This is a genomic window from Bacillus sp. ISL-77 (genome assembly GCF_018613105.1).
This window is the reverse complement of record NZ_JAGGQY010000027.1, coordinates 1-115,343: the sequence shown is the minus strand read 5'-3', so window position 1 is coordinate 115,343 and position 115,343 is coordinate 1. Positions and strand designations below refer to the sequence as shown.

The window sequence follows — 115,343 nt, the reverse complement described above, 5'->3', positions numbered from 1 at the left end:
GTCAGTCCTCTAATGTTTAAAGCTGGAGGACTGACTCGATTTTTGTTACAGCTTATGTCTGGAGACACTGTTATTTTTCAATATCCACATCGTGTTCCTTTGCTAATTTATCCAATTTAGTTTGATAATCACGAATATGTTTACGCGCGTCAGCCAACATCTCATTGGCCTTTTGGATCAAATTGGCGTCCTGTTCTTCTAACGCCTGTTTAATTATTGCAAAGGCTTTAAACTGTATATCCGCCCCTTCAATATATATTTCGTGGATTTCTCTTACCTCATCTGTTTCAATCTTTACAGAATCTAGCTCTTTAATAAATTCGTTGTAATTTGGAATAACATCATTATTTAAGACATCGTACATTGTTTGATCATCCTGATAGTTTGTACCCGAAACCCCTTCATAGGCTGAAACGGCAGCCCTCTCTAATTTCCCCGCTTCCTTCATTTCTTTATTTACATAATTAAGTAAATCATCTTGCACAGGATCACTGGAGCAACCAGACAATAAAATCAAAATGGGTAGGATTATAGCCAATATCCATTTTTTCAATACATTCACCTCCTAATGCCCAATTTATGAGGGTTAGGAAGTCCATTATGAGTGTGGAAAATATTATTTTATTAATCATCACGTGGCTTTATGTAGTCTTGTTTAGGAAATGCAGCTCTTCAGTAAATGTTTTATTTTGGTAATCTTACTGAAAAAAGTTCTCAATTAGACGTTGACTTCAAAATTCAGAATGTTAAAATCAAATTTATAAATAATTGATAATGATTTTCATTATCAGTATTGGAACGCTAGAATTATAGAAATGATGGGGACAGTTATGAAGAAACGGTATTTACTATTAGCTTTATTCATCTTATCCGCATCTTCACTATTTGTTGGTGTTAGCAGTCTCTCACCAGTAGACTTGCTAGACTTTCAATCAGAGGAGAGGCAAATTTTCTTGGTGAGCAGAGTGCCGAGACTTGTTGCGATACTACTCGCGGGAGCAGGGATGAGTATTGCTGGATTGATTATGCAGCAACTTAGCCGCAACAAATTTGTATCGCCGACAACAGCCGGAACATTGGACGCTACTCGTCTGGGGATTCTGGTTTCGATGTTGCTATTTGCAAATGCGTCTATGCTTGAAAAAATGGTCGTAGCCTTTGCCTTTGCGCTTGCCGGTACATTTTTATTTATGCAAATTCTAGATCGAATTAAGTTTAAAGATGCTATTTTTATTCCGCTTGTGGGACTCATGTTCGGCAATATTTTATCATCCGTCACGACTTTTTTTGCTTACCGAGCGGATGTGATTCAAAATATGTCCGCCTGGCTCCAAGGCGATTTTTCAATGATCATGAAAGGTCGTTATGAACTCCTCTACATAAGTATTCCAATTTTAGTCATCGCCTATTTTTATGCCAATCGCTTTACAGTGGCTGGGATGGGGGAAGATTTTTCGAAAAACTTAGGTCTTGCCTATCGAAGTGTGGTAAATATCGGGTTGACACTCGTTGCTCTAATTACGGCATCAGTGGCCCTGACCGTCGGTATTATCCCATTTCTAGGTTTAATCATTCCAAATATCATCTCCATTTTCAAAGGAGACCATCTACAAAAAACGTTACCGCATACAGCGCTTCTAGGGGCCATTTTCCTGATAGTTTGCGATATTTTAGGGCGGGTACTCATTTATCCCTATGAGATTTCGATTAGTCTCATGGTTGGTGTGATTGGCAGTGGGATTTTCTTATACCTGCTGTTTAGGAGGAAAGCCTATGCGTAATTCCATGAAAATGGCCGGTCTCATATTGATTGCTGCGGGCTGTTGTGCAATATATCTCATACATGATTTAAATGGAAGCTTTGATTATGCTTTGCCAAGGCGCTTTACGAAGGTACTTGCCATGGTTTTGACGGGCTTTACCATCGCTTATGCGACAGTAGTTTTTCAGACAATTTCGCATAACCGCATTTTAACACCGAGCATCATGGGGTTAGATGCCCTTTATTTATTATTACAAACGGTGATTATATTCTTTCTTGGTTCTTCGCATATGATTGTCGTCAATAAACAAATAAACTTTTTACTTTCTGTAGCCGTGATGATTTTGTTTTCCCTTTTCTTATATCGATTCTTATTTAAAAAAGGTGGCCAGCCTATCTGCTTTTTATTGCTAATTGGAATTATTGTCGGGACCTTTTTCTCCAGTATCTCGACGTTTTTACAAGTGTTGATTGATCCGAATGAGTTTCTGATAGTTCAAGATAGGATGTTTGCTAGTTTCAATAATATCAACTCAGACTTAGTGTGGATGGCAATGGTCACTATTGTATTTGTACTGATTTACGCCTGGAGGTATGTCAAGTATCTCGATGTTTTATCGCTCGGTCGGGAGATGGCTATTAATCTAGGTGTTCCCTACGATTCGATTGTGAAACAAATGCTTGTCATTGTCGCGATATTCATTTCAATCTCGACGGCGCTCGTCGGACCGATTACCTTTTTTGGCCGAGAAAAACATGAACTTAATTGGTGAAATGTTTGGAAAAGAAGATAAGGTGGCAAGTGAATTAAAAGACATTAAAGCTAGTATTGAAAAGTTAAATAAACAGGCTTCAGCACTTGATAAGAAAGGTCTAATTCTTTTAGCGAATGAAGGGAAAGTCAGTGCCTACGGACCAAGTTCCCGTTTGGGCTTAATCCATGATGTATTTGGGTTTGGTGCTGCTGATCAAAAAATTGAAGTATCAACTCATGGACAGAGCATTACGTTTGAGTACATTATGGAGAAAAACCCTGACGTATTGTTTGTTATTGACCGTGCGACAGCAGTTGGCGGAGAAATTGGCGCAAAGGAAATTATTGAAAATGAGTTAGTTAAAAAAACTGCTGCCTTTAAGAATGATAAGATTATCTACCTAGATGCAGACACATGGTACCTAAGCGGTGGAGGCTTAAAATCTGTCAAATCAATGGCCAAAGAAATTGAGGCAGCATTATAAAACAAGAAACAACCCAACAAACGCTTGGACTTAAGCTCCGAGCGTTTGTTTTTATGAACTAAAGCAGCTTAAATTGTCCGCGTGGGACGGACATTTGGGCTAAGTGTCTTTCGGTGGTGCCTGACACCATTTTGTAAAATACTTCTTTTCTTTATCGAAAAACTCTGTAAAATGGAGATTAAGAGTATAATTGATGTGTTTGGAGAGATCTCTATGTCGAAGAGTTTCCCGATTTTTACGAAAGAGTATGAATCTGTGGTTTATAATCCAGATGATTTAATTGACTTATTTCTTGACTGTACCGCAGACGCCATTTGTATGGTCGATATGGAAAATCGGTTTATTCGAGTGAACCATGTGTATACGAAGATATTTGGCTATACAGAGGACGATGTCATCGGAAAAAGAGTTGAAGAATTTTCCAATCCTGACATTGTGCATGATATTATTGAATCAGTCAAAAGTGGTGAAGCATATCCTGATATGGTTACCCAAAGATACCATAAAGACGGAAGCATACTTGATATTGCTGTTTCCTATTCTCCCTTTCGAAATTCATGTGGGGAAATTATTGCTGTTATTGCAATCTTTCGCGATATAACAGAGCATATAAATATTGAAAGAGAATTAAAAAAGACACGTGAACTGTACAAGCTTATAACTGAAAATACATCGGATATGATTAAGGTCTATTCGAGAGATAAAAAGATTGTCTATGCATCTCCTTCTCATGAAAACGGAATTGGATATACTCCTGACCAGTTAATAGGTAAAACCGTATACGATCTTATCATGCCTGAGGAAATAGACCATTTTGACAGAGTTTATCAAAGGTTAATAGAAACAAAGGAACCTCAACTGCTACAAACAAAGTTGCAAAAAGGTAATAAGGAAGTAATATACTCGGAGACCACTATTTCTCCAATTTTTAATGAACAAGGAGAAATTGATTCCTATGTGACGGTGGGAAGGGATATTACAGACCGGGTAAAAAATGATGATGCCCTCCGAAATTTAGACCGGCTTTCGATTATTGGCCAATTAGCTGCTGGAGTTGCTCATGAGATACGAAACCCATTGACTTCATTAAAAGGATTTTCAAAGCTGTTGAAAGATACCACGAACAAAGAAAAACAAGGTGATTATTTATCAATCATCATGAACGAATTAGATCGTATTGATATGATTGTGAATGAATTTATGTCGTTGGCAAAACCTCAAGCCATTCAATTTGATCAAGAAAATCTAAATTCAATCATAGAAAGCACGGTTAATATTCTTCATCCACAAGCTTTATTACATAATGTGCAAATAACCAACCATTATCAAAATGATGATATTGATTTGCTTTGTAATCCCAATCAGTTGAAACAGGTTTTTGTTAATTTTTTAAAAAATGCAATTGAATCGATGCCGTTTGGTGGAAAAGTCAAAATTCATGTTCAAAGGGTAGAAGGCAAACGAGTGCAGATTAGCTTTTCGGATGAAGGAATCGGCATTGACGGAGAACTTATGCGCTATTTGGGAACTCCGTTCTATACAACCAAGGATAAAGGAATCGGACTTGGCCTAACTGTCAGCAACAAAATCATCCAGGAACATAATGGTACTATGAAAATCGACAGTCAACCTGGGAAAGGTACCACTGTAAAAGTTGAACTGGAATGCTTTTAAAAAGGATGTAAAAAAAGGGTGTCAGGCATCATTAAGGGACAATTGTCCCTTGTGGTGCCTGACACCCTTATTTGGTGTAACGATTTGCATAGCTAGAAGCAACAAAGGCATTTGGTTTGATTTTCGGTTCAACCCCCATCGATTCGATTCTCGTTACCATTTCTTTTACAAACTCACTCGTCTTGTTTCGTTTCCCAGCACCGATATCAATGTGTCCCTCCATTGTGAAGGTTGCTCCTTTATATATATAGGGGAGGACAAGATTGATTAACTCATTTTTCCTTTCTTCGTTGAACATCGAAACAATTTCCTCAGTTAACGACAATTCAAGGGAAATCCGTTCATGTAAGTGAGTCATTTTTCTTGGAATAATGACCTTCCTTATGCACGCCCATACTCCTTTTCCTTTATTTTGAATCACAATTCCTGTGATAAAAACAGTTGTGGATCTATGGACTTGAGAATCTGTGCCAACCATTAGTCGATAGTTCCCACTTGGATCTAACTTCATGAATGTTACAATCCGTTCAAAGACTTGTTCGAACGACAGCCCATTCTCCTGAAGATTTTGAAACAAATCGTGATAAGCCCCGTCTTTTTTCATCTTGAAGCACCACATCTTTCCTTTCCAACTAAAAAAATTTAGTCTCGACTCTTACTCCTATCTTATGGAAAGTGATTTATTGTCGTGCAGCCATTGAAAGTATTCGATCTTTATTGAAATGTATGTAGATAAGTGAGCAAAAATGCATGGGTGTGACACCTTAGGGTGTCAGGCACCGTCCGTGGACAAATGCTTCATTTGTCCGTCCTGTGAGGACAGCGCGAAGGCTGCTCGGTATTGATTCGGTTTTGAATTATGCCCAATTAACAACGGAAAATGGAATCTGCTAACCCTATATAGAAATTAATAGCGATGAAACAACCTTTTTTTTAAAAACAATTATTTGCCTAACAATATTTGTGCCAGTCCATCATTAGATAAAGAAACGAGATTTAATCTAGATAGGGATGGATGGAAATGGCAAAGAGAAACCGAGGGAAAACAATCAGCTACCTGCCTTCAAATGGCCGGGGAACCTGCCCGCTGTGTGAAAGGACAAGAATCAAGCTACTATATACGCATACAACAGAAACAAACCAAACCATCAAAGTTTGCAAAAACTGTCGGGATAAATAAACAATGGTGTCAGGCACCGCTCGTGGACATTTGTCCTTTTGCGGTGCCTGACACCTTTTTCTTTTTTTAGTGATATCGGGCAAAGGGGGTCGTACACTCATTTTTTAAAAGGATATTAACACTAATTGTCGAATAAACTTAACTGTAGTGCAATTAGCCTAAAGAGGTTGTGAGCGTGTAGTCCCAAATAAATAGATGTTAAAGGGGTGGGATGGATGGCGAAGCGGATTGTAAAACAGCATGAATTAAATTTTTTGAAGCGGGAGCTTAGGTTCTTAGAAGATTCAGAGATTCTTCCTGCAGGAAAGGCCAATGAGATAGATGAGATTTACGAGGTACAGAGACTTTCTTTCACAAAAACACTTTTGTATGTTGGTTCTATTTTGATTGGAGCGGGGGTACTCAGTTTTATCGCGAGTAATTGGGATGAGATTGGAAAAACAGCGAAGCTCCTGTTAATCATCGCGCTTTTCGTTGCCAGTAATCTGGCAGGATTTAAAATGGAAAGGAACTATCCAAAGACATCTAAAAGCCTTTATTATGTAGGTGTTCTTGTGTTTGGGGCGGGGATTTTTCTTGTGGAGCAAATGTTTCATCTCGGAACAAATTCACAAAATGCTTTTTTATGGTGGTCGCTTGGCATTTTGCCGTTGGCATGGGTATTACGGGATAAATGGATCCTACTAGCATCTTCCCTTTTTGTCCTCAAATACATGCAGGATGGACAATATCTCGAAGGGGTAAATATCCCGTATTGGACACTGCTTTGGATTGCCGCCATTTATTTACTTAATGAAAAAATAGGGTTTTCAAAAGTAACTGGATTTGTCGCTGGCTTATTATCGCTAGCATTTATCGGGACGGTCATTAGCTTTTTTGTCAACCGCTATGACTATACTGATTTTCCTTACGTGTATGGATTAATCTATTTGGTCATAGGCGTGGCTCTAGTCCTCTCAAGAGGGAGAATTAGAGACATTTACGTTGTCTTGGGATACCTCGTTCATGGTGCCGCAGCGCTATTGTTATCTTTTGAAGATACCTGGCCAATGGATTGGATGTATATTCCTTTTTCGGTCATCTATGTGCTCTATGTATTGTACTTAATTAAAAAAGGAAGTTTGCTCAGTATCATTATTTTATGCGTGATGATCTTCCGTTTTTACTTGGATTTATCCTTTGAGTTTTTGCCGAAATCGTTCGTATTTATTATAGGAGGATTCCTGCTCCTAGGTTTCGGTTTTTATTTTGAAAAACAAAGGAAAAAAGGGGTGAGTGTGCATGAATAAGCGAGCAAAGCAGTTGGTTTTGGCCTGTTCCGTACCGGTGCTGATTTTGTTAGGCATGTGCTTCACGCCCCTCTATACCATGTTAACGGGAGTGGATATGATTCTCCAAACCAAACCGTTGGACCCATCCGACCTATTTCGAGGTGATTATGTGACCCTTCAATATGAAGCTGAAGAAGTCCCGATAAGTTTGGTGGATAAGGCTGTGGTCTCACGATTGCAGGACCAGGGGGGACAGTTTGAAGTATTCGTTCTTATGGAGAAAAAGGACGGAGTCCACACCCCCATTAAAGTCAGCCTTGAAAAACCTGATAAGGGAATATTCCTAAAAGGAACAATAAACTATATTGATAAAGGCAACCAAGGACAAGAAATTGCCTTCATTGAGTACAATCTGGATAAATACTTCCTAGAGGACAACACCGGGGCAGAATGGGAAAAAGCCTCTGCTAAAGGAGAAATACTAGCCAAACTAAAAGTAAACAACGGCTATGCCGTCCTGACCGATATCACAACCAAGTAATTGTGGTGTTAAAAAGTTGGTGTCAGGCACCGCACGTGGACAAAACTGCCTTTTGTCCACGTGGAGAGGACACAGGTCCTTTTCGGTGCCTGACACCTTTTTCGTTCCGATTGTTAACTTGAATTAAAATTGAGTTGACAATATAGTAAGTAACCATATATTTTAATATTATAACAATTAATATTGGGGTGGGAGAATGAAGAAAAAATTAAGAGCGTTGGATATAACACTAGTGGGGATGTTTGTGGCATTGATGGCGATTGGGGCAAACCTAACCTCGTTTGTGCCTTTTATGGTGGTGGGAGGAGTTCCAATTACATTCCAAACCTTCTTTGCAATCTTAGCAGGGGCTATCTTGGGGAGCCGGTTAGGATCCATAGCGATGGCGGTTTATATGCTAGTTGGCTTTGCGGGCGTTCCTGTTTTTGCTAAATTTGGGGCAGGTCCATCCACAATTTTTAGTCCTACCTTCGGCTTTATTCTATCGTATATTTTTACAGCGTTTATCATTGGAAAAATCGTTGAGAAGAAGAAAACTGTCGCAGCCTTTATCATCGCCTCCTTAATCGGAATGGCGGTAAACTACTTCTTCGGTACTAATTGGATGTATTTTGCCTATAAGCTTTGGGCAGCTGCACCAGAAGGATTCACCTACAAAATGGCCTGGTTATGGATGGTTGCTCCACTGCCAAAAGACATAATCTTAGCCGTCCTTGCCGGAATCATGGCCCACCGACTAGAAAAAACCGTCCTTTCAAAAGGACAATTTAAACATCTAAAGCGTGTTTCTTAAGGGCATCAAGTTATAAACAAACTAAGGGTGTCAGGCACCGCTCGTGGACATTTGTCTTTTAGCGGTGCCTGACACCTTTTTTTGTGACACCTTTTTGTGACACCCTTTTTCGAAGTAATTGCTTGATACGAAACTTTTAGATTATTCGGATGTTATACATATAATTTACAAGGGCATTTTGATATAATTCAGGAATAATGGATTTATATATTGATAGAAGTTATTACAGAATGGGTGATTACAATCATCAGGTCACGATTGAGAAGCTTAAATACCCTGCGTAATCAGATTCTAGCTGTTTTTTTGTTTGTTATGATGATTGTTCTTGCGATTGTTTCCATTATGGTATACAACCAGGTTGGAACTTTAATGAAGGACAATGCAGAGGAACAAATTCAGCAAACAGCAGTTGAAGCAAATGGAAGAATGGAAACATTATATAGACAAGTGGACACACTGTCGAACCAATTGGCGACGAATGGTACCGTCCAGCAGCTACTGTTAGGGATCGTTGACGGGGATATCATGGATTTCGCCAAGCAGCAATCGTTAATCAAAGTCATCAATAATTTCTACGCTTACTCGGATGGGATTTCCAACTTTGAACTATTTACATCTAAGGGGAAAAGAATTTATCCTTTTGATAATAAGCACTTATCTAACCGCATTCAACCGAGATGGATCGAGGTAGCGGATAAAGAAAAGGGACGATTAGTATGGGTAGGAAAAGACCCGGCCAATACCAATTATTCTTATGCCATTAGAAGAGTGAGTTTAATAGACCGTTGGTTTTCAAACGGGGGATATTTGGTCGTTCGGATCTCTAACAGCTATTTTCAAGTAAAAGAGAACATAGAGGAACATGGAGAAAAGGGGTATATGATGCTCCTTGATCGAGACTTAGCTCCAATTACTGCCAATTATGGAATTGATATTCAGAATATGCTTCTAGAAGGACAAAAAGCCGTTACCATTAATAAAAAAGAGTTCATGATAGTAAAGGAATCGTCCAAACTGACGGGCTGGACATTGGTTATCTTAAAGCCGACGAGTTTCCTTTCAGAACGTGTCTCAGCGGTACGTCCCGTTATTTTACTATCGGGTGTAATCGGATATATCATTTTCTTTGTCTCTTCTATTTTTTTGGCGACGATGATCACGAGGCCAATTAAGCGACTAACCAATACAATGAAGAAAGCTAAGATGGATGAATTAAAGATAAATCCTGGAAGTTCCGCGTCGTTGGAAATTATTGAACTTAATAATACCTACAACCAAATGGTCGAAAACACGAATCACCTAATACAAGAGGTGTATGAAAAGGAACTGTTGCGGAGTAGAACTGAATTGAAAGCGCTTCAATCCCAAATCGATCCCCATTTTCTTTACAATACATTAAATGCCCTTTACTGGTCATTAGAAGAAAAGGGAGAAGAGGATTTGGCTGGGACAGTCATTGCGATGTCAGAGCTTTTCCGCTATACAATTGGAAACAAAAATAGTGGCGAATGGGTAACCATTCACGATGAACTTGAACATATTGAACGCTATTTACAGCTGATGAAAATGAGGCTGGGTGACCGATTGATATGGTCTATATCGGTGCGGCCAGAATACATAGATATAAAAATACCAAAGCTTATCATTCAGCCTTTAGTTGAAAATGCAATAATCCATGGAATTGAGAAAAAGAGAAAGCAAGGTGCCGTCTTTATCCATGTTGAAAAAGTGGACGACTCCTCAAATATCACGATAACCGTAAAGGACAATGGCTCAGGAATGGAGGCGGAAATGCTTTCACAAATTAATCACGCGATAGAAATGGATGGTGAGTCTTCCATTAAAGGAATGGGGATGGCGCTTACCAATGTGAATAAAAGAATTCGACTTTATTATGATCAATACAATTTGAAGCATCTATACCTAGTTAGTGAACAAGGCGAGGGAACACAGGTTACATTTGAAATTCCAGAGCTGAGGAGGTAAATAACAGATGTCTACCAAGACTATTTTAATCGTCGATGATGAGCAAACAACAAGACAAGGCTTGAAAAAAACACTGGAAATATGGTCCGCGGGAAAATATGAAATAATAAGTGCTACTGATGGACCTGAGGCATATGAGCTATTTGGCAAACATAAAATTCACCTTCTAATTACAGATGTATGCATGCCTGAGATGGATGGTTTGAAACTGTTGAAAAACATTAAGGATAGAGGATATAAGCCCGTTGTGATGATTATTTCTGGACATCCTGATTTTGAATATGCTCAGGAAGCAATTCGTCTTGGAGTAATTAATTATCTCCTGAAGCCGTTAAGTAAACAAAAGCTAATTGAAGCAGTTGAGCAGGCATTGGAAACAGGAGCTAACATCGAAAGGGCAGACCATCTAGAAAAAGTTGCCGATCAAAAGCTACTGAATGTGGATGCTCGGAAAGACCTCTCGAATTCTCTAATTAAAGATGCAATTACATACATAAATAAAAATTTAAATAGGCAGGTCAGCTTAAAGGAAGTGGCTGATACTGTCCATTTAAATGCCAGTTATTTCAGTGTTTTGTTTAAAGAACAAACCCGTTTGACATTTAGTGAATTCTTGACGAGAAAAAGGCTGCAAATGGCCAAAAACCTGTTATTGACCACGGATGCACATGTCGAAGATATCGCCCAGCAGGCAGGCTATCAGACAGCTAAGTATTTCATTAAAATCTTTAAGGATTATGAGGGAATTACACCAAGCAAATACAGAAAAGTGGCTGTCCTTGACGAAGCACCTATCCAAAAATAGTGGAATTTCCCCCAATCGCGGTTACCTTACCGTGATTTTTTATTAGTGCTAAAATTCAGTATGTAAGCGAAAACAATTTACTGGGGGTTTTGAAATGTTTAAGAAAGCGTATACATTGTTGCTAGTACTTGCACTTCTTCTTACAGCTGGTCTTGCTGGCTGCAGTGGTTCTGACAAGGCTAGCAATGAGAGCAGTTCCAAGAAAACGATTAAATTCATGCATCTTTGGCCTGCCGGAAGCTCCAAACAACAAAATTTGATCGTGTCAGATATTATCAAGCAATACGAGGCAAATCATAAGGATGTAAAAATTGAGGTTGAAGTACTTGAAAATGAACAATACAAGAACAAAATGAAAGTTCTTTCCTCATCTAACGAGCTTCCAGATGTAGGTTTTACATGGGCAGCTGGATATATGACTCCTTTTGTTAAAGGAAAGCTTTTTTCACCACTTGACGATGTATTATCTGGCGGTTTGAAAGATTCTTTCGTTAGTGGAACAACCGAAGCATATGCGTTAGACGGCAAAACTTATGGTCTTCCACTAGAATTAAACATCGCTCCTATTTATTACAATAAAGAAATCTTCAAAAAATTTAATCTCGAAGTACCTCAAACTTACAGTGATTTCACAAATGTTGTGAAAACACTTGCTAGTAAAGGTGTAGCACCAATTGCACTTGGAAATAAAGATCGTTGGACTGGATCTCTGTGGTATATGTACCTTGCAGACCGTTTAGGTGGTTCTGTGGTTTTAAACAAAGCAATCGATCGTACTGGTTCATTTGAAGATCCTGCTTTAGTAGCAGCTGCAGATGAAATTCAAAAACTTGTAAAAGAAAATGCATTCAATAAAGGATTTAATGGTTTGTCTAATGATGAAGGAAAATCAGAATTCTTAAATGGAAAAGCTGCTATGTACCTGATGGGGACATGGGAACTTCCGAACTTCACGACAAATGAAGAAATTCCACAAGCATTCCGTGACAATGTTGGATTCTTTAAATTCCCAACAGTTGAAGGCGGTAAAGGGAACATCGACAGCTGGGTTGGCGGTCCTGGGGTTGGCTTGTTCGTATCTGAAAACTCAAAGGTTAAGCCTGAAGCAAAAGAATTTGTTAAATTCTTTGTTGAAAAATGGGGAGAGCAATCTGTTGAAAAAGCAGGTGTAATTCCAGCTACTAAAGTTGATACTACCAAAGTTAAATTACCACAACTTTATATTGATGTATTAAACGAATTGAATAAAGCTAGCAATCTAACATTATTCGCAGATGTTCAAATGAGTGCATCTGTTGCTGAAACACATTTGAATCTAATTCAATCAATGTTCGGGAAAGAAGTGAATCCAAAAGATTTTGCTAAACAACACGAAGATGCGTTAAAGGCTGACGAAGGTAAATAATCGTAACTTAGAAAAAAGGGGCATATATCTTTACTTTTGGTATGTGCCCCTTCATTTTTATCCTGTTTGCAAAGGAGTTGAATCGTAATGAATAGAGTTATGTCCAATAAAAAGATAGTTGCTCTGTATATCGCACCAGCGCTTTTTCTTATCCTTGCCTTGATTTATGTCCCAATTGTCCAAACCGGATATTTCGGCTTAATGAAATGGAATGGAATCGGAGAGATGGAATTCATTGGCTTAAAAAATTATGCCCATCTGATACAGGATTCCTTGTTTTGGAAGAGTGCCTACCACTCCTTAATACTGGCAGTTTTTTCAACACTTAGCTTGATTGGTTATTTATTCATCTCGATGATATTGGCAGGCAAAATAAAAGGAGCAGATTTGCTTAGAAAAATCTATCTGATTCCCATGCTGCTTGCATCTGTTGCCATTGCGCAACTCTGGCTGAAAATTTACCACCCTACAAATGGAATTCTAAATAGTGTTCTGGTTTCACTTGGAGTTGAAAATCCACCCGCATGGCTAGCGGAACCAGGCATCGCGCTATACGCGATTATCGTCCCGATTATCTGGCAATATGCAGGCTTTTATATTTTGATCTATTATGCAGCATTGAAAAACATCCCGGATTCCCTTGAAGAAGCTGCGAGAATTGATGGCGCTACGCCACTTCAAATTGCATTAAAAATAAAAATCCCATTAATCATGAATGTAATCAAGGTAACGATTGTTCTTGCAGTTGTCGGATCATTGAAATATTTCGACTTGATTTATGTCATGACTGATGGAGGTCCAAACAATTCCAGTGAGGTTATGGCCTCATATATGTACCATAAAGCATTTAAGGGCTTTGACTTTGGGTACGGAAGTGCTATTGGTTTCTTCTTATTAATCATCTGTTTAGTTGTTACGTATATCATAAGGAAACTTACCACACAGAATGACGATATTTATTAAAAGAGGGGGGATTTAGGTGAATACGGTGAAAACGACTGGATCTCCGGTAATCATAAATAAGGAAAAATCGAGTCTAGCGAAGAGCCCATTCCTTAATCGCGCAGCCTATGGAATTATGTACCTATTCCTTATTATCGTAGCAATTTTTCAAATCTTTCCGATCATCTGGTTATTTCTTTTCTCATTGAAAAATAACCAAGAAGTTTTTAATATGTCTCCCTTTTCCTTGCCAGCACAGCCAAAGTGGGAGAATTACCAAAAGGTTTGGACAGAGGGGAACATTAGCCAATACTTTTTCAACAGTATCACCTACACGGTAGTAGCGGTTGTATTGACTGTTATTTTAGCAAGTATGGTAACATTCGCCCTTACGAGAATGAACTGGAAGGGCAGTAAATTGGTGTTGGGCTTATTCATGGTGGGACTAATGATTCCGGTCCATTCCACATTGATTCCTTTATTCAATACTTTTACAAAAATAAACCTGATTGATAATCCGCTTTCCGTCATCTTCGCCTATACTGCCTTTAATCTGCCGATCACAATTATGATATTGCTTGGATTTTATGAGGCACTGCCAAGAGAGGTAGAAGAGGCTGCTGTTATGGACGGAGCTTCGATTAATCATATGTTTTTCCGGATTACCCTGCCAATGACTGCACCAGTTATTGCAACGGCAGCGATTATTAACATGATTTACAACTGGAATGAATTTGTTTTCGTCAACACATTTATTAGTTCAGACAGCTTTAAAACGCTGACAGTTGGAATTCAGAACTTTATCGGTCAATATACAACGGACTGGGGTGCAATTGGTGCAACACTTGTTATTAGTATCCTGCCAATTCTGATTGCATTCTTAATCTTGAGCAACCGAATTGTCGAAGGAATTGCTTCGGGTTCAGTTAAAGGCTGATTTATTATAATCTAGCAACCTATGAAAATAGGATGGAAGGTATTGAGGGAAACTAGGGATTAGAGGTGATAAACCGTGCAATTAGGAAAAACGATGGGGAAACTGTTCACTTTTTGTGAGTGGATCATGAGGCTTGCATACGTCAATCTATTATGGTTTTTCTTTTCCCTGGCAGGATTGGTTCTCCTAGGAATCATGCCGGCAACGGTGGCTCTTTTTACGATCGTCCGAAAATGGCAGTTGAAAGAAACCGACCTCCCCATTTGGAAAACGTTTCTTTCCGTTTACAGACAAGAATTCAAAAAATCAAATGGATTGGGTATATGTATCGGATTGAGTGGGGCATTTATCATTTTTGACCTTCTTTACTTGAGAACAGTAGGAGGAGCGCTCCAATTTACCTTGTTCATCCCATTACTGATTATCACAGGATTTTATGTACTTACCCTTGTTTATATTTTTCCAGTCTATGTCCATTTTGAATTAAAAACTTTGGATTATATAAAAAATGCCTTTTTCTTAAGCGTACTTAATTTCCACATGACAGTATTGATGCTGGCAGCTTCAGCAGCGATCATTTTCTTGAATTTGTACCAAACAAGCTTCATCCCATTTTTTAGTGCTGCAACGATTGCTTGGATACTGATGTTTGGAGGAAATTATAGCTTTAACCGGGTGGGGGCAAGACACTAGGTTTGCAGCAACTCTTCCAAACAAAAGAAAAATGGCGCATTCCTCATGTCATTAAGATACAGGTACAAAAATGAGCATGAATATTAGTTGATGAACAGGAGTGTTAAAAATGGCTACAATTCAAAATCCAATTTTAACGGGTTTCAATCCAGATCCGTGTATTTGCCGGGTTGGCGAAGATTATTATATTGCGGTGTCGACATTTGAATGGTTTCCAGGGGTGGGGATTTACCATTCCAAGGATCTAAAAAACTGGCGTTTAACAGCGAGGCCGCTAAACCGGCTAAGCCAGTTGAATATGATGGGGAATCCGGATTCGGGAGGAATATGGGCACCAGCACTTACCTACTGTGATGGTCAGTTCTGGCTGATTTATACGGATGTAAAGGTGGTTGAAGGTCAATGGAAGGATTGCCATAATTACCTTGCTACCTGTGAAACGATTGATGGCGAGTGGTCAGACCCAATTTATTTGAATAGCTCAGGCTTTGATCCCTCATTATTCCATGATGAAGATGGTAAAAAATATTTGGTCAACATGAATTGGGATCATCGTATGGGTCATCACAATTTTTACGGGATTTCACTTCAGGAATACAGTCCGGTAGAACAAAAGCTAGTTGGTAAGGCTGAAATTATTTTTAAAGGAACAGATATTAAACTAACGGAAGCGCCGCATTTATATAAAATTGATGACTATTATTATCTATTAACAGCTGAAGGCGGCACGAAATTTGATCACCAAGCAACCATTGCGCGCTCTAAACAACTGAGTGGTCCATACGAAGTGCATCCGGAGAACCCGCTGATCACTTCGTTCCATGCCCCGAGGATTCCTCTTCAAAAAGCGGGTCATGCTTCGATTGTACATACCCATACAGGTGAGTGGTTCCTTGTTCATTTAACTGCAAGACCATTGTCTAGAGAAGGACAGCCTTTGTTAGATCCCCGTGGCTACTGTCCACTTGGAAGGGAAACTGCGATCCAGAGACTAGAGTGGAAAAATGATTGGCCATACGTTGTCGGAGGAAACCAGCCATCTGTTGAGATAGAAGGGCCAAGGGTGGACGAAGTGAAGTGGGACAGGGACTTCCCTGAGAAAGACGAATTTGATACAGAAATGTTGAACCCTCATTTTCAGAGCTTACGGATCCCATTAGGGGAGAAAATCGTTTCATTAAAAGATAACCCTGGCCACTTGCGCCTATACGGGAAAGAATCGTTAACTTCTAAATTCACACAAGCATTTGTAGCAAGACGTTGGCAGCATTTTACCTTTAGCGCGGAGACAAAGGTTGCCTTTAACCCGAATACCTTCCAGCAATCTGCTGGCCTGGTGAATTACTATAATACACAGAACTGGACATCATGCCAGGTCACCTGGAACGAGGACAAAGGGAGAATCCTTGAACTCATGACCTGTGACAATTTTACCTTTGACCAACCGCTTCAAGGTCAAGAAATTGTCATTCCAGAGGATGTTGAATATGTGTATCTTCGTGTGGATGTGAAGACGGATGTATACCAATACTCCTTCTCCTTTGATGGTGAGAACTGGTCAGTGATTCCAGTAACATTCCACTCCTACAAGTTGTCGGACGATTATATTCAAGGCGGCGGCTTCTTCACCGGCGCATTTGTAGGCATGCAATGCCAAGACACATCAGGCCAAAACCTGCATGCAGATTTTGACTACTTTAGTTACAAAAACAACAATTAATACTATTTTACATTTAAGTTTGTTGTTGATATCAAAAAAGGTGTCAGGCACCGCTCGTGGACATTTGTCCACGAGTGGTGCCTGACACCCAGTGCGTTCACACTGATGAAGGGCTATTTTGATTTTTACAGTTGGCAAAAAACTAATCAAACGTTTGATTAAATGGGACTGAGACCATGGCAGATCTGGTCTTATTAATGATAATGAAAAAACTAATCAAGCGTTTGATTAAATGAAGTTGAGGCCATGATAGATTTGATTTTTTTAGGGAAATGGAAAAACTAATTAAACGTTTGATTAAATCGAATTAAAGACATGATAGATCTTGTTTTTAAGCAAAGTGGAAAAACTAATCAAACGATTGATTAATCGTGTCGAGGCCATGATAGATCTGGTTTTTTAAGCAAAGCGGGAAAACTAATTAAACGATTGATTATAAACAGGATCAGGCCACAGAAGTTCATTTGAGTATTTAAGCAAAGTGTAAAACTAATCAAACGTTTGATTAAATTGAATTGAAGCTATGGTACATTGGGCTTTCAAAGAAAAGTGGAAAAAACTAATCAAACGTTTAATTAAATTATGTTCAAGCCATGATACATCTGGCTTTTTAAGAAAAGCAAAAAAACTAATCAAACGTTTGATTAAATCCAAGTAGCAGTAATAAACTTAATAACACACCAGCTTAGTTGGTCTTGTATAATGAAAAAGAATTAATCAACGTTAATGACCTTCAAAAGGACACATCCTGCCGTATCATAAGCTATATTGATGAAAAGGCGTCATCCTAAAATTGGATGATGTCTTTCGAAATTTTGGCCATTCTTGCATGAATTCTAAATTACCAATAATGCCGAGCTACAAACCGAGGCCGGCGATAAATTCCCCTGTTAACAAAATCCAAACATTCTTGTTCCTCAACATAAACTGTGTCCCTCAATCCTCTATTCATATCCATATGAAACTATAATACTGTTAAAAATACTAACAGAAAACGGTGTCAGGCACCACTCGTAGACAAATGTCCACAAGTGGTGCCTGACACCGTCCTTTTTAGTTCGAATCCCCCAATAATCTATTTCAGACTCCTGCTATAAAGACGGAACATATTTGAATTGAAGTTTGGTGGAAATTTGCTTTCCGTACGCGATGACTCTCTCGATTAGGAAGTTTTTTCTTTCTTCCGTTATGTTGAAATTGACATAACCAATACTAATAGCGCCAATTAGTTCATTTATTTGGTTAAAAATAGGGGCAGCCACTGATGATGTGCCTTTCGTTCTCTCCCCATGACTCTCCCCATAGCCCTCTTTCACTATTTGATTTAATACAGTTAAAAAAGTATCTCTATCTTCTTCAGCTACTAGTTCATTTACGATTTTTTGCCTTTCAATTGAGGGCATATGGGCTAACATGACTTTATTTGCTGCTCCAATGTTTAGTGGAATGCGTAATCCTAGTTGATCATATATACGGATCGGATTTTGCTGGCAGTCAATTCTCTCAACGATTAATGATTCTAGCCCCATTGGTTTACTGAAATAAATACTCTCTTCTACCTCAAGCATTAATTTTTCCATCTCGGGGCGAATTAACCCTACAAAATCAAAGGTATCATACATCTGTAAGCCGTATTCTAACCAGGTGTTCCCCATTGAATAATGTTTTAAATTTGGATCCTGTTGTATCAGTCCATGCTGCTTCATTGATTGTAAAAGACGATGCATTGTACTTACAGGTAAGTCACACTCCTTAGATAAATCAGTAATTGAAAACCATTTCTTTGTTTCATTTCCAACAAGGACTTTGATCACCTGCATGGCTCGATCGATCGTTTGCATATCTTCATCTCCTATTTAAATTAGATATCAGTAAAAATATTAATAACTATTAATCAGTAAATTCAAAATATATTGACATGAAATTATTACTACTATAGTATCATATTATAGGTTTTCCTGTCAGGGGAAATGAATTCCACTATACGGAAAAACAAAGGAGGAACTGCTTTGGCATCATCTATGTATAAAAAACTCAATACCGTTATTGTTAAACACCCAAATGAATCCTTTATTAGTCAAGAACATTTAAAAAAGGAATGGGAAAAATTCAACTATATTCATGAACCTGATTTTTCAAAAGCACAGCAGGAATTTGAACAGTTTCTTTCTATTATTAAACAGCATGTGGACCATATTGAATTTTTACCCGCGTCAGAACGTGTAGGATTAGATTCTCTATATGCCCATGATCCCGTTAAATTTACGAAAAAGGGTGCCATTATTTTAAAATCAGGGAAAAAATTACGACAGCCGGAAGCCGAGGTGTATAAACAATTTTTAATAGAAAAGGACATTCCTATATTAGGTGAACTTACTGGTGAAGCAGTAGCTGACGGGGGAGATCTTGTTTGGCTGGATGATCGCACATTGTTAATTGGCCGTGGCTATCGAACGAATGATGAAGCAATCCGCCAAATCAAGGAAATTACTAAAGGTTTGGTGGACGAATGTATCGTTGTTCAGCTTCCGCATGACCAAGGTGAGGACGAATGTCTACATCTTATGTCTTTTATTAGTATCGTAGATGAAAACCTGGCTGTTGTTTATTCGAGATTAATGCCAGTCTTCTTAAGACAAATGCTAATCAAGCGTGGCTTTGAATTAATTGAAGTTCCCGATGAAGAATACCATCGACTAGGCTGTAATGTCCTTGCCTTGGCACCGCGAATTTGTATGATAGTTTCTGGAAGCCCTTACACTAAGCAGAAATTAATGGATGCGGGGGCAAACGTCTATGAATATGAAGGAAATGAAATCTCTTATTTAGGTACAGGTGGTCCTACATGTCTCACTTGTCCTGTTATCCGTACATAATTGAAGGAGGAAATAATATGTTTAAAACTACAATTGTCAAAACACCTGGAGAAAGCTTCATCCATGGCTTAACGACTTCTGATCTAGGGAGTCCTATTTTAGAAAAGGCACTCGAGCAGCATAAAGCTTATATTGATGCACTAAAAACCTGTGGGGTAGAAGTAACCGTCCTGACTAGTCATGAGGATTTCCCAGACTCTACCTTTGTAGAAGACACGGCAGTGCTGACACCTGAGTTTGCGGTTATTTCAAACCCAGGGGCCCCTTCACGTAACGGGGAAATTTTTGAGATGGAGCCGACAATAAAATCCCATTATGAAAACATCTATTATATCAAGTCACCAGGAACCCTTGACGGCGGCGATATTTTACAAATTGATAATCATTTTTATATAGGACTTTCTGAAAGGACAAATTTGGAAGGAGCTGAACAATTAAAGCAAATTCTTGAATTGGAACATTACCAGGCGTCTATTGTTCAACTAGAAAAGTTTTTCCACCTCAAAACAGGTATTTCTTATCTTGGAAATCATACAATTGTTGTCGCAGGTGAATTTATTGATCATCCAGATTTTAATTCCTATACAAAAATTATCGTTCCACCCGAAGAGGAGTATGCAGCGAATTGTATTCGCGTGAATGACTATGTTATCATTCCAGCAGGTTTTCCTCAAACGAAGCAAAAAATGAACGAGGCAGGTTTTCGGACGATTGAGCTCGACATGTCTGAATTTCGTAAATTAGATGGCGGCTTAAGCTGTTTGTCCCTACGTTTTTAAGGAACATTAGAGACTGCTAATAGACAAGGGGTGTGTGGGAGATGGTTGAACGAGAGGGTCAGCAGAATCAATTAAATCGATCGATGAAACGTCGTCATTTGTTTATGCTTTCGTTAGGAGGAGTCATAGGAACAGGGTTGTTTTTAAATGCTGGCTATACCATTAATCAGGCCGGAGCTGGTGGTGCATTAATAGGTTATTTATTTGGTGGGATCATTTTATACTTGGTCATGGTGTGCCTAGGGGAACTGGCTGTCCACATGCCCGTAACAGGCTCATTTCAAACATATGCAAGTAAATTCATTAGTCCTTCCGCTGGATTTTCGTTAGGATGGATGTATTTCGTTGGTTCAGCCACAACGGCTGGGGTTGAATTTACCGCGGCAGGAATCCTAATGAAACGGTGGTTTCCTGATGTTTCAGTCTGGATATGGTGTGCTGTTTTCATCGCCCTGTTATTTGTCCTCAATGCTCTTACAACCAGAGGATTCGCAGAGGCAGAATATTGGTTTGCAGGTATTAAAGTGGTTGCTGTTATTTTCTTTATTATTATTGGTTTCGCTGCTATTTTTGGAATCATTCCATTGGCGGACCGTCCTGCACCATTTTTAGAAAACTTAGCACCATCTGGATTGTTCCCTGCAGGTTTTGTCATCCTTTTTGTTACGATGATGAATGTTATCTTTTCCTATCAAGGATCTGAACTGATTGGAATTGCTGCTGGGGAAAGCGAAGAGCCGGAAAAGAATATTCCCCGAGCCATTCGAAACGTCCTTTTTAGAATTATCGTCTTTTATCTAGCTTCTATTGTTATACTATCCGCCATTTTCCCATCTAAGGAACTGGGATTATTGGAAAGTCCATTCGTAACCCTTATGGATATGGCAGGTATTCCTTTCGCACCAGATATTATGAACTTTGTTATACTGACAGCGATATTATCGGTTGGAAACTCATGTATTTACGCGTCGACCCGGTTACTATGGGCGATGGCGCAAGATGGAATGGCTCCAAAACGGTTTGGAAAGCTATCAAAACGCAGGGTTCCATTTGCTGCTCTAGTATTTACGATGCTTTTTTCTCTATTATCCTTGCTAACTAGCTTTATTGCAGCCGACACAGTGTTTGTGTTGTTAATGTCGATTGCCGGCATTTCTGTTACGATTTCGTGGATCGGTATTGCCCTTTCACAGTTATTGTTTCGAAGGAAATACCTGCAAGACGGCGGAAAATTAGAGGAGTTACAATATAAAGTCCCATTTTATCCATTAATACCAATTATTTGTATCGTATTCTGCGTTTCAATCTTAATATTCTTGGCCTTTGATCCGACCCAATTAGTAGGTTTACTAGTGGGTTTAGGATTTTTAGCCGTATGCTATATTTCCTATTATTTTAAGAATAAAAAGGACAAATTGAGCGCAAATAATGATGTGGACTATCGATAGGGTGTCAGGCACCACTCGTGGACAGTTGGTTGTATTTGTCCATCTCAGGTGGACAGTTGTGATTCACCATATTGTATTTAATTAAAGGAGTAATCGGGTAATGAATCAGCTAAATTGGGGGACACCAGAGGCACTTCGTGAGCTTTTGTGCGAAGTGGTGAGCTGGAGAAGCATGACATTAACAGAGGGTGAACGTAATTTTCCTTTAAAGCTAGAAGTAAAACTACGAGGGTTGGGCTATTTTCAGGAAAATCCTACTCATTTGCTTCTTCACGATGCCGATCAGGGCAGGCGGTTTTTAACTGCTTTATATAAACATCCAAATGCAAAAGAAACCATCGTTCTCATTAGTCATTTTGATACAGTGAATACGGAGGAATATGGAGATCTAGAGGATTTTGCTTATCAGCCAGAAGAGCTAACCAACTTGCTCCATGAAAGATTGGAAGGGTTACCGGAAGATGTGGTGCAGGATCTAAAATCTGGAGAATATTTATTCGGCAGAGGCACGATGGATATGAAAATGGGACTTGTAATGCATATGGGATTAATCGAAAAAGCAACTGTCGAACAATGGCCGATTAATCTTCTCTTGTTAACCGTGCCAGATGAGGAAGTAAATTCGGCGGGTATGTGTGCAGCTGTACCGAAATTATTAGAACTAAAGGAAAAGCATGATCTCACCTATAAGCTTTTCTTGAACGGAGAACCCGTATTTTCACAAGAACCGGGTGACGAAAATTATTATGTGTATTCAGGTTCCATCGGTAAAATTATGCCATCGGCACTTTTTTACGGGAAAGAGACACATGTTGGTGAACCTCTCAGTGGAATCACAGCACCATATATTGCATCGTTTTTGACGCAGAAGATGGAATGGAATTTGAGCCTCCAAGAAACGGTGAGGGGTGAAACAACCCCTCTTCCGGTTACACTTCAACAAAAAGATTTAAAACTTGAATACTCCGCTCAAACACCATATCGCGCAGCAGCCTTGTATAATGTGTTTTTAATGGAGCGGAATGCGGAAGAAATTATGGATATCTTTGAAAAAGTGGCTGTTAACGCGGCTAGTACCTGCAACCGGGCATATATGGAAGTCTGCAAAGAGCAGTATGTAGACCCAGTTGGTGAAGTGCATGTCTTACGTTATGAAGCTTTACTTACGCATGCGATTAATAAATTTGGAACAGATTTTGTCGAAGCAATCAAAGCAGCCATTCATGCAAATTCAGAATGGGATGACCGTGAAAAATCCCTCCGAATTGCAGATACTCTAATGATTCAGTGCCAGGAACTTGCACCTGCGATGGTTTTGCTATTTGCTCCACCTTATTATCCAGCGGTAAATTCATCAAATGATGAACTCATTACACAATGTGTAGAATATGTGAAAGAGCAAGGTCTCGCAAAATTTAATTTGCCTGTTCAGCAAGTTCACTATTTTAATGGAATTAGCGACTTAAGCTATGTTAATTATCAGGACGATGGGGAAGGATGGACCGTCTTCAAATCAAATACCCCGGTATGGGGCAGCGGTTACAGCATCCCATTCGATGCGATGAAAGAACTCCAAGCTCCTGTCTTAAATGTTGGCCCACTCGGAAAAGACGCCCACAAACGAACGGAGCGACTTCATATGAAAAGTGCATTTGAAGAAGTTCCGGTTCTTGTCGAAGGTATGATAAAAATGATGATTAATAACTAGGAAAGAAACTGATTCGCATCGTCGAATCAGTTTTTTTTATTTGCTGGGACTACTCTTATTCAAATGTTCAATTTTTATTAAGAAAATATAAAGAAAAATAGGCCTTTTTAAGGAGGAGTTGATCTGACAATTTAATGGAAAATGTAGCTTTCTGTTCAAAAGTAATTTACTCTCATACAAATTACCTATATTTTAGCACTTCCGATTTATTCGCCTTTACAATTGTTTACATTCGCTTAATAAACCCCCGCTATAATGAAAATCGTAATACAGTACATTCAAGTTTATTTGAGGGGGAAAACGAATTGTTTAAGAAAAAACTTATGAAAAAGGTTCTTCCAGTTGCTGTCCTTTCAAGCATTGCTTTTAGCAGTCTTGTTGGAACTGGAACAGCAAACGCTAAATCCGAAAAAGTAGATAAAAACAATGCAGATATAAAAAATGTCATTTTTCTAATCGGGGATGGAATGGGCGTTTCTTATACGTCGGCCTACCGTTATTTAAAAGACGATCCGTCTACTAAAAGAGTGGAGTCAACTGAGTTTGATAGATTTCTAGTTGGACAACAGACTACCTATCCAGAGGATGCAAAGCAAAATGTAACGGATTCAGCATCAGCCGCTACAGCAATGGCCGCTGGTATAAAAACCTATAATGCTGCCATCGCGGTTGACAACGACAAATCTGAAGTAAAAACAGTTCTTGAAGCTGCGAAAGAGCAGGGGAAATCAACAGGTCTAGTTGCAACATCAGAAATCACACATGCCACACCTGCATCGTTTGGTTCTCATGATGTAAACCGTAATAATATGAATGCCATTGCGGATGATTATTATAATGAGATGGTTAACGGAAAACACAAAATTGACGTCCTTTTGGGTGGCGGATCAGATTTATTTATCCGCACAGACCGTAACCTTACAGAGGATTTCAAAAAAGACGGATACAGTTATGTTTCAAACCTTCAAGAATTGAAAAAAGACAAAAATGACCAGGTTCTTGGATTATTTGCGAAACGGGGTATGCCAAAAATGATCGACCGGACGGCTGAGATACCTTCCTTAGCAGATATGACGACTTCGGCCATTGAGCGCTTAAATCAAAATAAAAAAGGGTTCTTTTTGATGGTGGAAGGAAGCCAAATCGACTGGGCAGGTCATGATAATGATATTGTAGGCGCAATGAGTGAAATGGAAGATTTCGAAAAAGCGTTCAAAGCAGCGATTGAGTTTGCTAAAAAGGATGGACATACATTGGTTGTGGCAACAGCTGACCATTCAACTGGCGGTTACTCCATCGGTGCCCGCGGAGAGTATAACTGGTTTAGTGCACCGATTAATGCAACAGAACGCACACCTGATTTTATGGCAGAGCAAATTGCTAATGGGGCAGATGTGAAAGACACGTTGACTAAATATATCAATCTCACTTTAACAGATAAAGAGATTCAGTCTGTAAAAGATGCTGCGGCTACGAAGAAAGTAGTGGATATCGATAATGCGATCGAACAAATTATTGATACCCGTTCATTCACCGGATGGACGACGGGCGGACATACGGGGGAAGATGTAAATGTATATGCATTTGGTCCTGACAGCGAACGCTTTGCCGGTCAAATTGATAATACGGATAATGCCAAAATCATCTTTGACATTCTTGAAAAAGACAGCCGAAAAACAGTCATCGAAGACAAGTAAGTTTAAAAATTAAGTAGATTAGGATTGGAAAATATGATATCCCGTTGCCTTTTTAGCAGCGGGATATCTTTCTAAAAAGGAGTTTTACGTGATGGGAGGAATTGATATGAAACAGGCAATAATAACTATTTTATTTGTATTTCTACTTACGGGTTGTTCATTTGTTTCAATTCAACCAACTAATGAGAAAACTGATTCAAAAACAGAGAATACTTCCACAGCTACCAAAAAGATCTCGAAAGACGAACATGACGCCTATTATAATAGCCCTCAAGTTACGGATGATTCAACCTTACAAAAACCCGGACAGTCTGTTACGGATGAAAAAGGAGAGGCTACCTTAAAAGCGATCAAACAAATAAATAAGGTATATCATTTTGGGGATATCGAGTACACGATCAAAGAAATGAAACTACTTCACTACCGACCTGATTATAGTTTAATTGACTATTTCCATCCGTTAACGGAATCCGAGGAATTTGATTTTATTAAAATAAGTGTCGATATTAAAAATCAATCCATAGAAAAGCGTAATTTTGCCCCAGTCGCCCTTTTTGAAACGAATACAGGTGAGAAAATGGACTGGAAACAGGATATGTATCTTGAACATTTAAATGGAGAAATCGGAGGAAACCAAATCAAACGGGGGAGTCTAGGCTTTATAGTTGACCAAGCTGGCAGCAAAAAAACGGAATGGATTAAAATTCTAACCAGTGACGTGTTTAATGATAAACAGGAAAGGCTGGAGGAAGCACAAAAAATCCAACTTGATTTTTAATGGAGAATAAAAAGGTGTCAGGCACCACTCGTGGACATTTGTCCACGAGCGGTGCCTGACACCCTTTGACCTGTGTAAAATTTTTACGAATATATAAAGACCTTGAGTAATAGTACCTTTCTGGATGAAACGGAAGGACATCAGGGCCCTACCCATGATTGGGATAGGGCCCTTTTTGTATTCCGAGGTTGTGCAACAAATTGGTACAATTTTTATGAGAGGGTAGTCATTATGGATATAGTATAATAAAAATATTGAAATTTCTAATTGTACATGTCTTCTTCTGGAGGGATTGCGTTGACAGTCGGGGAACTATGCCGAACACTAATTGTAGACGATGAAATGTTGATCAGACAAGGGATTAAGCACTATATCAATTGGGAGCAAGAGGGCTTTATGATTGTTGGGGAAGCTTCGAACGGTCAAGAAGCACTGGAATTAATTGAGGCCACCGCCCCACATATCATTATTACAGATATCGTAATGCCGATCATGGATGGGGAAGAATTAACAAGAATTGTGAAGGAAAGATATCCTCACATTGAAATCATTATTTTAAGCAGTTTTGGAGAATTCGATTATGTTCGCTCCACCTTCCAAAGTGGTGTCGTTGATTATATCTTAAAGCCGAAGCTCAATGCAGACGGTCTCTTAAAGGCGCTGAAAAATGCCGCAAGCAGAATTCCTTCCTTTCAGAAAGTGGATCAAAGATTAACAGGCAATCTCCCAATTGGGCAGATTATCAATAAACTGATTTCAGGATATGAAGTGAATTATGATTCGGAGTTAGTATCCAAAGCTTTGCCATACAGCCATTATTGTTTAATTGGAGCTGATTTAAGGAATCACCAGTCTAGAAATAGTGCAGAATTTCAAACAAGTATCAAGGCGAAAATCAAAGAGGCATTGCAACATATCATAAATCAAATTGTTTACGAGCCCTTAAGCGTTGAAGAGAATATCATTGGATACTTAATTAATATAAACAAGCAGAATGATAAAGAGTTTATTAAATTGGCCAGCCAACTTGCAGAGTCTATACCAGGAATGAGTATTGCTTTGACGGATGAGTTTTCAGACCTTTCTCAACTAGGAAGCAACTACAAAGAAAGTCTCGTAAAATTGTTAGATTATCGCTTTTATTTTCCAAATCAACCGTTTTTAATGAAAGAGAATCTTCCAAAAGTGCCGCCCAAACCCGAAAATTTTAATTTGGATTGGTTTACAGAAGAATTAAAGAGAAAACATTTTGATTCCGCTTTCAAATATCTACAAGACCATGTAAAGGTAATGTCTTCTTGTTATACGATGGATGTCTTTGAATATAAAGCTTTTTTTGGCAACATTATTTTTAACATTACCATTCTCCTAAGTAATATGAAATTTGACGTAACAGAATTGGAAGAAGCCAAGTATTCATATTTTAGATCGATTGATGAAGCACCTTCGGCGAAGGCCACGGTTGAACTAATGAATCGCTTTATTGAAGAAGCGGAAAAATGCATATTTTTGGTGCAGAGTGAGCCCGAAGATATAAATATGAAAAAACTGATGGAATATATTAGAGAACATTATGCCGAACCGCTTACCCTTACTGGGGTCGCAAAGCACTTTCATTTTAATCCATCTTATCTTTCAAGCTATTTTTCAACGCATAATAAGGAAGGATTCATCGAATATCTAAATAGAATGCGGATCGAAGAAGCGACGAAACTGCTCATGGAGGGAATGGAATCTATCTCAGAAATTAGTGGAATGGTCGGTTATTCGGACCACAGTTATTTCTGTAAAGTTTTTAAGAAAATAAAGGGATTGTCTCCAAGCCAATACAAAAGAAAGCAAAAACTAAGATAAGAGATGGTGAATTATGAGATTTATTCCCGAACGTTTTAAACATAACGGATTGTTTATCGTTATGTTTTTCATTACGGTTATGATGATTATCACAGTTTCGATCACTATTACATGGACAACGATTCGGATGTCGGAGCAATTTTTTATTAAAAAGTTTAGCATTACGAACTCTAAAGTAATGAGTCAGGTAAAGGGAAGTTTCGAATCCTTTAACTATTCGGTCGTCCTAGCATCTAACAATCTCCTTCAAAGCAATACGGTTAAAAAAATTCTTACGAGGGAGCAATATAGCAATAAAGAGAAACTTAATGCCTATTTTAATGCGGGCCAACAGTTAAAGCGAATTGAAACTAATTTAGATGCATATGAAGAAAGCATTCTAGTCATGGGTAGAAATGGATTCAGTTTTGCAACGGATCGGACGTACTGGCCAATAACGGATGAGGAATTAAGGACTAGCAGACTTACTAGTAATACGTTTAAGGAACCAAAGAAACTGGTGTACCAATTGGACAAGCGAAATGATGGAACGAATCGCCAGTTCATTGTGGCATCAAAGGTACTAATGGAACGGATCAACGGTACTGTTTATGGATCGATGTTCTTTGCGTTTGATGAAAGTCAATTTAGACAGTTCTTCACAAGCTATACAGGACCTGGTAATAATGTGTTTGTCGTAGACAAGCAGGGAGTTATTGTTTCTAGCAACCAATCAAAGCTCATAGGGCAAGCACCAAAAGGCCTGCTTAGCTATGTAGGAAAAATTGAAAAGAGTTCAGACCATTATATCATTGATAATTTTATGGGAAAGGATCAGATTATCTCGATGGAATACCTTCCATCGTTTGACATGTACCTATTTAATATAATTGATAAGCAAAAAGCAGTTGGAGACCTAATTGATAAGAAAGATATCGTGCTCATCTCAATGGGTATCGTCTTTGTGGCGTTAATCATTGTCTTACTAGCGACGAGGAGATTGACAAATTCGTTATCGAGTCTTGTTAAGCAGATAGAAGATGCGTCAAAACATGAATTCCACCAATATGTTACTGCAACCGGCACATATGAAACCATGAAAATCGGCAATGCCTTTAATTCCATGCTCGATGAGCTTCACTTGTATGTTGAACAGCTTGTGGAATCACAAAAGCAAAAGCGCAATGCGGAATTGGCTGCGCTGCAGCAGCAAATTAATCCTCATTTTTTATACAACACGTTAACTTCAATAAAATTCATGGTGCAGCAAGGTGGAAAAAAAGAAACCGAAGCAACAATTAATGCTTTAATATCCTTGCTTCAGAATACAATTGGCAATGTCAGCGAGACGAATACCATTGTCCAAGAAGTGGATAATTTAAAAAACTACGTCCTTATTAATCAAAAGCGGTACGGTAACCGGATTAATGTTAACTATTTTATCGCGCCAGATTGTTTGGAATATCACGTACCAAAGCTTATCCTGCAGCCTTTTATGGAAAATTCATTCTTTCATGGCTTCAATCGTAAGACTGGTGGCTATATTAATGTACTTGTCTGGAAAGAGGAGAATACGTTGATTTGTGAAGTCGTGGATAACGGAGATGGAATGGAAGTCTCTTCAGAGAATAAACTCCCGACTACAAAGCGTAAGCAACAGATGTTTTCAGGGATTGGTGTGCGGAATGTCCATGAGCGTATCCAGCTGATTTACGGGGAACAGTATGGGGTGACAATTTCTAGCGAGTTGGGTGAAGGGACAAAGGTCCGGATGACACTTCCAGTTTCAACTAAGTGAAAATAGTCATAAAATCTAAAAATAATCCAAATAAATCAATTGGAAGCGTGTTCATGTTATAAAAATATTACCAACCATTTAAAATATCGTCCTAACGGTTACTTCCTAACAGGTGATAACATTGTATTTGCAAGTTAGATAACGCTTACAAAAATAGAATGTTGGGGGAATATCAATGAAAAAAGTACTAGCACTCTTTTTAGTTAGTATATTGATGCTAACTGCCTGTTCTTCGGGATCAAATAAAGAGACTTCCGACAGCGGCAAAGATACAAATGAAGTAACAGTATGGGCATGGGACCCGAATTTTAACATTAAAGCAATGAATTTAGCAAAAGAAGCTTATAAATCTGAAAACGCAGATGTAAACATTAAAGTTATTGAACATGCTCAAGATGACATTATCCAAAAGCTAAATACAAGCTTAAGCTCTGGGACTACAAAAGGGTTGCCGAATATTGTTCTAATCGAAGATTATCGGGCGCAAAGCTTCCTTAAAGCGTATCCAGATATGTTCCATGAATTAACAGGATCGTTTAAAGCAGATGATTTTGCTCAGTATAAAATTGCCCCTACGAGCTTGGACGGCAAAAACTACGGCCTTCCATTCGATACGGGTGTAACGGGACTATACGTTAGAACGGATTACATGGAAAAAGCGGGCTACACGGTTGATGATTTAAAAGATATCGACTGGAACAAGTACATTGAAATTGGTAAAAAGGTAAAAGAAGCAACGGGGAAACAAATGCTTACACAGGATCCAAAAGACCTTGGTCTTATTCGTATGATGGTTCAGACAAGCGGTTCATGGTATTTAAAGAATGACGGGGTTACACCTGACATAGCGGACAACGCTTCTTTAAAGGAAGCATTCCAAACATATAAAGCAATTTTAGATGCAGATTTAATAAAACCTGTTTCTGACTGGGGTCAGTTCGTAGCAGGCTTTAACAGCGGTGATGTTGCAACTGTTCCTACTGGGAACTGGATTACTCCATCCATTAAAGCGGAAAGCTCACAAGCAGGTAAATGGGCAGTTGTTCCGATGCCAAGACAATCTGGCATTTCAAGTTCAGTGAACGCTTCAAACTTAGGAGGAAGTTCTTGGTACGTGCTTAACATCCCTGGTAAAGAAAAGGCTGCTGACTTCTTAGGAAAAACATTTGGATCTAATGCTGATTTTTATCAGACCTTAAATAAAGAAATGGGCGCTATTGGTACTTATAAACCAGCTGCTGAAGGTGAAGCCTATAAGGCTGCCGATGATTTCTTCGGAGGTCAAAAAGTAGTTTCAGACTTTGCAGCTTGGACAGAAAAAATCCCTCAAGTGAACTATGGTATGCACACATATGCCCTTGAGGACATTTTAGCTGTGGGAATGCAAGATTACCTTAAAGGTAAAGATCTAGATAAAGTATTAGAAGATGCACAAAAACAAGCAGAAGAACAAATTAAATAACACAACAAATTAGCAAGTAACACATCTTTGTAAAGAGATTATGCCTTTGAATTCGCCGGCTTCTACCCTTCAGTAATTGGAGCTATCTGATGTGTCAGGCGATTTTCTGAGGCTCTTTTCTTTTTTTCTTGAAATTACAACGTAAGGAGTTGACTAAAATTGATAACTGCGAAAGAAAACCACACTCAAACTCTTCCAAAAGCAAATTCAGGTCGGAAGCTTCGGTTAAAAAATAATGTTATTGGCTGGTCCTTTGTGATTATCGCTGCCGTAATGATCTTTTTGTTTTACTTCTACCCAATGGTTCAGGCTCTTATTTTGTCATTTCAATCAGGGGTAGGTGCGAATTTAACATTTACAGGTATCGATAATTATACGCGTTTATTTAAGGATCCAACGTTCCTTACAACGGTAAAAAATACGGTGATCTATCTGATCATCCAAGTACCAGTTATGATTCTACTTGCTTTATTTCTTTCCGTTTTACTAAATAATAAAACGTTGAAGTTCAAGGGCTTTTTTCGAACAGCCATCTTCTTACCATGCGTAACCTCACTTGTTGCCTATTCCGTCATTTTCAAATATTTGTTTGGTCAAGATGGGATTATCAATATCATGTTAATGAAAGTTTCACTAATTTCTGAGCCCATCCAATGGCTCACCGATCCTTTTTGGGCCAAAATTGCCATTATTGTGGCTATCACTTGGCGTTGGACAGGTTATAACATGATCTTCTATTTATCGGCTCTTCAAAACGTCGATGAATCTATCTATGAAGCAGCTAGGATAGATGGGGCTTCGCCAGTTCAACAATTTTTCAAGATTACGATCCCAATGTTGAAGCCGATTATCCTATTTACATCTATCACTTCAACAATTGGTACGCTTCAGCTATTTGACGAGGTCATGAATATTACCAAGGGTGGGCCGGGTAATGCGACAATGACAATTTCTCAGTATATCTATAATTTATCGTTTAAGTATACCCCTGACTTTGGGTATGCGGCTACTGTCTCTTATGCCATTGTCATTATGATCGTCATCTTCTCTATCATTCAGTTCAAAGTGGCAGGTGATAAAAATGAATAACCTTAAACGCTCATTCAGCTATACAGTCCTTATCATCGCTTCCATTGTTTCTATGTTTCCGTTTCTATGGATGATTGTGAGCTCGACGAACAAGTCTGTCGATGTAACGCAAGGAAGGATGCTGCCTGGCAGTCATTTTATAGAAAACCTTCACAATCTACTAGACACAGTTGATCTTGTACCTGCTTTAATAAATTCAACGAAAATCTCGATTTTAACGACCGTCCTTGCCATGCTTATCGCCTCCTTGGCAGGATATGGATTTGAAATTTACAAAAGTAAGTCGAAGGACTTTGTGTTTAATATTTTACTGGTTTCTATGATGATTCCTTTTGCGGCTTTAATGGTACCGCTCTTTAGAATGTTCGCCACCATTTCTCAAGCCCTTCCAATGATCGGAATCGATACGCTTACAGCCGTCATCTTACCAACGGTTACAACTGCTTATCTTATCTTTTTCTTTAGACAAAGCACAAAGATGTTCCCGAAGGAAATTCTTGAAGCGGGAAGAATTGATGGTCTGTCCGAATTGGGATGTTTCTTCCGGATATATGTTCCGACAATGAAGACGACCTATGCAGCAGCTGCCATCATTACCTTCATGGCTAGCTGGAACAGTTATTTATGGCCGCTGGTTGTGTTGCAGTCACCCGAGAACCAAACCATTCCGCTGTTAATCTCAAACCTTGGTTCAAGCTACTCACCCGACTTTGGAATGATTATGACAGCGATTGTGATTGCCACCCTGCCGGCAGCACTTATCTTCTTCATTATGCAAAAGCATTTCGTTGCAGGGATGATGGGTTCAGTTAAATAATAAAATTTTGGAAAAATGTAGATAGGAAGAGTGATAGTGATGACAACCATTCCAAAAATAGATTGGCTTACAGACTTAAATGTATTTGCCGTTAATCGACTTCCAGCACATTCAGACCACCGATATTATGAAACACTGGAGCAGGCAAAAATTGCAGGCCCAATGGCAATGCGCCATGAATTAAACGGTAACTGGAAATTTAACTATAGCGTAAATCCAGACAATCGTCCGGAGAATTTTCACCGGCTGGATTTTAATTGCATGGGCTGGGGGGACATCACCGTCCCAGGTCACATTCAGCTTCAAGGCTACGGGAAACCACAATATGTGAATACGATGTACCCATGGGACGGGCTTAACGAGATCCGTCCGCCAGAAATTCCACACGACCATAATGCGGTTGGAAGCTATGTGAAGATGTTTACCGTTCCCCCTCAAATGGAAAACAAGCCACTGTATATATCCTTTCAAGGTGTGGAGTCGGCCTTTTATGTGTGGTTAAATGGGGAGTTCGTCGGCTATAGTGAGGACTCGTTTACTCCTGCAGAATTTGAGCTTACCCCATTTCTTACAGAGGGTGAGAATAAGCTTGCCGTCGCGGTTTACCAACGGAGCACGGGCAGCTGGCTCGAGGACCAGGATTTCTGGCGTTTTTCTGGTATTTTCCGTGATGTTTACCTCTATACAGTACCGGAAATTCATGTTTATGACGCCGGTATTCGCGCAGAGCTGGATCCGACTTTTACGAAAGGGACGCTTCAAGCAGACCTAAAGCTTTTATCTGATGTGGTTTCTCCGGCAAAAATAGTTGCTGAATTGTACGATACCGAGGGGCACTTAGTAGCAGCACAAAACGGTGATTTCACTGACGGAAATTGGACAGTTTTAATGATGATCAATAATCCAAAGCTATGGAGTGCGGAAAATCCTTATTTGTATCAGTTTTATATTCAGGTATATAACGAGTTAGGTCATTTGGTAGAGGTTATTCCGCAGAAAGTCGGCTTCCGAAGATTTGAAATGGCTGATAAAATCATGTGCCTTAATGGTGAACGAATTGTATTCAAGGGTGTCAATCGCCATGAATTTAATTGCCGTACCGGCCGCGCGATTACAAAGGAAGACATGCTTTGGGATATTAAAACATTGAAACAGAACAACATTAACGCTGTCCGGACGTCCCATTACCCGAATCAAAGTTATTGGTATGAGTTATGCGATGAATACGGTGTCTATGTCATCGATGAAATGAACCTTGAAACGCACGGTTCATGGCAAAAGATGGGGGCAGTCGAGCCGTCATGGAACATCCCCGGGAATAAGCCGGAATGGGAGAACATCGTCATGGACAGAGCGGTATCCATGTTTGAACGGGACAAAAATCACCCGTCGATCCTCATTTGGTCATGTGGCAATGAATCCTATGCGGGTGAAGTGATTCTGAATGTTTCTAAATATTTTAAGAGTGTAGATCCAAGTCGCCTGGTTCATTATGAAGGTGTTTTCCATGCGCGTGATTACAATGATACGAGTGATATGGAAAGCCGGATGTATGCAAAGCCAGCTGACATTGAGAATTATTTGAACGATAACCCGTCAAAGCCATACATTAGCTGTGAATATATGCACGCCATGGGGAATTCCCTTGGCGGTATGAACAAATATACAGATTTAGAGCGGAAATATCCGATGTATCAAGGTGGATTTATTTGGGATTATATTGATCAGTCGATTATTAAAAAAGACCGTTATGGCAAGGAATTTTTGGCCTACGGCGGTGATTATGACGATCGCCCAACGGATTATGGCTTCTGTACGAATGGGATTGTGTATGCCAATCGAGAGTTGTCGCCGAAGATGCAGGAAGTAAAGTATTTATATCAAAATATCAAACTGAGTCCGGATCGTACGGGGGTAACCATTCAGAATGAAAGTCTTTTCGTAGATACGTCCGATTATGATTTGGAGTACACTCTCTACCTTGAAGGTAAAGAGTGGTATCGGAATCAGCTCGATGTGGTGGTGGCACCGCAGAGTGAAGGGCGCATCGAATTTAAATTGCCTGCTGAAATCACCAGCGTTTCTGGCGAATATTGTATACAAACTTCTTTTAAGCTGAAGGAAAGTAATCTCTGGGCGGACGCTGGCTACGAGATCGCGTTCGGACAATATGTGTTCAGGACGGAGGCGTTTGTCGAGCAGACGGCAGCTCACGGGGAATTACGGGTTGTCACTGGCGATGTCAATGTTGGTGTCCACGGCACTGACTTCACCATCTTGTTCTCGAAACAGGCGGGCAGCTTGGTTTCACTTAACTATGCAGGGAAAGAGATGATTGCTCTTCCGCCGGCACCGTTATTCTGGCGGGCGACGACGGATAATGACCGCGGTTATTCCCAAGGCTATCATTCGGGACTTTGGTATGCAGCCAGTCTTGCGCGCCAATGCATTGGGATGGATGTCGAACAAGCTAATGGTCAGGTGAGCATTGCTTTTACTTATAAATTATCGATTAGTGAAAAAGTAGTGGTGAAAGTAAATTATACCGTTCTTGCCAATGGCAGTGTTCATGTGAAGTCGGTCTATCAGGGGGCGGAAAATCTCCCGCAGCTGCCGATTTTTGCAGTATCCTTCAAGGTGCCTGCCGATTATGACCAACTAGAATGGTATGCGATGGGTCCTGAAGAAAATTACTCAGACCGAGCGCAAGGAGCAAGACTTGGAATATTTAAAAATCAAGTAATTGAGAATTTATCCGGATATGTCATGCCGCAAGAATCGGGCAACCGGACGGGAGTGCGCCGAGTTAGTCTGACCAACAAGGAAGGACAGGGAATAAAAATTTCAGCTGCGACTAAACCATTAGAGTGCAATTTTTCTCCTTATACGGCTTTTGAACTCGAGAATGCTCAGCATCATTACGAGCTTCCAAATGTCCATTACACCGTTGTGACGGTCGCAGGCAAACAGATGGGCATCGGCGGAGACGACAGCTGGGGTGCACCGGTGCATGATGAACACCTCATTCCTGCCAATCAAGACATGGAATTCGAGTTTGTGATTAATAGAATCTAATTATGAAATGGATCAAATAAAGAAAAGAGCCTTATATTGCCAGGCTCTTTCCTTTTAAGTAAGTAAGCTTTGTAAAAATTTTATACACAAGTTGATTGTAGCGAAGTGCCTGGAGCGGAAATCAAAAACCAAGTTTAACAGAGACTATAAGTAAAAAGAATATGTCTAAAACAAACCAATTTTGTGAAGGAGAAAGTTATGCTAATTCATGTTAATCAAGAGGACAGACAGTTTCATTTAACAAATGGCCAAGTTAGTTATATTTTTCACGTGATGAAAAATGGACAATTAGGCCATCTTTATTATGGAAAGGCATTGCGCCATAGAGAAGATTTTTCTCACTTGCAGACGTATGATGTGCCAACAGGGGCTACTACACACGTGTATGCAGATGATCCTGCTTTTGGTTTGGAAACGCTCCGTCAAGAATACCCTGCCTACGGAAATTCTGATTTTCGCGAACCGGCAATCAGTGTGAGTAAAACGACGGCTAATCATGTTCCTAATTTCAAATATGATTCGTATCAACTGGTAGACGGAAAGCCTCGTCTTGAAGGTCTGCCGGCAACCTATACAGAAGACAATCAGGACGCTAGTACACTTCAAATTATCTTAAAGGATGAATTCCTCCAAGCAGAATTGACGTTAAATTATACAATATTCCGTGATATGCCTGTCATAACGAGAAGTGCTTCCTTGAAAAATGAAAGTCAAGAGGAATTGGTTATTGATCGATTAATGGCAGCATCGCTCGACCTTCCGGATAAAGATTTTTTATTTACCCATTTAGCGGGTGCATGGTCACGGGAGCGGCATGTAAAAGAGAGAATACTGGAAACAGGCATTCAGTCTATTTCCAGTCTGCGTGGTGCCAGCTCTCACCACCATAATCCATTCTTGGCACTAAAGCGTCCGGAGGCGACGGAACGTACAGGTGAGGTATATGGCTTTAATTTTATATATAGCAGTAACTTTTTGATGCAAATAGAAGTGGATCATTACGACACAGCAAGGCTCATGGTTGGGATTCATCCGTTTGGCTTCAAGTGGAATTTAAAGCCGCAAGCTGCATTTCAAACCCCAGAAGTGGTGATGGTGTATTCCGACCAAGGCTTAAATGGGATGAGCCAGGCCTTTCATAGTCTTTATCGCGAGCACCTGGTTCAATCGCAATGGAAGAAGGCCGTCCGTCCGATTTTGATTAATAACTGGGAAGCAACCTACTTTGATTTTAATGAGGAGAAACTCGTCAATATTGCGAAATCAGCAAGTGAATTAGGAATCGAACTGCTGGTCCTTGATGATGGTTGGTTTGGAAAACGGAATGATGATACCTCCTCTCTTGGAGATTGGCATGTGGACTTAGATAAACTTCCGGGTGGCTTAGAAAGCTTAGCCCAGAAAATATCTGCAACTGGAATGAAATTTGGGCTATGGTTTGAGCCGGAGATGATCAGTCCGAACAGTGAATTATTTAGCGAACACCCAGATTGGGCCGTTGGTGTTCCAGGTCAGCACTATACATTGGGACGCAATCAGCTCGTTCTTGACTTTTCAAGACCAGAAATTGTTGATTATCTTTATGAAAAAATGTCCGATATTATTAAAAAAACAAACCTTGCTTATATTAAATGGGATATGAATCGGAACATTACCGAAGCATTCTCACAAAAACTAGCCGTTCATCAGCAAGGCGAGTTCTTCCATCGCTATATTTTAGGAGTCTATGATCTCTATGAACGGTTAACACGTGAATTCCCGCATGTGTTGTTTGAATCTTGTGCAGGCGGCGGGGGAAGATTCGACCCAGGGATGATGTATTATGCACCGCAAGCATGGACAAGTGATGATACGGATGCGATTGAGAGGCTAAAAATCCAATACGGTACCTCCTTCGCCTATCCAGTTTACAGCATGGGATCTCATGTGTCGGCTGTTCCGAATCACCAAACATTGCGGACGACACCGTTAGCAACAAGGGCAAATACTGCTTACTTTGGAACCTTTGGCTATGAATTAGATCCAGTGAAATTGACCGAAGAAGAGCGTGCAGAAATTAAAGAGCAGGTTGCTTTTTATAAAAAGCATCGAGGATTAATTCGCGATGGTCAATTTTATCGCTTGTTGAGTCCTTTTTCGAATAATGAAACGGCTTGGATGGTCGTGAGTAAGGACCAATCGGAAGCCTTGATTGGCTGGTATAAGGTTTTGGCTACGCCGAATCCTAAAAAGCAGCAAACGCTTCGTCTCAGTGGACTAGCTGAATCGAAGATGTATAAAGTGGCTGGAAGAGAGCAAACGTATTATGGCGATGAGCTCATGAACGTGGGACTGCCGCTTCCAACGGAGTTTAACGGTGTCAATGGAGGGAGTGCCGAGCGTGGCGGCGACTTCCAGTCCCAGGTTTTTTATTTGCAAAAGACCGAAGGAAAGGTAATGGAATAAAAGCAGGACAGGAAACGATTTGTCATTGAAGAAGTCCACTAGAGAAAAAGGTATAGTACCTCTCCTAATTGGAAGGTAGTATACCTTTTTTTATTAACAACTAAATATCCCTCAAAATTTAATTATATTGATAAAGTGTGTTAGTAAAGAAACGACTAGATATTTTATCAACTTGACATATAAGTAAAAAGAGGTAAAATATAAGTAAAAAGAGGTAAAATATAAGTAAAAAGTTTTCCTTAATAATAATTAGTGTGAGTTAAGGGTTAATGTTGGAGGTGGCGGAATGGCAACAATTAAAGATATCGCTGAAGAAGCAGGTTTTTCTATATCAACGGTTTCTCGAGTTTTAAACAATGATCAAAGTCTTTCTGTTCCTGATGAGACGCGAGAAAGAATTTATGAGGTTGCAGAGAAGTTAAATTACCGGAAGAAAACAGTCCGGCTTTTAGTGAAAAATATTGCGTTTTTATACTGGCTAACTGATATTGAGGAATTAGAGGATGTTTATTTTAAATCGATGAGATTAGAAATAGAAAAGCTATCCAAAAAGTTTAATGTAGAACTAACGACGTATAAAATTACTGATGGGATTCATAATATCCCTGATAATATAGAAGGGTTCATTGCGGTTGGAATGTTTTCTAACAAAGAATTAGAGCATCTTAGAAGTATTACGCCGAATGGTGTTTTTATTGATACAACACCTGATCCGAATCATTATGATTCAGTTAGACCGGATTTAGCGCAAATCACAAGAAAAACTGTCGATTTTCTCATTGAAAAGGGCCATAGCGAGATTGGTTTTATTGGGGGGACGTATCATAATCCCAATACGGATGAGGATGAAATGGATATACGTGAACAGACATTTCGTTCCTATATGATTGAAAAAGGATTATTAAAGGATGAATACGTTTTTTCTAGAAGAGGATTCTCTGTTGAGAGTGGTTACTATCTAATGACGAATGCGGTTGAAAAATTAGGTGATCAATTACCTACTGCTTTCTATATAGCAGCAGACCCGATTGCTGTTGGCTGCCTTCAAGCCTTGAATGAAAAGGGAATCTCGATACCGAATCGGGTAAGTGTTATCAGTATTAACAACATTAGTGTGGCAAAATATGTATCGCCACCGCTATCCACCTTTCATATTGACATGAAGGAAATATGTAAAAATGCGATAGAACTCTTACTTGAACAAGTTCTAGATAAACGGAAAACTGTAAAAACATTATTCATAGGATCGGAATTAGTGGTCAGGAAGAGTACAAACTAATGATGAATGGTGCTTAGGAAACTAAGCATTTTTTTATTTGGTTTATTTTCGTAAAAATATTTACTTATTTTTAGTAAAAAATTGTTTACAGTTTTTCTAGGTGGTGCTATATTAATTTTAGTAAAACGTTTTCAAAATAAATTGAATTTATTTGAAGGGATGTATATCCATGAAAAAGTATAAAAAATATTTGGGCGTTATGAGTACACTGGCTTTAAGTTTTTCATTAGTTGCATGTGGACCACAAGAAAGTGGGAAAACAGGCGTAAGCACCGATGCAAATAAAGAATCAAAGAATAAAACATTACTAGTTTGGGAAGATCAACAGAAATCTGCTGGTATTAAAGATGCGATTGCACAGTTTGAAAAAGATCATAGTGTGAAAATCAAAATAGTTGAAAAACCGTATGCTAAACAAATTGAAGGTTTACGATTGGATGGTCCAGCTGGAACGGGTCCCGATGTGCTAACAATGCCTGGTGACCAAATAGGTACAGCTGTAACAGAAGGATTGATTAAAGATTTAAGCGTTGATGACGATGTTCAATCAACTTTTACAGACGTTGCCATGCAAGCTCAAAAAGTAAATGGTAAGGTTTACGGTCTGCCAAAAGCAGTAGAAACAACGATGCTCTATTATAATAAAGACCTAATTTCAGAAAAAGATCTGCCAAAAACGCTTGAAGAATGGTATGAGTACGATAAGAAAGTAACTAAAGGCGGAAATTATGGATTCTTAGCACTATTTGACCAAATTTATTATGCTCAAAGTGTAATGAGCGGTAATGGCGGATACATCTTCAATAAAGATGCTCAAGGTAATTTTGACCCAACTGATCTAGGCATCAACAATGAAGGTGCAGTTGAAGGGGCAAAAACAATCCAGAAGTTTTATAAAGAGAAATTATTCCCGGCCGGTATCATCGGCGCACAAGGTATTAACGTATTAGAATCATTATTTACTTCAGGAAAAGCGGCGGCAATTATTTCTGGTCCGTGGAATCTTGAACCATTTACAAAAGCTGGTATTAATTATGGTGTCGCTAAACTCCCAGCACTAGCTAATGGTAAAAATATGAGTGCGTTTGTTGGTGTAAAGAGCTATAACGTAAGTGCTTATTCTAAGAATGCTGAACTTGCTCAAGAACTAGTTGAATTCTTAGCAAACGAAGATAACTCGAAGACACGATATGAAATCACAAAAGAAGTTCCTGCTGTAAAGGCATTAGCTAATGACCCTGTTGTGACAGAGAGTGAGGCAGCTCAAGCTGTGGCTCAGCAATCTCAATTCTCAGAATTAACACCTAATATCCCTGAGATGAATGAAGTTTGGACACCTACTGATGCAGCCCTGCAAACAATTGCAACTGGTAAGGCAGAACCAAAAGCAGCATTAGATCAAGCAGCTAAAACCATCAAAGGACAAATTAAAGCAAAACACGGTAATTAATTAGGTATGTATGATGGTGTCAAACGCCTAATGATGTTTGACACCATTTGTTTTTAAAAGAAATGAAATTTCCAACTTCGTTTACAGTCTAGCTTCAGCACCTAGCCCCTCGGGTCATAAGCCAATCGCTTCGGAAGGCAAAAAGCGCCTTCTGTCAGCGCTTGTCTTATGCCTGCCGGGGATGAACAAGGCGCTTACGCTTTCTAAAAATAAAGAGGTGAAAAATGTGCAGCATCGTAAAACAGCCGTAGTACTATCTGTAATTCCAGGACTTGGTCAATTGTACAATAAGCAATGGGTAAAAGGTCTTTTGTTCCTCTTTCTGGGTGTATCGTTCATATCAGTGTTTAAAGATCTGTTAAATATGGGTTTTTGGGGGCTTATTACACTAGGTACAGAGGTACCTAGGGATAACTCCATTTTTCTATTAGCTGAAGGTATTATTGCTCTTATTGTTACATGTTTTGGACTAGCATTTTATTATGCTAATTTCCGGGACGCCTATAAAAATGGGGAATTACGTGATGAGAATTCGAGTCCAAGTTCTCTTAGGGAAGATTATCAAAACTTAATTGCTCAAGGTTATCCATATGTAATTAGTGGCCCGTCGTTATTTATTTTGATCTTTGCGGTCATTTTTCCAATCCTTTTCAGTTTCGCTTTAGCTTTTACAAATTATGATTTATACCATTCGCCACCAGCTCATTTAGCTGATTGGGTTGGATTAGACACTTTCAAGCAAATATTCACAGTGGATATTTGGCGCTCAACCTTTTTTGATGTTTTAGGCTGGACGGTAATCTGGACGCTTGTCGCTTCATCGGTTCAGGTTGGTTTAGGTGTCTTTCTAGCTGTTTTAGTAAATCAAAAAGACCTTAAATTTAAACGCTTTTATCGCACGGTTTTAGTATTACCATGGGCAGTTCCGGGGTTTGTCACCATTCTAATCTTTGCCGGTTTGTTTAACGATAGCTTTGGTGCGATCAATAATACCATATTAGCTGCGATTGGAATTGACCCGATTCCATGGATGACGGATGAAACATGGTCAAAATTAGCCCTTATTCTTATGCAGGGATGGCTTGGATTCCCTTATATTTTCATAGTAACAACAGGTGTCCTTCAGTCTATTCCTGAAGACCTTTACGAGGCTGCGACCATTGATGGGGCATCTGTTTTTGCAAAATTTAGACATATTACCATGCCAATGATTTTACTCGCAATGGCTCCGATTATCATTACGCAGTATACCTTTAACTTTAATAATTTTAATATTATTTATCTATTCAACGGCGGTGGGCCTGCTGTTCCTGGCTCAAATGCAGGAGGAACCGATATATTAGTATCTTGGATTTACAAATTAACGATGCAGTCCAGTCAATATTCTCTTGCCGCTGCGTTAACAATTCTTTTATCTATTTTTGTCATTGCAATTGCATTATGGCAATTCAGACGGACAAATTCGTTTAAGGAGGAGGCTTAAATCATGACTGGTATGAAGGGAAATAAATTCATTCGTCTCCTTACTTCGCATTCCATTTTAATTATAATGGCGGTTATTATCATATACCCTTTACTTTGGACTGTTGGGGCAAGCTTTAATCCGGGTAACAGTTTAGTTAGTAACTCGATCATTCCAAAAAATCCAACATTGGATCATTATAAAGAATTATTTGCAGGGAAAGAGAGTCTGCAATATGTACATTGGTATTTAAATTCGCTTAAGATCAGTATCTTTACGATGATTGGCTCGGTTATTAGTGTTTCCTTTACGGCCTATGCCTTTTCGCGTTTCCGTTTTAAAGGCAGAAAAAATGCGTTAACTTTGTTTTTGTTACTACAAATGATTCCACAGTTTTCGGCGTTAATTGCTCTGTTTGTATTAGCGCAAATGCTTCACATGATGAACAGCCATTGGTTATTAATTCTCCTTTATATTGGCGGAACCATTCCGATGAATACCTATCTGATGAAAGGGTATATGGATACTATCCCAATGGATTTGGATGAAAGTGCCAAGATTGATGGGGCAAGCAATACAAGGATTTTTTTACAAATTATCATGCCTTTGTCGAGACCAATGTTAGCAGTAGTCGCGATGAATGGATTTACCGGACCGCTTGGAGATTTCGTTATGTCATCCACCATTTTGAGAACACCTGAATCCTACACATTACCTATTGGTTTATATAATTTAGTTAATGAAGTAATGGGTGCAAGTTATACAACCTTTGCTGCAGGAGCGATTCTCATCAGTATCCCGATTGCTATCGCCTTCTTAATGCTGCAAAAACACTTTGTTTCAGGATTAACGGCTGGTGGTACAAAGGGTTGATATCAGGAACGACTGTAAAAATGTTAGAAGGAGATTATTATGTCAAAACATGAGAAAACATTTACGACTAAAGCAAACTTCATGCTGCACGGAGGAGACTATAATCCTGATCAATGGCTAGATCGGCCTGATATTTTAGCGGATGATATAAAGTTGATGAAGCTTTCCCATACCAATACTTTTTCAGTAGGAATCTTTGCCTGGAGTGCACTCGAGCCAGAAGAAGGGGTTTATCAGTTTGAATGGCTGGATGAAATTTTCAAAAATATCTCCAGCATTGGCGGTCGCGTGATTTTAGCTACACCTAGTGGGGCTCGTCCTGCCTGGATGTCTCAAAAATATCCGGAAGTATTGCGGGTAAATGGGGCGAGGGTGAAGCAACTGCATGGTGGAAGACATAATCACTGCTTTACTTCTGAAGTATACCGTGATAAAACACAGCAGATGAACCGTTTGCTGGCAGAAAGGTATGGCAATCATCCTGCATTATTAATGTGGCATATTTCAAATGAATATGGCGGTGAATGTCACTGTGATTTATGTCAGGATGCCTTTAGAAACTGGCTTAAAGAAAAATACAATCATGACCTTAAATCCTTAAATGATGCCTGGTGGGGTCCTTTCTGGAGCCACAGCTTCAGTGATTGGTCGCAAATTGAATCGCCTTCTCCAATCGGGGAAAGTATGGTTCACGGCTTAAATCTGGATTGGCGAAGATTTGTTACTGACCAAACCATTTCTTTCTTTGAAAATGAAATAGTGCCTATTAAGGAATTGACACCGAATATCCCGATTACAACCAATTTTATGGCGGATACTCATGAGTTAATTCCATTTCAATCACTTGATTATAGCAAGTTTGCCAAACATCTCGATGTGATCAGCTGGGATGCGTACCCTGCGTGGCACAATGATTGGGAAAGTACCGCTGATTTAGCGATGAAGGTTGGCTTTATTGATGACCTGTACCGCAGCTTAAAACAACAGCCTTATCTTTTGATGGAATCTACCCCAAGTGGAGTAAACTGGCATCAAGTGAATAAAGCAAAACGCCCGGGTATGCACTTGCTTTCATCGATGCAAATGGTTGCCCATGGATCTGATAGCATTTTGTACTTTCAATGGCGGAAATCCCGTGGATCGTCGGAAAAATTCCACGGTGCTGTAGTTGATCATGATAATAGTTCAGAAAACCGCGTATTCCAAGAGGTTGCAAGAGTTGGCCAAACATTAGAACAGCTGTCTGAAGTTGTAGGAACGAATCGTCCGTCTGATGTGGCCATTCTATATGATTGGGAGAGCAATTGGGCCATTAATGATGCGCAGGGATTTGGATTAGAGACGAAACGTTATCCGCAAACACTGCAGCAGCATTATCGCACCTTCTGGGAACAGGATATTCCTGTAGATGTTATCACGAAAGAACAGGACTTTTCAGCGTATAAATTATTGATTGTTCCAATGCTGTATCTAGTAAGTGAAGAAACGATTTCTCGGTTAAAGACATTTGTTGCAAATGGCGGCGTTCTAGTAATGACCTATATCAGTGGACTTGTAAATGAACATGATTTAACGTATTTGGGCGGCTGGCACAAGGATCTGCAAGAGATTTTTGGGATGAAGCCTGTTGAAACAGATACCTTATATCCAAATGATAAAAACTATGTGAAATTTCGTAATCAATCATACGAATTGAAAGACTATGCTACTGTCCTTGAACTAAATACGGCAACTGCAGAAGGTCACTACGAGGATGATTTTTATGCGAATACACCAGCGGTTACGAGCCACAAATTCGAAAATGGCCAAACCTATTATATTGGCGGCCGTTTGGAAGATCAATTCCACCGCGACTTCTATCAAGAATTAATCAATCAATTATCTCTTGAACCAGCTGCTTCTGTAAAACACGGGCAGGGCGTATCTGTTCAAGTCAGACAAGCCCCAGATAAAGATTTTATTTTTGTGATGAATTTTACGGAAGAGAAGCAACCTATTGCATTCGAATCATTAGTAACAGATTTGGTTACAGGTGAAGAGATCTCTGGTGAACTTACGCTAGATAAATATGAAGTAAGAATCGTAGCGAAAACCAAATAATGCCTTACGCAACGAACAGGGAGAGGGGAGAGAAAACCCTGCTCATGAAAGTGGTAGCGCAGTGCTAAAAGCTAGAAAACATCCATTTTAAAATGGGTGTCTTCTTTATATAATTTAGTGGAACCGCTTACTAGATTAGACATAAATACAAAATTCCACTATATCTTTCAAATATAATAGTAAGGGTGAGGAGAGAATGGGGAAAATACGAAAGCTTTTAGCAATACTACTGGCGATGATAGTGGTGTTTAGTTCCATTTTGGTCAATATTCATAGTGGATACGCCGCAACTGTAAGCGGTGCACCCGATGCGTGGGGCTATTTAGATAGCTTTAGTTTAAAATCACAAGGTACACAGCCGGTCCCAGCAGATATCTTTGTTAAAAAGGTTGAGGGACTTAATCCTAATTTTATCAAAGGTGTGGACGTCTCTAGTATTATTTCCTTAGAAAATAGCGGAGTCAAATTTTATAATACAGCCGGAGAAGTGCAGGATATTTTTAAAACTTTGCATGAAGCAGGAGTCAATTACATTCGGGTCCGTGTATGGAATAATCCATATGATTCAAACGGAAATGGCTATGGCGGCGGTGATAACGATTTAGCAAAAGCGATTGAAATTGGAAAAAGGACGACTGCTAACGGAATGAAGCTCTTAGTAGACTTCCATTATTCTGATTTTTGGGCAGATCCAGCTAAACAGCAGGCACCAAAGGCATGGGCAAACTTAAGTTTTGAAGATAAGAAGAAGGCTTTATATACCTATACAAAAGAAAGCCTGCAAGCCATGAAGGATTCCGGAATTGATATTGGTATGGTTCAGGTTGGGAATGAAACAAATGGAGGAGTTGCTGGAGAAAAGGATTGGACGAAGATTAGTGCTTTATTTAGTGAAGGAAGTAAAGCAGTTAGATCGGTAGATCCGAATATCTTAGTAGCCGTGCATTTTACTAACCCTGAATCAACAGGAAGATATACTTCCTATGCTGAAACTTTAAAGAAAAATAACGTAGACTATGACGTATTTGCCAGTTCTTATTATCCATTCTGGCATGGTACGTTAAGCAATTTGACAGCTGTTCTTAAGAATGTTGCCGATACTTATGGCAAAAAGGTGATGGTGGCTGAAACATCTTACGCGTATACGGCTGAAGATGGAGATGGACACGGAAATACAGCACCAAAAGATTCAGGTCAAACGTTAGATTACCCGATTACCGTTCAAGGTCAGGCTAATTCTGTCAGGGATGTGATCCAAGCGGTTGCTAATGTTGGTGAAGCAGGAATTGGTGTATTTTATTGGGAGTCAGCGTGGATTCCAGTTGGACCTCCACGAAATTTAGAGCAAAATAAACAGCTTTGGGAAAAATATGGTTCTGGTTGGGCATCTAGCTACGCTGCCGAATATGATCCTCATGATGCAGGTGCGTGGTATGGCGGAAGTGCCGTAGACAACCAAGCTTTGTTTGATTTTAATGGTAAACCATTACCTTCATTAAATGTATTTAAGTATGTCAATACTGGAGCCGTTGCCCCATTAAAAATCGACGGAATAAAAGATATTTCTTTAAGTGCTATTTCAGGGGAGAATATTTCATTACCAAAACCTTAGCCGTTACTTATAATGATGGCAGTAAAGGAACTGCTCCGGTTACATGGGATCAAACAGCCCTTAAACAAGCCATTAGCAGTGGTATGGGCACCTTTATAATAGAAGGAACTTTAGAAGGTGGCACGGTGGTAAAGGCCCATCTTGAAATAAAACCGGGAAATTTTGTAGTGAACCCAAGTTTTGAAAATAGTGATCGAACAATGTGGAAAATTATTTATGAAAATGGAACAGCACCACACACAGATTATCAGCAAAAGGCTTCAGATGCCAAATCAGGCAAGTATTCTTTGCACTTTTACTCGGCTGCTGGGGTCAATTTTAGAGCAGAACAGACGATAACTGGCTTGAAGCCAGGATATTATAATCTTTCCATGTTTCTACAAGGGGGAGACGCTGTAGACTCCATTATGTATCTCTATGCCAAAACTGGAGGTAAAGAATTAAAAGTTGATACCGGTGTAAATGGCTGGGGAAATTGGAGTAATCCTGAAATCAAAAATATTCTTGTTACTGACGGAACCCTAACGATTGGTGCAAAAATAAAAGCGGGTGGCGGTGCATGGGGAAGTTTAGATGATTTCTATTTATACCGTGTAAATAATTATGACACCAAGGCGCCTGACACTGCGACGGTCCTATCAGGGCAAGACCATAATGGTTGGTATAATCAGAGTGTAAATGTCTCTCTGAATGGTACGGATGATAAATCTGGTGTAGCAAAAACAGAATATAAAGTTAATGACGGTAATTGGCAAACCTATCAGGGGCCATTTGATGTAACTGCAGAAGGGAAAAATGTGGTTCAGTATAGAAGTACAGACCACGTAGGGAACATTGAGGAGGTAAAATCGGTTTCAATAAAAATTGATAAAACGGCTCCGGCATTGAATGTTTCGTTTAACTCGAGTGTTCTAATCGAACGTAACCATGCCCTCATTCCAATTAAAGCTACGGTTGATGGTGAAGACACCCTTTCAGGGATTAACAGGATTGAATTAGTATCGATCGAAAGTAATCAACCAGATAATGGAAAAGGTGATGGGAACACAGTCAATGATATCCAGGGAGCAGACTTTGGAACCTTTGATACTGAGTTTCTGGTAAGAGCAGAGCGAAGTGGAAGTGGTGACAGGGTTTATACTGTAACCTATGAGGCGTGGGATAATGCGGGGAACTCTTTGATCCAATCCAATCGGATAATTGTAAAGCATGATAATTCGAAAAAATAAGGCTTCTCTCGTTGAAAGAAAGGGAGCTGTGAAAGCGCATGAAAATCTCATGCGCTTTTCTTAATATTTTTAAGTAAACTTTTAGTAAAAATAGTTGAATATTTTTACTAACCGTTATAAAATTAAGTTGAAATTAATAATTTACTTACAAGAAACAGAATTTCTGGAGGAATTAAAATGAACGTTACCACACTTAATAAAGTATTTTTAGATATGTTTCATATTTTACCTAGAAAAGCCTTTTTTGCTCCTGGAAGGATTAATTTAATTGGCGAGCACACCGATTATAATGGCGGTCATGTGTTTCCATGTGCGATTACCTACGGTACCTACGCTGTAGCAAGGAAGCGGGAAGACCAAGTGATTCGTCTATACTCAACGAACTTCACTGAAAAAGGAATCATCGAATTTAACTTAAACGAACTAGATTATGAGAAAGAACACAATTGGGCCAACTATCCGAAAGGGATGATTCGTTACATGATCGAGGCGGGATATGAAATTCCAACGGGATTTGATTGTGCCATTGAAGGCAATATACCGAATGGCGCAGGACTTTCTTCGTCAGCCTCCATTGAACTTTTAACCGGAGTGCTAGTAAACGGCCTGTTTGAATTAGAAATTCCTAGGCTTGATCTCATCAAGCTTGGCAAGAAGGTAGAGAATGAATTTATTGGTGTGAACAGCGGCATCATGGACCAGTTTGCAATTGGCATGGGGAAGAAAGATGCTGGAATTTTACTAGATTGCCAGACTCTAAGCTATGAATACGCACCCATTCACCTTGATGATTACAAAATTTTAATCATGCATACGAACAAGCGCAGGGAATTAGCTGATTCGAAATACAATGAGCGAAGAGGAGAATGTGAAGAGGCGCTAGCGCAACTGCAACAAAAACTTCCGATTGAGGCTCTAGGTCAATTATCTGAAGCGGAGTTTGATGAAAATCAATACCTAATTACCAATGAAACGGTCCGCAAACGAGCAAAGCACGCTGTCTATGAAAACGTGCGAACAATTAAGGCTCTAGAAGAGCTGAAGGCAGGAAATTTAGAGGCATTTGGACAATTGATTAACCAATCACACGTATCCTTACGAGATGATTATGAAGTGACTGGAGTGGAACTTGACAGTTTAGTAGGGGCTGCATGGAAACAACCGGGAGTTCTAGGGGCGCGGATGACTGGTGCAGGGTTCGGCGGCTGTGCTATTGCAATTGTAGAAAATGACAAGGTTGAAAACTTTATTGCAAATGTTGGGTCAGCCTATCTCGAGAAAATTGGCTACAAGGCAGAATTTTATGCAGCGAGCATTGGTGACGGGGCAAAAGAAATTCAAATGGAGGCGGCGATCTAAATGAGTATCCTTGTATTAGGTGGAGCGGGCTATGTCGGTTCACACGCTGTTTATCAGTTGATTGATCAGGGGTTTCCGGTGGTTGTGATTGATAATTTGCAAACAGGCCATAGCGATGCAATTCATCCAAAGGCAAGCTTTTATGAAGGGGATATCCGCAGTCGTGAGTTTATGCGCTCTGTTTTTGAAAAAGAAGACATTGAAGCAATCTTGCATTTTGCCGCCAATTCCCTTGTTGGGGAATCCATGGTTGAACCGTTAAAATACTTTGATAACAACGTTTATGGGACACAAGTTGTCCTTGAAATGATGAAGGGATTTAGCGTCAAGCACATCGTTTTTTCTTCGACAGCAGCTGTTTATGGAGAGCAGAAAGTTGTACCGATTACAGAGGATGCGGCAACCATTCCAACGAATACCTATGGCGAAACCAAGCTCGCAATGGAAAAAATGATGGCTTGGTGCGAAAAAGCGTTTGATCTTCACTATGTTTCTCTTCGCTATTTTAACGTAGCTTCGGCAAGAAGCGACGGACAAATTGGCGAGGACCATAACCCAGAAACGCATCTCATCCCTGTTGTATTAGAAGCAGCATTAGGCAAAAGGCCTGCCGTTACGATATTTGGGGAAGATTATGATACAGCAGATGGTACTTGTGTTCGTGATTATATTCATGTAGAAGACTTAATTGATGCCCATATATTAGCCCTCCGTTATCTACAAAATGGCGGGGAGAGTAATCATTTCAATCTTGGCTCAAGTCAAGGATTCTCGGTAAAAGAAATTGTTGAGACAGCTAAAGAGGTTACAGGAATTGATATCCCGGTAAGAATCGGTGAACGAAGAGCTGGAGACCCAAGTACATTAATTGCTTCTTCGGAAAAAGCAAAAAAGATATTGGGATGGAATCCAACGAGAACATCGATTCATCAAATGATTAGCAATGCCTGGAACTGGCATCAGCACCACCCGAATGGATATCAGAAATAGAGGTGAATATGATGATTTATCAACTAATACAACAATTAATCAATCAAGCAATAGCCACTCAATTAATTGAGCGGGAAGATGAAATCTATGCGCGCAATCAAATATTGTCACTTCTCCGTCTAACGGAGTTTAAGGAAGTGGACGCAGCAGGGGAAAGTAACTTTGATATCCCTGATTTACTCGATTTAATTGTAGATTATGCCTGCAATCAAGGGATTATTGAAGAATTATTTGATGAAAAAGAGATTTTTTCAAGTAAAATTATGAACTGTTTCATCGCCCGGCCATCAGCTGTTAATCAGCTTTTTTATGGGAAATATAAACAGGATCCAAAAGCAGCAACACAATATTTTTATGAGTTAAGTAAAAATAGCAACTACATTCAAATGAAGCGAATTCGAAATAACATTGAATATAAAACCACTACAGAATATGGTGAACTTGATATTACCATTAATCTATCAAAACCAGAAAAGGATCCTAAAAGTATTGAACTCGAGCGGTCGGTGAAGCAAATGGACTATCCGAAATGCTTGCTTTGTGTGGAGAATGAGGGATATGCGGGAAGAATCGGGCACCCTGCCCGCTCCAATCACCGCATGATTCGTGTAAATCTATTAGAAAACACATGGTACTTGCAGTATTCACCATATGTCTATTACAACGAGCATTGTATCGTGTTAGCAGAAAAACATACCGATATGGTTATTAGTCCAACGACATTCTTACGGCTGTTAAGCTTTGTTGAGCAATTTCCACATTATTTTGTCGGCTCTAATGCGGACCTGCCGATTGTAGGGGGCTCGATTTTATCCCATGATCATTATCAAGGCGGGAATTATCAATTTGCGATGGCGAAGGCAGGGGATGACTGGGCATTTAAAATGGCTGGATATCCGGAAGTAGAGTGTGCGGTTGTTAAATGGCCTATGTCCGTTATTCGCCTGCGTTCCGATCAAATTAGTACGCTCGTTGAAGCCGGTTCACATATTTTAGACAAATGGAAAAAGTACAGTGATGAAGATTTAGGAATTGAGGCGAGGACTGGAGTAACTCCGCACAATACAATTACACCCATTGCACGCAAAAATGGGAATGTATTTGAACTGGATTTGGTACTGCGTAACAACCGAAAGAGTGATGAGCATCCGCTTGGCATTTTCCATCCTCACGCCGATGTACATCATATTAAGAAGGAAAATATTGGCCTAATTGAAGTGATGGGGCTGGCGGTTTTACCAGCACGGTTAAAGGGTGAACTAGGAGAAGTGGAAAATTATATCCTAGGTCAATCATCGGCGGTGGCAGAATATCATTTAGACTGGGCGGAAGCGTTAAAAGCACGCTATCAAGCTATTGCCAATGAAGCGAATGTGGATGGTCTGGTAAGAGAAGAAGTAGGAAAGAAGTTTTTAAGGTGCTTGGAGGATGCAGGTGTGTTTAAGCGAAATGAAGTGGGTGCAGCTGGGTTCCAGCGGTTTATCAGTACGTTATAAAAACATAATAGGCCCAGAACTTTGTTGATTGCCCGAGCTTTTTAAAAAGAACTAAATTAGATACCTTCTGAAAAATATGGAGTGATAAATCGATGAAAATAGTAGATAGAATATTTGGCAGTTACGAGGGTGAGTCTGTTACAGAGTATACCTTAGTCAATGATTACGGCATGATAGTCTCTTGCCTTAATTATGGTTGTGTGATTACTAAAATCATCGTCCCTGACCGTCATGGAAACTTTGAAAATGTAGTGCTTGGATTTGAAAACTTCGAAGATTACACAGAATGGTCCCCGTATTTTGGCGCAGTTGTGGGACGAGTAGCCGGAAGAATTAATGGTGCCAGCTTTGAGTTGGACGGAAAAGAATACCATCTTGCAGACAATGATTATCCCAATCATATACACGGGGGCAAGAAGGGCTTTAACTCTGTGATTTGGAAAACCGAAATAATAGAGGAAGAAAATGCAGTCGGTTTGAAGTTTTTTTATCATAGTCCAGACGGTGACGAAGGCTATCCTGGTTATCTAGACACCACTGTTACCTATATTCTAAACAATAAAAATGAACTCGATATTACTTTTGAAGGAAAAACGGATCAAAAAACGGTTGTCAACTTAACGAATCACTCGTATTTTAACTTGAGTGGAAATGTAAAAAGAGATTGTTCTGAACATATTCTCCAATTAGAAAGTGATCAGTTTTTAGAACTGGGCGAAGGTTTTATCCCTACTGGTAAAATGATTGATACCAAAAATACCCCATTTGATTTTAAGCATGGCAGAAGGTTACGCTCTGGGATGGTTTCGTCTCATCCACAAAATGTGCTTGTTGGTAATGGTTACGACCACCCACTTGTTTTTACCAAAAAGGGTGAAAATACAATCATGCTTAGTGATGAGGAAAGCGGCCGTTCGCTGCTTGTTTCGACCGACCAGCCATGCGTCGTCCTTTATACTGGGAATCAATTAGAAGGACCTTATTCCATAGCAGGTGTCAGGTCAAGAAATTATTTGGGTGTCTGTCTGGAAACGCAAGGATTTCCTGATGCTATCCATCATCCGGCGTTCCCCTCTGTCATTTTAAACCCGGAGGAAGTATACTATTCCAAAACAGTGTTTCGATTTTTTGCTAATACATTAGGAGATTGATTTATGGCTACCATCAAAGATATTGCACAAATTGCAGGTGTATCGATCGCCACTGTATCCCGTGTTTTGAATTATGATACAACACTTTCTGTCAGTGATGAAACCAAGAAAAGAATTTTCGAAGTGGCAGAAGAACTATCGTATAAAAAGAAATCAGCTCGCAAGCAGGAGTCGGGAAAAATTGCCCTCTTGCAATGGTATACCGAGAAAGAAGAACTGGAAGATTTGTATTACATGTCGATCCGGCTTGGGGTTGAAAACCAATGCCGACAGCAAGGGATTCAAGTGGCCAAATATTTTCAAGACAACTATGAGGATTTGAGGGAAGACGATATTCAAGGGCTGATTGCGATTGGGAAATTTAGCAAGAAGCAAGTGAATGAGCTGCTTAAGATAACCAAAAATATTGTCTTTGTTGACACCTCACCAGACGAAGATCGGTTTGATTCGATCGTCATTGACTTTGAAAGGGCAACAATAAAGGTACTTGATCATTTTATGAAGAAGGGTCATGAGAAAATCGGCTATATCGGCGGAAGAGAAGTTTTTAAAGATAAAACTTCCATCATAGAAGACCCAAGGGAATCGGCGTTCAAGCGCTATTTAACAGGTAAAGGGATGCCCTATGAAGCTTTTATGTATGTAGGAACCTTCTCAGCCGATGATGGTCATGCAATGATGAAAAAGGCGATTGATGAACATGGGGACAACCTGCCAACCGCCTTTTTTGCAGGTAATGATTCGATTGCAGTTGGGGCATTGCGGGCTTTACTGGAGGCAGGAATTTCTGTTCCAGAACGGGTTAACATCATCGGTGTGAATGACATCAGTATCTCCAAATATGTCTATCCAGCGTTAAGCACGGTTAAGGTGTATACCGAAATCATGGGAGAAACCGCCGTTGACACCCTTTTGGAGAGAATCGCAGGCAGAAAAACAGCAAAAAAGATATTCATTGCAACCGATCTTATCATTAGGAATAGCAGTTTTTAAAAAGCAAACTCACCAAAAAATTTGGTGAGTTTCTTCTGTACTATTTGCTGGAATCTATTTATTTAATGACTGGGCAGCCATCCATTCCATGATTGTTGTTGTTTTGCCATTAATAGATGCTGCAGGTTCATTGTTGTATACATAAATCCATGACCAGTGTCCAGCGTATTGATATGGTGTACCATCTGCATTGTTATATAAGCCTGAAGTATCATGTACGTCATCAAATAACGATAATTGTACATTCTTTGCTCCAGCTTGGATTAATCGGTCATAGGTTGGTACTGTGTTGATTGCAGGAGGCAATGTCGTATCATTTTTAGCTGCAACAAACCAGATTGGAGTTTCTTTAATTTTTTGGATGTCAGCATCGGTTATCAATGTATCATTTAACCCTTCACATACCGGATAAGCGGCTGCAAAGTATCCTGGATAATCACGAACCATTAACATTGTCATATATCCGCCATTTGAAGCTCCGCCAATGTAGATTCTATTTGGATCAATATCAGGATTTTTTGAAACATAATCTTTAATTAGTGCCATAAGAGCTTCTTCATAGATAGAAGTTCCATCTGCTCCACCCGTTATAGAACCATGCATCCATCTAGTAGGTGCCTGAGGTGCTAAAACATAAGCTCCACCAAAGTAAGATTGAATTTTATCAGTAGAAAGACTTACAGCTTTATTTGCAGAAAGTGGAATGGTTGCATCTGTTCCCCCTTCACCGCCGCCGTGGAGCCAGATAATTAGTGGATTCTTTCCTTTGTCTTTTGCTGGTGCATAATCTGCGTAAGTTAATGTAGTATTATCAAACGTTGCTTTCCCGGTAGTGAAGTCATCGACAAGTTCTCTTTTTTCCCCTGCAAATGTGTCAACCACTAACCCTGAGATGGTTCCAGCGCTAGTCACAATGTCTTTTTGTTGAGTGATCGTATATTTGCTATCAATCCAATCATTAAATCGGGTTCCAGCAAAATCATAGTTGAGCGGGGAACCTAAAGATACAGTTGGTCCAATCTTCATTTCTAATACCACGTATTTTCCTGTTGCAACTGCAGGGTTTCCGTCTTTATCCGAAACATATGCTTTTGTAACGGTGCGGTCACCTTCTTCTAGAAATGGTGTCTTTAACCTGCTGTCACTTCTAACAACATGAACATTGAACGTATCTGTTGTTACGGAGTCTTTTGGAATCGGTCTGACTACATCGACGATTACTTTTGTAATGGCCGCTCCCCAATCTTCAATCTCTGTAACCGTACGGTAAGAGGTTTGCTGCGTCTTAACTTCCTTGGCAAGTGCCCCTAAGCTGAAAGGAAATGCCATCATAATGGCCATCAGTAAGAACATAATTCTTTTTATCATTTATTTTGCCTCCTCATTTTTCCTTTTAAGTCTATCTATCTTTCTATTGATTGTACTTTGATAGCCTATCTAATTGAACTTCAGGACCATTGTTATTAACCGTTTCAACAACTAGGTCTTTATCTACTTTAAAGGTTAAGGTGCCTCTGAAATCCTTTGAAGACGAACCTACATGGAATTGATAGGAACCCTTTTCTAAAATCCATGAAGAAGTATCTTCATCAAAGGAAGCAATATCTTTTGGACTTATAAAGAAATTAACTGTTTCTTTCTGCCCAGGCTTTAACTCTCTAGTTTTTGCGAAGGACTTAAGTTCAATGGCTGGTTTTTCTAATTTTCCATCTGGAGCACTTACATATAGTTGTGTTGCTTCTTTTCCAGCAAAGGAGCCGGAGTTTGCCACTTTAAACGAGACTTTGATTTTATTAGATAAGTTGTCTTTATTTAATTTAAAATCGCTATAATCAAAAGTCGTATAAGATAGTCCATAGCCAAACTCATAGGCAGTTGGTACATTAAATGTCGAGTAGTAGCGGTAGCCTACATAAATATCTTCGTTATATTTCACTAGATTTGGATTGCCATCAGAGCTTGGGAAGTTAGCATAACTTGGCGCATCCTCTAAATGAACTGGGAATGTTGCCGGGAGTTTACCAGAAGGATTTGCTTTGCCGGAAAGAACATCTGTAAGGGCGTTCCCTGCTTCCATTCCTGGCTGCCAAGATAATAAAATCGAATCGGCATAGTTCTTCCAGTCTGCCGTGTTAAATGGTGCCCCAACATTTAAGACCACTACAACCTTTTTATTAACAGCATGATACGCAGCAGAAACCTTTTTAAGTAGTTCTAACTCTTTTGCAGTTGGTTCAAAGGTAGTAGCATTTCCATCTGCACCTTCCCCAGATCCTCTTGCAATCATTACCACGCCTATATCGGAATTGTTTGCCATATATTCAGCATCTTCGAAAGTCAGATTTTCATTGATTTCTGTACCGCTTGCGTTAGTATAAACCGGAGTATACCCTCCATTTTTAAGTCCTTCTGGAAGCTGGACAGTATGTGTTGGAGTAACATAGGCACTTCCTGTTCCCATTAAGAACATTTTCGTAGCGGCGTTATCCGTCGTACACGCAGAAGAAGGGGTGCCAAATCCACAGCTAGGCATTGTATAGGAGTTGCCGACTATACCGACCTTCTTGACCTTATTATTAAACGGAAGCGCTTTATTTTCATTTTTTAATAAAACCATACCTTCCGGTGCAGCGGCCCGTGTAAGTTCTGTATTAGCAGCTGCAAGCTCTACACTTACACTTTGTTTCGTATTATCAACGGCACTTAATTTATTGAATGTAGGGGACTTAACGACTAAAGTAAGGATATTCTCGATGGCCGTATCGAGTTTCTCCTCTGGAAGCGATCCTTCTAAAATAGCCGCTTTTACAGCTGCCTTACCAGCGGCATTTAAACTTGGCATGGACAAGTCGTTTCCACCGCTTAACATAGCAATTCCATTATTTTTTGAGCCGCCCCAGTCTGTCATGACCATTCCGTTAAAGCCCCAGTCACTTCTTAAAACATCATTTAACAGCCAAGAGTTATGAGCAGAGAAAGGTCCATTAATAGAATTATAGGAACTCATCACTGTCCATGGGTGCGCTTCTTTAACAACCCGCTCGAATCCGGCTAAATAAATTTCTCTTAAGGCACGTTCAGAAATGATTTCGTTTACGGACTGTCTGTTTGTTTCCTGATTATTTGCTGCATAGTGCTTCATACTTACACCAACACCCTGGTCTTGCACGCCTTTAGTAAACTCAGCTGCCATTTCACCGCTTAAGTATGGATCTTCCGAATAATATTCGAAGTTTCTTCCACCTCTTGGATCTCTGTGAATATTCAATGCCGGTCCTAATATAACATCTACACCATAATCAAGGGTTTCTTTTCCCATCGCACTAGAAACCTGGTACATTAAATCCTTATTAAAACTAGCAGATAATGCCGAGGGAATTGGGAAACCAGTTGTCGACTTATTTGCTGTTGATCCAAATCGAAGTCCGGCTGGACCATCGGCAAAAGTAAGCTTTGGAATACCAAGCCGCGGAATAGGAAAGGTTCCGCCAGCAGCCCCTGTTACTGCGGCTCCAGATCCTCCAATCAAATCTACCTTTTCGTCCAGCGTCATGGCCTGAATAACTGCTGGAATGGAAGCTTGGTCCACTAACATCGGTGTTTGCTCCTGAACAGCACCAGTTTGTACACTATTATTGTCTGTAGCAACAGCCGCTGCATTAACTTGCGATGGTGGCTGTTCTTCTGCTAGTACTGCTGAATAACCTGATGACAATAGCATTAGACTAAACATGGATGAACTTAGAACTTTGTAATAACCCTTCACACCTAACAACCCCTTTTTCGGATGAAAACCCTTACATCCAAGAGGTTAACATGTGAAGTGTAATCCGATAAGTTACAAGAGGTAGCATTAAATTGTGATTTACTAGATTAATTTGTTGTAGACTGAAAATTCAATAAATTATTAAATATTCAAGAGGAATTATACATATTTCTTAGACATTATCCGACAGGACTTAAGATATAGGTTAATTAAAACTGTAAAGGAAATCCGTTTAAACTCTTTTATCGATTCTTAATGTCTTTTAACTAAAACAAAATAGTGAAGATATTCGCAATATAATCCAGAAGATTGTTAATAGTCTGAAACTTCACTTAAGTTAAACTAACAATGAAAGCGTTTAAATTAACAATTGTAAAAAGTTCAGACTAATTTGATGGGGGAATTAGAATTATGTTAAAAAGACTAAAGAAGAAGAAAAAGTCAAAATTACTAGCCATTACTCTTACATCTTCATTACTTCTCTCAGGACTCACCTTTGACATTGCATCCGCTCAGAGTCAAGATCCATCAACCGTACAACAAAACCAAACTACTACAGTACAGAAAACAGCACCTTACTTAACAGACGCAGCATCTATTAATAGTGTTATTCAAGCGATGACCTTAGAGGAAAAAGCTAAAATTGTTGTCGGGGTAGGAATGCCTGGTTTTGGAGGGACACCTCCATTTGAGTTAACTGGAGCGGTAGGCGGTACTTTTGGAATACCTCGGTTAGGGATCCCTGAACTGCGTTTTGCCGACGGCCCGGCAGGACTACGGATTCGTCCAACAAGGCCTGGACAAACTCAAACATATTATGCAACTGCTTTCCCGATTGCGACGGCGCTGGCATCCACTTGGGATCCTGCAACAGCAGAAGCAGTAGGTAAAGCTCAGGGAAATGAAGTGAAAGAATATGGAGTTGACCTTTTATTAGCACCGGCACTCAATATCCACCGTAATCCATTGAATGGACGAAACTTCGAATACTATTCAGAGGATCCTTTAATTGCAGGAAAAATAACTGCGGCAATGGTTAATGGGGTACAATCGAACGGTGTTGGCGCAACAATCAAGCACTTTGCTGCTAATAACCAGGAAACAAACCGGAATAGCATTGATACCGTTGTTTCTGAACGAGCATTAAGGGAAATTTATCTAAAAGGCTTTGAAATTGCTGTTAAGGAATCCCATCCATGGTCCGTTATGAGTTCCTATAACAAACTTAATGGAACATACACTTCCCAAAATGCTGACTTGTTAACAACTGTTTTGCGTAAGGACTGGGGGTACACAGGGTTTGTCATGACAGACTGGTTTGGCGGGGATAATCCAGTAGAACAAATGAAGGCTGGCAATGACATGATTATGCCGGGTGCGTCGTCCCAATCCAATTTAATTAAAGCAGCTGTTGAAGGTGGTAATTTGGACGAAAAAGTACTTGACCGAAATATTAAGAACATTCTCCAGATCGTCATCCAAACACCTGAGTTTAAAAAGTACCAAAACTCAGACAAGCCTGATTTAGCTGCTCATGCACAAACAGCCCGCAAAGCAGCTGCGGAAGGGATGGTTCTTTTAAAGAACAACAAAATGCCGTTGCCAATCAGCAAAGATCAAAAGGTCACTTTATTTGGCAATACACAAATCGAAACGGTTAAAGGTGGAACAGGAAGCGGTGATGTTAATGCTGCTTACACTACCTCGATTGCAGATGGCTTAAAGAGTGCTGGATACCAATTAAATCAAACCGAATTCCAGGAATATAAGACATATATTGATGGATTGCGCTCGCAGGAGGACTATAAAATTACACCAAGTCCATGGGGTGAGGATTTTGGCAAGTTAATCCCTGCCATTCCTGAAAAGCCTCTAGCAGATAACGAAATTGCCGCTGCTTCCAAAGAATCGGATATCGGCATCATCGTTATTGGCCGAAATTCAGGAGAAGGTGCGGACCGTAAAGTGGTAAAAGGAGATTACCTATTAAGCGATGCAGAACAAGACATGATTGCGAAAGTATCAGCAGAATACCATAAGCAGGGTAAAAAAGTAGCTGTTATTTTGAATATTGGCGGACCTATCGAGGTAGCAAGCTGGCGAGATAAGGTTGACTCTATTCTATTAGCATGGCAGCCAGGCCAAGAAGCAGGTTATGCTGTAGCTGATGTTATTTCCGGTAAAGTCAATCCGTCCGGAAAACTGCCAACTACCTTCCCTGTAAAATACAGCGATGTTGCATCGGCAAATAGCTTCCCTGGTACACCTGTGCAGAATCCAACACAAGTGGTCTATAACGAGGACATTTATGTCGGCTATCGCTACAATACCACGTTCAATGTGAAGCCAGCTTATGAATTTGGTTATGGATTGTCCTATACAAGCTTCAACCTTAGCCATGTAAATATCAGCGAAGGCAAGAAATTTAAGGACAAGCTTAAGGTATCTACTATGGTGGAAAATACGGGCAAGCTCCCTGGAAGAGAGGTCGTCCAAGTTTATGTTTCCGCCCCAGATGGAAAGCTTGAGAAACCTGCTGTTGAACTAAAGGCCTTTGGTAAAACAAAAGAACTTAAGCCGCATCAACGTGAGCTGCTTCAATTCGATTTAAATGCCAAAGACCTTGCCTCCTTCGATGAAGAGAAAAATGCATGGGTTCTTGAAAAAGGCACATATACAGTAAAAGTTGGGGCATCCTCAGAAGACATTAAAGGAACAGCAACGTTTACGGTAGACCACGATATGGTTGTTGAAAAGGTTAACGAGGCATTGGCACCTATAGTTGATTTTGAACCGCTTACCAAATAAATCCTAAAAAAGACATTGGTGAACAGCCCTCATTGAAAGTGAATGAAGGCTGTTTTTTTATTGGTAAAAGTGGTTAAAAATGAGGTTCCGTTTGAAATGGTAATCAAAACATTTTCATTTTTTGGGAGATTGTCGATTATTGCTAAGTTCCGTATAATAGGCTTAACTATGCTTTGGGATTGGGGATGTTATATGAGCAAGTTATCCATCGTTGCCTATACAGTTGGAAGTTTGTTTTTTCTTGTCAGTTGCTCACTTTCAATCTTTTACGGATATAAGATCGTTACCCACCACTTACCTAAGGAGGAAAGCGCAGTAAAGAAGTATAGCTACCATCTTATTCTTGTTCCTGAAGAGTTAGATAATGATTATTGGAAGCTTGTAGAAAAAGGGGCAAAGAAGGCAGCAGAAAAATATAGTGTTCAGCTGGAATATGCTGGGCCGAAGCAGGCAAATATTGATGATCATGTAAAAACAATTGAAATGTCAGCTGCTTCAAAAGTTGATGGGATCATTACACAGGGATTGAGTGACGAACAATTTACTCCGCTTATTAATCGGGTCGTAGCGAAGGGAATCCCTGTTATCACGGTCGATACGGACACCTCGAACAGTAAAAGGCTGGCCTATATTGGAACGGATAATTATTATTCCGGCTTTTTAGCAGGGAAAGCTTTGATAGCGGATACAAAGGGTAATGCCAATGTAGCGATTATTACGGGGAGCTTTTATGCGAATCATATGCAGCAGCGAGTTAAGGGATTTCAGGATGCTGTTAAAGCAGAAAAAGGAATCCATATCATTGCTGTGGAAGAGTCAGAGATTAGCAGAGTGAAAGCAGCGGAAAAAGCCAACCAAATTTTGCAGGATCACCCTGAGGTCAACGCGTTCTTTGGGACAAGTGCCTTGGATGGCATCGAAATTGCCCAAGTGGTCGAAAAATATAAAAAACAGAATCAAATTTATATTATTGGCTTTGATACACTACCGGAAACGCTTAAGTTGATAAGAAAGGGAACCATTAAGGCAACCGTTGTCCAGGAACCATTTCAAATGGGTTATGGGGCAGTAAAAATGATGATTGATCTAATTGAGGGGAAAAAGGTTTCGCCTATTGTCCATACGGATACTCGAATTTTGAGAATAAGCGATTTATCCGTGAATAATGGCAGAATGGGGGAGCATGAATGATGTTATTTCGGATTAGATCAAAATTGCTGCTTTATTTCATTGTCCTTGTAGTTTTGTTAACTTCGGTCGGGTTCTTTTTTTATAACAGTAGTGAAAAGCTGGTGACGGAATATGATGACAGCTTTGAACGATTTCTTTTGCTAAATGATATTTCGCAAAGATCCAATTTACTTACGGAAAAGCTTCATGGGTATATTTTAGATAAGGATGAATCCTACCTAAAAGACTATCGAAAAGAAAAGCTAAAGCTTATTAAGGACCAAAAGAGGCTTTATAAAGTAATCAATACGAATGAGATTACGCTTACAAATTATAAAAATATGATTGATAGTTTTTTGGATGAAGGGGATGCCACTGTTGGTGCATTTAAGCAGGACGAGATTAATCAATATTCGGGTCATTTTAATGAAGTATTGAAAATAAACTCATTTCTTCAAGAAAGCACTCTTGCACTATTAAATAATAAACTGACGGACTATCAAAAATTATATGATCAAATGGAGAAGCAAAACCATTATTATAAGCTCATGTCGATTTCCCTTTTTGCGGCTGCTTTTTTTCTAAGCACTTTGTTAGCATTATGGATTTCCGGCGGTATTACGAAGCCAATTAGATTGTTATCACATGCAGCTAAGGAGATTTCAATTGGAAACTTAGCAGGTGAGGATATAAAAATTACCACAAAGGACGAACTTAAGCCATTAACAGAAACCTTTAACCAAATGCGTACGAACCTTAGACAGCTCGTAACGGAAATCAAACAACAAGGGGAGTTGGATAAGTTATTAAAAGAATTGGAGTTAAAGAGTCTCCAAAATCAAATCAATCCTCATTTCCTATTCAATACATTGAATGCGGTTTCAAAAATGGCCTATTTGGAAGAAGCGGAACAGACTACAAGATTAATAGAAGCTGTTGCTGCCATACTAAGATATAACTTGAGTGATTTCGACAAGGCCTCAACGCTAAGAGAAGAAGTGAGAATTGTTCAAGAGTATTTTTATATCCAACAAACACGTTTTGGGGAACGGATTCAATTTGTGACCGACATCGAGGATGATTGTTTAGATATTGAAATCCCTAGTTTAATCTTACAGCCATTAATTGAGAATGCATTCATGCATGGGGTTGAATCCTACGAAGAAAATGGGATCATCCGTCTTCATATATACAGGCATAATCATCAGATTTACGTCGAAGTCATTGATAACGGTACGGGAATGGAAGATACCACCAAGAATAGATTGCTCAAATATGTAGAATGTATCGAACCAGAAGAAAGATACGAAGCTGAAAAATCAAAAGGTCAGTCAACGGGTATTGGTGTGAAAAATGTGGTAAGAAGGCTGCAGCTCTTTTATCAGAGAAATGACATTGTTGAAATTGAATCAGAAGTAGACCATGGAACCAATTTTAGACTTACGATTCCTGATGTTACCAAAGGGGGAAAAGGCCTTGTTGAAAATTCTTATTGTGGATGATGAAGTCTTGGAGCGGACGGCATTAACGAAGATCATTAACCGTTCATCCATGGACGTAATTGTCATTGGAGAAGCCCCTAATGGAAGAAAGGCAATTGAAATGGCCACGGAACATCGGCCAGATATCATTTTTATGGATATAAAAATGCCGGGAATAGATGGTGTTCAAGCCGTCAAAGCGATAAAAAAAATCGACCCTGGCATTCGGTTTATTATGGTTTCCGCCTTTAATACGTTCGAATATGCAAAGGAAGTAATGCAGCAGGGGGTTAAAGAATACATCTTAAAACCCAGCAGAAAACAAGATATTCTTGCGGCTTTGGACCGCGTTTCTGGTGACATCTTGGAGGAGAGTAAACAGCGGGAAGAGCAGCAAAATTTGCGGGTAAACCTGGACCGTGCGGTATCGATCGCCCAAAAAGAATGGGTATCGAATGTATTAGTGAATCAAGTTCAGGATATCACCTTTGATGAATGGGGCCAGCTGCTTGGGGTTGAGATTACTTCAGGATATATCATGCTTTTCTCTCTACGGCCACGGGGCATGACGGAACTTGCAGCAGTTGAAAAACAGAACTGGTATTTGTGGCTTAAGGATACCCTTAATTCTATCGTGATGAAACAAGAAATGATGGTTGGGCCGTTAACTGACGCACAGGTACCTGTTTTATTCCTCTGTAAAAAAACAACGGAAAAGGTCCAATTTAAAACCAATGCGCAGGCGGTCATCGATGGTCTGAACAGTCTTTTTGAAAAGAAATACTTGGATGCGGAACTAAGGATTGGAGTCGGTCTTCCCTACAACCATGCACATGAACTAAATAAATCCTATCATGACGCGCTAACGGCCCTGCATCACCTTGTAAAAACTCCAAATCGAAAATATTTATTTGCAGTTAAACAAGGATCTACTGAGCTCCCTTCTCAATCAGGGGTGTTAGAGATTGAGAAGAAACTATTAGAAGCTGTCCGGCAGGGAGATGTCAATCAAGTCTTGGTCATTTTTGAATCGTTTGCAACGATGCTGGCAGATGATAAGAAAATAAAAGGGTCACTAGTTAAAAAGTCATTTGATGAATTGTTTATTCTCGTTTCCCGAATGCTCCATGATTTAGGTATAAGCTATGAACGAACACCTACAGTGGAAGAGTCTGAGGATATTATGGCAATTTTTGAAAAAGGAAAGGCCCATTTATTAGCCGTCGTTCATCATGTCCAGGTGTGGCGAAACAATCACGCTAAGGGCATGCTCCATAAGGCAAAGGAATATATCGAAAACCATTATGCTGCTTCGATTACATTGGAATTAGTGGCAGAATATGTGGAGCTTAGTCCCTATTATTTTAGCAAATTATTTAAAGATCGTTTTGGGATGACCTTTATTGATTATGTGACGGAAATAAGAATCCAGCATGCCAAGGCTGAAATGGTTGACCCAGGAAAAAGCTTGAAGGAAATATGCTATTCGATTGGCTATAAGGATCCAAACTATTTTAGCCGCGTGTTTAAAAAGCATACAGGCTTATCGCCAACAGAATTTCGCAAAGTAACAGTAGGTTAATATTATTTCTCTAATGAGATCAATCCGTCGTAGTGGATTGATCTCATTTTTTGACATAAAAAATAAAGCGTTTGCAAAAAAATCTAGGTAATCACAAATTAATGCTAGACTTTTGTCCTATTGAATCGAATGCCCTCATGCTAACATAAGTGTAAGGGCTTACGCCAAGGTTAAGTGGAGCGGTTCTGCTGCCTTACCAGAGTCTTTACTAAATAGTAAAAGGAGAATGACAACATGTTTAAAAAGAAAAAAGGTTTAATTCTATCTTTAACAGTTGCATCTAGTATTCTATTAGCAACAGGATGCAGTGATTCAACAAGCGGTACAGATTCTGGAAAAGGCAAGGACAACAGTCTTCCAGCAGTTGGTGCAACTATTTACAAATTTGATGACAACTTCATGTCCTATGTTCGCCGTGCAATGGAGACTTCAGCAAAAGATAAAGTAAAGCTAATGCTAAATGACTCGCAAAACGACCAAGCAAAACAGATTGAACAAGTTGATACCCTAATTGCTAAAGGAGCAAAATCTCTAGCAATTAACCTGGTTGATCCAAAAGCAGCGCAAACAATTGTGGACAAAGCAAAAGCAAAAGATCTTCCGGTTATTTTCTTTAATAAAGAGCCTGATGCAAGTGTATTAAAAGGCTATGATAAAGCTTACTATGTTGGAACAACATCATCTGAATCAGGTGTACTTCAAGGTGAACTAATTGCAAAAGCTTGGGAAGCTAACAAAGATAAATATGACAAAAACAAAGATGGCAAGCTTCAATACGTATTACTAAAAGGTGAGCCAGGACACCCAGATGCAGAAGCTCGTACAAAATTTGCAGTGGACACTGTCAAAGAAAAAGGGATTCAAGTGGAAGAATTAGCTATGGATACAGCGATGTGGGATGCAATGAAAGCAACTGAAAAAATGGATGCTTGGCTTGCAAAATACAATGACAAAATCGAATTCGTTATTGCCAACAACGATGGTATGGCATTAGGTGCAATTGCATCTCTTGAAAAAGCAGGCTACTTCTCCGGAGACAAGTTCATGCCTGTTGTAGGTGTTGACGCGATTCCAGAAGCACTTGAAATGATTGAAAATGGTAAAATGGTTGGTTCAATCTTAAATGATGCGAAAAACCAAGGTAGCGCCACTATTCAGCTAGCAGCAAATGCAGCAAATGGCAAAGATGTATTAGACGGAACTGAGTGGAAGCTAGACGATAATAAAGCAGTTCGTGTTCCTTACATTGAAGTAACAAAAGATAATATCCAAGTTGGTAGAGACGCTTATAAGTAAGAAAAGCAGAAGCGCCTTGTCCAGGGGCTGGAATCAGCCCTTAGGCGCTCTTCGAACGAAGGAAAAGAGGTCGCTTTTCTTTCGTTCGGAGTAAGACTCCAAATATTTGGAGCTGGATACCGCAAAAAAATTATTACTCTCTTTAAAAGTTTGAGAAGCATCCTATGGAGCTCTCATCCTTTTTTAAATGGTTTCAGAGGAGGTTCGCTCATGTCAGAATCAAGTTCTACTAATTTACTAGAAATGCTTAATATAACCAAAAGGTTCCCAGGGGTACTTGCTTTAGACAATGTTTCCCTAAAAGTAAAGCCTGGATCGGTGCATGCCTTAATGGGCGAAAACGGTGCAGGAAAATCGACGTTAATGAAATGCTTATTCGGCATTTATTCGATGGATGAAGGCAAAATTCTCTTTGGTGGGAAAGAAGTTTCCTTTGCCAATTCGAAGCAAGCCCTCGAAAACGGAGTTTCCATGGTACACCAAGAACTAAATCAGGTACGTCAACAGAATGTTATGGACAATATTTGGCTGGGGCGTTATCCGAAAAAGGGCATTTTCATCGATGAAAAGAAAATGTACGAAGATACAGCGGCTATTTTTAAAAGTCTTGATATCAGTATTAATCCACGCAGTAAGGTGAGCACGCTTTCTGTTTCCGAAATGCAGATGGTGGAAATTGCAAAAGCTGTTTCCTATCATTCTAAAATTATAGTAATGGACGAACCAACCTCCTCTCTAACAGAGACGGAAGTAAATCATCTGTTCAGAATCATCAAAAGGCTTCAAAGTGAGAACGTTGCGATTATCTATATTTCACACAAAATGGAGGAAATCTTAAAGATTTCTGACGAAGTAACGATCATGCGTGATGGTCAGTATATAGCAACAAAAAGTTCGAAGGACCTAACAACCGATGAAATTATTAAATTGATGGTAGGACGTGACCTTTCACAACGGTTCCCTGAAAAAATAAACAAACCAGGTGAATTAATATTGAAAGTATCTGATTTGACTGCAGAAACACGGCCTTCTTTTTCTAATGTCGGCTTCGAGTTAAGAAAAGGCGAAATCTTAGGTATTGCCGGATTGGTTGGCTCGAAACGTACCGAGGTGGTGGAAGCATTATTTGGAATGAGGGCGCTAACATCAGGAACGATTGAATTAAATGGTAAGGTAGTTAAAAACCATTCACCGCAGCAAGCCATCAAAAATGGCTTTGCCCTTGTGACGGAGGAAAGAAGATCAACCGGTATTTTCCCAGAACTAAGCATTAGCTTTAACTCGATCATTTCTAACATGAAGCAATATAAAACAAAAAGCGGATTCTTATCTGACCGCAAAGTCGCCGATGATACCCAGTGGGTAATTGACTCCATGAAGGTAAAGACACCTTCTCAAAAGACATCGATTGGAAGTCTATCAGGTGGTAACCAACAGAAGGTAATTATTGGCCGTTGGCTGCTAACAAAACCAGATATTTTATTGCTAGATGAACCAACTAGGGGTATTGATGTCGGGGCAAAGTTTGAAATTTATCAGCTCATTAACCAATTAGCTGCGGAAGGAAAAGGAATTATCATGATTTCTTCCGAAATGCCTGAGCTTTTGGGTGTAACAGACCGAATTTTAGTCATGAGTAATGGAAAAGCAGCTGGAATTGTGGAGACTGCCAAAACATCTCAAGAAGAAATTATGCAATTAGCAGCTTTGTACTAGGAGGAATGGATATGAATACTCAAGCATCAAAAAAATCAAGCGTATCAAAATGGCTTGTTGATAACGTAATTTATGTAGTTTTAATCCTTCTTGTTGTCGGGATTGTCGCTGCTTCTCCGGACTTCTTATCGATGACAAACTTAATTAATATCTTAAGTCAATCATCCTCACGTATTATTATCGCACTTGGGGTAGCAGGTATCTTAATTACTGCAGGTACCGACCTTTCAGCTGGCCGGATGGTTGGACTTGCAGCCGTCATATCAGCCTCGATGTTGCAAGCAGGGGATTATGCATATAAAATGTATCCAAACCTGCCGGAATTACCGTTAATTGTTCCGATTGTCATTGCGATGGTAGCAACAGGTATCATTTCAGCATTAAACGGTGTCATTGTAGCAAAATTTCACGTTCCTCCATTCATTGCTACCTTAGGTATGATGATTGGTGTTTACGGACTAACTTCGATTTATTTTGACCGCCCGCCATATGGTGCGCAGCCAATTGGTGGATTAAGCCAAGCCTTTACAACTTTTGCGCAACGCGGAATAAAAATTGGCCAATATGAATTTCCATATCTCATTATTTATGCCATTGTAGTATCACTTATCATTTGGGTGATTTGGAATAAAACACAGCTAGGTAAAAATATGTACGCCATTGGTGGAAACCCAGAAGCTGCTAAGGTTTCCGGAGTAAACGTAGCAAGAAATCTGATTATCATCTACACAATCGCAGGTCTTCTATACGGCTTAACAGGGACGCTGGAAGCTGGACGTGTAGGTAGTGCAACAAACAACACAGGTAATATGTATGAACTAGATGCAATCGCAGCCTGCGTAGTCGGCGGTGTATCACTATCAGGTGGAATTGGAACCGTCCCTGGTGTTATCACAGGGGTACTGATTTTCCAAGTCATCAACTACGGATTAGCCTTCCTTGGCGTAAGCCCATACATTCAATTCATCGTAAAAGGCTTAATCATCATCGTCGCAGTAGCCTTTGACATGCGCAAACACGCAAAGAAAAAATAAGTAGATCAGTATTAAATTTGGTGCCTGACACCTTTTTATATTTTGTGATGTTACTAATACATACAAACTATAAAACAATTTGTAAGAAAGATTTGATGTTTTGTCTAATGACAGGCCTTAGCAGTGGTGTATAATTAAATTGTTGTCTGAATATTTGCTTAAATTTAATATTAGGCTTACTTTGGGTCCCAGAACAGCTTAAAAATCAAAAGTCCGCAAATTTCTGTTTTTATCCTCCACGAGATTTTTAACATTGAATTATGCACTTAATCTCAGATAAAAAAGGGGAGTGTTTAATCATGCAACGACAAAAATTATTAATTAATGGAGAAAGACTGAAGACGACATTGGAACAATTTGCAAACTTTGGCCGGACAGAAAACAATGGGGTCACAAGGTTGTCCTTATCCAAGGAAGATATCCGGGTAAGGGATTACTTCCGTTCTTGCTGCGAGGAATTAGGGTTGACAGTCAAGGTTGATGATATGGGCTGCATGTATGCGACACTGGCTGGAACAGAAGATAAGCCTCCAATTCTTATTGGATCCCATTTGGATTCGGTGAAAAAAGGCGGCCGTTTCGATGGTGTCTTAGGGGTAGTGGCTGGTTTAGAAGTGGTTCGAACGTTTGTCGAGAATCAAATTAAACCACAAATTCCGATCACGATTGTTAACTTTACGAATGAAGAAGGTGCCAGGTTTGAACCTTCGATGATGGCATCGGGGGTCCTTTCAGGCAAATTTGAAAAGTCTGCTATGTTAAAAAAGGTAGATTCAGAGGGAGTTACTTTTGGGGAGGCTTTAAAGTCGAGCGGGTACGAAGGCGATGTGGAGAATCGATTGAAAGAGGCATCGGCCCTTTTAGAGCTCCACATTGAACAAGGCCCAATCCTTGAAAAAGAAGCATTCTCAATCGGTGTCGTCGAATGTGTGGTGGGAATGGCTTGCTATGAGATTGAAGTAACAGGGGAATCTGACCATGCCGGCACAACGCCAATGAAGATGAGAAAAGATGCCTTGTTTGCTACAAATAATTTAATCAATGAAATCCGCAGGCGGTTAGGAGTTTTAGATGAAGATTTAGTCTTCACGATTGGCAGAGTAAACGTGTACCCAAGCATCCATACGGTCATTCCGAACAAGGTGGTCTTTACTCTTGAAGCACGTCACAAGGACATGGAAATTGTCCGTACGGTAAAAAACTTCATCGAAGCACTTCCGAATTTAACCTCGTTAAATGAAGGTTGTGAGGTTAAAACAACAAAATTATGGGAGCGGGACACCGTTTGGTTCGAACCTGAAATTTGCCAGCGTTTAGAAGAATCGGCACAGTCGCTCGGGTATTCTAATAGAAGAATGGTCAGCGGTGCCGGCCATGATGCCCAATTCATTGCGAGCTTCGTTCCTGCGGCCATGCTATTTGTTCCTAGTATTAACGGCAAAAGCCATTGTGAAGAAGAGTTAACCACTTGGGAAGATTGCGAAAAAGGGATTAATGTTTTATTAGATACGGTTTTAACGATGTTAGTAAAATAGTTTTTAATTAAATAAGCTAGCTTTAAAGGGACCTTTCCGTGATGCGGAAAGGTCTCTTTATCTTTACATATTGGTGCCTAGGGGCCTATTAGATTTCTTTCTTTAAAATAGAAGTGAATAGATACAATATGAAAAAGTAGTGGTAGTAAAGCTATTGGCGACAAAAGTCAGAAAAAAACAGTGAAAAGTGACTCCAATGAAGGCTATTGGCGACAAAAGTCAGAAAAAAACAGTGAAAAGTGACTCCAATGAAGGCTATTGGCGACAAAAGTCAGAAAAAAACAGTGAAAAGTGTCTCCAATGAAGGCTATTGGCGACAAAAGTCAAAAAAAAAACAGTGAAAAGTGTCTCTAAGGAGTGTTGATAGTGAGTTCATAAGCTTATCCTATCCTTCCTCCTAAAAATCAACAATAAACCAAATCAAATCACGTTTTCAAAATTCCTGTATTGTAAAATATACCAATAAAGTGTAAAATTACACTATAAGTAATTTACGGAGTAACTACTTTATTGGTAAAAAGGAGCGAGCATATGGGGAAAAAGGTAAAGTTCATATTATTGTATTTTGGGATTGTACCGCTTGTAGTTTCATTTGGAGAATTAGCAATACTGATGGAGTTTGATCATATCCTTTTAGCGTTATTGCCTGTCTTGATTTTCTTCGGATGCCTTGCTGGGTTTCTAGCTAGTAAACAGCTCCTTAAGCAGGCCAACTTGAAAGACTATCTGATCCTTGTCCTTGTTCCTCTTGCCTATACAGCAGTACTGTGGGCTGTATTTATGCTGATTAGCAACGGGTTTTACGGAGCTGATGCTTGGTTGTTTTATAGTATTTTTCATCTGGCATTCGCACCAATCTATTTTATGGCCATCCTTTTGGGGGAAGGAAGATTATTTCTTTGGGCACCGTTCGCCTATGAGCTTTCCTTTGTTTTAGGAGTATTGTTTGCCGTGTTGAAAAGGAGGACGCGCCCAGCCTTTAATAGAAAACAATTGCAGTCTGTTGTGATGGTGTTTGTGCTTGCAATGGGTACGGGTGCGGCTGTTCAATGGCACCGTAATCAAACGGTCCTGCCATCGTATGGTTTTAAATATGGAGGGGGATATTCTAGTACGGATCTCTATCTTTATGATGTTAACAACCCAGATAATATCCTGCCAAAGCTGAAAACTGCCTCAACCTATACAATCAAAAACCCGAGTGAAATGCCTATTTTAGATGGAGCGGAAGCGGCGTTCCCGGTTTATTCTGCCTTTGCCAATGCAGCCTATGAAAATATCGAAAAGGTTTATCAAGAATACGGGGAGGTCGTCACCTTCACCAATACGATTTATGCTTATGAACGGCTTTTAACAGGAGATGTCGATATATACTTTGGAGCAGAGCCATCGAAAGAACAGCAGCAAATGGCGAAAGAGGCAGGAAAAGAACTGGTTATGACTCCGATTGGTAAGGAAGCGTTTGTCTTCTTTGTTAATCCCGACAATAAGATTGATAGCTTAGCCGTTTCAGAGATTAAAGACATCTACTCGGGAAAAATAAAAAACTGGTCAAAATTCGGCGGCAAGAACGAAAAAATTATTGCCTTTCAGCGCCCCGAAAATTCAGGAAGCCAAACACTGTTGGAGAAAATAATGGGCGATACGCCAATTATGAAGCCTCTGAAAGAAGATGTACCTGAAGGGATGGGCGGGATTATTGAACAGGTTGCTGATTACCGAAACTACGACAACTCGATTGGTTTTTCATTTCGTTTCTTTGCAACCGGAATGAAGGCGAACACTGACATTAAACTACTTGCCATTAATGGGATTGAACCAACTCCTGAAAACATCGCGAGCGGTAAATACCCATTCACCGCCTCCCTTTACGCAATCACAGTGAGGGACAACAAAAAAGTGCGAACAGTCCAACCATTCCTTGAATGGATGCAGGGGCCACAAGGGCAGGGGCTCGTTGAAGAGATTGGCTATATTAGAGTTGGTAAGAAATAGGGTGTAAAATAGGGTGTCAGGCACCGTCCGTGGACACTTCGTCGATTTGTCCACCCGATCTGGACACTTACCGTTAATTTATAGGAAGTATATTATTGTTTGGACAAAAAGTGAGGGGCATTTGGATGCACTTCGCTTTTTATTTTGCTCTTTGTAATTTTGATTTTCAAAAAACTTCGGACATCGCCTTAAGGGACTCTATTTTTGGCACACTTCTTGCATATTAAATGAGTGTAACTAACACTAATTTCATTTAATTCTTTCAGGAGGTGCGTTGTAGTGAATAAAATTATTTCAATAGAGGAAATTTCCTCCATTCTGACAGATGGAATGACCATTATGGCAGGTGGGTTTATGGGGGTAGGTACACCACAAGAACTGGTAACTGCCCTGCTTGAAGCAGATGTGAAGGATTTAACGCTAATCGCAAATGACACCGCTTTCATCGAAACGGGTGTAGGACCATTAATTGTAAACAAACGAGTAAAAAAGGTAATTGCATCACATATTGGCACAAACCCTGAAACCGGCAAACAAATGATTGAAGGTGAACTGGATGTGGAACTAGTTCCCCAGGGGACACTTGCTGAACGTGTTCGTGCCGGAGGGTCTGGCCTTGGCGGAGTGTTGACTCCCACCGGTGTTGGAACTGTTGTCGAAGAAGGCAAAGAAAAAATCATCGTCGATGGCCGTGAATATTTACTCGAAAAACCGCTTCGCGCTGAAGTTGCCATTCTTAAAGCATTTAAAGCAGATAAAGCTGGCAATTTGATTTATCATCGTTCGGCCCGGAATTTTAACCCATTGATGGCCTTAGCAGCAGATCTCGTGATTGTTCAAGTAGAACAAATCGTTGAAGTTGGAGAAATTGACCCGGATGAAGTAATGACACCAGGAATCTTGGTCGATAAAATTTTCATTCAGGGAGGTAGTCGATAATGATAAATACGCTAGTGAATCCAAAACAAGTGATCGCTGCTCGTGTTGCGAAGGAATTGCAAGATGGAGATGTAGTTAACCTGGGGATTGGACTGCCGACTATGGTCCCAAACTACCTGCCTGAAAATGTTAACGTCATTCTCCAATCTGAAAATGGATATATCGGACTCGGGCCTGTAGACGGAGATATTGATCCGGATTTGGTTAATGCGGGTGGGCAGCCTTCGGGTATTAATCCAGGAGGTGCGTTCTTCGACAGCCTTTTCTCATTCGAATTAATCCGAGGAGGACATGTGGACGTAACGGTCCTTGGAGGATTAGAGGTTGATGCAAAAGGCAACCTTGCTAACTGGATGGTTCCTGGAAAAATGGTGCCTGGTATGGGTGGAGCAATGGATTTAGTTACTGGAGCCAAGAAAGTTATTGTAGCAATGGAACATATGGCCAAAAACGGATCATCCAAAATATTAGAACAATGTCGATTGCCTTTGACTGGAAAGGGCGTAGTGGACCTGATTGTGACGGAACTAGCGGTCTTTCGTGTAACAGCTGAAGGATTGGTGCTGGAGGAACTTCAAGATGGTGTCGAACTTGATACCGTTAAGGAAAAAACAGAAGCTGCGTTTACGATCAATCCAGCTATTTTAAAAGCAAAAAACGGTTAATTAATACGGAAAGTGTTCAATTTTTTGCAAATAAAGCAACCTACAACTTATTAGTACAGGAGGGAAAGGTTATGCGTGATGTTGTGTAAGTGCTGTTCGTACAGCGATTGGTAGTTTTATGGGGGCATTAAGTAACACCCCCGCCCCAGAATTAGGTGCGATTGTGATCAAAGAAGCCTTAAATCGTGCAGGTGTAACCGGTGAACAAGTGGATGAAGTCAAAATGGGAAACGTGCTTCAAGCTGGTCTTGGTCAAGGTCCTGCCCGTCAAGCTTCCATCAAAGCGGGTTTGCCAATTGAAGTTTCTTCGATGGCGCGGCTGCCCTAGTTCTGAAGATAGAAAATGAAAAGTAAATCGAGTTTCATAGATTCCGAGGGATTAGGCATTTATCAAATGCTGTTAAAGCCAGTGTTTTAAATAAATCGATTCCGGAAAAACGGAAAATTCCGGATTTTCGGAATCCAATCGCACTGAATTTTCCGAATTTGCGGAATCATAAACGAGAGTATAAAGGGTGGTTTTTGGTAACGTATAGTTATAAACTATTAATTTAGTATAATACTTGTATGATAATAAAGAAAATTTAAATTTTTGAGAAATTAATAACCGATTTTGGCACGGAACTTGCATTTTTTTAAGTGAACTTTATCCTGTAAACGCTTACCTAGAGGATGCTGAAGCTCATACAAAAAGTAAAAAGGGGGATTTAAATGCAATTATTTATTATTCTTTTGTCACTTGGGCTCTTAATGTTTGTTGCCTACCGAGGATTTTCTGTTATCTTATTTGCACCGATCTGTGCACTTTTAGCTGTTGTACTTGTTGACCCAAGCCATGTTTTACCGTTCTTTTCCGGTGTGTTCATGGAAAAAATGGTGGGATTCATTAAATCATACTTCCCAGTGTTCCTATTAGGAGCCATTTTTGGAAAAGTAGTTGAAATGTCAGGGATTGCAGAATCCATCGCTAAGACGATTGTCCGTCTGCTTGGTGCAAAACGTGCGATGCTAACCATTGTATTATTAGGCGCCATATTAACATATAGCGGTGTAAGCTTATTCGTAGCTGTATTTGCAATTTACCCATTTGCTGCTCAAATGTTCAGGGAAGCGAATATTCCTAAACGCTTAATTCCAGGAACGATTGCACTTGGTGCGTTCACGTTCACTATGGATGCCCTGCCGGGAACACCGCAAATTCAAAACGTTATACCAATTCAATTCTTTAAAACAGATATTTATGCGGCACCAACACTTGGAATTATCGGGGCTATTTTTGTCTTAACTCTAGGGCTGCTTTATCTAGAGATTAGAAGGAAAAAGGCAGCAAAAGCAGGGGAAGGTTATTATGGATTTGAAGCCGAAACTGCGGCTGCATTGGATTTAGCTGAATCAAATCAAAAGGACGTAACCGTTCCAGATTTAACGACACATCAATCTGTTTTAAAGCAAATATTAGCGTTTGTACCGCTTGTGCTGGTAGCTGTTTCAAATAAATTATTCATTACCTACATACCAAAATGGTACCCGAACGGTTTTGATTTTTCTGCGATTGGCTTAAAAGCATATACAGTAGATGTTCCTACTGTTGCAGCTATCTGGGCCATTGAAATGGCCTTAGTCGTGGGGATCGTCACGTCACTTGCCTTCGATTGGAAACGTGTGACAGTAAACTTTAAAGAAGGACTAAACCTCAGTATTGCCGGAGCATTGCTTGCAACGATGAATACGGGTGCCGAATACGGTTTTGGCGGTATTATTTCCTCACTTCCAGGATTTGCAAAAATCAGTGACGGGATTTCTAGTACCTTTACGAATCCACTTGTTAACGGTGCTGTTACTACAAGTTCACTAGCAGGTATTACTGGCTCTGCCTCTGGTGGTATGGGTATTGCCTTAGGCGCGATGGCTGATAAATACAATCAGGCAATTACTGCGGCTAATATTCCACCAGAGGTTATGCACCGTGTTGTCGCCATGGCATCCGGTGGTATGGATACACTTCCACATAACGGTGCCGTCATTACCTTGCTCGCGGTTACAGGATTAACACACAAACAATCGTACCGCGACATTTTCGCCGTAACAGTGATTAAAACAATAGCCGTTTTCTTTGTGATTGGTCTTTACACTTTATTTGGGATTATCTAAAGACATTGCGCGTAAATATAGAAGAATAGTTGTCTAGTTATAAAGGAGGATTCTCGTATGACCAAGTCATTAGAAGGAAAAACAGCATTTATTACAGGGTCTGCAAGTGGGATTGGATTAGAAATCGCGAAGGCGTTTGCACAAGAAGGCGCTAAGGTTGTGATCTCAGATCTAAATGCTAGTAAAAGCGAAGAAGTGGCTGCTGAATTAAGGGAGCAAGGATTTGAAGCATTATCGGCGCCATGTGATGTGACCGACGAGGAAGCATTTAAAAATAGTCTTCAGTCAGCTTATAAAGCATATGGCAGTATTGATATTTTAGTCAATAATGCAGGAATGCAGTTTGTATCACCAATTGAGGAATTTCCCACTGAGAAATTTGAATTACTGGTAAAAATCATGTTAACCGCCCCATTTATTGGGATTAAAAATGTATTCCCAATCATGAAGAAACAAGGCTTTGGAAGAGTAATCAATATGGCTTCCATTAATGGTGTGATCGGGTTTGCTGGCAAGGCTGCCTACAATAGTGCCAAACACGGTGTCATTGGTTTGACAAAGGTTGCAGCATTGGAAGGTGCAGCAGACGGAATCACCGTAAATGCTTTATGTCCTGGTTACGTGGATACACCACTAGTAAGAAACCAATTGGGAGATTTGGCTAAAACAAGAAATGTCAGCTTAGACAGTGTAATTGAAGAAGTACTCTTCCCGCTGGTTCCACAAAGAAGGCTATTATCCGTAACAGAAATTGCTGATTATGCGGTCTTTTTAGCAAGTGATAAAGGAAGAGGCGTTACAGGTCAAGCAGTTATTCTAGATGGCGGCTACACTGCTCAATAATTCCAAATAGAGAATCCTATTCGATTGATCGAATAGGATTTTATTATTCTATGAAAATGCTCCCAGTCGCTCAAACAAACGTCTACGTTTGGTATAATTTTAATATCTAATGTGCAAAGGTGGGAAAAGAATGTACCAAGGATTTGAGAAGATCCCCCAAAATTGGCATGAACAAATGATTCATCTATTAGCGGAACGAATCGTAGTCGTCGATGATAATGGTATTATTCTTTATATAAATGAGGCGTATTGCCAGTTTTTAGGAACGACGATTAAAGATGCGGTCAACCGGCCTGTACAGGATGTCATCGAAAATACCCGCATGCACATCGTTGCCAAAACAGGACAAAAAGAGCTTGCTGCTCTTCATCCGATTAATGGAAGTGAAATGATAGCAAACCGTTTCCCAATTATTGAGGATGGTAAAATCGTCGGAGCGGTGGGAACAGTCATGTTTCGTTCCCCTGAGGAATGGCGAATGTATAGAACAAAAATACAGGGTCTAGTAGAAGAATTAAAGTACTATAAAACCAAACTTGAAAAAGAGCTGAAAAGTAAGTACAAATTCAATGATTTAATTGGAAAAAGCTCTACTTTTCTAGCAACCAAAAAACTAGCAGAAAGAATATCAGGAAGCAACTCATCCGTTTTACTAATCGGCGATTCTGGAACAGGCAAGGAATTATTCGCTCATGCCATTCATAATAGCAGCATGCGTGCCTCCTTACCCTTTGTTGCGATCAATTGTGCTTCAATACCTGAACATTTACTAGAATCGGAACTGTTTGGTTATGATGACGGTGCGTTTACAGGAGCAAAGAAAGGCGGAAAGAAGGGGCAGTTCGAAATTGCCAACAATGGTACACTTTTTCTAGATGAAATAGGCGACATGCCACTTTCGATGCAAAGTAAGCTTTTGAGGGTGCTGCAGGAAAAAGAGATTCAGCGAGTCGGAGGTCAAAAGTCTATTACAGTAGATGTGCGAATCATTGCAGCAACACACCGGGATTTAGAGATGCTGGTGGAAGAAGGAAAGTTTCGTCAGGATTTGTATTATCGATTAAATGTCATCAAAATAGAAATTCCCCCTCTTAGAGAACGAAAAGAGGATATTCCGCTAATCTCTCAAAGCTTATTGAAGAAGTTAGAGGGGAAATTTTACCGCAAAGGAATTGAGCTATCTACTGTGGTAGAAGAGAGACTAATGGAGCATTCATGGCCGGGAAACATCCGGGAACTTGAGAATGTCTTGGAACGATCCATCAATGTTCTGGATGGGAAAACGATTGAAATGGTCCACCTGCCATTATACTTACGTGACATGGAACCGGATTTTGTTAAGGGAGCTAATACCCAGAATCTTGAGACGACGCCAAAACCGCTATTACCGATTTTCTCATTAAAAGAAACACTTGCTCATGCCGAGAAGAAAGCCATTTTAAATGCATTAGAGGTGACAAATGGCAATAAGCAGGAGGCTGCTAAACTACTGGAAATTGGGAAAACTAGTTTCTATGAAAAATGTAAATTGTATGCTATTAGATAGTAACAATAATTAATTTGGGACTTCATTTCCAACTCGAAAAGAGTAGGTGGAAGTAAGTCGATCTTGTTAGGGTGTCAGGCACCAGCCGTGGACAAATGTCCACGGCTGGTGCCTGACACCCTTTTTTAAGCTATTCTTATTGGCAGTTCATATTCAATTCATATATTCTTTGTATAATCGAGTTTGTAATTGAGAATGTAGACTTGAAATTAACGTGACCTTTAGAAGGGATGTAAATATATATGACGGAAGTGAAGATTGAGAAGGGCTGGCGCCAATTTATTCGATTGGTTCAGCATACCAATCCATCTAAATTGCTCCTTGGTATCGCTCTTTTATTAAGTGTAGGTACCACAATAGTGGGGCTATTGGTCCCGCTGTTTACAAAAAATCTTATTAATGATTTTTCGATTAGTTCTTTAAGTACGGGTAGGATTATTCTTCTTGTTACTGCGCTTTTACTACAAGCAGTGGCTAGCGGGATATCCATCTATTTATTAAATCATCTCGGCCAATCAGTTGTGGCCGGGATTCGAGACAGTTTATGGAAAAAGCTGCTCGTCTTACCGGTACCGTTTTATGATGAAAATCAAACCGGCGAAACCGTCAGTAGAATGACCAATGATACAGCCGTGGTCAAAGGATTAATTACCGATCATCTCGCAAATTTCCTATCAGGAACCATTTCCATCATTGGTTCGATTGTTGTTTTGCTGCTATTGGATTGGAAAATGGCTTTGCTCATGTTTATAGCACTGCCTCTTGCAGCAGTAATATTAATGACACTTGGAAGAAAGATGCATCAGGTATCAAAAGGGATGCAAACCGAAACAGCACGTTTTACCTCAGTTCTCCAGCAAGTTTTATCAGAAATACGATTAGTCAAAGCTTCCAACGCCGAGGCTATCGAGTATAAGAATGGTAAAAACGGGATCACCCAATTGTTTCAATATGGGTTGAAAGAGGCGAAGATTCAAGCATTAATCACACCCCTGATTGGTTTAGTGATTATGGTATTACTAGTTGTCATTCTAGGTTACGGTGGAATGAGGGTATCATCAGGTGCATTAATGGCGGGTGATTTAGTTGCCTTTATTATGTATCTGTTTCAAATCGTCATGCCAATGGGACAATTAGCTGCCTTCTTTACCCAATTTCAAAAAGCAACCGGTGCCACAGAACGAATTATCGCCATCATGGATATGAACGAGGAAGAAGACCATTCGAATCAGGATGTTCATAATGTGAATCAATCGATCACTGTAGAGGATCTGAACTATTCTTATAAAAATGGGGAAGACGTACTTATGAATATTAGCTTTTCCGCAGAAGCAGGCAAGGTGACTGCGATTGTCGGTCCAAGCGGGAGCGGAAAAACGACCCTATTTTCTTTATTGGAGCGTTATTATCAACCGCAACAAGGCGCTATTCGTCTGGGGCAAGAACCGATTAATCAATTCTCCCTGTATTCCTGGAGAAGTCAAATTGGCTATGTATCACAGGAAAGCCCGATTGTTGTGGGAACGATTCGTGATAATATTTGTTACGGAATGGATAAAAAAATTGAGCAGGCAGATATCGAAAGGGTGGCAAAAATGGCCTATGCGGACCAATTTATTGCGGAACTGCCAAACGGGTATGATACAGAAGTTGGTGAAAGAGGAATAAAGTTATCGGGTGGGCAGCGTCAGAGGATTGCGATTGCTCGTGCCTTTTTAAGGGACCCCAAAATTTTAATGTTAGATGAAGCAACTTCCAGTCTTGATAGCAAATCAGAACGTGTTGTTCAACAGGCATTGCAAAATTTAATGAAGGGAAGAACCACCCTCGTAATTGCGCATCGTCTGTCAACGGTGATCGATTCTGATCAAATTATCTTTTTGGATAAAGGGAAAATTACCGGAAGCGGTACACATGAACAACTTTTAAGAACTCACTCCTTGTATCGTGAATTTGCTGAGCAGCAATTACGGATCAACGAACCTGCTTAATAGAAGGAAAGGAATGAGGATGAATGACAAAAGTTCTAATGGTCGATGATGATGCCAATATTCGCGAACTAATCCAACTTTTTTTAAAAAAAGAAGGGTTCGAACTTTATGAGGCATCAGATGGTGTAATGGCATTACAACTGATGGAAAAAGTAAAGATGGATTTAGCGATCATTGATATTATGATGCCAAATATGGATGGCTGGGAATTATGCAAAGAGCTGCGGGAATTTAGTGATATTCCCATCTTAATGCTGACCGCCAAAGGGGAAACAACACAAAAGCTGAAAGGATTCGAGTTGGGAGCGGACGATTATCTAGTTAAACCCTTTGACCCAATGGAGTTAACCGCTCGAGTTAAAGCATTATTAAAACGGTATAATATAACGGTTTCGCAAACGATTACGATTAATGAATTTAAATTGAATCGAAAAACACATGAAATTTCTTTTAAAAATAAGGAATATACGATTCCGTTGAAAGAATTCGAGCTGTTGTTTAAACTGGCCAGCTATCCTGGAAAAACGTTTTCACGAGAGGTGCTCATTGAAGACATTTGGGGCTATGACTATGAAGGAGACGAACGAACTGTCGATGTTCATATTAAAAGGTTAAGAGAGCGGTTTCCAGAAAGAGAATTCCCGTTCCGGATTCAGACGATTTGGGGATTAGGCTACCGCTTTGAGGTAAAATCATGAAGATTAAGCGCTTTTTTCAACATGTATTTGGGGTTGTCTTTTTCTTTGTATTTGTCTCTTTTGGTTTTTCAGCAGGTTATTTTATTGTCTCTGGCACTTATCGATTATTCGATTTTCATACATCCGATTACCTTCGTCATATGGCATCGGTAATTACTGGTTTATTGACGATGAGCTTAGTTGGTTTTCTTATATCTTTATTCACTCGTTCAAGGCGACGCAATCTCTTTCATGAAGTACTGGATGCTTTAAGTAGGATTTCTAAAGGTGATTTTAATGTATACCTCGATTTAAAGGCTGGTAAAAGAAATCAATTCACGAGTCTGATTGACCATATTAATCATATGGCTAAGCAATTAAAGCAGTTGGAAGAGATGCGGCAGGAGTTTATTTCTAATGTCTCACATGAAATTCAGTCGCCGCTGACGTCGATCATGGGTTTTGCAAGAGCACTTCAATATGGCCAGCTTTCGAGCGATGAAAGAAGTCATTATCTCAGTATTATTGAAACAGAAAGCAAAAGATTATCAAAATTAAGTGATAATCTTCTAAAACTAACTTCCCTAGAATCCAAGCATCATCCCTTTGAGCGACATAGCTATCGGTTAGACCAACAATTACGGACAATTATATTGGCCTGTGAACCACATTGGATTGAAAAGGAACTGGAACTGGATGTGTCCCTCGAGAAGGTCATCATCATTGCGGATGAAGATTTGATGAGCCAGGTATGGACCAATCTGATTCACAATAGTATTAAATTTACTCCCAAGCGCGGAAGTATTCGTGTCCATCTCCAGCAGGTCGATGACAAAACGATCGTGAAAATTTCCGATACGGGGATTGGCATCACGAAAAAAGATCAGATCCATGTTTTTGAACGATTCTACAAAGCAGATAAGGCAAGGGACCGGTCAAAAGGCGGCAGCGGTTTAGGACTCTCCATCGTAAAAAAAATCATCGAAATGCACGAAGGAACCATCTGTGTTGACAGCGAAGAAGGGAAGGGAACCACCTTCACCATTACACTATAAAAGCCATTTTTGTGTTGTTTTGGGTGTCAGGCACCGCTCGTGGACAAATGTCCACGAACGGTGCCTGACACCCTTTTTAAATTTATTGTTCTGATATACATAGGGAAAATCATATTTATAGGAAGATAAGTAAGTAATTTAGGTTATCTAACAATGGAGGAATGAGCGCTCGTGCCAATTGATTGGGATGAAAAGGATAGGATTTTTCATTTGTACAATGGCAAGATTAGTTATTTGATTCAAATTGTCCATGGTAAATATCCCGCTCATTTGTATTGGGGAAAGATGGTTAAGACGCTGCATCCTTCTTCCATTCTGGCGTTTAAAGGCAGGACTTTTTCGCCGACTACCGAACCTTCTCTTCCGCAATTTTCACTTGATACGCTACCACAGGAATATCCCGCTTTTGGGAACGGGGACTTTCGTTCGCCGGCTTATCAGATCCGTTCTGCTGACGGAACTACGGTAACGGACTTTGTCTTTGATTCTTATGAAATTTTTCAAGGAAAACATACGCTCGAGGGATTGCCGTCTGCTTATGTCGAGGATAATTCTGATGCTGAAACATTAGTGCTAACACTGGTAGATTCCATGCTTGGGATCGGGATGAATCTACATTATACAATTTATCGTGATTTTGATGTGATAACGAGATCGGTCTCCTTTGAGCATCTTGGCAGCCATGATGTGGAAATACATAAATGTATGAGTATGTCAGTCGACATTCATCAATCAGATTGGGATTGGCTGCACCTTTATGGAACATGGGGGCGTGAGCGTCACATTGAAAGGCAGCCACTTAACCACGGGATTCAAACGATTTCATCAGCTCGGGGTTCAAGCAGCCATCAACATAATCCTTTTGTTGCGCTGCTTTCAAAAGACACCAACGAAGAATATGGGGATGTATTTGGCATCAGTTTGGTCTACAGTGGGAATTTTCAAGCTTCCATCGAAGTGGATCCTTATCAAACTTCCAGACTTAGCATCGGCATAAATCCCTTTGATTTTACATGGGTGCTGCAGCCGGGGGAAACGTTTCAAACTCCTGAGGCTTTAATGGTTTATTCCTCGGACGGGCTTGGAGGAATGTCCAGGACTTATCATAAATTTCTGAGGGAAAGGGTTTGTCGAGGGGTATACCACGACAAAACACGCCCAATTCTCATTAATAACTGGGAAGCCACCTATTTTCATTTTAATGAAAAAAAACTTATCGACCTTGCGGATGCAGCAAAAGAGTTGGGCATTGAACTGTTTGTATTGGATGATGGCTGGTTTGGGCATCGTGACAATGATAAAAGTTCGTTGGGTGATTGGTTTGTTTTTAAGAAAAAACTTCCGAATGGTTTAAACGGATTGGCTGATTATATCCAAAAAAAGGGGATGCAATTTGGGTTATGGGTCGAGCCGGAAATGGTTTCTCCTGACAGTAATTTGTATCAGAAGCATCCCGAATGGTGTATCCATGTGCCGGGACGGAACCGAACACAGTCTAGAAATCAATTAATTCTTGATTTAAGCCGGGAAGACGTATGTAATTTTTTAATCGAAACGCTGACCGAAGTCTTTAGCAGTGCTAAGATCTCCTATGTGAAATGGGATATGAATCGAAATATGACGGAGGTGGGTTCGGCTGCGCTTCCACCTCATCGGCAAAAAGAAACCGCGCACCGTTATATGCTTGGCTTGTACCGAATTCTAGAAAAACTGACCGAACGATTTCCTAAGATTTTATTTGAAAGCTGTTCCGGAGGAGGCGGTCGCTTTGATCCTGGAATGCTCTATTATATGCCGCAAACCTGGACGAGTGATGATACTGATGCTGTTGAACGGCTTAAAATTCAATACGGAACAAGTCTCATTTATCCTGCCATTACAATGGGAGCACATGTATCAGATGTGCCGAATCACCAGGTCGGTAGAACCACACCGCTTTTAATGAGATGCCATGTGGCGATGGCTGCAAATTTGGGGTTTGAATTAAATATCGACAGGCTGAGTAGTGATGATAAGGAGGTGGTAATGGAGCAAATCAAACGATATCATCAAATCAAGGATATTGTCTGTTTTGGTGACTTATTCAGGCTGTTAAGTCCGTTTGATGGAATGGATTCGGCGTGGATGTATGTTTCACCGAATCAGGAAAGGGCTGCTGTTTTTTACTTTAAAACGTTGGCAACACCAAATCCACCGTTTTTTCGGCTGAAGTTGCGTGGGCTAAAGTCGGATGAGATGTATAGAGTAAATAGGGGAGAACAGGATTATGTGGGCGATGAGCTAATGAAAATTGGATTAATGCTGCCACTGATAAAAAGAGATTTTACCTCGATTATTTACCACATTGAAGCATTCGAAAAGTAATCAAATAAAAAATACGAGCATTACCTTATATATCTCAATTAAAATTCACAATTTTGACATGCCATCTACCTGTGCAAAAAAATATTTTTGGTATATGCTTAAGTAGAAAATATAATAGCAGGCTTAGAGACTTGGAGAAAGCCATAAAAACCCTTGGGAATGATTATTACTATTCCTATGCGTTTTTATGGCTTTTTTGTGTGCAAAAATACCCCTTAAGATGGAGCTGGGAGGATTGGGTATGGGACAAAAACTGGAAACAGAAGTAATAGTAATAGGTGGAGGAATGACGGGAGCAGGAGTGCTTCGCGGTCTCTCCTTACGTGACATAAAAGCGATATTAATCGAGCAACAGGACTTGGGACATGGAACTTCCACACGAAATCATGGTCTGCTCCATTCGGGTGCACGATATGCTGTTCGCGATGAGGAAGCGGCAATTGAAAGTTATCGAGAAAACCTAATCTTAAAAAAAACGATTCCAGGTTCAATCGAGCAAACAGGAGGTTTATTCGTAAAAGTTCCTGAAGATGATGTTCAATATATTCAAAAATGGCTGGCGTCTTGTGAAAAGGTGGGTATTCCTGTTGAAGAAATACCTGTTGCCCACGCCTTACAGCAAGAACCTTTTTTAAATAAGGACGTGCAAGCTGTGTATCGGGTCCCAGATGGTGCGGTCGACTGTTTTACAATGGTGGTTGACGTGGTGGCCGACGCGGTAAAACATGGTGCAAAGGCGTTGACTTACCATGAGGTGGTTGATGTTTTAACGGAGCAACACCGGGTCATTGGTGTACAGGTTTGTGACGTCTTTACAGGGGAGAAAAAAGAAATTTTTGCTCAGCTGGTTGTTAATGCAGCAGGTCCTTGGGGGGCGGAAATTGCCCAATTAGCCGGGATTCCCTTAAGAATGATTAATAATAAAGGGATGCTCGCAATTTTTAGCCATCGGATCAATAAGCAAGTCATTAATCGTCTGCGCATGCCCGGAGATGCTGACATTTTCGTTCCGGCCCATAATGTGACAATCTTTGGTACAACTGGAATGAATGTCGAAGATCCGAATGACTTTTCCTTAAACCGACAAGAGCTCGAGGGAATGTTGGCTGAAGGGAAAAAGTTAATTCCAAAGATCAATGAATTACGGTTGATTCGTGCTTTTAGCGGCAGCCGTCCACTATATCAAGAATCGAATGTTGCTGATGCGAGTGGGAGGAATGTTACCCGTGGAGTTGCGTTATTAGACCATCATACACGCGATGGATTGGACGGATTAGTCACGATTACAGGCGGGAAGTTGACAACCTTCCGCTTTATGGCGGAAAAAACAGTCGATTTAATTTGCGAAAAGCTCGGGGTAAGGGCCAACTGCACCACAGACCAGGAAATGGTCCCTCATCGGAACGCTGATGAGTTTTTCAAAGAAGTGGATATGGCTCCTGCTGCAAAACAAAAATTATTTCATTGGGCCGGTACGAAGGCAAAGAAAATTGAATCAGCCTTAAAAGAGAAGCATTCAAATGTTGTCGTTTGTGAGTGTGAGCAAGTAACCTGGGCAGAAATTGAATCAGTCTTACCAGAGGAAGGCCGATTTCATCTAGGGGATATTCGACGTAGAACCCGCTTAGGTATGGGACCGTGTCAAGGAACCTTCTGCAATCACCGGGCAGCTGCACTAGCTGTTGAGAAAGGAAAGACGACGATTGAGGAGGCTGGATGGGCACTTCACCATGCAGTTTTTGAAAGGAAAAAAGGTATGGATGTGGTTGCTACGGGTGAAACCGCGAAGCAATTGCAGTTGATGGAAACGATTTATAAAGTTTCTTTAGGACTCGGAGAGGGGGATTATCAACATGTATGATGTGGTTGTTTTAGGTCAAGGGTTATCGGGATTGATTTCTGCCATTTGGGCAAAAGAACAAGGGTATAGCACGGCATTAGTAGCCACTGGAACAGGGAAAATTATTCAATCAACCGGGGTGATGGACCTAATCCCTGGATCAGTGGAGGGATTAAATGAATGGGCTGAGCTTTATCAAATGAGTAATTTGCAACTATCTCAATTGACAAGAGCAATGGAACAATTTAAAACCTTAACGAAAAAATTAGGATATCCTTACGAGGGTGAAATCGAGAAACTCTCTTCGATTGTTACCGGTTCCGGCCATGTGAAAAAGACAGCACTATACCCTGAGACCATTTCTCCCCTTCCAGAAAAAGGTCATGTTGTGATCGTTGGGTTTGAGGAAGTAGTCGATTTTCAGCCCGCTTATATTAAAGGGAATTTACAAAAGGCTAGACCTCAGCTAACAATTGATGTGTTAAAAATTAAGTTAGAAAATCACTCGCAACGGACGATGACACAATTAGATGCGGCACGGCTATTGGATCAAAAGGGAATTCGGAACAACTGCATCAACCAAATTAAAAGGCGTATTGTTGAAAAGAATATCAGGCAGGGCGATATGTTTATTTTTCCAGCATTACTTGGGGTTGAGCAATGGAAAGAAACAATGGAACAGTTTTCTTTTGAACTTAATGCAAAGATCACGGAGGCACCCGGCATGCCACCGAATACGACAGCCATCCGTCTCTATGAACGTTTGAAAAAAGAAGCAGTAAAATTAGGTGTGAGATTTTATGCTGACACCACCGTTACTGGGTGCACCATTGACGGAGAAGAAATCAAATCGTTAACTATCCATACCGCAAATAGATTGACGAGCCTTAGCGGGAAACAATTTATCCTTGCAACCGGAGGGATTCTAGGTGGTGGATTGGAAGTAACGCCGGAAGGGTTAAAGGAAACGGCTTTACGATTGGAAACAGATGAAAAGGGAGCACTGCTTCATTGTCCAACCAACCTCTACCCAGTAGGTGCAAGCAAGGGTATTCAGGTTACGCAAAACGGTATTACCGGAGGCATTTTTACCCTCTTATCAATCTATGAAATGATCGAACAACTTCGCCAGCAAATGATGTTAGGGGGAACACGTAGTGCTTGAGTTGCAATTTGCTGAATCCACATTTGATAAGTGTCTTAAATGTAATGCCTGTGTTGCAAGCTGTCCTGTTTCCAATACATCGTTGGAATTCGGCGGCCCGAAACATTTAGGTCCTGAGTTAAAAAGGCTTATGGATAATCAACAACTCATCGACGATAAACGAATAGAATTATGTACGTTATGTGGCAATTGCGACATGGCTTGTCCGGAGAATGTCCATGTATCGACGTTGACCGCTTATTTAAAAGCGATTCATGTGGAGAAGTCGGGAACAAAATTCCGTGACTTGGTGTTAAGTAATGCTGAAATGGTAGGAAAACTGGCTTCCGCGTTTGCACCTGTTACGAATCTTGCCATGGGAATGAAACCTGTACGAAAGGTGATGGAGATCGTCATGGGCATTCCTGCAGAGAGGCAATTTCCAAAGTATCGTTTTAATAATTTCAACCGTGTCTATAACAGAAAGTATGCCTTTACTGAGCGCAAAGTCGCTTATTTTGTGGGTTGTTATGCGACTTATAATGCACCTGAAGTAGCAGAAAGCTTCATTAAGGTGATGGAGCATAATGGCATTGAGGTGGTTAAACCCAACCAAAAATGCTGCGGTGTGCCAATGTTCGCTAACGGACAAATGAAACAAGGACTGAAAAATGCAAACGATAATATTAATAGCTTTTTAGAATTTACTCGCCAAGGCTATGATATAGTCGTCACCTGTACAAGCTGCACCCTTGCACTTAAAAAAGAGTATGTAGCATATGTAAAGACAGAAGAAGCAAAAGAATTGGCCGGCCATGTCTATGATGCGGATGAATATTTGCTCATGCTAAAGGAAAATGGAGAGCTTAACATGGAATTTGCTCCAATGAATGATCGAGCAGGATACTATGCTCCATGCCATATGAAAGCACAAGGAATCGGAAATCCGGCCATGGATATTTTAGAGCTAATTCCCGGCTATGAAATTACTGACGTAGGAGCAGGCTGCTGCGGGCAATGTGGCACTTTTGGATTTAAAACGGAAAAATATGATGTTTCGATGAAAATTGGCCGACCGATGGCTGAAACAGTGGAGGAATTGGATGCAGATTATACCGTTACAGAATGTGGAATGTGTAAAAATCAACTTGACCAACTGACTGAAAAAGCGGTTAAACACCCCATGCAAATCGTAGCAGAATCATATGAACGTGAAAAAGTATTGGTATAATATCCGCTTAAACACGTTTCGACATTATCAATCTAAGTAAATCTAATTAAAGACTGTATAGAGGGATAAAAGTGTTATAAAATAATAGAATAAGAGAACGAAGATGAAAGGTGAACAATGGGGATGAGCTTCTTTGGACAAAAGGTGTTACCCGCAATTAGAAAAATAGAAGATGTTGAAAAAATGATGACAAGTAATTATGAGTATCTTGTCATTTTGGATATGCATGTTTCCAGACTGAAACCCATTTTTCAAATGGCTAAGGCCAACCATAAAAAGTTAATTATTCATATGGATTTAATTCATGGTCTAAAAAGTGATGAATACTCCACCGAATTTATTTGTCAGGAATTTAAGCCATTTGGACTGATTTCAACTAAGGGGAGCGTTATTCTGAAAGCGAGGCAGAAAGGCGTAATTTCGGTGCAGCGTCTGTTTTTATTAGACACGAGTTCGATCGAAAAGAGTTTCGCGTTAATCGAACGGACCCAGCCCGATTTTATTGAAGTGTTACCTGGAATTATGCCGAAAATTATTAAGGATATTCGCAATCGAACGCAAAGGGAAGTATTTGCCGGAGGATTTATCGATACGATTGAAGAGGTAGAACAAGCATTTGCAGCAGGAGCAATCACAGTAACAACATCCAAAAAAGATTTATGGAAATATTTTGAGCCAGAAAAGAAAAAGTAATAGAATACTAAATTGTACTCAAAAGACATTCTTTATTTTCATAGAGAATGCCTTTTTATGTTGGTTTTCGGCTACTATAGTAGATTAATATAGGTAAATAATGAGTAAAACATGAAGATTATGTGAATGTGTTGACAGCGCTTTCAGGCAAACGTTATACTAGTGATTAAGTTGATAATATGTGAAGAAGAGCCAGAGACTCACGGAATTCCCCTTTTTTGGGATATTTCTGTGTGTCTTTTTTGTTTTTTTCTGGATTATTTTCAACGGATTAAGATGTTTTTAAAAAAAGAGGAGGTTTATGATGACAGCTTTTTGGGGTGAATTAATTGGTACGGCTATTTTAATTACGTTAGGTGCTGGCGTGTGCGCAGGTGTGAATCTGAAGAAAACACTCTCTAATGGCAGTGGTTGGATTGTGATTACGTTTGGTTGGGGATTTGCGGTAGCCGTTGCTGCATACTCAGTAGGTAAATTTAGTGGCGCCCATCTAAATCCTGCTTTAACCGTGGCGCTGGCGTTTACCGGTGATCTTCCGTGGAAAGAAGTCCCATCGTATATTTTCGGTCAAGTAATTGGAGCAATGATTGGGGCGATAATTATTTATTTCCAATACCTTCCACATTGGAAAGTGACAGAAGATCAAGGGGCGAAGTTAGGTACATTTGCAACAGGTCCTGCCATTCCGCATACTTTTGCAAATTTAATTAGTGAAATTATTGGTACATTTATTCTTGTTTTAGGAATATTAGCGATTGGTGCAAATAAATTTACTGATGGACTAAATCCACTTGTGGTAGGCTTCCTTATTGTTAGTATCGGTTTGAGTCTTGGGGGAACAACAGGATATGCGATCAATCCCGCCCGTGACTTTGGTCCAAGGTTAGCACATGCCCTTCTTCCGATTCCGGGAAAAGGAAGTTCTAACTGGGGATATTCATGGATTCCCATTGTAGGCCCAATCCTTGGAGGAAGTTTGGGAGGATTATTTTATAAAGCGGCCTTTCTCGGTAAAACAGAAATGAGTCTTTGGTTTATAATAGGGGCAATTGTAGTTGTTCTTGCGATCGCTTCCGTAATGGGAAAGAAACCTCAGGAAACGGTCCGCGTAGAAAAAGTCAGTGCATAATTTTAATTAAAGGGAGAGTTTATATATGGAAAAATACATTTTATCATTAGATCAAGGTACAACAAGTTCACGTGCTATTCTTTTTAATAAAGAAGGAAAGATTGTCCAAGTCGCTCAGCAGGAATTTCAACAATTCTTCCCTCAACCAGGTTGGGTAGAACATAATGCAAATGAAATTTGGGGTTCGATCCTAGCGGTAATGGCTTCTTGTTTGGCCGGGGCTAATGTAAAACCAGAACAAGTGGCTGGAATCGGTATTACAAACCAACGGGAAACAGCCGTTGTCTGGGAAAAAGAAACTGGCCAACCGATATATCATGCCATTGTTTGGCAATCCCGCCAAACAGCAGCGATTTGTGAAGAATTGAAAGCAAAAGGATATGATCAATTATTCAGGGATAAAACAGGCCTTTTAATTGATGCTTATTTCTCTGGAACAAAAGTGAAATGGATTCTTGATAATGTAGAAGGTGCAAGAGAAAAAGCAGAACGTGGAGAACTGCTATTTGGAACGATTGATACATGGCTTATTTGGAAACTATCTGGTGGAAAAGCCCATGTAACAGATTACTCCAATGCATCGAGAACATTGATGTACAATATTCATGACCTTAAATGGGATGAAGAGTTATTAGATATTCTTTCTGTGCCTGCTTCGATGCTTCCAGAAGTTCGCCCATCTTCAGAAGTATACTCAGAAACAGTTGATTACCATTTCTTTGGCTGTAATGTGCCAATTGCCGGAGTTGCGGGTGACCAGCAAGCAGCGCTATTCGGTCAAGCATGTTATGATAAAGGAATGGCGAAAAATACTTATGGAACTGGCTGCTTTATGTTAATGAATACCGGAGAACAAGCAGTAAAATCAGAGCACGGTTTGTTAACAACAATTGCATGGGGTATTAACGGAAAAGTAGAATATGCATTAGAAGGAAGTATCTTTGTTGCCGGATCTGCCATTCAATGGCTTCGTGATGGGCTCCGGATGTTTAGAAACGCTGAAGAGAGCGAGAAATTTGCTACTAGTGTAGCATCTACTGACGGTGTTTATGTCGTTCCAGCATTCGTCGGTTTAGGAACACCTTATTGGGATAGTGATGTACGTGGTTCGGTCTTTGGCTTAACACGTGGTACAACGAAAGAACACTTTGTTCGCGCAACGTTAGAATCCCTTGCTTATCAAACAAAGGATGTCTTAACGTCTATGGAGGCGGATTCAGGTATTTCGCTTAAAGCTTTGCGTGTAGACGGTGGAGCTGTTGCTAATAACTTTTTAATGCAATTCCAAAGCGATGTGTTAGATGTTCCAGTGGAACGTCCAGAAATAAAAGAAACCACAGCATTAGGAGCTGCATATTTAGCAGGATTAGCGGTAGGTTATTGGGAAAGCCAAGAAGAAATCGCTACTCAATGGAATATGGATAAAGCATTTACACCAGATATGGCTGAAGAGGATCGAAACAATTTATATACAGGTTGGAAAAAGGCTGTAAACGCAGCTAGGGCTTTTAAATAATCGTAATCTATGGTAAACTATACTTAAGTTAATATTTTGGCGGGAGAAACTCGAGAGGCCACAACAAAGCAATGGATTTAATATCATTGTGATTGTTGTGGCCTCTTTTTTTTATCCCCATTGGAGGTAACCATAGTGGAAATGTTAAAATTCTCGAGTTCAAATAGAAACACAATCCTAAAGGAAATGGCCGCAGAAGAATTTGATGTACTTGTCATCGGTGGGGGAATTACAGGCGCTGGAATCGCATTAGATGCCGTAACAAGGGGAATGAAAACGGCATTAGTCGAAATGCAAGATTTTGCCGCTGGGACATCAAGCCGATCAACGAAGCTTGTTCACGGTGGTCTCAGGTATTTAAAACAATTCGAAGTGAAGATGGTCGCAGAAGTAGGGAAGGAACGGGCGATTGTTTATGAAAATGGCCCACATGTAACTACACCAGAATGGATGCTCTTGCCAATGCATAAAGGTGGAACGTTTGGGAAATTCGGTACATCAATTGGACTACGAGTCTATGACTTTTTAGCAGGCGTAAAAAAAAGTGAACGAAGAAAAATGCTTTCTCCGGATGATACCATTCAGAAAGAGCCGCTGATTAAAAAAGAGGGATTAAAAGGCGGCGGGTATTATGTGGAATATCGGACCGATGATGCCCGGTTAACCATCGAGGTCATAAAAGAAGCGGTCGCTCATGGTGTCAAAGCTGTAAACTATTCAAAAGTGATTGAGTTACTGTATCAAGATGGTAAGGTGATCGGTGCTAAAGTTGAGGATCTATTAACTGGTACCGTTCATGATATTTACGCAAAACACATCATTAATGCCACTGGCCCTTGGGTCGATGCGCTCCGAGACAAAGATCAATCGTTATCTGGGAAAAAACTGCGGCTCACCAAAGGGGTCCATTTGGTGATGGATCAGTCGAGATTTCCCCTTAAACAGGCGGTGTATTTTGATACACCTGATGGCCGCATGGTATTTGCGATTCCAAGGGATGGGAAGACGTATGTGGGGACAACAGACACCTATTATGGCAACGATCCAATTCATCCGAAAATGACGGCAGCTGACCGAGATTACATTATTAATGCGATTCATTATATGTTTCCAACCGTTGTTATCAAGGTGGAGGATATTGAATCAAGCTGGGCAGGGGTAAGACCACTTATTTATGAAGAAGGCAAGGATCCCTCTGAAATTTCGCGAAAGGATGAAATTTGGGTATCAAATTCTGGCATGATTACAATCGCAGGCGGGAAACTGACCGGATACAGAAAAATGGCAGAAACGGTTGTAGACTTGATCGCTAAACAGTGCGGCGAAGCACGCCATATTGGATCTTGCCGAACAAAGCATTTACCTATTTCTGGAGGTCATATTGATGGCTCTCGTAACTTTGCTTCATTTATAGAAAAAAAGGAAAAAGAAGGCGAGTTAAGTGGGTTTTCAAAGGACCAATACCGAAAATTAGTCCATCGCTATGGTTCCAATATTGATCGTATTTTTGAAATTGCAAAAACGTATGACCCAAATAACAAATTTGGCTTGCCGCTAGAGGTGTATGTTCAAATCGTTTATTCCTTAGAGGAAGAAATGGCCGTAAAACCAGTGGACTTTTTTATCCGTCGAACTGGAGCTTTATTTTTTGATATCAAATGGGTAAATGAGTGGAAAGAAGCAATCATTGGCTTTATGGAAGATGCTCTTGGATGGACATTGGAGGAGAAGGCCGCGTTCAAAGACGAATTAGAAACCGCACTAAAGGATGCTATCCATCCGAAACCGACTGAAATGATATGAGTTTATCTGACTTGCAGTCCTAATAGTACGCGTAATTTTTTGGAAGATTGAAAAACTAATTAAACGTTTGATTGAATAATTTATGGGCTTGGAATATATAGGGTCGCCATGTCATATTATTTACCATATCAAACGTTTGACTGTTTTAAAGTATAAAGGTACAGAAATTACCGATGACGATGAAGACGAAGACGAATTTAATTCCGACTTAATGCATTGGAATATTTGGTTTTCAATTTTTCCGAAAAATAAAGAGGAGGAATTCCATGAATACCTTTCTTATCATTGTAAATGTTGCGGTGCTGCTATTACTCATGTTTGGTTTATTTACGATGCAAAAAAAGCATGTTTCTTTTTCCAAGCGTGTTTTTAGTGCGTTGGGTTTAGGAATTATATTTGGTTTTATTATTCATCTCATTTATGGTACGACACATGAAGTGACGACAGGTTCGATTGATTGGTTTAACATAGTCGGGAATGGCTATGTAAAGCTATTACAAATGATCGTTATGCCACTCATTTTTGTTTCGATTGTAGGGGCCTTTACAAAACTAAAATTAACTAAAAATATAGGGAAAATCAGTTTTCTTGTCATCGGCATCCTTCTTGCAACGACGGCCGTTTCTGCCGCGGTTGGCATTGGCTCAGCTTTAGGATTTGGTCTTGACGGGGTTCAGCTAACTGAAGGAGATGCAGAAGCAGCCCGGAATGCCCAGTTAGAGGAGAGAGCTGCAGGGATCGAAAATATGACACTCCCACAGCAAATCATTGAGTTAATCCCAAGCAATCCGTTTCAGGATTTAACTGGGGCCCGCGCAACATCGACGATTGCGGTTGTTATTTTTGCCGTATTTATCGGTATTGCTTACCTTGGAGTTAAGCGTAAGGACCCAGAGCATGGTGAATTTTTTGCAAAGATCATTGATACCTTCTACTCTGTTGTCATGAGGGTAGTCACACTGATTCTTCGTTTAACGCCATATGGTATCTTAGCGATCATAGCCAGGGTTACAGCCACGAGTGACTATGCAGCGATAGCAAAACTAGGTAAGTTTGTGATTGCCTCGTATGTGGCGCTCATTATTGTGTTTATTGTCCATCTTCTCCTTTTATCATTTGCGAAACTAAGTCCTATAAATTATGTGAAAAAAGGGCTGCCAACCTTAACTTTTGCCTTCACTTCACGGACAAGTGCAGGAACATTGACAATGACCATTAAAACACAAACAAAGGACTTTGGTGTATCCGAAGGTATTGCAAACTTTGCGGGTTCGTTTGGGCTAACAATCGGTCAAAACGGATGTGCAGGCGTTTATCCTGCGATGCTAGCGGTGATGGTTGCTCCAGCGGCAGGTATGGATCCAACAAGTATATCCTTTATTCTAACGCTCATTCTTGTGGTTGCGATTAGTTCGTTTGGTGTTGCTGGTGTAGGTGGCGGTGCAACCTTCGCAGCCTTAATCGTTTTATCAGTAATGAATCTCCCAATTGCGATTGTTGGTCTGCTTATTTCAGTTGAGCCTCTCATTGACATGGGACGTACAGCCCTAAATGTCAGCGGAGCGATGACATCAGGCATACTCACTAGTAAAGTAACAGGCGAGTTTGAAAACGAGGTTTACGAGCAGCCTAATATCGTCGAAGCATAAAAAACGTGAGGCAGGTTCAAGGGCTTTTTCGCTTAGCGGAAGAGTCCTTTTTCTGTTGCAAGAGTTAAAAAATAGGCTGGTCTCCCACATACTTTGAATTTAAAATACTTGAATTCAAGATAAATTAGAGGTACACTGTAAGCATAGGAAATAGTAATCGGTTTAATGGAATGTAAAATAACCATATTAATAAAAAGATTAATTTTTAAAACATTCGTTTACAAATGAATAAGGAAGGGATGAGGAGAAAATGGATAAATTTCATCAGGCACCAAATATATATGTCGGTGAGGTCAATATTAAAGTAAAAAACCTCGATTATGCGCTCACTTTTTATCAAAATATCATGGGCTTTCAAGTATTGGAGAAACTAGATCGTAAAGCAGTCTTAACGACAGACGGAAAAACCCCATTATTAACGCTAGAGCAGCCGAAAGATGTGGTTGCGAAAACAGGACGTAGTTCAGGTTTGTATCATTTTGCGATCTTGCTTCCATCGCGAGCTGATTTATCTGTCTTTTTACGGCATATGATTCAAACGGGATATCCACTGGGTGCTGCAGATCATTATGTAAGTGAGGCGTTATACCTTAACGATCCAGACGGAAATGGGATTGAAGTGTACCGAGATCGCCCTTCTTCAGAATGGCGATGGAACAACGGTTTAGTAGAAATGGCAACTGAAGAGCTTGATGGAAATGGAATTATCGCGGAGAGTGATGTGGAATGGAGCGGTCTGCCGGCTGGCACAGTTATGGGCCACATTCATCTTCACGTATCTAATTTGAAAAAAGCAGAAGAATTTTACACTAAAGGGCTTGGTTTTGAAATTGTTAGTTACTATCCACAAGCTGCATTCCTTTCCACGGGACGTTATCATCATCATATTGCTATCAACACGTGGCAAGGTGAAGGGGCAGCGACACCACCGAAAAATAGTGTCGGCTTAAATTGGTACTCACTCGTTTTCCCTGATGAAGCAGCAAGAGAGAATGCGATTAAACAGCTAAAGCAATTAGGTGCGCAGATATCGGAAGAAGCTGATTTCTTTGTAACGGAAGATCCTTCAGGAAATCAAATTCGATTAGTTTTATAAATGATTGAGGGAGGATATGAAGATGAAGCCAGATTCCAAAGACGAACATTCAGGTATGGAAATAGGGATCTATACATTGGGGGATTTAGTTCCGGATGGGGGAACAGGGAAGACTATCAGCGCAAGACAGCGACTTGAAGAAATTATTGAAGCAGCGAAAATGGCTGATGAGGCAGGATTAGATGTAGTGGGCGTTGGTGAGCATCACCGCCTCGACTATGCCGTGTCCGCACCACCCGTCGTCTTGTCCGCCATTTCACAAGTTACAAAACGAATTAAACTGGCAAGTGCTACAACTGTCTTAAGCACCGTCGATCCTGTTCGGCTATTTGAGGATTTTGCGACACTTGATCTCCTGTCAAACGGACGGGCGGAAATTATTGCGGGGCGCGGGGCATTTATAGAATCTTTCCCGCTGTTCGGGTATGAGTTAGACGATTATGACCAGCTTTTTGAAGAGAACATCAAGCTCTTTCAGCAGCTGAATGCACAAGACCGAGTGACCTGGAATGGTCAATTTCGTTCTGCGTTGCAGGATGCAGAAATAGCACCACGGCCATTACAAGAAAATATTCCGTTGTGGGTAGGTGTTGGAGGAACTCCGTCAAGCGCAGCACGAGCAGGAAGATTAGGGACTAACTTAGCAATAGCGATACTTGGAGGCGAACACATTCGGTTTAAGCCGCTTGTAGATATTTACCGCCAGGCCGCCAGTCAAGCAGGGCATGATCCTGAATCGATGAAGGTTGCAGTGACTGGTCATGCATTTATTTCGGAAACAACCCAAAAGGCAAAGGATGAGTTCTATCCGTATCATTCCAATTATTGGGGATCCGTTAATCGCCAGCGTGGGATGAATACAAGAATGTCCAGGGCTGATTTTGAACAGATGGCCGGACCGGAAACGGCTTTATTTGTTGGCAGCTCCCAGCAGATCATTGAAAAAATCCTCCATCAATACGAACTATATGGACACCAGCGGTTTATCGCCCAAATGGACATCGGCGGAATGCCCTTTAAACAAGTCGCCGAAAGCATCGAGCGATTAGCAACAGAAGTAGCACCAGTCGTAAGGAGGGAAACCAGCAAATAAGAAGGAAATGAGGTGTAAAATTAGGTGTCAGGCACCACTCGTGGACATTTGTCCTCCTGTGATGGACTGGCGCTTTTTTTGAAAAGGTCGTTTGCTCGGGGGAAATAAAGACCCGGGGGATGGAGTCCCCTGAGTCTTTGATTTATTACTATTTTTCGGATGTGTCACCTTTATTATTGCTGGTGTTGTTTCCGTCATTTGCTCTTTTAACACCTTTGCTGACATATGGTTTGGCGCTTTTTGCTTTTTTGACACCTGCTTGCCAACGAGTCCAGCCCTTCTTGCCGGTTCCTCTGCCTGTTCCGCCTTTCCCTTTCGCACTACTCATTTAACCACTCCATTATTAATGTACGTTCTTCTAACGTCGTTGGTTAGTTTAACACAGTTCATGGTGATTTGCCCTGAAAATATAAGTTTGTTGTCAATGATTGAAAAACCCTAACGCATATTTAATCCCTTCCTCAATCTCATTTGTTTCATATCCTAATAAGTCCTCATTGGTGACTTCTAATTTTGTTCTTGCTAAGGAATAGCCGCTGTCTAATTCAATATCAAGCACTACTTCATACCCGTTGGTTGTTTGAGTAATTTCAATAATGTCGTATTCGCGGATAGCAGTGCCTGTTTCGTATTCTAAAGGCTCTAATTCTGACATGGAAACACACCTCCAAATTAAATTAGGTCGTAGCTATTATTATTTCCAACCTTGCGATTAAAATCAGGAATAGATTTATTTTCTTTTTAGCAATTTGAGCTTCATTAAAAGACTTAGAACGGAGGATTCCAACAGGTTAAAAGGATTTTCAAAAAATATGGCGAATAATGGTTTGTGTATGATTTTTCCATATGGAGGTAATGGAATGAATTTGGATACATTATACCTAATAGATCAAAAAGACGGTTTGGGCCTGGAGTTTAGTAATTTAGTTTCGATGATGAATTATTCGAGATATACGACATTTTTACATGGATCAATTAGCGGATGTTAGGAACATAACGATCGAAACATTAAAGCGCTCCCAGATGAATGGTTATTTGAACAAACACTGTTTTGGTGGGAACGCCCCGCAAATAACTACTTTAAATGGTTCCATGTGTTTGAAGATGACTGAGCCATCGCGGCCAAATTCGTCTTATCAAAAAAATGGTGCGTAAACTTAAAGAGTAAATTATTTTTAAGGCTGTGATTGTATATGTGTTTAATCGTTTTTGCCTATAGAGTCCATCCGGTCTACAAGCTCCTTGTAGCGGCAAACCGAGATGAATTTTACGGGCGACTTACTGCCCCTGCTCATTATTGGGAAGACAGACCTGACATCCTTGCCGGTAGAGATTTAGAAAAAATGGGCACTTGGATGGGAGTTACCACATCTGGACGTTTTGCGGCTTTGACCAATTATCGTGACCCAAAGGAAGAAACGAAAGGGAAGCGTTCACGTGGAGAATTAGTTTCCGATGCCCTGAAACACAAAGGTAGAGTAAAGGATTATATGCAAAGTCTTGTAGGGAGAAAAGAGCTCTATCCGGGCTTTAACTTACTTGCAGGGGATGGAACGGAACTATATTATTATTCAAATAAAGGGCAAGAGCTTCAGAAGGTGGAGCCTGGTATTTATGGTGTCAGCAATCATTTATTAAATACTCAGTGGCCAAAGGTGCAAAAAGGTAAGGAAGGCATGTCCCAAATCATAAAGAGCGAACGGGAAGATAGGGTAGAGGAGCTTTTGAACATGCTCCAAAATGCAGACCAAGCTCCAGACGAACTTCTTCCGCACACAGGCGTTTCTTTAGAATGGGAAAGAATGCTTTCGCCGTTGTTTATTAAAAGTGAGGACTATGGCACGAGGAGCTCGACCGTCATGTTGATGTCTGATAAAGAAATTCAATACGTCGAACGAGTCTTCTCTAAGAAGGGCACGAGTGATCAGCAATTTACGGTGGAATTATTGAGTTAAAACATGGTGTCAGGTACCACTCGTGGACATTTGTCCACGAGCGGTGCCTGACACTCTTTTTTATGAGGTAATATAGTCGCCGCCGTTGACGTGCAGGGTTTGCCCTGTTACATATTGGGAGTCAAGGCTTGCGAGGTAGACGTAGGTTGGTGCGAGCTCAAAGGGTTGGCCTGCTCGTTTCATTGGTGTGTCAGTTCCAAAGGGTTGGCCTGCTCGTTTCATTGGTGTGTCAGTTCCAAAGGTTGATACGCGCTCAGCTGAGAAGGATGAAGGGATAAGCGGGGTCCAGATTGGTCCGGGTGCTACAGCATTTACTCGAATACCCTGCTCAACGATATTTTGAGAGAATGAGCGTGTAAAAGAAACGATTGCACCCTTAGTGGATGAGTAATCAATTAGAGTTTTTTCACCACGATAAGCTGTTATTGAGGCTGTATTAATAATGGAACTCCCTGACTTTAAATGAGGCATTGCGGCTTGGGTCATAAAGAAATAGGAAAAGATGTTGGTTGCAAATGTATTGATGAGCTGCTCTTCAGATATATCTGTTAGCTTTTCTCGCGGAAATTGTACCGCTGCATTATTTACTAGTATATCTATTTTCCCGAATGTTTTTATCGTTTGTTCCACCACCTTGTTGCAATTCTCCTTATAGCGAATGTCAGTTGGGAGTGCTAAGCACTTCCTTCCAATCTGCTCGATTCTTGTCTTCGTTTCTTCGGCATCTTGGTGTTCGTAAAGGTATGCGATCACAACATCGGCGCCTTCTTTTGCAAACGCTACGGCAACTGCACGTCCTATGCCGCTATCTCCACCAGTAATGATAGCCACTTTATTTTGCAGCTTTTGGCTGCCCGCATAGGAGGGGTTTTCGTATATGGGTTTGGGATTCATTAAATACTCCAGCCCAGGCTGTTGCTCCTGATGCTGAGGGGGAAAAGCAATAGGTTTCTCTTCGCATTTTGTTTCTTTGCTGTAATAAGGATACATTGGATAGTTATTCATGAAATACCTCCATAACATGGGCGTAAAATTAGAACATTATATGCGGAGGTATCGTCTAAAGTTAATTTCCGGGCTGATGATTCCATGAGGGAAAAACTAATCAAACGTTTGATTGAAAGGGGCGGAGGCTTTGGTATTGAAGGATTTCAAGGCGGTTTGGTTCATTGGAAGAAAAACTAATCAAACGTTTGGTTAATTTGGGCTGATGCCTTGGTATAGAAGAATTCCAAAAGGGTGTAGGGGTCAAATGAAACAACTAATCAAACGTTTGATTAGTTGTTTAGTTTATGGCTGCATAAAAATGAGGCACCCTCTTAAAGGGTGCCTCTCTCATGAGAATTCCTTATCAACCAAGACTTCTGACCAGAGTTTTTTATCGAACTCTATTTCTTCTCCATAAGAGAGTGTAATCACGGCTGTCTTTGGATAATCCTTTAATAATTCCTTTAACTCGTTGTCTTTATCAATCATAAAATCAACAACAGGGAAAGCCTTTAATAATTGGGCTAATGATTCAGGAGAAGCAGCTGTTTCATGTGTCGGAAAGGTATGACTGGGAATCACATATTTAACTTTTAATAAGTTTTTTACAGCATAGGCTGCTTCTTTTGGTCCCATTGTAAAATGTCCGCTTGAAGAAAGGATCGCAATTTCCGGCTCATACACATCTTGAATCAGCTTTATATCTGACATTAATGCCGTATCACCAGAGTGGTATAGAGTATAATCGTCATTAAAGTCAAAAATATAACCTGCCGATTCACCGGCATATACTGGTGGACCTTGGGTTTCGCCATAGGAAGAAGTATGTTTTGCCTGGACCATGGTTACATTTACATCCTCAAAGGAAACAGAACCCCCTAAATTAATTGGAAGGACATTTTTAATTCCTTGCTGCAAAAGGATAAGTGCCAGCTCGTATTGTGCCACAATCATAATATCAGGTTTATGTTCAACCAACTTAGTAAGACCGCTTGTATGATCGAAATGGCCATGGGTTAAAAATACACAATCAATAGATTGGTAGAAGTCAGCAGTGTTTAATTGCGGAGGAAAGCCGGGATTCAAATCGAAGAACGGATCAATTAGATACTTTTTTCCAACCTTGCTTTTTAGGACATACATGGCATGGCCAAGCCGTAATATTTTCAAAGAGAACACCCCCATAACCTTAGAATGAGACTTCTTATAACATTTTATTTATTAGAAAGAATAATAAGAACTTATTATCAACTATTCATAATAAATGAGCGTTAACCGATTATTAGTATAATTTTTTGTAAAAAATTAAATATGGTTAGAATAACGTTATTAGGGGATTCTGAAAGAAAGCACTACCAAATAACTGTAAAACAAAAATGTCAGAAATATTTAAATAAATCAAATAATATACTAGACGAATCGAAAAAATTGTTTTAAAATAATATTTATCAATTAGTTAAGACAGTAAACAAAAGTATTTTGAATCATAAAAGGTTATCAATCTACGCTTTGTTATGTCAGAAAAATCAGAAAACAGAAAGAGGTCATTATAATGAAGAAAAAATGGGCAAAAATGTTTATGGCTTCCACTTTATTAGCTGGAATACTTGCAGGTTGTTCAGGAGCACCAAAAAGTTCAGACAGTGACAGTAAAACGATTAAAGTTGGAGTTAACTTAGAGTTATCCGGTGGGGTTGCTTCTTACGGGGAGTCACTTGAGAACGGTATCGATATTGCAGTTGATGAGATTAATAAAGCTGGTGGAGTAAAGGGTAAAAAGCTAGAAATCATTAAAGTAGATAACAAGTCCGAAGCAGCAGAGGCTACGAACGGCGCCATTAAGTTAACAAGTCAAGACAAAGTTACAGCCATTATTGGAGCGGCAACTAGTGGTGATACGGTGGCACAGGCTCAAATCGCAAATGATACAAAAACAATTCTTTTAACTCCATCGGGAACAAGTCCAAACGTAACCGTGGGCGATATTGGAAAATTGAACGAATTCGTCTTCCGTACTTCCTATATTGATCCATTCCAAGGGATCGTTGCTGGGAATTTTGCTGCGAAAGAATTAAATGTAAAAAATGCAGCTATTTTTGCAGACAGTGCTAGTGATTATGCCAAAGGGTTAGCGGCTGCATTTAAAGAGACATATGAAAAGGCTGGCGGTAAAGTGGTTGCCGAAGAGGCATATGTTGCGAAAGATACTGATTTCCGTGCAACCTTAACTCGAATTAAAGCCAAAAATCCAGAATTCATTTTTATTCCTGGATACTATGAAGAAGTTGGTTTAATTGTAAAACAGGCTCGTGAGTTAGGAATCACTGCTCCATTAATGGGTGCAGATGGTTGGGATTCACCGAAGTTAGTCCAATTAGCTGGAGCTGACGCTTTAAATAATACATTTATCACAAACCATTACACATCTGAAGATCCAGATAAAAATATTCAAAAATTCGTAACAACATACAAAGAAAAGTTCAATGGTGAATCACCTAATGCATTTAATGCACTTGGCTATGACACAGTTTATCTATTAGCTGATGCGATTGAGCGTGCTGGCGGTACAGATACGACAAAGATTAAAGAGGCATTAGAGAATACAAAAGATTTTTCTAGGATTACAGGTAAGATCACTATCGATAAAGACCACAATCCAATTAAATCAGCTACTGTTTTAGAATATAAAGACGGTAAGCAAGTGTTTAACACTAAAGTTAATCCATAAAAATTGCGAAAAGTGAAATGGAAGGACGGGCCTTCCATTTCACTTTTTTTATTTTTCTTAATCATGCATACTTTTGCCCGTTTTGTTCTTCGATTACATTCTTATAATGCCAAGTCAGATTTTCAAATATCCGATCCCATCTCTGTGTTAATGCGTAATCTCTTCCGGCGTTTCCCATCTGTTCTCGCATTCCATCATCCGTTAAAATCTGAATAATGGCATCTCTAAATTCCTGAATATTCCCTGGTTTACATAAATCACCTGTAATCCCTGCTTTAATTATATTCTTAACACCTCCAGACTTTGCTCCTATAACAGGTGTTCCACTCGCAAGGGACTCTAGAACAACATTTCCAAAGGTCTCAGTAGGTGAGGGAAAAACCAATAGATCAGATGCTGAATAGACTTCGGCTAAGCTTTTTCCATATAGGTATCCTGTAAAGGTCATATTAGCTACTGCTTGGGCTTGCAGTTCCTCGCGTAATGGGCCATCACCAACGATTAACCAATGTAATTTTTCATTTATTTCAGCCGGGATTGATTTTGCGACGGCAAATAGTGTTTTAATATCTTTCTCAGGTGCTAATCTGCCAACATAGGTAAGGAGGTATTTTCCTTGTGTACTGTAATGTCTTTGAACGGCGTTTTTATCATAATAGGGGTGATAAAGCTGGCAATCCACACCTCTAGGCCATAGTTCTAAGTTTGAAAATCCATGGTGCTTAAGCTGTAGGAATGTTTCAGTTGAGGGGACAAAGATTTTTCTGCATGTTCGATGGAACCAGAGCATGTATTTCCAGTGGATTTTTGAAAGAAAATGAAGGTCATAATAGTGTAAATAATGATCAAAATTGGTGTGATAGGAACCAACGAGGGGAATGTTTAATTTCTTAGAAAAATAAATACCACAAAGGCCGATATTAAAGGGGGTTGCAACATGAATTAAATCAGGAGAGAAATGTTGTAACTCTGACTTGATTTGAAGAAGGTTTGGAAAAGCTAAGCGGCATTCAGGGTATAAGAAAAAGGAACGGCTTTTAAAAAGATGAATATTCGTAGAACTATAATCGTTGGAATTTGAATCGGGTGCAAAAATTTTAAAATCAATATTCTGATCTTCAAAATAGGTAGTCAATCGTTTAAGCGTCCCAGCAACCCCGTTGATGTCTGGATGAAAGGTATCTGTGAAAATAGCAATTTTCATATAATCCCTCCTAATTGTATCTCTCATATCCACAATAAATAAAAGCATAGGCTCCCAGAGAGGGTCCCTAGAATTCCTCCAGCAATCACATCGGAAGGATAGTGAAGACCTAAGTAAATTCTAGAAATGCCTACACATAGTCCTAAAGGGATTAGGACATAAGAAAGTAGAGGTATGAATAAGACATATGGCGTCACAACAGAAAATATTGCCGTTGTATGCCCTGAAGGAAAAGAATGATCTTGTAATGGGTTAGCAGGAAACTTTGTTTTTTCAATCCTTAAATAGGGTCTTTTACGAGGAAATAGCAACTTTGCAAAATGTACTGGTATATGACTTGCTGATAATGCAAGTGCGCTAGCAATGGCAATCAATCTGATCTCCCTTGGCGAGAGGATTAAGAGAAAAAATGTGGCCGCGATAGTTATTCTAGCTCCACCAAGGTGTGTAACCGTGCGGAAAAAAAGATTTAATAGCTTTTTATCAAAATGGCTGTTTACCTTTTGCAGGACCCTGCATTCAAAACCATAAAATACATGTAGCATTTTTATCATTGTCTATTCCCCCTTTGCATTCGATGCGTTTTTCATTATTTCAGCACTTCGGATGTCCGTTATTATTAGCGGGATTTTCAAGGGTTGATAAATTTTTTCCATTATGATTGCTGCTTCAGGATAATTGGTTCCAATTACGATTAGGTCACCATGGAAAAAATCTCGGATGGCAGAACCTTCCCGAAGAAACCAGATAGTAGCGACCACGTTTGCTTGGAGGTTCGGGGGTTTGCTTCTATTAATAATTTCTTGGATCAGATTGTTTGTACCGACTGGAACCGTGCTTATTGTACATACAGTTACATCATTTTCGATATAGTGTGCAATCGTGTGTGAAACTACGTGGATGTATTTTAGATCCCGTGACCCATCAGGCTTTTTGGGTGCTCCGACCGCGATAAGAATAACTTCAGCCTCTGAATAGGCTTGATGATGGCTCACTGTAAAATTCAGTTGACCGTTATGGAGGTTTTTTTCTAAAAGAGACTCAAGACCAGGCTCGAAAATCGGAGAACGACCATTTTGGAGCATGTCAATTTTCTCTTTCTTAATGTCTATACATGTCACCATATGCCCTAATTCTGCTAAGCAAGCACTTGTGACTAGCCCTGCATATCCTGCTCCAGCAACGGTAATCTTCATCCAATCCCTCCAATTGATATTATTTACTTAATTGTATAAGGGAATAGAGAATTTTTTCTTAAGCTGGTGTTAAAAGAATGTAAAGAAATTGTAAGATTCAGCATCTTCATCATGAATAAAGTGCCTGACACCTGAGAATATTAAAAATCCCTTCATTAGGTAAATTCAGAATAGTGTGCTATAATTTTGTTGGTAGTAGGTACTAACATCAGATATTAAAATAACTATTTTTCCAGATTTTATAAGGGATTTATAAGTGGCCCTATTTTTCGAATTTGGAAATAGCGCTTGTCAGGAAACCTAAATAAATTTTTACAACAACGGGGGATTATGATGTTAACAAATGATTTGGACTTTAGGTTAGAGCCTAAACTTATTGATTTATATGAAGAACATAAAAAACGGTCTGAAAAAATAGATTGGGGTTACCATGATTTCTTACCATGGGATAAGGCAATGGATTTTCGACGTGTTCCCTGGGATGAAAGCCAGGTCACACTGCCGCCGTCCATTATTACTGCGGTTGAAACGGCTCTTTTAACCGAAGTAAACCTGCCATGGTTTACCTCGCATCTCGATCAAACGTTTAAAGGCTCTTTAACGGTTATTAAAGATTTTGTCCATACTTGGACTGCGGAAGAAGATCAGCATTCAAACCTGATTGAAACGTATTTATTAATAACACGCAATGTAGATCCCAAGCGACTCCACCAATTACACAAACAAACGGTTGAGAATGGCTGGAATCCTGATTACCATACGCCTTTTGAAACCATGGTTTATACCTCTTTACAAGAACTCGCAACCATGGTTTTTTATAATAATGTTGCCAAAGTAGCTGGTTCGCATGATAAGGATTTAGCTAGTCTGCTTCGCCGACTTGCAAAAGATGAAACGTTGCATTATGCCTTTTACAGGGACGTGATTAAATTCCATCTGCAACTAGAACCCAATTACTGTTATCATTTAGGACATGTTATTAAGAATTTTCAAATGCCTGGAACAGTAATGCCTGATTTTGAAGATCGCATGGCCATTATAGCAAAAGAAGCAAACTACGGCCCTTTGGAATATTTTGATCAAGTTTTAGATGTGATTGTTGATTATTGGGAGTTGGAAAAATTAAGACCGATTGCACCAGAAGCAGAAAAAGCTAGACTGGACATTCTAAATTATCACGCCCGGTTGAAAAGAGTAAGAGATCGTTTTTATAAAAATAAATAAGTTGCTTCCGAATAAAAAGGAAAATATTACCTATCCAATCGAAACTAAAACGCTTGACAATAAAAATAAGATTTATTATTCTTGAGCAATAGTAATTTAATAAAAATTTCGTATAACTCCAATGATATGGTTTGGAGGTCTCTACCAGGAACCTATAAATTCCTGATTACGAAGAAGGTACATGGATGTGTATTTTCTTCGTAATCAGGAATTTTTTTTTTCACTTTTTAACCAAACAAAAATTAGGAGGGAAAGATCCAACATGAATTTCGCAACCTTACCCAAAATTGAACTTCACTGCCATTTAGATGGGAGTCTAAGACCTGAAACAATCATTGATATCGCAAAGAGAGAGAGTATCAGTTTACCCTCTATGAAAATAGACGAGATAAAAGGAGAGCTCATTGCTCCATTAGATTGCAAATCCCTGGATGAATATTTAGAGAAATTTTCTATTCCTAATTTAGTTATGCAGTCAGAGGAAAATCTTAGAAGGATTTCCTTTGAACTTTTTGAGGATGCGGCCCGGGAAAATGTGAAATACATGGAAGTAAGATTTGCACCACTACTTCATACAGCAGGGGGATTAGACGTTGAAGATATCATCCAAAGCGTCTTAACTGGAATGAAGGATGCTGAAAAGCAATTTGATATAAAGGGAAACTTGATTCTTTCCTGTATGAGAACGATGCCAGCGGACCGTGCTTTTGAGGTCATTGAGAAGGGGAAGAGATTCCTTGGAGAAGGTGTAGTGGCCATCGATTTATGCGCATCGGAAGAGGAAGGATTTTGTGGAAGATTCGTAGAACCGATCGCCTTAGCTAGAGAATATGGTTATAGAGTTACGATCCATGCGGGTGAAACAGGCATAGGGAAGAATGTATTAGAGGCGGTTGAACTTTTAGGTGCAGAGAGAATTGGACACGGCGTATTCATAAAGGATTGTGCTGAAGCATACAACATTGTGAAGGAAAAACATGTCGTCCTTGAAATGTGCCCAACCAGTAATGTGCAAACAAAAGCAGTGAACCAGTTTAGTGAACATCCAATCTATCAGTTCCATAAGGATGGGATCAAGGTAACAGTTAATACGGACAACCGGACCGTTTCAGATACTACAATGGCGAATGAATGTAACATCGTATTTAAAGAATTCAATATAAATGAAAATGACTATAAGCAAATTTACCTTAATAGTGTCGAAGCAAGCTTTGCCGATTCCGAAACAAAGGAAATGCTAAAAAAATTTATGCCCTGAGAAAAAAGTAGAATGAAAGGTGTCAGGCACCATGTGAATTTTTCACATGGTGCCTGACACCTTTTCTATTTTTTTGAGAAATTTTAAATAATGGGACAGGCTTTCACCAAGTTTTCACTATTCTTTATTAGACTTCAGGTATCAAGTAGAAAGGAGGAAAGAGAGATGAATACGAAAGTGAGAAAAGGTATTTTCTGGGGCGTGGGAATCGCCGCCATGATTTTGGTGGTCAATGTTCTCCACTATTTATTTGGAGGCCAAAGTCATAGTAGTTATGCGAATGGACCGCACGGACATGGCCCTGGACCTGGACCTGGAGGGGCCATGGGACAACAAGGTGGCTTTGGTTCTCACCAGGTTATGAACGGACCGCACCACGGCGGAGGATTTCCTTGGCTCGGCCTTCTAATTGGACTAGCTGTTGTGGTTCTCTTAGTGAGATGGTTTAGAAAGAAGGCAAAGGCCTCATCGATGAAACAATTTATTAACACACCAGTGGGTTCACATATACCGGTAATAAATCAAAATGCAAGTATTTTAGATACATGGGAAAAAAATTTAACCAATAAAAAGGAGAATGTGTAAAATGGGTATTTTTAAAAGAGTAAAGACGATAACGATGGCAGAAATCAATGGGTTACTAGATGGAATCGAGGATCCAATTGCGATGTTAAATGAATATTCACGAGAAATGGAGCAAGAAATTTTAAAAGTCCAGAAAGCCTTGTCTCGTCAAATTTTTGTGGAGAATAAACAAGCTGCTCTCATTTTGGAAACCGAAGGATTGGTAGCAAAGCGTACGCGTCAAGCGAAACTAGCGATTGAACAGGGTGAGGATGGAATCGCGAAGTTAGCGGTGCAAGAGAAACTAGTCCATGAAAAGCAGCTAGACCTTTACAAGCAACAATATGAAGCGGTTAAAGCCCAAACTCAAATTCTTATCGAAAAATTAAATGAGCTGAAAGAGACCTATAACCAAATGCAGCATAAGAAAATCCTTTTAGCATCCCGCGCGAATGTGGCGCAGTCGATGAAGCAAATTCAAAATGCAACAGTCTCCTTCCAAACTGACAACATTTCAAGAGGTGTGGCCCGTGCGGAAGAACGGATTTTAATGATGGAAGCAGAGGTACAAGCTGGTCAGCAGTTTTCAGCCCCGTTAGCCCAGTATGATGCAGCTTACAGCAACTTTGTAAACGAAGAAGAATTGAATAAGGAACTTGAAAAGCTAAAAAATGAAAAAGTACTGCAATTAGAAGAAAACGTAAAATAGGACGAGAAAGGAGCACCCATTATTTATGGTGCTTCTTTTTTATATCCTTATCTTTTCTTAAGCAAACTTTAAGATTGCGATGCTAGATTTGAGTTACTAGAGAGGATAGATTCAGCTAAAAATCAATTGCAAAGGGGTTCATACCATGAATATTTTATTAGCAGAAGATGATATACGTCTCGGAGAGCTGATCGTTTATATGCTAAAAAAGAAGGGCGGATACCAGGTTGAGTGGGTATTAGACGGAGAAGATGCCTACTATTACGCCACCTCTGCTCACTACGATGTAGTAATCATGGACTGGATGATGCCAAATGGGACAGGTGTAGAAATTTGCAGCCGATTGCGTAAACAGGGTTATTCGGGTGCGATTCTGATGTTAACCGCCAAAGATACCGTGGGGGACCGAATTGAGGGGTTAGATTCTGGTGCGGATGATTACCTTGTCAAACCGTTTGAAATTGACGAACTTTTAGCTCGGCTGCGTGCACTTTCCCGCCGGAATTATGCGCCAATATTGGAGGATGAGATCCAATTTCATGGATTGGTTTTGAATCGGAAGAGCCATATTGTACGTTTGGATCGAGAGGAAATTCAACTAAGCCCTCGTGAATTTCAGTTATTAGATTTAATGGTGAAAAATAAGGGGCAGGTCCTGCCACGTGAAGTGATTCTTGAGCGAATCTGGGGCTTCGATTCAGAGGTAGCACCTAAAACCATTGATGCGACAGTCAAATTAATCCGAAAGAAACTCCAATCTTTCGGAAAACAAAATTTGCTTCAAAGCATCAGAGGGGTAGGGTATAAGTTTGGTAACTAAATTTAGCTCATTCATACAGACCTTCACGAACCTAGGTGAAAAAGATATTTTTAAGAGCACACAAGGCCGATTAACACGCATGTATAGTGGACTGCTCATGCTCTTTCTTGTCTTTTTTATTGCGATCGTTTATATCGTCCTACACGTTGTTATCCTAAACAATCAGGAACGAGAACTTCAATCATTAGTGAATCAGGAAGCAAACTTCATTGAGAGTTATTTATTAAAAGATGAACAGAATGATCTCCAAGGAATGGATGACCAAGAGTTGGTGTTTGCTGGAGTCAATCAGTTCTTTTATTATGTGGTTAATTCTAAGGGAGAAATCATCATGGGGAATGAATCGGATCCCCGCTTGCGCTCTGATTTACTGCAGCTAATAAATGGAAGATTTCAAAACGAAAGAGAAATTCGAAAGGAAACACTGCATGATGAAGGAAATTCAAATGGAAGGGGAATGAAGGGGGGCTTTCATCCGCGGGAGGCACCTAAAGATATTCGGCTAATAATTACAAGTCGAGCCATTTACGACAAAGGTCAATTCATTGGGCAGTTGTATGTGGGAAAAGACATTACATTTACGTATCAGCTATTCCGCTCTCTATTGCTGATTCTGATAGCAATAGGCATCTTGTTTTTGGGTATTGCCATCTATATGAGTGTGGTAATGTCAAAAAGAGCGATGATTCCGATTAGCGGCGCATTTACAAGGCAGCGTGAATTCGTGGCAGATGCCTCACATGAATTACGGACACCCTTAAGTGTCTTGCTCTCATCGATCGATGCGGTGGAAATGACGATCGAACCTCAAAAGAGAGATATGGTAGAGAAAATACTTACGAATATGAGGCAAGAGGTGAGGCGGATGACACATTTGGTGAGCGATCTATTAACCTTAGCCCGTTCCGACTCAAATACAATCCAACTTAATCTAGAGACCTTTGACTTCCGTCCCCAAGCAGAAACTGCAATTGAGTCCGTCCGTCCGCTGGCAGTTTCCAAGCAAATCACGCTCCACTTGAATACGCTTGGTTCGCTGATTACAGTCGGCGATCCGCAAAGACTATCACAGCTATTATATATACTTTTAGACAATGCGATAAAATACACCCCGCAGGGCGGTGAAGTTAAGCTCTCACTATCAATAGTAGGACAACAGCTTTGTATCTCTGTTCAGGACACCGGAATCGGAATTAGGCCAGAGGATTATCAGCGTATTTTCGAACGTTTTTACAGGTCCGATAAATCTCGTTCCCGGCAAATGGGAGGGCATGGTTTGGGACTTTCCATCGCCAAGTGGATCGTTGACACACATAAAGGGACCATTAAAGTTTCGAGTGAACTCGGCAAAGGGAGTACATTTATGATTCATATCCCACTTGTTTTTAATGCATAGATATATGGCGAACGGTGCCTGACACTGTCCGCCATAAGATATTTGAATGACTTCTAACTTTCTAAAAAACTACCAATTCGAACGGGTACTATCTTTTGTTTTCATACTCTACAGCTGCCTCTTTTTCTAAAAGACCCACCTGGATAAGACCATTGAGAATCCCGTGATTAGAAGATGAAGTTGTGATTAAATCGGCTGCAGCCTTTGCTTCAGGAACCCCATTACCCATAGCAATCCCCGTTCCAATCATTGTTAACATCTCCAAGTCATTCAAACCATCTCCAAACGCAAAACAGTTCTCATTATTGATATCTAAGTACTCTTGCAGTTTGCGAATACCGACCGCTTTTGAGGCGCCTTTTGGAAGGAAATCATAAGCATAATCGTGCCATTTGACGAAGTGGAAATCAGGGAAACTGTTGATATATAGATCTTCGTCCCTGCTATTACAGTAGAGATGTCCTTGGTAAATGGCTCTATTTTTATAAAATCCTTCATCAACTTTAGGATAGGACATCATCAATGAATCAAAACTAGATTCAATAAGTGGATGGTTTCCTTCGCTGACCCTATAATCATCGTGGCTGCAGTAAGCAAGGGCATGCCCTTTACTTGCTGTCATAGTGGTGATGGAATGAAGCAGCTCATCATTGATTGGATTCGCGTATATTTCTTGCCCTTCAAACACGACATATTGTCCATTCATGGAAATAAAAGAGTCGATATTTAATTCTTTTTGAATCCAATAAAACATTTTCGGTACACGACCAGTGGCGATAACTGTGTGAACTCCTTTTTCCTGAAGTAAACGAACGGCCTTCTTTGTAGAATCCGGAATCACTTTATCCTCGTCAAGCAGCGTACCATCAATATCAAAAAAAACAATAGGCTTTGTCATTTTCTACCCCTCCGTTAAACACCACACGGTCGTTACGCTCAGAGGATTCCGATCACGCCGACATCGTGTTGTGAGTTCCTGCAAAAACAGAATATTTTATGAAACGCGTTTCAGGTCAAGTGGTTTGTAAAAAAATTCTGTTTTAGCAGTTCCTTTAATGTAAGAATTCGAAGGGAGAGGACAATTGATGCTTGAGATTACACCGTTTTTCGCTCAATTAATTTCACGGGGATTTCATTTTGTGCAATCTCTTCATTTTTGATGATTCCTTGTAAAAATAATTTCCTGCCGATATCCTCAAGGGGGATTTCAATTGTGGTGATATTCATCATTTTAGCAATGGGCTGATTATTGAAACCAATTAGTGCGAGGTCGTCTGGTATCCTAACATCTAAATTTTGCGCACAAGTTACAATCCCTGCCGCGACCTCATCGCTCGTCACAAGCAATGCTGTGGGAGGATTAGACATTTGTTTAATCCGATTTATTACCTTTTCTCCATCCTCAAAGTGAAGACAATCCTCATAAATATAGGCAGGGTCAAAAGGCAAATGATAGTTCTTGATAAAATGCATATACGCTAATTTCCTGTTTCTACTATTTGTTCCTGATTTCCGTCCGATGCAATAACCGATTTTATGATGACCTTTTTGATGCAAGTAATCTAAGGCGAAATGGAAACTTTTATAGTGATCCACAAATATGGAGGATACGTTTTTCCCTCTAGTATCTTCGCATAAAACAATGGGCCCAAAAGGCAAATACGCTTCGATTGTCGACCAAGTACATATTCTCGAGCAAATAATTAACGCATCAATCTGCTTTTGTTTTAGCATTTGAAGGGCTTCTAATTCCCTGGTCTCCGCGTAATTGGTCTGAAATAAAACCAACTTGTAGTTGTTTTGTAACGCTTCATTCGCTATCCCTTTAATTAATAGTGCAAAGTAAGGGTGATCGATAAAAGGAACAACCACACCAACAAGAAAGGTTTTCCCCATACTTAAATGGACGGCATTAATATTTTGTTGGTAGTTACTCTGTTTAATCGCTTCTAAAACTGCACCCCTTTTTTCTTCACTTACATAAGGATGATTATTTAACACTCGAGAAACTGTTGTTACAGATACCCCTGCCATCTTCGCCACATCTTTAATGTTTGTCATACAAGTACCTTCCTTAGCGGTGCCTGACACCATTGCAATCCCGCGATTTTCAGTTAATGTTTGCATAATTGTTTTATTATAACTTTATCTTAAAAATAAAAATAATATATTTGTTTGTAGAATACTAGTTGACTTTATTAATATACAATAGTAATATAGTAAATCTGATGAGGGCATTGCGAAAGAGGATATGATCTTCCTAAAAAATAATCCTTCACCAGTTGACAAAAATGATATTGATTGATATGATAAAAACCTCGCTGATTCAAATGAAGTTATTTCAAAATAATACTTGACTTTATTGAAGCGAGATGATACAATATTATTCTGTCACAAAATAGTTCTTTGAAAACTAAACAAAGCAGAAACGTCAACAAATTTTTTATTAGTGAATCTTTCGTCAGAAAGTGAAGCTAAGCCAACGTAACAAAATGAGCTAATCAACTTTCTTGGAGAGTTTGATCCTGGCTCAGGACGAACGCTGGCGGCGTGCCTAATACATGCAAGTCGAGCGAATCTTTAGGAGCTTGCTCCTGAAGATTAGCGGCGGACGGGTGAGTAACACGTGGGCAACCTGCCTGTAAGACTGGGATAACACCGGGAAACCGGTGCTAATACCGGATAATCCTTTCCCTCTCATGAGGAAAAGCTGAAAGTCGGTTTTGGCTGACACTTACAGATGGGCC

The 115,343-nt window shown here is 39.9% G+C and carries 87 protein-coding genes, 1 rRNA gene, 6 pseudogenes and 1 riboswitch; of the genes and pseudogenes, 80 read left to right on the top strand and 14 right to left on the bottom strand.

The window, feature by feature from the left end:
- Positions 1–70 precede the first annotated feature (70 nt).
- On the bottom strand, positions 71–553 hold the full coding sequence (locus tag J7E77_RS11050; RefSeq protein ID WP_214714242.1) for a hypothetical protein: 483 nt from the start codon (positions 551–553) through the stop codon (positions 71–73).
- A 277-nt stretch (positions 554–830) separates the two neighbouring features.
- On the opposite strand from J7E77_RS11050, the gene J7E77_RS11045 reads away from it, so the two are divergent.
- The 4 genes and pseudogenes from J7E77_RS11045 (at position 831) to J7E77_RS11030 (ending at position 4,675) form a co-directional block, all read left to right on the top strand.
- Positions 831–1,781, top strand: a complete 951-nt coding sequence (locus tag J7E77_RS11045; RefSeq protein ID WP_214714240.1) for an ABC transporter permease — start codon at positions 831–833, stop codon at positions 1,779–1,781.
- Positions 1,774–2,508, top strand: a pseudogene (locus J7E77_RS11040) (iron chelate uptake ABC transporter family permease subunit); the annotation flags it as partial. The gene J7E77_RS11045 and the pseudogene J7E77_RS11040, both read left to right, overlap by 8 nt.
- Position 2,509: 1 nt before the next feature.
- Positions 2,510–3,001 (top strand): annotated as a pseudogene (locus J7E77_RS11035) (ABC transporter substrate-binding protein); the annotation flags it as partial.
- A 213-nt stretch (positions 3,002–3,214) separates the two neighbouring features.
- Positions 3,215–4,675, top strand: coding sequence for a PAS domain-containing sensor histidine kinase (locus J7E77_RS11030; protein WP_214714238.1), 1,461 nt, complete (start codon positions 3,215–3,217; stop codon positions 4,673–4,675).
- A gap of 67 nt (positions 4,676–4,742) precedes the next feature.
- Here the strand turns inward: J7E77_RS11030 and J7E77_RS11025 are convergent, their stop codons facing one another.
- Complete coding sequence (locus tag J7E77_RS11025) at positions 4,743–5,279, bottom strand: ribonuclease H-like YkuK family protein (RefSeq protein WP_214714236.1); 537 nt, start codon at positions 5,277–5,279, stop codon at positions 4,743–4,745.
- Between the two features lie 791 nt (positions 5,280–6,070).
- On the opposite strand from J7E77_RS11025, the gene J7E77_RS11020 reads away from it, so the two are divergent.
- The 10 genes from J7E77_RS11020 (at position 6,071) to J7E77_RS10975 (ending at position 16,948) form a co-directional block, all read left to right on the top strand.
- A complete protein-coding gene (locus J7E77_RS11020; protein ID WP_214714234.1) occupies positions 6,071–7,144 on the top strand; it encodes a DUF2157 domain-containing protein in 1,074 nt (357 codons plus the stop codon).
- Positions 7,137–7,667 (top strand): GDYXXLXY domain-containing protein, encoded by a 531-nt coding sequence (locus J7E77_RS11015; protein ID WP_214714232.1) that lies wholly within the window; start codon positions 7,137–7,139, stop codon positions 7,665–7,667. The genes J7E77_RS11020 and J7E77_RS11015 overlap by 8 nt, the downstream gene beginning before the upstream one ends.
- A 196-nt stretch (positions 7,668–7,863) precedes the next feature.
- Complete coding sequence (locus J7E77_RS11010) at positions 7,864–8,460, top strand: biotin transporter BioY (RefSeq protein WP_214714230.1); 597 nt, start codon at positions 7,864–7,866, stop codon at positions 8,458–8,460.
- 210 nt (positions 8,461–8,670) lie between these two features.
- Complete coding sequence (locus J7E77_RS11005; RefSeq protein ID WP_251026967.1) at positions 8,671–10,446, top strand: sensor histidine kinase; 1,776 nt, start codon at positions 8,671–8,673, stop codon at positions 10,444–10,446.
- A 7-nt stretch (positions 10,447–10,453) separates the two neighbouring features.
- Positions 10,454–11,251 carry a response regulator transcription factor gene (locus J7E77_RS11000; protein ID WP_214714228.1) on the top strand — a complete coding sequence of 266 codons (798 nt, stop codon included), beginning with the start codon at positions 10,454–10,456 and terminating at the stop codon, positions 11,249–11,251.
- Between the two features lie 94 nt (positions 11,252–11,345).
- Positions 11,346–12,656 (top strand): extracellular solute-binding protein, encoded by a 1,311-nt coding sequence (locus J7E77_RS10995; RefSeq protein ID WP_214714226.1) that lies wholly within the window; start codon positions 11,346–11,348, stop codon positions 12,654–12,656.
- Between the two features lie 87 nt (positions 12,657–12,743).
- Positions 12,744–13,619: a carbohydrate ABC transporter permease gene (locus J7E77_RS10990; RefSeq protein WP_214714224.1), complete on the top strand. Its 876-nt coding sequence runs from the start codon at positions 12,744–12,746 to the stop codon at positions 13,617–13,619.
- 16 nt (positions 13,620–13,635) lie between these two features.
- Positions 13,636–14,535: a carbohydrate ABC transporter permease gene (locus J7E77_RS10985; protein WP_374102966.1), complete on the top strand. Its 900-nt coding sequence runs from the start codon at positions 13,636–13,638 to the stop codon at positions 14,533–14,535.
- A 75-nt stretch (positions 14,536–14,610) separates the two neighbouring features.
- Positions 14,611–15,228 carry a YesL family protein gene (locus J7E77_RS10980; protein WP_308160525.1) on the top strand — a complete coding sequence of 206 codons (618 nt, stop codon included), beginning with the start codon at positions 14,611–14,613 and terminating at the stop codon, positions 15,226–15,228.
- A gap of 109 nt (positions 15,229–15,337) precedes the next feature.
- The gene (locus tag J7E77_RS10975; RefSeq protein WP_214714222.1) at positions 15,338–16,948 is read left to right on the top strand and encodes a glycoside hydrolase family 43 protein; all 1,611 of its coding nucleotides are present in this window, start codon (positions 15,338–15,340) and stop codon (positions 16,946–16,948) included.
- Between the two features lie 1,091 nt (positions 16,949–18,039).
- Here the strand turns inward: J7E77_RS10975 and J7E77_RS10970 are convergent.
- The gene (locus J7E77_RS10970; protein WP_214714220.1) at positions 18,040–18,789 is read right to left on the bottom strand and encodes an IclR family transcriptional regulator; all 750 of its coding nucleotides are present in this window, start codon (positions 18,787–18,789) and stop codon (positions 18,040–18,042) included.
- A 180-nt stretch (positions 18,790–18,969) separates the two neighbouring features.
- On the opposite strand from J7E77_RS10970, the gene J7E77_RS10965 reads away from it, so the two are divergent.
- The 26 genes and pseudogenes from J7E77_RS10965 (at position 18,970) to J7E77_RS10840 (ending at position 54,747) form a co-directional block, all read left to right on the top strand.
- Positions 18,970–19,824: a dimethylarginine dimethylaminohydrolase family protein gene (locus J7E77_RS10965; protein ID WP_214714309.1), complete on the top strand. Its 855-nt coding sequence runs from the start codon at positions 18,970–18,972 to the stop codon at positions 19,822–19,824.
- A gap of 17 nt (positions 19,825–19,841) precedes the next feature.
- A complete protein-coding gene (locus J7E77_RS10960) occupies positions 19,842–20,603 on the top strand; it encodes a dimethylarginine dimethylaminohydrolase family protein (RefSeq protein WP_214714218.1) in 762 nt (253 codons plus the stop codon).
- A gap of 41 nt (positions 20,604–20,644) precedes the next feature.
- Positions 20,645–22,051, top strand: a complete 1,407-nt coding sequence (locus J7E77_RS10955; protein WP_214714216.1) for an amino acid permease — start codon at positions 20,645–20,647, stop codon at positions 22,049–22,051.
- A gap of 100 nt (positions 22,052–22,151) precedes the next feature.
- Positions 22,152–23,759, top strand: coding sequence for a M20/M25/M40 family metallo-hydrolase (locus tag J7E77_RS10950; protein WP_214714214.1), 1,608 nt, complete (start codon positions 22,152–22,154; stop codon positions 23,757–23,759).
- A gap of 323 nt (positions 23,760–24,082) precedes the next feature.
- Complete coding sequence (locus J7E77_RS10945; RefSeq protein ID WP_214714307.1) at positions 24,083–25,456, top strand: alkaline phosphatase; 1,374 nt, start codon at positions 24,083–24,085, stop codon at positions 25,454–25,456.
- A 106-nt stretch (positions 25,457–25,562) separates the two neighbouring features.
- Positions 25,563–26,234 carry a hypothetical protein gene (locus J7E77_RS10940; protein WP_214714212.1) on the top strand — a complete coding sequence of 224 codons (672 nt, stop codon included), beginning with the start codon at positions 25,563–25,565 and terminating at the stop codon, positions 26,232–26,234.
- Between the two features lie 297 nt (positions 26,235–26,531).
- Positions 26,532–28,088 carry a response regulator transcription factor gene (locus J7E77_RS10935; protein ID WP_285290535.1) on the top strand — a complete coding sequence of 519 codons (1,557 nt, stop codon included), beginning with the start codon at positions 26,532–26,534 and terminating at the stop codon, positions 28,086–28,088.
- A gap of 13 nt (positions 28,089–28,101) precedes the next feature.
- Positions 28,102–29,865: a sensor histidine kinase gene (locus J7E77_RS10930; RefSeq protein WP_251026968.1), complete on the top strand. Its 1,764-nt coding sequence runs from the start codon at positions 28,102–28,104 to the stop codon at positions 29,863–29,865.
- Positions 29,866–30,040: 175 nt separating this feature from the next.
- A complete protein-coding gene (locus J7E77_RS10925; protein ID WP_214714208.1) occupies positions 30,041–31,327 on the top strand; it encodes an ABC transporter substrate-binding protein in 1,287 nt (428 codons plus the stop codon).
- A gap of 240 nt (positions 31,328–31,567) precedes the next feature.
- Positions 31,568–32,416, top strand: coding sequence for a carbohydrate ABC transporter permease (locus J7E77_RS10920; RefSeq protein WP_374102967.1), 849 nt, complete (start codon positions 31,568–31,570; stop codon positions 32,414–32,416).
- On the top strand, positions 32,409–33,233 hold the full coding sequence (locus tag J7E77_RS10915) for a carbohydrate ABC transporter permease (protein WP_214714206.1): 825 nt from the start codon (positions 32,409–32,411) through the stop codon (positions 33,231–33,233). Before J7E77_RS10920 ends, J7E77_RS10915 begins: the two co-directional genes overlap by 8 nt.
- A gap of 39 nt (positions 33,234–33,272) precedes the next feature.
- Complete coding sequence (gene lacZ / locus J7E77_RS10910) at positions 33,273–36,308, top strand: beta-galactosidase, LacZ type (protein ID WP_214714301.1); 3,036 nt, start codon at positions 33,273–33,275, stop codon at positions 36,306–36,308.
- A gap of 198 nt (positions 36,309–36,506) precedes the next feature.
- Positions 36,507–38,753: an alpha-galactosidase gene (locus J7E77_RS10905; protein ID WP_214714204.1), complete on the top strand. Its 2,247-nt coding sequence runs from the start codon at positions 36,507–36,509 to the stop codon at positions 38,751–38,753.
- A gap of 286 nt (positions 38,754–39,039) precedes the next feature.
- Positions 39,040–40,032: a galactan degradation operon transcriptional regulator GanR gene (locus tag J7E77_RS10900; protein WP_214714202.1), complete on the top strand. Its 993-nt coding sequence runs from the start codon at positions 39,040–39,042 to the stop codon at positions 40,030–40,032.
- Positions 40,033–40,201: 169 nt separating this feature from the next.
- Positions 40,202–41,482: an arabinogalactan oligomer ABC transporter substrate-binding protein GanS gene (gene ganS / locus J7E77_RS10895; protein ID WP_214714199.1), complete on the top strand. Its 1,281-nt coding sequence runs from the start codon at positions 40,202–40,204 to the stop codon at positions 41,480–41,482.
- 226 nt (positions 41,483–41,708) lie between these two features.
- Positions 41,709–42,965 (top strand): galactooligosaccharide ABC transporter permease GanP, encoded by a 1,257-nt coding sequence (ganP, locus tag J7E77_RS10890; RefSeq protein WP_214714197.1) that lies wholly within the window; start codon positions 41,709–41,711, stop codon positions 42,963–42,965.
- Between the two features lie 12 nt (positions 42,966–42,977).
- Positions 42,978–43,817, top strand: a complete 840-nt coding sequence (ganQ, locus tag J7E77_RS10885; RefSeq protein WP_251026978.1) for a galactooligosaccharide ABC transporter permease GanQ — start codon at positions 42,978–42,980, stop codon at positions 43,815–43,817.
- Positions 43,818–43,853: 36 nt separating this feature from the next.
- Positions 43,854–45,917: a beta-galactosidase GanA gene (locus tag J7E77_RS10880; RefSeq protein ID WP_214714297.1), complete on the top strand. Its 2,064-nt coding sequence runs from the start codon at positions 43,854–43,856 to the stop codon at positions 45,915–45,917.
- A 205-nt stretch (positions 45,918–46,122) separates the two neighbouring features.
- Positions 46,123–47,448 (top strand): annotated as a pseudogene (locus tag J7E77_RS31435) (arabinogalactan endo-1,4-beta-galactosidase); the annotation flags it as partial.
- A gap of 5 nt (positions 47,449–47,453) precedes the next feature.
- Positions 47,454–47,591: pseudogene (locus J7E77_RS31730) on the top strand (hypothetical protein); the annotation flags it as partial.
- Positions 47,592–47,654: 63 nt separating this feature from the next.
- Positions 47,655–48,758 carry an OmpL47-type beta-barrel domain-containing protein gene (locus J7E77_RS31425; RefSeq protein ID WP_214714195.1) on the top strand — a complete coding sequence of 368 codons (1,104 nt, stop codon included), beginning with the start codon at positions 47,655–47,657 and terminating at the stop codon, positions 48,756–48,758.
- Between the two features lie 177 nt (positions 48,759–48,935).
- The gene (locus J7E77_RS10860; RefSeq protein WP_214714193.1) at positions 48,936–50,117 is read left to right on the top strand and encodes a galactokinase; all 1,182 of its coding nucleotides are present in this window, start codon (positions 48,936–48,938) and stop codon (positions 50,115–50,117) included.
- Positions 50,118–51,107, top strand: a complete 990-nt coding sequence (gene galE / locus J7E77_RS10855) for a UDP-glucose 4-epimerase GalE (protein WP_214714191.1) — start codon at positions 50,118–50,120, stop codon at positions 51,105–51,107.
- Between the two features lie 11 nt (positions 51,108–51,118).
- A complete protein-coding gene (gene galT, locus J7E77_RS10850) occupies positions 51,119–52,603 on the top strand; it encodes a UDP-glucose--hexose-1-phosphate uridylyltransferase (RefSeq protein ID WP_214714189.1) in 1,485 nt (494 codons plus the stop codon).
- Positions 52,604–52,695: 92 nt separating this feature from the next.
- A complete protein-coding gene (locus J7E77_RS10845) occupies positions 52,696–53,754 on the top strand; it encodes an aldose epimerase family protein (protein ID WP_214714187.1) in 1,059 nt (352 codons plus the stop codon).
- Positions 53,755–53,757: 3 nt separating this feature from the next.
- A complete protein-coding gene (locus J7E77_RS10840; protein WP_214714185.1) occupies positions 53,758–54,747 on the top strand; it encodes a LacI family DNA-binding transcriptional regulator in 990 nt (329 codons plus the stop codon).
- A gap of 54 nt (positions 54,748–54,801) precedes the next feature.
- Here the strand turns inward: J7E77_RS10840 and J7E77_RS10835 are convergent, their stop codons facing one another.
- Positions 54,802–56,115 carry a prolyl oligopeptidase family serine peptidase gene (locus J7E77_RS10835; RefSeq protein ID WP_214714183.1) on the bottom strand — a complete coding sequence of 438 codons (1,314 nt, stop codon included), beginning with the start codon at positions 56,113–56,115 and terminating at the stop codon, positions 54,802–54,804.
- Positions 56,116–56,158: 43 nt separating this feature from the next.
- Positions 56,159–58,513, bottom strand: coding sequence for a glycoside hydrolase family 3 C-terminal domain-containing protein (locus J7E77_RS10830; RefSeq protein ID WP_214714181.1), 2,355 nt, complete (start codon positions 58,511–58,513; stop codon positions 56,159–56,161).
- A gap of 411 nt (positions 58,514–58,924) precedes the next feature.
- Here J7E77_RS10830 and J7E77_RS10825 point away from each other — a divergent pair, with 411 nt between their 5' ends.
- The 29 genes and pseudogenes from J7E77_RS10825 (at position 58,925) to J7E77_RS10685 (ending at position 98,555) form a co-directional block, all read left to right on the top strand.
- Positions 58,925–61,321, top strand: coding sequence for a beta-glucosidase (locus J7E77_RS10825; RefSeq protein ID WP_251026971.1), 2,397 nt, complete (start codon positions 58,925–58,927; stop codon positions 61,319–61,321).
- A gap of 192 nt (positions 61,322–61,513) precedes the next feature.
- Positions 61,514–62,512 (top strand): sugar-binding protein, encoded by a 999-nt coding sequence (locus J7E77_RS10820; protein WP_214714179.1) that lies wholly within the window; start codon positions 61,514–61,516, stop codon positions 62,510–62,512.
- The gene (locus J7E77_RS10815; protein ID WP_251026972.1) at positions 62,509–63,993 is read left to right on the top strand and encodes a sensor histidine kinase; all 1,485 of its coding nucleotides are present in this window, start codon (positions 62,509–62,511) and stop codon (positions 63,991–63,993) included. The genes J7E77_RS10820 and J7E77_RS10815 overlap by 4 nt, the downstream gene beginning before the upstream one ends.
- Positions 63,968–65,554, top strand: coding sequence for a response regulator (locus tag J7E77_RS10810; protein ID WP_214714177.1), 1,587 nt, complete (start codon positions 63,968–63,970; stop codon positions 65,552–65,554). The genes J7E77_RS10815 and J7E77_RS10810 overlap by 26 nt, the downstream gene beginning before the upstream one ends.
- 234 nt (positions 65,555–65,788) lie before the next feature.
- Positions 65,789–66,850, top strand: a complete 1,062-nt coding sequence (gene mglB / locus J7E77_RS10805; RefSeq protein ID WP_168241724.1) for a galactose/glucose ABC transporter substrate-binding protein MglB — start codon at positions 65,789–65,791, stop codon at positions 66,848–66,850.
- A 210-nt stretch (positions 66,851–67,060) separates the two neighbouring features.
- On the top strand, positions 67,061–68,566 hold the full coding sequence (gene mglA / locus J7E77_RS10800; RefSeq protein WP_214714175.1) for a galactose/methyl galactoside ABC transporter ATP-binding protein MglA: 1,506 nt from the start codon (positions 67,061–67,063) through the stop codon (positions 68,564–68,566).
- Positions 68,567–68,577: 11 nt separating this feature from the next.
- Positions 68,578–69,600 (top strand): galactose/methyl galactoside ABC transporter permease MglC, encoded by a 1,023-nt coding sequence (gene mglC / locus J7E77_RS10795; RefSeq protein ID WP_214714173.1) that lies wholly within the window; start codon positions 68,578–68,580, stop codon positions 69,598–69,600.
- A 299-nt stretch (positions 69,601–69,899) separates the two neighbouring features.
- Complete coding sequence (locus J7E77_RS10790) at positions 69,900–71,135, top strand: Zn-dependent hydrolase (RefSeq protein ID WP_214714171.1); 1,236 nt, start codon at positions 69,900–69,902, stop codon at positions 71,133–71,135.
- A 531-nt stretch (positions 71,136–71,666) separates the two neighbouring features.
- Positions 71,667–73,130: a PstS family phosphate ABC transporter substrate-binding protein gene (locus J7E77_RS10785; RefSeq protein WP_214714169.1), complete on the top strand. Its 1,464-nt coding sequence runs from the start codon at positions 71,667–71,669 to the stop codon at positions 73,128–73,130.
- 279 nt (positions 73,131–73,409) lie between these two features.
- Entirely contained in the window at positions 73,410–74,069 is a 660-nt protein-coding gene (atoD, locus tag J7E77_RS10780; protein ID WP_214714167.1) for an acetate CoA-transferase subunit alpha, read from the top strand.
- Positions 74,069–74,734 (top strand): 3-oxoacid CoA-transferase subunit B, encoded by a 666-nt coding sequence (locus tag J7E77_RS10775; RefSeq protein ID WP_251026973.1) that lies wholly within the window; start codon positions 74,069–74,071, stop codon positions 74,732–74,734. The genes atoD and J7E77_RS10775 overlap by 1 nt, the downstream gene beginning before the upstream one ends.
- A gap of 85 nt (positions 74,735–74,819) precedes the next feature.
- Positions 74,820–75,047 (top strand): annotated as a pseudogene (locus tag J7E77_RS10770) (thiolase family protein); the annotation flags it as partial.
- 398 nt (positions 75,048–75,445) lie between these two features.
- On the top strand, positions 75,446–76,885 hold the full coding sequence (locus J7E77_RS10765; RefSeq protein WP_214714163.1) for a GntP family permease: 1,440 nt from the start codon (positions 75,446–75,448) through the stop codon (positions 76,883–76,885).
- Between the two features lie 57 nt (positions 76,886–76,942).
- Complete coding sequence (locus J7E77_RS10760; RefSeq protein WP_214714161.1) at positions 76,943–77,728, top strand: 3-hydroxybutyrate dehydrogenase; 786 nt, start codon at positions 76,943–76,945, stop codon at positions 77,726–77,728.
- A gap of 130 nt (positions 77,729–77,858) precedes the next feature.
- Complete coding sequence (locus J7E77_RS10755; protein WP_214714159.1) at positions 77,859–79,274, top strand: sigma-54 interaction domain-containing protein; 1,416 nt, start codon at positions 77,859–77,861, stop codon at positions 79,272–79,274.
- A gap of 242 nt (positions 79,275–79,516) precedes the next feature.
- Positions 79,517–81,265, top strand: coding sequence for an ABC transporter ATP-binding protein (locus tag J7E77_RS10750; protein ID WP_214714157.1), 1,749 nt, complete (start codon positions 79,517–79,519; stop codon positions 81,263–81,265).
- 23 nt (positions 81,266–81,288) lie between these two features.
- Positions 81,289–81,963, top strand: a complete 675-nt coding sequence (locus tag J7E77_RS10745; RefSeq protein WP_214714155.1) for a response regulator transcription factor — start codon at positions 81,289–81,291, stop codon at positions 81,961–81,963.
- Positions 81,960–82,997: a sensor histidine kinase gene (locus J7E77_RS10740; protein ID WP_251026974.1), complete on the top strand. Its 1,038-nt coding sequence runs from the start codon at positions 81,960–81,962 to the stop codon at positions 82,995–82,997. Before J7E77_RS10745 ends, J7E77_RS10740 begins: the two co-directional genes overlap by 4 nt.
- A 171-nt stretch (positions 82,998–83,168) precedes the next feature.
- Complete coding sequence (locus J7E77_RS10735; protein ID WP_214714153.1) at positions 83,169–85,361, top strand: alpha-galactosidase; 2,193 nt, start codon at positions 83,169–83,171, stop codon at positions 85,359–85,361.
- Positions 85,362–85,602: 241 nt separating this feature from the next.
- Positions 85,603–87,222, top strand: coding sequence for an anaerobic glycerol-3-phosphate dehydrogenase subunit GlpA (gene glpA / locus J7E77_RS10730; protein ID WP_214714151.1), 1,620 nt, complete (start codon positions 85,603–85,605; stop codon positions 87,220–87,222).
- Complete coding sequence (locus tag J7E77_RS10725) at positions 87,215–88,366, top strand: FAD-binding protein (protein WP_214714149.1); 1,152 nt, start codon at positions 87,215–87,217, stop codon at positions 88,364–88,366. The genes glpA and J7E77_RS10725 overlap by 8 nt, the downstream gene beginning before the upstream one ends.
- Positions 88,359–89,576: an anaerobic glycerol-3-phosphate dehydrogenase subunit C gene (locus tag J7E77_RS10720; protein WP_214714147.1), complete on the top strand. Its 1,218-nt coding sequence runs from the start codon at positions 88,359–88,361 to the stop codon at positions 89,574–89,576. The genes J7E77_RS10725 and J7E77_RS10720 overlap by 8 nt, the downstream gene beginning before the upstream one ends.
- 123 nt (positions 89,577–89,699) lie before the next feature.
- Positions 89,700–90,269: a glycerol-3-phosphate responsive antiterminator gene (locus J7E77_RS10715; RefSeq protein ID WP_214714145.1), complete on the top strand. Its 570-nt coding sequence runs from the start codon at positions 89,700–89,702 to the stop codon at positions 90,267–90,269.
- Positions 90,270–90,573: 304 nt separating this feature from the next.
- A complete protein-coding gene (locus J7E77_RS10710) occupies positions 90,574–91,398 on the top strand; it encodes an MIP/aquaporin family protein (protein ID WP_214714143.1) in 825 nt (274 codons plus the stop codon).
- 25 nt (positions 91,399–91,423) lie between these two features.
- Positions 91,424–92,914 (top strand): glycerol kinase GlpK, encoded by a 1,491-nt coding sequence (gene glpK, locus J7E77_RS10705; RefSeq protein WP_214714141.1) that lies wholly within the window; start codon positions 91,424–91,426, stop codon positions 92,912–92,914.
- Positions 92,915–93,055: 141 nt separating this feature from the next.
- The gene (locus J7E77_RS10700; protein ID WP_214714286.1) at positions 93,056–94,717 is read left to right on the top strand and encodes a glycerol-3-phosphate dehydrogenase/oxidase; all 1,662 of its coding nucleotides are present in this window, start codon (positions 93,056–93,058) and stop codon (positions 94,715–94,717) included.
- A 266-nt stretch (positions 94,718–94,983) separates the two neighbouring features.
- Complete coding sequence (locus J7E77_RS10695) at positions 94,984–96,366, top strand: L-cystine transporter (protein ID WP_214714140.1); 1,383 nt, start codon at positions 94,984–94,986, stop codon at positions 96,364–96,366.
- Between the two features lie 250 nt (positions 96,367–96,616).
- Entirely contained in the window at positions 96,617–97,462 is an 846-nt protein-coding gene (locus J7E77_RS10690; protein WP_214714138.1) for a VOC family protein, read from the top strand.
- A 22-nt stretch (positions 97,463–97,484) separates the two neighbouring features.
- Positions 97,485–98,555: an LLM class flavin-dependent oxidoreductase gene (locus J7E77_RS10685; RefSeq protein ID WP_214714136.1), complete on the top strand. Its 1,071-nt coding sequence runs from the start codon at positions 97,485–97,487 to the stop codon at positions 98,553–98,555.
- A gap of 148 nt (positions 98,556–98,703) precedes the next feature.
- Here the strand turns inward: J7E77_RS10685 and J7E77_RS10680 are convergent, their stop codons facing one another.
- Positions 98,704–98,883 carry a DUF3934 family protein gene (locus tag J7E77_RS10680; protein ID WP_168241740.1) on the bottom strand — a complete coding sequence of 60 codons (180 nt, stop codon included), beginning with the start codon at positions 98,881–98,883 and terminating at the stop codon, positions 98,704–98,706.
- A 93-nt stretch (positions 98,884–98,976) separates the two neighbouring features.
- Positions 98,977–99,210 (bottom strand): hypothetical protein, encoded by a 234-nt coding sequence (locus tag J7E77_RS10675; protein ID WP_214714134.1) that lies wholly within the window; start codon positions 99,208–99,210, stop codon positions 98,977–98,979.
- Positions 99,211–99,415: 205 nt separating this feature from the next.
- Here J7E77_RS10675 and J7E77_RS31725 point away from each other — a divergent pair, with 205 nt between their 5' ends.
- The 3 genes and pseudogenes from J7E77_RS31725 to J7E77_RS10665 all read left to right on the top strand — a co-directional run bounded on the left by J7E77_RS31725 (position 99,416) and on the right by J7E77_RS10665 (position 100,510).
- Complete coding sequence (locus J7E77_RS31725; protein WP_374102965.1) at positions 99,416–99,544, top strand: hypothetical protein; 129 nt, start codon at positions 99,416–99,418, stop codon at positions 99,542–99,544.
- Positions 99,516–99,723, top strand: a pseudogene (locus J7E77_RS10670) (hypothetical protein); the annotation flags it as partial. The gene J7E77_RS31725 and the pseudogene J7E77_RS10670, both read left to right, overlap by 29 nt.
- A 25-nt stretch (positions 99,724–99,748) precedes the next feature.
- Complete coding sequence (locus tag J7E77_RS10665; protein WP_214714133.1) at positions 99,749–100,510, top strand: NRDE family protein; 762 nt, start codon at positions 99,749–99,751, stop codon at positions 100,508–100,510.
- 60 nt (positions 100,511–100,570) lie between these two features.
- Here J7E77_RS10665 and J7E77_RS10660 read toward each other — a convergent pair whose 3' ends face one another.
- Both J7E77_RS10660 and J7E77_RS10655 read right to left on the bottom strand, forming a co-directional pair.
- The gene (locus tag J7E77_RS10660; protein ID WP_214714131.1) at positions 100,571–101,515 is read right to left on the bottom strand and encodes an SDR family oxidoreductase; all 945 of its coding nucleotides are present in this window, start codon (positions 101,513–101,515) and stop codon (positions 100,571–100,573) included.
- Between the two features lie 330 nt (positions 101,516–101,845).
- The gene (locus tag J7E77_RS10655) at positions 101,846–102,667 is read right to left on the bottom strand and encodes a metal-dependent hydrolase (RefSeq protein WP_214714129.1); all 822 of its coding nucleotides are present in this window, start codon (positions 102,665–102,667) and stop codon (positions 101,846–101,848) included.
- Positions 102,668–103,049: 382 nt separating this feature from the next.
- On the opposite strand from J7E77_RS10655, the gene J7E77_RS10650 reads away from it, so the two are divergent.
- Positions 103,050–104,225 (top strand): ABC transporter substrate-binding protein, encoded by a 1,176-nt coding sequence (locus J7E77_RS10650; RefSeq protein WP_214714127.1) that lies wholly within the window; start codon positions 103,050–103,052, stop codon positions 104,223–104,225.
- A gap of 61 nt (positions 104,226–104,286) precedes the next feature.
- Here the strand turns inward: J7E77_RS10650 and J7E77_RS10645 are convergent, their stop codons facing one another.
- Genes J7E77_RS10645 through J7E77_RS10635 form a run of 3 tightly spaced genes read right to left on the bottom strand, consistent with a single transcriptional unit; the run spans position 104,287 to position 106,625 of the window.
- Entirely contained in the window at positions 104,287–105,429 is a 1,143-nt protein-coding gene (locus tag J7E77_RS10645) for a glycosyltransferase family 4 protein (RefSeq protein ID WP_214714125.1), read from the bottom strand.
- Between the two features lie 23 nt (positions 105,430–105,452).
- Positions 105,453–105,974, bottom strand: coding sequence for a phosphatase PAP2 family protein (locus tag J7E77_RS10640; protein ID WP_251028045.1), 522 nt, complete (start codon positions 105,972–105,974; stop codon positions 105,453–105,455).
- Positions 105,975–105,986: 12 nt separating this feature from the next.
- Positions 105,987–106,625, bottom strand: coding sequence for a nucleotide sugar dehydrogenase (locus J7E77_RS10635; RefSeq protein ID WP_214714121.1), 639 nt, complete (start codon positions 106,623–106,625; stop codon positions 105,987–105,989).
- A gap of 333 nt (positions 106,626–106,958) precedes the next feature.
- Here J7E77_RS10635 and J7E77_RS10630 point away from each other — a divergent pair, with 333 nt between their 5' ends.
- From J7E77_RS10630 to J7E77_RS10605, 6 genes are all read left to right on the top strand, one after another.
- The gene (locus tag J7E77_RS10630) at positions 106,959–107,849 is read left to right on the top strand and encodes an acyl-ACP desaturase (protein ID WP_168245907.1); all 891 of its coding nucleotides are present in this window, start codon (positions 106,959–106,961) and stop codon (positions 107,847–107,849) included.
- Positions 107,850–107,937: 88 nt separating this feature from the next.
- Positions 107,938–108,038: riboswitch (purine riboswitch) on the top strand.
- A 73-nt stretch (positions 108,039–108,111) separates the two neighbouring features.
- Complete coding sequence (add, locus tag J7E77_RS10625; protein WP_214714119.1) at positions 108,112–109,107, top strand: adenosine deaminase; 996 nt, start codon at positions 108,112–108,114, stop codon at positions 109,105–109,107.
- 165 nt (positions 109,108–109,272) lie between these two features.
- Positions 109,273–109,692 carry a hypothetical protein gene (locus tag J7E77_RS10620; RefSeq protein ID WP_214714117.1) on the top strand — a complete coding sequence of 140 codons (420 nt, stop codon included), beginning with the start codon at positions 109,273–109,275 and terminating at the stop codon, positions 109,690–109,692.
- A 1-nt stretch (position 109,693) separates the two neighbouring features.
- Positions 109,694–110,380 (top strand): PspA/IM30 family protein, encoded by a 687-nt coding sequence (locus tag J7E77_RS10615; protein WP_214714115.1) that lies wholly within the window; start codon positions 109,694–109,696, stop codon positions 110,378–110,380.
- 145 nt (positions 110,381–110,525) lie between these two features.
- Complete coding sequence (locus J7E77_RS10610; RefSeq protein WP_214714113.1) at positions 110,526–111,200, top strand: response regulator transcription factor; 675 nt, start codon at positions 110,526–110,528, stop codon at positions 111,198–111,200.
- Positions 111,190–112,596: a sensor histidine kinase gene (locus J7E77_RS10605; protein WP_251028043.1), complete on the top strand. Its 1,407-nt coding sequence runs from the start codon at positions 111,190–111,192 to the stop codon at positions 112,594–112,596. The genes J7E77_RS10610 and J7E77_RS10605 overlap by 11 nt, the downstream gene beginning before the upstream one ends.
- A gap of 88 nt (positions 112,597–112,684) precedes the next feature.
- Here J7E77_RS10605 and J7E77_RS10600 read toward each other — a convergent pair whose 3' ends face one another.
- Positions 112,685–113,494: a Cof-type HAD-IIB family hydrolase gene (locus J7E77_RS10600; RefSeq protein WP_214714111.1), complete on the bottom strand. Its 810-nt coding sequence runs from the start codon at positions 113,492–113,494 to the stop codon at positions 112,685–112,687.
- A 197-nt stretch (positions 113,495–113,691) separates the two neighbouring features.
- The gene (locus J7E77_RS10595; RefSeq protein WP_214714109.1) at positions 113,692–114,657 is read right to left on the bottom strand and encodes a LacI family DNA-binding transcriptional regulator; all 966 of its coding nucleotides are present in this window, start codon (positions 114,655–114,657) and stop codon (positions 113,692–113,694) included.
- Between the two features lie 446 nt (positions 114,658–115,103).
- On the opposite strand from J7E77_RS10595, the gene J7E77_RS10590 reads away from it, so the two are divergent.
- Positions 115,104–115,343: ribosomal RNA gene (locus J7E77_RS10590) — 16S ribosomal RNA — on the top strand; the annotation flags it as partial.

Coding starts and splice junctions, on each gene's coding strand:
- J7E77_RS10755 (WP_214714159.1), top strand. CDS start 77,859: ATGTACCAAGGATTTGAGAAGATCCCCCAAAATTGGCATGAACAAATG.
- J7E77_RS10930 (WP_251026968.1), top strand. CDS start 28,102: ATGAGATTTATTCCCGAACGTTTTAAACATAACGGATTGTTTATCGTT.
- J7E77_RS10790 (WP_214714171.1), top strand. CDS start 69,900: ATGCAACGACAAAAATTATTAATTAATGGAGAAAGACTGAAGACGACA.
- galT (WP_214714189.1), top strand. CDS start 51,119: ATGATTTATCAACTAATACAACAATTAATCAATCAAGCAATAGCCACT.
- J7E77_RS10905 (WP_214714204.1), top strand. CDS start 36,507: ATGCTAATTCATGTTAATCAAGAGGACAGACAGTTTCATTTAACAAAT.
- J7E77_RS10825 (WP_251026971.1), top strand. CDS start 58,925: ATGTTAAAAAGACTAAAGAAGAAGAAAAAGTCAAAATTACTAGCCATT.
- J7E77_RS10945 (WP_214714307.1), top strand. CDS start 24,083: ATGAAAAAGGTTCTTCCAGTTGCTGTCCTTTCAAGCATTGCTTTTAGC.
- J7E77_RS10620 (WP_214714117.1), top strand. CDS start 109,273: ATGAATACGAAAGTGAGAAAAGGTATTTTCTGGGGCGTGGGAATCGCC.
- J7E77_RS10645 (WP_214714125.1), bottom strand. CDS start 105,429: ATGAAAATTGCTATTTTCACAGATACCTTTCATCCAGACATCAACGGG.
- mglA (WP_214714175.1), top strand. CDS start 67,061: ATGTCAGAATCAAGTTCTACTAATTTACTAGAAATGCTTAATATAACC.
- J7E77_RS10650 (WP_214714127.1), top strand. CDS start 103,050: ATGAAGAAAAAATGGGCAAAAATGTTTATGGCTTCCACTTTATTAGCT.
- J7E77_RS10695 (WP_214714140.1), top strand. CDS start 94,984: ATGAATACCTTTCTTATCATTGTAAATGTTGCGGTGCTGCTATTACTC.
- J7E77_RS10950 (WP_214714214.1), top strand. CDS start 22,152: ATGAATCAGCTAAATTGGGGGACACCAGAGGCACTTCGTGAGCTTTTG.
- lacZ (WP_214714301.1), top strand. CDS start 33,273: ATGACAACCATTCCAAAAATAGATTGGCTTACAGACTTAAATGTATTT.
- J7E77_RS10900 (WP_214714202.1), top strand. CDS start 39,040: ATGGCAACAATTAAAGATATCGCTGAAGAAGCAGGTTTTTCTATATCA.
- J7E77_RS10610 (WP_214714113.1), top strand. CDS start 110,526: ATGAATATTTTATTAGCAGAAGATGATATACGTCTCGGAGAGCTGATC.
- J7E77_RS10990 (WP_214714224.1), top strand. CDS start 12,744: ATGAATAGAGTTATGTCCAATAAAAAGATAGTTGCTCTGTATATCGCA.
- J7E77_RS10750 (WP_214714157.1), top strand. CDS start 79,517: ATGACGGAAGTGAAGATTGAGAAGGGCTGGCGCCAATTTATTCGATTG.
- J7E77_RS10765 (WP_214714163.1), top strand. CDS start 75,446: ATGCAATTATTTATTATTCTTTTGTCACTTGGGCTCTTAATGTTTGTT.
- J7E77_RS10665 (WP_214714133.1), top strand. CDS start 99,749: ATGTGTTTAATCGTTTTTGCCTATAGAGTCCATCCGGTCTACAAGCTC.
- J7E77_RS10675 (WP_214714134.1), bottom strand. CDS start 99,210: ATGTCAGAATTAGAGCCTTTAGAATACGAAACAGGCACTGCTATCCGC.
- J7E77_RS11025 (WP_214714236.1), bottom strand. CDS start 5,279: ATGAAAAAAGACGGGGCTTATCACGATTTGTTTCAAAATCTTCAGGAG.
- galE (WP_214714191.1), top strand. CDS start 50,118: ATGAGTATCCTTGTATTAGGTGGAGCGGGCTATGTCGGTTCACACGCT.
- J7E77_RS10685 (WP_214714136.1), top strand. CDS start 97,485: ATGAAGCCAGATTCCAAAGACGAACATTCAGGTATGGAAATAGGGATC.
- J7E77_RS10725 (WP_214714149.1), top strand. CDS start 87,215: ATGTATGATGTGGTTGTTTTAGGTCAAGGGTTATCGGGATTGATTTCT.
- glpA (WP_214714151.1), top strand. CDS start 85,603: ATGGGACAAAAACTGGAAACAGAAGTAATAGTAATAGGTGGAGGAATG.
- J7E77_RS10635 (WP_214714121.1), bottom strand. CDS start 106,625: ATGAAGATTACCGTTGCTGGAGCAGGATATGCAGGGCTAGTCACAAGT.
- J7E77_RS10925 (WP_214714208.1), top strand. CDS start 30,041: ATGAAAAAAGTACTAGCACTCTTTTTAGTTAGTATATTGATGCTAACT.
- J7E77_RS10700 (WP_214714286.1), top strand. CDS start 93,056: ATGTTAAAATTCTCGAGTTCAAATAGAAACACAATCCTAAAGGAAATG.
- J7E77_RS10630 (WP_168245907.1), top strand. CDS start 106,959: ATGTTAACAAATGATTTGGACTTTAGGTTAGAGCCTAAACTTATTGAT.
- J7E77_RS11030 (WP_214714238.1), top strand. CDS start 3,215: ATGTCGAAGAGTTTCCCGATTTTTACGAAAGAGTATGAATCTGTGGTT.
- J7E77_RS10785 (WP_214714169.1), top strand. CDS start 71,667: ATGGGGAAAAAGGTAAAGTTCATATTATTGTATTTTGGGATTGTACCG.
- J7E77_RS10775 (WP_251026973.1), top strand. CDS start 74,069: ATGATAAATACGCTAGTGAATCCAAAACAAGTGATCGCTGCTCGTGTT.
- mglC (WP_214714173.1), top strand. CDS start 68,578: ATGAATACTCAAGCATCAAAAAAATCAAGCGTATCAAAATGGCTTGTT.
- J7E77_RS10660 (WP_214714131.1), bottom strand. CDS start 101,515: ATGAATAACTATCCAATGTATCCTTATTACAGCAAAGAAACAAAATGC.
- add (WP_214714119.1), top strand. CDS start 108,112: ATGAATTTCGCAACCTTACCCAAAATTGAACTTCACTGCCATTTAGAT.
- J7E77_RS11045 (WP_214714240.1), top strand. CDS start 831: ATGAAGAAACGGTATTTACTATTAGCTTTATTCATCTTATCCGCATCT.
- J7E77_RS10975 (WP_214714222.1), top strand. CDS start 15,338: ATGGCTACAATTCAAAATCCAATTTTAACGGGTTTCAATCCAGATCCG.
- J7E77_RS10820 (WP_214714179.1), top strand. CDS start 61,514: ATGAGCAAGTTATCCATCGTTGCCTATACAGTTGGAAGTTTGTTTTTT.
- J7E77_RS10745 (WP_214714155.1), top strand. CDS start 81,289: ATGACAAAAGTTCTAATGGTCGATGATGATGCCAATATTCGCGAACTA.
- J7E77_RS11000 (WP_214714228.1), top strand. CDS start 10,454: ATGTCTACCAAGACTATTTTAATCGTCGATGATGAGCAAACAACAAGA.
- ganQ (WP_251026978.1), top strand. CDS start 42,978: ATGAAGGGAAATAAATTCATTCGTCTCCTTACTTCGCATTCCATTTTA.
- J7E77_RS11015 (WP_214714232.1), top strand. CDS start 7,137: ATGAATAAGCGAGCAAAGCAGTTGGTTTTGGCCTGTTCCGTACCGGTG.
- J7E77_RS10835 (WP_214714183.1), bottom strand. CDS start 56,115: ATGATAAAAAGAATTATGTTCTTACTGATGGCCATTATGATGGCATTT.
- J7E77_RS10970 (WP_214714220.1), bottom strand. CDS start 18,789: ATGCAAACGATCGATCGAGCCATGCAGGTGATCAAAGTCCTTGTTGGA.
- glpK (WP_214714141.1), top strand. CDS start 91,424: ATGGAAAAATACATTTTATCATTAGATCAAGGTACAACAAGTTCACGT.
- J7E77_RS31725 (WP_374102965.1), top strand. CDS start 99,416: ATGAATTTGGATACATTATACCTAATAGATCAAAAAGACGGTTTGGGC.
- J7E77_RS10965 (WP_214714309.1), top strand. CDS start 18,970: ATGTATAAAAAACTCAATACCGTTATTGTTAAACACCCAAATGAATCC.
- J7E77_RS10715 (WP_214714145.1), top strand. CDS start 89,700: ATGAGCTTCTTTGGACAAAAGGTGTTACCCGCAATTAGAAAAATAGAA.
- J7E77_RS10595 (WP_214714109.1), bottom strand. CDS start 114,657: ATGACAAACATTAAAGATGTGGCGAAGATGGCAGGGGTATCTGTAACA.
- J7E77_RS10815 (WP_251026972.1), top strand. CDS start 62,509: ATGATGTTATTTCGGATTAGATCAAAATTGCTGCTTTATTTCATTGTC.
- mglB (WP_168241724.1), top strand. CDS start 65,789: ATGTTTAAAAAGAAAAAAGGTTTAATTCTATCTTTAACAGTTGCATCT.
- J7E77_RS10860 (WP_214714193.1), top strand. CDS start 48,936: ATGAACGTTACCACACTTAATAAAGTATTTTTAGATATGTTTCATATT.
- J7E77_RS10760 (WP_214714161.1), top strand. CDS start 76,943: ATGACCAAGTCATTAGAAGGAAAAACAGCATTTATTACAGGGTCTGCA.
- J7E77_RS11020 (WP_214714234.1), top strand. CDS start 6,071: ATGGCGAAGCGGATTGTAAAACAGCATGAATTAAATTTTTTGAAGCGG.
- J7E77_RS10960 (WP_214714218.1), top strand. CDS start 19,842: ATGTTTAAAACTACAATTGTCAAAACACCTGGAGAAAGCTTCATCCAT.
- J7E77_RS11010 (WP_214714230.1), top strand. CDS start 7,864: ATGAAGAAAAAATTAAGAGCGTTGGATATAACACTAGTGGGGATGTTT.
- J7E77_RS10710 (WP_214714143.1), top strand. CDS start 90,574: ATGACAGCTTTTTGGGGTGAATTAATTGGTACGGCTATTTTAATTACG.
- J7E77_RS10615 (WP_214714115.1), top strand. CDS start 109,694: ATGGGTATTTTTAAAAGAGTAAAGACGATAACGATGGCAGAAATCAAT.
- J7E77_RS10955 (WP_214714216.1), top strand. CDS start 20,645: ATGGTTGAACGAGAGGGTCAGCAGAATCAATTAAATCGATCGATGAAA.
- J7E77_RS10840 (WP_214714185.1), top strand. CDS start 53,758: ATGGCTACCATCAAAGATATTGCACAAATTGCAGGTGTATCGATCGCC.
- J7E77_RS10845 (WP_214714187.1), top strand. CDS start 52,696: ATGAAAATAGTAGATAGAATATTTGGCAGTTACGAGGGTGAGTCTGTT.
- J7E77_RS10995 (WP_214714226.1), top strand. CDS start 11,346: ATGTTTAAGAAAGCGTATACATTGTTGCTAGTACTTGCACTTCTTCTT.
- J7E77_RS10680 (WP_168241740.1), bottom strand. CDS start 98,883: ATGAGTAGTGCGAAAGGGAAAGGCGGAACAGGCAGAGGAACCGGCAAG.
- J7E77_RS10600 (WP_214714111.1), bottom strand. CDS start 113,494: ATGACAAAGCCTATTGTTTTTTTTGATATTGATGGTACGCTGCTTGAC.
- J7E77_RS10940 (WP_214714212.1), top strand. CDS start 25,563: ATGAAACAGGCAATAATAACTATTTTATTTGTATTTCTACTTACGGGT.
- ganS (WP_214714199.1), top strand. CDS start 40,202: ATGAAAAAGTATAAAAAATATTTGGGCGTTATGAGTACACTGGCTTTA.
- J7E77_RS10740 (WP_251026974.1), top strand. CDS start 81,960: ATGAAGATTAAGCGCTTTTTTCAACATGTATTTGGGGTTGTCTTTTTC.
- J7E77_RS10915 (WP_214714206.1), top strand. CDS start 32,409: ATGAATAACCTTAAACGCTCATTCAGCTATACAGTCCTTATCATCGCT.
- J7E77_RS10690 (WP_214714138.1), top strand. CDS start 96,617: ATGGATAAATTTCATCAGGCACCAAATATATATGTCGGTGAGGTCAAT.
- J7E77_RS10640 (WP_251028045.1), bottom strand. CDS start 105,974: ATGCTACATGTATTTTATGGTTTTGAATGCAGGGTCCTGCAAAAGGTA.